This is a genomic window from Nocardia sp. NPDC006630, assembly GCF_040611495.1.
Taxonomy (GTDB): domain Bacteria; phylum Actinomycetota; class Actinomycetes; order Mycobacteriales; family Mycobacteriaceae; genus Nocardia.
On record NZ_JBEXOK010000001.1, the window covers coordinates 1 to 115343 of the forward strand.

109 protein-coding genes, 3 tRNA genes, 1 other RNA gene and 1 pseudogene (1 of these 114 running past the window's edge) are annotated in these 115343 nt (G+C 66.2%); 54 read left to right on the forward strand and 60 right to left on the reverse strand.

Features of this window, described 5'->3' with window-relative positions:
• Window positions 1–245, reverse strand: a pseudogene (locus ABZX86_RS00005) (hypothetical protein); the annotation flags it as partial.
• A gap of 127 nt (window positions 246–372) precedes the next feature.
• Between ABZX86_RS00005 and ABZX86_RS00010 the strand changes: the two are divergent.
• Window positions 373–984: a TetR/AcrR family transcriptional regulator gene (locus ABZX86_RS00010; protein ID WP_355118416.1), complete on the forward strand. Its 612-nt coding sequence runs from the start codon at window positions 373–375 to the stop codon at window positions 982–984.
• A gap of 20 nt (window positions 985–1004) precedes the next feature.
• Here ABZX86_RS00010 and ABZX86_RS00015 read toward each other — a convergent pair whose 3' ends face one another.
• Together ABZX86_RS00015 and ABZX86_RS00020 are read right to left on the reverse strand one after the other, a co-directional pair.
• Entirely contained in the window at window positions 1005–2597 is a 1593-nt protein-coding gene (locus ABZX86_RS00015) for a hypothetical protein (protein WP_355118418.1), read from the reverse strand.
• Window positions 2597–3313: a TetR/AcrR family transcriptional regulator gene (locus ABZX86_RS00020; RefSeq protein ID WP_355118420.1), complete on the reverse strand. Its 717-nt coding sequence runs from the start codon at window positions 3311–3313 to the stop codon at window positions 2597–2599. The genes ABZX86_RS00015 and ABZX86_RS00020 overlap by 1 nt, the downstream gene beginning before the upstream one ends.
• A 239-nt stretch (window positions 3314–3552) precedes the next feature.
• On the opposite strand from ABZX86_RS00020, the gene ABZX86_RS00025 reads away from it, so the two are divergent.
• From ABZX86_RS00025 to ABZX86_RS00065, 9 genes are all read left to right on the forward strand, one after another.
• Window positions 3553–5271 carry an acyl-CoA dehydrogenase gene (locus tag ABZX86_RS00025; RefSeq protein ID WP_355118422.1) on the forward strand — a complete coding sequence of 573 codons (1719 nt, stop codon included), beginning with the start codon at window positions 3553–3555 and terminating at the stop codon, window positions 5269–5271.
• 29 nt (window positions 5272–5300) lie between these two features.
• On the forward strand, window positions 5301–6686 hold the full coding sequence (locus tag ABZX86_RS00030) for a wax ester/triacylglycerol synthase family O-acyltransferase (RefSeq protein WP_355118424.1): 1386 nt from the start codon (window positions 5301–5303) through the stop codon (window positions 6684–6686).
• Window positions 6687–6822: 136 nt separating this feature from the next.
• On the forward strand, window positions 6823–9075 hold the full coding sequence (locus ABZX86_RS00035; RefSeq protein ID WP_355118426.1) for an Rv1355c family protein: 2253 nt from the start codon (window positions 6823–6825) through the stop codon (window positions 9073–9075).
• 11 nt (window positions 9076–9086) lie between these two features.
• On the forward strand, window positions 9087–10166 hold the full coding sequence (locus ABZX86_RS00040; protein WP_355118428.1) for a hypothetical protein: 1080 nt from the start codon (window positions 9087–9089) through the stop codon (window positions 10164–10166).
• Window positions 10163–10489, forward strand: coding sequence for a hypothetical protein (locus tag ABZX86_RS00045; protein ID WP_355118430.1), 327 nt, complete (start codon window positions 10163–10165; stop codon window positions 10487–10489). The genes ABZX86_RS00040 and ABZX86_RS00045 overlap by 4 nt, the downstream gene beginning before the upstream one ends.
• A gap of 28 nt (window positions 10490–10517) precedes the next feature.
• Window positions 10518–12671 carry an MMPL family transporter gene (locus tag ABZX86_RS00050; RefSeq protein WP_355118432.1) on the forward strand — a complete coding sequence of 718 codons (2154 nt, stop codon included), beginning with the start codon at window positions 10518–10520 and terminating at the stop codon, window positions 12669–12671.
• Window positions 12672–12767: 96 nt separating this feature from the next.
• A complete protein-coding gene (locus ABZX86_RS00055; protein ID WP_355118434.1) occupies window positions 12768–13214 on the forward strand; it encodes a MarR family transcriptional regulator in 447 nt (148 codons plus the stop codon).
• Between the two features lie 63 nt (window positions 13215–13277).
• Window positions 13278–14021: a VOC family protein gene (locus ABZX86_RS00060; protein WP_355118436.1), complete on the forward strand. Its 744-nt coding sequence runs from the start codon at window positions 13278–13280 to the stop codon at window positions 14019–14021.
• 23 nt (window positions 14022–14044) lie between these two features.
• Window positions 14045–14446 carry a nuclear transport factor 2 family protein gene (locus ABZX86_RS00065; RefSeq protein ID WP_355118438.1) on the forward strand — a complete coding sequence of 134 codons (402 nt, stop codon included), beginning with the start codon at window positions 14045–14047 and terminating at the stop codon, window positions 14444–14446.
• Between the two features lie 103 nt (window positions 14447–14549).
• Here ABZX86_RS00065 and ABZX86_RS00070 read toward each other — a convergent pair whose 3' ends face one another.
• From ABZX86_RS00070 to ABZX86_RS00090, 5 genes are all read right to left on the reverse strand, one after another.
• Window positions 14550–16808: a molybdopterin-dependent oxidoreductase gene (locus tag ABZX86_RS00070; protein ID WP_355118440.1), complete on the reverse strand. Its 2259-nt coding sequence runs from the start codon at window positions 16806–16808 to the stop codon at window positions 14550–14552.
• Window positions 16809–17021: 213 nt separating this feature from the next.
• Window positions 17022–18032 (reverse strand): alpha/beta hydrolase, encoded by a 1011-nt coding sequence (locus ABZX86_RS00075; RefSeq protein WP_355118442.1) that lies wholly within the window; start codon window positions 18030–18032, stop codon window positions 17022–17024.
• Between the two features lie 287 nt (window positions 18033–18319).
• Window positions 18320–19009 (reverse strand): hypothetical protein, encoded by a 690-nt coding sequence (locus tag ABZX86_RS00080; protein WP_355118444.1) that lies wholly within the window; start codon window positions 19007–19009, stop codon window positions 18320–18322.
• 245 nt (window positions 19010–19254) lie between these two features.
• Complete coding sequence (locus ABZX86_RS00085) at window positions 19255–20295, reverse strand: MBL fold metallo-hydrolase (protein WP_355118446.1); 1041 nt, start codon at window positions 20293–20295, stop codon at window positions 19255–19257.
• 40 nt (window positions 20296–20335) lie between these two features.
• The gene (locus ABZX86_RS00090) at window positions 20336–21853 is read right to left on the reverse strand and encodes a hypothetical protein (protein WP_355118448.1); all 1518 of its coding nucleotides are present in this window, start codon (window positions 21851–21853) and stop codon (window positions 20336–20338) included.
• Between the two features lie 210 nt (window positions 21854–22063).
• Here ABZX86_RS00090 and ABZX86_RS00095 point away from each other — a divergent pair, with 210 nt between their 5' ends.
• Complete coding sequence (locus tag ABZX86_RS00095; protein ID WP_355118450.1) at window positions 22064–23254, forward strand: helix-turn-helix domain-containing protein; 1191 nt, start codon at window positions 22064–22066, stop codon at window positions 23252–23254.
• A gap of 55 nt (window positions 23255–23309) precedes the next feature.
• Here the strand turns inward: ABZX86_RS00095 and ABZX86_RS00100 are convergent, their stop codons facing one another.
• Genes ABZX86_RS00100 through ABZX86_RS00140 form a run of 9 tightly spaced genes read right to left on the reverse strand, consistent with a single transcriptional unit; the run spans window position 23310 to window position 31929 of the window.
• On the reverse strand, window positions 23310–23921 hold the full coding sequence (locus ABZX86_RS00100) for a hypothetical protein (protein WP_355118452.1): 612 nt from the start codon (window positions 23919–23921) through the stop codon (window positions 23310–23312).
• Between the two features lie 42 nt (window positions 23922–23963).
• Window positions 23964–24938 carry an MlaD family protein gene (locus ABZX86_RS00105; RefSeq protein ID WP_355118454.1) on the reverse strand — a complete coding sequence of 325 codons (975 nt, stop codon included), beginning with the start codon at window positions 24936–24938 and terminating at the stop codon, window positions 23964–23966.
• Entirely contained in the window at window positions 24935–26011 is a 1077-nt protein-coding gene (locus tag ABZX86_RS00110) for an MlaD family protein (RefSeq protein ID WP_355118456.1), read from the reverse strand. Before ABZX86_RS00110 ends, ABZX86_RS00105 begins: the two co-directional genes overlap by 4 nt.
• Window positions 26008–27108 (reverse strand): MlaD family protein, encoded by a 1101-nt coding sequence (locus ABZX86_RS00115; protein WP_355118457.1) that lies wholly within the window; start codon window positions 27106–27108, stop codon window positions 26008–26010. Before ABZX86_RS00115 ends, ABZX86_RS00110 begins: the two co-directional genes overlap by 4 nt.
• Window positions 27108–28160, reverse strand: a complete 1053-nt coding sequence (locus ABZX86_RS00120; protein ID WP_355118459.1) for an MlaD family protein — start codon at window positions 28158–28160, stop codon at window positions 27108–27110. The genes ABZX86_RS00115 and ABZX86_RS00120 overlap by 1 nt, the downstream gene beginning before the upstream one ends.
• Window positions 28145–29164, reverse strand: a complete 1020-nt coding sequence (locus tag ABZX86_RS00125; RefSeq protein WP_355118461.1) for an MlaD family protein — start codon at window positions 29162–29164, stop codon at window positions 28145–28147. Before ABZX86_RS00125 ends, ABZX86_RS00120 begins: the two co-directional genes overlap by 16 nt.
• Window positions 29161–30213, reverse strand: coding sequence for an MlaD family protein (locus tag ABZX86_RS00130; RefSeq protein ID WP_355118463.1), 1053 nt, complete (start codon window positions 30211–30213; stop codon window positions 29161–29163). The genes ABZX86_RS00125 and ABZX86_RS00130 overlap by 4 nt, the downstream gene beginning before the upstream one ends.
• A 4-nt stretch (window positions 30214–30217) precedes the next feature.
• Entirely contained in the window at window positions 30218–31084 is an 867-nt protein-coding gene (locus tag ABZX86_RS00135) for an ABC transporter permease (protein ID WP_355119762.1), read from the reverse strand.
• Complete coding sequence (locus ABZX86_RS00140) at window positions 31081–31929, reverse strand: ABC transporter permease (protein ID WP_355118465.1); 849 nt, start codon at window positions 31927–31929, stop codon at window positions 31081–31083. The genes ABZX86_RS00135 and ABZX86_RS00140 overlap by 4 nt, the downstream gene beginning before the upstream one ends.
• Before the next feature lie 468 nt (window positions 31930–32397).
• Between ABZX86_RS00140 and ABZX86_RS00145 the strand changes: the two genes are divergently transcribed.
• Window positions 32398–33204 carry a site-specific integrase gene (locus ABZX86_RS00145; protein WP_355118467.1) on the forward strand — a complete coding sequence of 269 codons (807 nt, stop codon included), beginning with the start codon at window positions 32398–32400 and terminating at the stop codon, window positions 33202–33204.
• A gap of 91 nt (window positions 33205–33295) precedes the next feature.
• Here the strand turns inward: ABZX86_RS00145 and ABZX86_RS00150 are convergent.
• Window positions 33296–33371: transfer RNA gene (locus ABZX86_RS00150), tRNA-Ala, on the reverse strand.
• Between the two features lie 121 nt (window positions 33372–33492).
• On the opposite strand from ABZX86_RS00150, the gene ABZX86_RS00155 reads away from it, so the two are divergent.
• From ABZX86_RS00155 to ABZX86_RS00175, 5 genes are all read left to right on the forward strand, one after another.
• On the forward strand, window positions 33493–34017 hold the full coding sequence (locus tag ABZX86_RS00155; protein ID WP_355118469.1) for a phosphatase PAP2 family protein: 525 nt from the start codon (window positions 33493–33495) through the stop codon (window positions 34015–34017).
• Between the two features lie 76 nt (window positions 34018–34093).
• Window positions 34094–35185: a serine/threonine-protein kinase gene (locus ABZX86_RS00160; protein WP_355118471.1), complete on the forward strand. Its 1092-nt coding sequence runs from the start codon at window positions 34094–34096 to the stop codon at window positions 35183–35185.
• 9 nt (window positions 35186–35194) lie between these two features.
• Window positions 35195–35341 (forward strand): hypothetical protein, encoded by a 147-nt coding sequence (locus ABZX86_RS00165; protein WP_355118472.1) that lies wholly within the window; start codon window positions 35195–35197, stop codon window positions 35339–35341.
• Window positions 35342–35351: 10 nt separating this feature from the next.
• On the forward strand, window positions 35352–36542 hold the full coding sequence (locus ABZX86_RS00170) for a hypothetical protein (RefSeq protein ID WP_355118474.1): 1191 nt from the start codon (window positions 35352–35354) through the stop codon (window positions 36540–36542).
• The gene (locus tag ABZX86_RS00175; RefSeq protein ID WP_355118476.1) at window positions 36539–38752 is read left to right on the forward strand and encodes a hypothetical protein; all 2214 of its coding nucleotides are present in this window, start codon (window positions 36539–36541) and stop codon (window positions 38750–38752) included. Before ABZX86_RS00170 ends, ABZX86_RS00175 begins: the two co-directional genes overlap by 4 nt.
• A gap of 6 nt (window positions 38753–38758) precedes the next feature.
• On the opposite strand, the gene ABZX86_RS00180 is transcribed toward ABZX86_RS00175, so the two are convergent.
• Both ABZX86_RS00180 and ABZX86_RS00185 read right to left on the reverse strand, forming a co-directional pair.
• Window positions 38759–40261 carry a condensation domain-containing protein gene (locus tag ABZX86_RS00180; RefSeq protein ID WP_355118478.1) on the reverse strand — a complete coding sequence of 501 codons (1503 nt, stop codon included), beginning with the start codon at window positions 40259–40261 and terminating at the stop codon, window positions 38759–38761.
• A gap of 401 nt (window positions 40262–40662) precedes the next feature.
• Complete coding sequence (locus ABZX86_RS00185; protein ID WP_355118480.1) at window positions 40663–41838, reverse strand: cytochrome P450; 1176 nt, start codon at window positions 41836–41838, stop codon at window positions 40663–40665.
• 34 nt (window positions 41839–41872) lie between these two features.
• On the opposite strand from ABZX86_RS00185, the gene ABZX86_RS00190 reads away from it, so the two are divergent.
• Window positions 41873–42685 carry an SAM-dependent methyltransferase gene (locus tag ABZX86_RS00190; RefSeq protein WP_355118482.1) on the forward strand — a complete coding sequence of 271 codons (813 nt, stop codon included), beginning with the start codon at window positions 41873–41875 and terminating at the stop codon, window positions 42683–42685.
• Window positions 42686–42704: 19 nt separating this feature from the next.
• Here ABZX86_RS00190 and ABZX86_RS00195 read toward each other — a convergent pair whose 3' ends face one another.
• From ABZX86_RS00195 to ABZX86_RS00205, 3 genes are all read right to left on the reverse strand, one after another.
• On the reverse strand, window positions 42705–43142 hold the full coding sequence (locus tag ABZX86_RS00195) for a hypothetical protein (RefSeq protein ID WP_297614430.1): 438 nt from the start codon (window positions 43140–43142) through the stop codon (window positions 42705–42707).
• Window positions 43139–43990, reverse strand: a complete 852-nt coding sequence (locus ABZX86_RS00200) for a hypothetical protein (protein WP_355118484.1) — start codon at window positions 43988–43990, stop codon at window positions 43139–43141. The genes ABZX86_RS00195 and ABZX86_RS00200 overlap by 4 nt, the downstream gene beginning before the upstream one ends.
• A 314-nt stretch (window positions 43991–44304) precedes the next feature.
• Entirely contained in the window at window positions 44305–45378 is a 1074-nt protein-coding gene (locus ABZX86_RS00205) for a polyprenyl synthetase family protein (protein WP_355118486.1), read from the reverse strand.
• Between the two features lie 419 nt (window positions 45379–45797).
• Between ABZX86_RS00205 and ABZX86_RS00210 the strand changes: the two genes are divergently transcribed.
• The 3 genes from ABZX86_RS00210 (at window position 45798) to ABZX86_RS00220 (ending at window position 47911) form a co-directional block, all read left to right on the forward strand.
• Window positions 45798–47006 (forward strand): UDP-N-acetylglucosamine--N-acetylmuramyl-(pentapeptide) pyrophosphoryl-undecaprenol N-acetylglucosamine transferase, encoded by a 1209-nt coding sequence (locus ABZX86_RS00210; RefSeq protein WP_355118488.1) that lies wholly within the window; start codon window positions 45798–45800, stop codon window positions 47004–47006.
• A gap of 19 nt (window positions 47007–47025) precedes the next feature.
• Window positions 47026–47469, forward strand: a complete 444-nt coding sequence (locus ABZX86_RS00215; protein ID WP_355118490.1) for a helix-turn-helix domain-containing protein — start codon at window positions 47026–47028, stop codon at window positions 47467–47469.
• 85 nt (window positions 47470–47554) lie between these two features.
• On the forward strand, window positions 47555–47911 hold the full coding sequence (locus ABZX86_RS00220; RefSeq protein WP_355118492.1) for a ribosomal subunit interface protein: 357 nt from the start codon (window positions 47555–47557) through the stop codon (window positions 47909–47911).
• 16 nt (window positions 47912–47927) lie between these two features.
• On the opposite strand, the gene ABZX86_RS00225 is transcribed toward ABZX86_RS00220, so the two are convergent.
• Window positions 47928–48803 carry a LuxR C-terminal-related transcriptional regulator gene (locus ABZX86_RS00225; RefSeq protein ID WP_355118494.1) on the reverse strand — a complete coding sequence of 292 codons (876 nt, stop codon included), beginning with the start codon at window positions 48801–48803 and terminating at the stop codon, window positions 47928–47930.
• Window positions 48804–48865: 62 nt separating this feature from the next.
• Here ABZX86_RS00225 and ABZX86_RS00230 point away from each other — a divergent pair, with 62 nt between their 5' ends.
• The 4 genes from ABZX86_RS00230 (at window position 48866) to ABZX86_RS00245 (ending at window position 53562) form a co-directional block, all read left to right on the forward strand.
• On the forward strand, window positions 48866–50518 hold the full coding sequence (locus tag ABZX86_RS00230; RefSeq protein WP_355119764.1) for an AMP-binding protein: 1653 nt from the start codon (window positions 48866–48868) through the stop codon (window positions 50516–50518).
• Window positions 50515–52230 (forward strand): AMP-binding protein, encoded by a 1716-nt coding sequence (locus ABZX86_RS00235; RefSeq protein WP_355118496.1) that lies wholly within the window; start codon window positions 50515–50517, stop codon window positions 52228–52230. The genes ABZX86_RS00230 and ABZX86_RS00235 overlap by 4 nt, the downstream gene beginning before the upstream one ends.
• A 45-nt stretch (window positions 52231–52275) precedes the next feature.
• Window positions 52276–52470 carry a hypothetical protein gene (locus tag ABZX86_RS00240; RefSeq protein ID WP_297614420.1) on the forward strand — a complete coding sequence of 65 codons (195 nt, stop codon included), beginning with the start codon at window positions 52276–52278 and terminating at the stop codon, window positions 52468–52470.
• A gap of 333 nt (window positions 52471–52803) precedes the next feature.
• The gene (locus ABZX86_RS00245) at window positions 52804–53562 is read left to right on the forward strand and encodes a hypothetical protein (RefSeq protein WP_355118498.1); all 759 of its coding nucleotides are present in this window, start codon (window positions 52804–52806) and stop codon (window positions 53560–53562) included.
• Between the two features lie 92 nt (window positions 53563–53654).
• On the opposite strand, the gene ABZX86_RS00250 is transcribed toward ABZX86_RS00245, so the two are convergent.
• A complete protein-coding gene (locus tag ABZX86_RS00250; RefSeq protein WP_355118500.1) occupies window positions 53655–54296 on the reverse strand; it encodes a helix-turn-helix domain-containing protein in 642 nt (213 codons plus the stop codon).
• 107 nt (window positions 54297–54403) lie between these two features.
• Between ABZX86_RS00250 and ABZX86_RS00255 the strand changes: the two genes are divergently transcribed.
• Window positions 54404–55126: an SDR family oxidoreductase gene (locus ABZX86_RS00255; RefSeq protein WP_355118502.1), complete on the forward strand. Its 723-nt coding sequence runs from the start codon at window positions 54404–54406 to the stop codon at window positions 55124–55126.
• Window positions 55127–55165: 39 nt separating this feature from the next.
• Here ABZX86_RS00255 and ABZX86_RS00260 read toward each other — a convergent pair whose 3' ends face one another.
• Complete coding sequence (locus tag ABZX86_RS00260; RefSeq protein ID WP_355118504.1) at window positions 55166–55750, reverse strand: TetR family transcriptional regulator; 585 nt, start codon at window positions 55748–55750, stop codon at window positions 55166–55168.
• Window positions 55751–55825: 75 nt separating this feature from the next.
• On the opposite strand from ABZX86_RS00260, the gene ABZX86_RS00265 reads away from it, so the two are divergent.
• A complete protein-coding gene (locus ABZX86_RS00265; protein ID WP_355118506.1) occupies window positions 55826–57628 on the forward strand; it encodes an ABC transporter ATP-binding protein in 1803 nt (600 codons plus the stop codon).
• Here ABZX86_RS00265 and ABZX86_RS00270 read toward each other — a convergent pair.
• From ABZX86_RS00270 to ABZX86_RS00280, 3 genes are all read right to left on the reverse strand, one after another.
• On the reverse strand, window positions 57618–58412 hold the full coding sequence (locus ABZX86_RS00270) for an alpha/beta hydrolase (protein WP_355118508.1): 795 nt from the start codon (window positions 58410–58412) through the stop codon (window positions 57618–57620). The two genes, ABZX86_RS00265 and ABZX86_RS00270, sit on opposite strands and share 11 nt — an antisense overlap.
• A 117-nt stretch (window positions 58413–58529) precedes the next feature.
• Complete coding sequence (locus tag ABZX86_RS00275) at window positions 58530–58778, reverse strand: hypothetical protein (protein WP_355118510.1); 249 nt, start codon at window positions 58776–58778, stop codon at window positions 58530–58532.
• 159 nt (window positions 58779–58937) lie between these two features.
• Window positions 58938–59010, reverse strand: a tRNA-Ala gene (locus ABZX86_RS00280).
• Window positions 59011–59137: 127 nt separating this feature from the next.
• Between ABZX86_RS00280 and ABZX86_RS00285 the strand changes: the two genes are divergently transcribed.
• Entirely contained in the window at window positions 59138–61087 is a 1950-nt protein-coding gene (locus tag ABZX86_RS00285) for a DUF222 domain-containing protein (protein WP_355118512.1), read from the forward strand.
• A gap of 586 nt (window positions 61088–61673) precedes the next feature.
• Here ABZX86_RS00285 and ABZX86_RS00290 read toward each other — a convergent pair.
• From ABZX86_RS00290 to pgm, 3 genes are all read right to left on the reverse strand, one after another.
• Complete coding sequence (locus ABZX86_RS00290; protein WP_355118514.1) at window positions 61674–62414, reverse strand: thioredoxin domain-containing protein; 741 nt, start codon at window positions 62412–62414, stop codon at window positions 61674–61676.
• Between the two features lie 83 nt (window positions 62415–62497).
• On the reverse strand, window positions 62498–63694 hold the full coding sequence (locus ABZX86_RS00295) for an MFS transporter (protein ID WP_355118516.1): 1197 nt from the start codon (window positions 63692–63694) through the stop codon (window positions 62498–62500).
• On the reverse strand, window positions 63687–65327 hold the full coding sequence (gene pgm, locus ABZX86_RS00300) for a phosphoglucomutase (alpha-D-glucose-1,6-bisphosphate-dependent) (protein WP_327141605.1): 1641 nt from the start codon (window positions 65325–65327) through the stop codon (window positions 63687–63689). The genes ABZX86_RS00295 and pgm overlap by 8 nt, the downstream gene beginning before the upstream one ends.
• Before the next feature lie 607 nt (window positions 65328–65934).
• Here pgm and ABZX86_RS00305 point away from each other — a divergent pair.
• Window positions 65935–67128, forward strand: a complete 1194-nt coding sequence (locus ABZX86_RS00305) for a lipase family protein (RefSeq protein ID WP_355119766.1) — start codon at window positions 65935–65937, stop codon at window positions 67126–67128.
• Between the two features lie 147 nt (window positions 67129–67275).
• On the opposite strand, the gene ABZX86_RS00310 is transcribed toward ABZX86_RS00305, so the two are convergent.
• On the reverse strand, window positions 67276–68778 hold the full coding sequence (locus ABZX86_RS00310; protein WP_355118519.1) for an MFS transporter: 1503 nt from the start codon (window positions 68776–68778) through the stop codon (window positions 67276–67278).
• A 118-nt stretch (window positions 68779–68896) separates the two neighbouring features.
• On the opposite strand from ABZX86_RS00310, the gene ABZX86_RS00315 reads away from it, so the two are divergent.
• From ABZX86_RS00315 to ABZX86_RS00345, 7 genes are all read left to right on the forward strand, one after another.
• Window positions 68897–69571, forward strand: coding sequence for a helix-turn-helix domain-containing protein (locus ABZX86_RS00315; protein ID WP_355118520.1), 675 nt, complete (start codon window positions 68897–68899; stop codon window positions 69569–69571).
• A 34-nt stretch (window positions 69572–69605) separates the two neighbouring features.
• Window positions 69606–70904 carry a D-arabinono-1,4-lactone oxidase gene (locus ABZX86_RS00320; protein ID WP_355118522.1) on the forward strand — a complete coding sequence of 433 codons (1299 nt, stop codon included), beginning with the start codon at window positions 69606–69608 and terminating at the stop codon, window positions 70902–70904.
• Between the two features lie 103 nt (window positions 70905–71007).
• On the forward strand, window positions 71008–71199 hold the full coding sequence (locus ABZX86_RS00325) for a hypothetical protein (protein WP_355118524.1): 192 nt from the start codon (window positions 71008–71010) through the stop codon (window positions 71197–71199).
• A 9-nt stretch (window positions 71200–71208) separates the two neighbouring features.
• A complete protein-coding gene (locus ABZX86_RS00330) occupies window positions 71209–71508 on the forward strand; it encodes a hypothetical protein (protein WP_355118526.1) in 300 nt (99 codons plus the stop codon).
• 144 nt (window positions 71509–71652) lie between these two features.
• A complete protein-coding gene (locus ABZX86_RS00335) occupies window positions 71653–73167 on the forward strand; it encodes a BCCT family transporter (protein ID WP_355118528.1) in 1515 nt (504 codons plus the stop codon).
• Between the two features lie 125 nt (window positions 73168–73292).
• Window positions 73293–73706 carry a large conductance mechanosensitive channel protein MscL gene (mscL, locus tag ABZX86_RS00340; RefSeq protein ID WP_355118530.1) on the forward strand — a complete coding sequence of 138 codons (414 nt, stop codon included), beginning with the start codon at window positions 73293–73295 and terminating at the stop codon, window positions 73704–73706.
• 92 nt (window positions 73707–73798) lie between these two features.
• Entirely contained in the window at window positions 73799–75349 is a 1551-nt protein-coding gene (locus tag ABZX86_RS00345) for an MFS transporter (protein WP_355118532.1), read from the forward strand.
• A gap of 35 nt (window positions 75350–75384) precedes the next feature.
• Here the strand turns inward: ABZX86_RS00345 and ABZX86_RS00350 are convergent, their stop codons facing one another.
• Together ABZX86_RS00350 and ABZX86_RS00355 are read right to left on the reverse strand one after the other, a co-directional pair.
• Window positions 75385–76062: a CDGSH iron-sulfur domain-containing protein gene (locus ABZX86_RS00350; RefSeq protein ID WP_355118534.1), complete on the reverse strand. Its 678-nt coding sequence runs from the start codon at window positions 76060–76062 to the stop codon at window positions 75385–75387.
• A gap of 4 nt (window positions 76063–76066) precedes the next feature.
• On the reverse strand, window positions 76067–77371 hold the full coding sequence (locus ABZX86_RS00355; RefSeq protein WP_355118536.1) for a DUF3533 domain-containing protein: 1305 nt from the start codon (window positions 77369–77371) through the stop codon (window positions 76067–76069).
• Between the two features lie 79 nt (window positions 77372–77450).
• Here ABZX86_RS00355 and ABZX86_RS00360 point away from each other — a divergent pair, with 79 nt between their 5' ends.
• The 3 genes from ABZX86_RS00360 (at window position 77451) to ABZX86_RS00370 (ending at window position 79488) form a co-directional block, all read left to right on the forward strand.
• Entirely contained in the window at window positions 77451–78056 is a 606-nt protein-coding gene (locus ABZX86_RS00360) for a TetR/AcrR family transcriptional regulator (protein WP_355118538.1), read from the forward strand.
• 108 nt (window positions 78057–78164) lie between these two features.
• A complete protein-coding gene (locus ABZX86_RS00365) occupies window positions 78165–78794 on the forward strand; it encodes a TetR/AcrR family transcriptional regulator (RefSeq protein ID WP_327141617.1) in 630 nt (209 codons plus the stop codon).
• A gap of 40 nt (window positions 78795–78834) precedes the next feature.
• Entirely contained in the window at window positions 78835–79488 is a 654-nt protein-coding gene (locus tag ABZX86_RS00370) for a DUF4132 domain-containing protein (RefSeq protein ID WP_355118541.1), read from the forward strand.
• Here the strand turns inward: ABZX86_RS00370 and ABZX86_RS00375 are convergent.
• The 4 genes from ABZX86_RS00375 to ABZX86_RS00390 all read right to left on the reverse strand — a co-directional run bounded on the left by ABZX86_RS00375 (window position 79464) and on the right by ABZX86_RS00390 (window position 82827).
• Complete coding sequence (locus tag ABZX86_RS00375; protein WP_355118543.1) at window positions 79464–80921, reverse strand: FAD-binding protein; 1458 nt, start codon at window positions 80919–80921, stop codon at window positions 79464–79466. The two genes, ABZX86_RS00370 and ABZX86_RS00375, sit on opposite strands and share 25 nt — an antisense overlap.
• Entirely contained in the window at window positions 80918–81409 is a 492-nt protein-coding gene (locus ABZX86_RS00380) for a VOC family protein (protein WP_355118545.1), read from the reverse strand. Before ABZX86_RS00380 ends, ABZX86_RS00375 begins: the two co-directional genes overlap by 4 nt.
• Window positions 81410–81583: 174 nt before the next feature.
• Window positions 81584–82264, reverse strand: a complete 681-nt coding sequence (locus tag ABZX86_RS00385; protein WP_355118547.1) for a VC0807 family protein — start codon at window positions 82262–82264, stop codon at window positions 81584–81586.
• A 125-nt stretch (window positions 82265–82389) separates the two neighbouring features.
• Window positions 82390–82827, reverse strand: a complete 438-nt coding sequence (locus ABZX86_RS00390) for a MarR family transcriptional regulator (RefSeq protein ID WP_355118549.1) — start codon at window positions 82825–82827, stop codon at window positions 82390–82392.
• A gap of 63 nt (window positions 82828–82890) precedes the next feature.
• Between ABZX86_RS00390 and ABZX86_RS00395 the strand changes: the two genes are divergently transcribed.
• Entirely contained in the window at window positions 82891–83970 is a 1080-nt protein-coding gene (locus tag ABZX86_RS00395; protein WP_355118551.1) for a substrate-binding domain-containing protein, read from the forward strand.
• Window positions 83971–84011: 41 nt separating this feature from the next.
• Here the strand turns inward: ABZX86_RS00395 and ABZX86_RS00400 are convergent, their stop codons facing one another.
• Entirely contained in the window at window positions 84012–85736 is a 1725-nt protein-coding gene (locus tag ABZX86_RS00400; protein WP_355118553.1) for a hypothetical protein, read from the reverse strand.
• Window positions 85737–85959: 223 nt separating this feature from the next.
• On the opposite strand from ABZX86_RS00400, the gene ABZX86_RS00405 reads away from it, so the two are divergent.
• Window positions 85960–86241, forward strand: a complete 282-nt coding sequence (locus ABZX86_RS00405; RefSeq protein WP_355118555.1) for a zinc ribbon domain-containing protein — start codon at window positions 85960–85962, stop codon at window positions 86239–86241.
• A 14-nt stretch (window positions 86242–86255) separates the two neighbouring features.
• A complete protein-coding gene (gene fmdA / locus ABZX86_RS00410) occupies window positions 86256–87509 on the forward strand; it encodes a formamidase (RefSeq protein WP_355118557.1) in 1254 nt (417 codons plus the stop codon).
• A 21-nt stretch (window positions 87510–87530) separates the two neighbouring features.
• Here the strand turns inward: fmdA and ABZX86_RS00415 are convergent, their stop codons facing one another.
• Window positions 87531–88853: an MFS transporter gene (locus tag ABZX86_RS00415; RefSeq protein WP_355118559.1), complete on the reverse strand. Its 1323-nt coding sequence runs from the start codon at window positions 88851–88853 to the stop codon at window positions 87531–87533.
• Window positions 88854–88960: 107 nt separating this feature from the next.
• Window positions 88961–89485, reverse strand: a complete 525-nt coding sequence (locus ABZX86_RS00420) for a PadR family transcriptional regulator (RefSeq protein ID WP_355118561.1) — start codon at window positions 89483–89485, stop codon at window positions 88961–88963.
• Window positions 89486–89581: 96 nt separating this feature from the next.
• Here ABZX86_RS00420 and ABZX86_RS00425 point away from each other — a divergent pair, with 96 nt between their 5' ends.
• On the forward strand, window positions 89582–90139 hold the full coding sequence (locus tag ABZX86_RS00425; RefSeq protein ID WP_355118563.1) for a hypothetical protein: 558 nt from the start codon (window positions 89582–89584) through the stop codon (window positions 90137–90139).
• The gene (locus tag ABZX86_RS00430; RefSeq protein ID WP_355118565.1) at window positions 90136–91458 is read left to right on the forward strand and encodes a carotenoid oxygenase family protein; all 1323 of its coding nucleotides are present in this window, start codon (window positions 90136–90138) and stop codon (window positions 91456–91458) included. The genes ABZX86_RS00425 and ABZX86_RS00430 overlap by 4 nt, the downstream gene beginning before the upstream one ends.
• Window positions 91459–91494: 36 nt before the next feature.
• On the opposite strand, the gene ABZX86_RS00435 is transcribed toward ABZX86_RS00430, so the two are convergent.
• Entirely contained in the window at window positions 91495–92433 is a 939-nt protein-coding gene (locus ABZX86_RS00435) for an alpha/beta hydrolase (protein ID WP_355118567.1), read from the reverse strand.
• A 300-nt stretch (window positions 92434–92733) separates the two neighbouring features.
• Here ABZX86_RS00435 and ABZX86_RS00440 point away from each other — a divergent pair, with 300 nt between their 5' ends.
• The 3 genes from ABZX86_RS00440 to ABZX86_RS00450 all read left to right on the forward strand — a co-directional run bounded on the left by ABZX86_RS00440 (window position 92734) and on the right by ABZX86_RS00450 (window position 94979).
• On the forward strand, window positions 92734–93438 hold the full coding sequence (locus tag ABZX86_RS00440) for a tat pathway signal sequence (RefSeq protein WP_355118569.1): 705 nt from the start codon (window positions 92734–92736) through the stop codon (window positions 93436–93438).
• A 77-nt stretch (window positions 93439–93515) separates the two neighbouring features.
• Window positions 93516–93932, forward strand: coding sequence for a nuclear transport factor 2 family protein (locus tag ABZX86_RS00445; protein WP_355118571.1), 417 nt, complete (start codon window positions 93516–93518; stop codon window positions 93930–93932).
• A gap of 294 nt (window positions 93933–94226) precedes the next feature.
• Window positions 94227–94979 (forward strand): dienelactone hydrolase family protein, encoded by a 753-nt coding sequence (locus ABZX86_RS00450; protein ID WP_355118573.1) that lies wholly within the window; start codon window positions 94227–94229, stop codon window positions 94977–94979.
• 51 nt (window positions 94980–95030) lie between these two features.
• Here ABZX86_RS00450 and ABZX86_RS00455 read toward each other — a convergent pair whose 3' ends face one another.
• A complete protein-coding gene (locus ABZX86_RS00455; protein WP_355118575.1) occupies window positions 95031–96020 on the reverse strand; it encodes a WYL domain-containing protein in 990 nt (329 codons plus the stop codon).
• A 97-nt stretch (window positions 96021–96117) separates the two neighbouring features.
• Here ABZX86_RS00455 and ABZX86_RS00460 point away from each other — a divergent pair, with 97 nt between their 5' ends.
• A complete protein-coding gene (locus ABZX86_RS00460) occupies window positions 96118–96681 on the forward strand; it encodes a DinB family protein (RefSeq protein WP_355118577.1) in 564 nt (187 codons plus the stop codon).
• 71 nt (window positions 96682–96752) lie between these two features.
• On the opposite strand, the gene ABZX86_RS00465 is transcribed toward ABZX86_RS00460, so the two are convergent.
• On the reverse strand, window positions 96753–97994 hold the full coding sequence (locus tag ABZX86_RS00465) for a cytochrome P450 (protein WP_355118579.1): 1242 nt from the start codon (window positions 97992–97994) through the stop codon (window positions 96753–96755).
• A gap of 143 nt (window positions 97995–98137) precedes the next feature.
• Between ABZX86_RS00465 and ABZX86_RS00470 the strand changes: the two genes are divergently transcribed.
• The gene (locus tag ABZX86_RS00470) at window positions 98138–98950 is read left to right on the forward strand and encodes a helix-turn-helix domain-containing protein (RefSeq protein ID WP_355118581.1); all 813 of its coding nucleotides are present in this window, start codon (window positions 98138–98140) and stop codon (window positions 98948–98950) included.
• Window positions 98951–98992: 42 nt separating this feature from the next.
• Window positions 98993–99934 (forward strand): aldo/keto reductase, encoded by a 942-nt coding sequence (locus ABZX86_RS00475; RefSeq protein WP_355118583.1) that lies wholly within the window; start codon window positions 98993–98995, stop codon window positions 99932–99934.
• On the opposite strand, the gene ABZX86_RS00480 is transcribed toward ABZX86_RS00475, so the two are convergent.
• Both ABZX86_RS00480 and ABZX86_RS00485 read right to left on the reverse strand, forming a co-directional pair.
• A complete protein-coding gene (locus tag ABZX86_RS00480; RefSeq protein ID WP_355118585.1) occupies window positions 99915–101510 on the reverse strand; it encodes a DHA2 family efflux MFS transporter permease subunit in 1596 nt (531 codons plus the stop codon). The two genes, ABZX86_RS00475 and ABZX86_RS00480, sit on opposite strands and share 20 nt — an antisense overlap.
• Window positions 101507–102139 (reverse strand): helix-turn-helix domain-containing protein, encoded by a 633-nt coding sequence (locus ABZX86_RS00485; protein ID WP_355118587.1) that lies wholly within the window; start codon window positions 102137–102139, stop codon window positions 101507–101509. The genes ABZX86_RS00480 and ABZX86_RS00485 overlap by 4 nt, the downstream gene beginning before the upstream one ends.
• Window positions 102140–102232: 93 nt before the next feature.
• On the opposite strand from ABZX86_RS00485, the gene ABZX86_RS00490 reads away from it, so the two are divergent.
• Window positions 102233–103036 (forward strand): SDR family NAD(P)-dependent oxidoreductase, encoded by an 804-nt coding sequence (locus tag ABZX86_RS00490; RefSeq protein ID WP_355118590.1) that lies wholly within the window; start codon window positions 102233–102235, stop codon window positions 103034–103036.
• Between the two features lie 7 nt (window positions 103037–103043).
• Here the strand turns inward: ABZX86_RS00490 and ABZX86_RS00495 are convergent, their stop codons facing one another.
• The 3 genes from ABZX86_RS00495 to ABZX86_RS00505 form a co-directional block, all read right to left on the reverse strand.
• Complete coding sequence (locus tag ABZX86_RS00495) at window positions 103044–104003, reverse strand: ATP-dependent DNA ligase (RefSeq protein ID WP_355118592.1); 960 nt, start codon at window positions 104001–104003, stop codon at window positions 103044–103046.
• Window positions 104004–104090: 87 nt separating this feature from the next.
• Window positions 104091–104789, reverse strand: coding sequence for a 3-oxoacyl-ACP reductase FabG (gene fabG, locus ABZX86_RS00500; protein ID WP_355118594.1), 699 nt, complete (start codon window positions 104787–104789; stop codon window positions 104091–104093).
• A 63-nt stretch (window positions 104790–104852) separates the two neighbouring features.
• Window positions 104853–105053 carry a hypothetical protein gene (locus ABZX86_RS00505; RefSeq protein WP_327141649.1) on the reverse strand — a complete coding sequence of 67 codons (201 nt, stop codon included), beginning with the start codon at window positions 105051–105053 and terminating at the stop codon, window positions 104853–104855.
• Window positions 105054–105198: 145 nt separating this feature from the next.
• Here ABZX86_RS00505 and ABZX86_RS00510 point away from each other — a divergent pair, with 145 nt between their 5' ends.
• From ABZX86_RS00510 to ABZX86_RS00520, 3 genes are all read left to right on the forward strand, one after another.
• Window positions 105199–105888, forward strand: coding sequence for a DUF899 family protein (locus tag ABZX86_RS00510; RefSeq protein WP_355118597.1), 690 nt, complete (start codon window positions 105199–105201; stop codon window positions 105886–105888).
• 61 nt (window positions 105889–105949) lie between these two features.
• Window positions 105950–106162, forward strand: coding sequence for a DUF5302 domain-containing protein (locus tag ABZX86_RS00515; RefSeq protein WP_355118599.1), 213 nt, complete (start codon window positions 105950–105952; stop codon window positions 106160–106162).
• 114 nt (window positions 106163–106276) lie between these two features.
• Window positions 106277–107425, forward strand: coding sequence for a serine hydrolase domain-containing protein (locus ABZX86_RS00520; protein ID WP_355118601.1), 1149 nt, complete (start codon window positions 106277–106279; stop codon window positions 107423–107425).
• Window positions 107426–107444: 19 nt separating this feature from the next.
• On the opposite strand, the gene ABZX86_RS00525 is transcribed toward ABZX86_RS00520, so the two are convergent.
• The 10 genes from ABZX86_RS00525 to ABZX86_RS00570 form a co-directional block, all read right to left on the reverse strand.
• Complete coding sequence (locus tag ABZX86_RS00525) at window positions 107445–107771, reverse strand: EthD family reductase (RefSeq protein WP_355118603.1); 327 nt, start codon at window positions 107769–107771, stop codon at window positions 107445–107447.
• Window positions 107772–108418: 647 nt separating this feature from the next.
• On the reverse strand, window positions 108419–108934 hold the full coding sequence (locus ABZX86_RS00530; protein ID WP_355118605.1) for an NUDIX domain-containing protein: 516 nt from the start codon (window positions 108932–108934) through the stop codon (window positions 108419–108421).
• Window positions 108935–109259: 325 nt separating this feature from the next.
• Window positions 109260–109632: a transfer-messenger RNA gene (gene ssrA, locus ABZX86_RS00535) on the reverse strand.
• A 147-nt stretch (window positions 109633–109779) separates the two neighbouring features.
• A complete protein-coding gene (smpB, locus tag ABZX86_RS00540) occupies window positions 109780–110256 on the reverse strand; it encodes an SsrA-binding protein SmpB (RefSeq protein WP_297614304.1) in 477 nt (158 codons plus the stop codon).
• 378 nt (window positions 110257–110634) lie between these two features.
• Window positions 110635–110707, reverse strand: a tRNA-Glu gene (locus ABZX86_RS00545).
• A 100-nt stretch (window positions 110708–110807) separates the two neighbouring features.
• Window positions 110808–111140 carry a hypothetical protein gene (locus ABZX86_RS00550; protein WP_355118607.1) on the reverse strand — a complete coding sequence of 111 codons (333 nt, stop codon included), beginning with the start codon at window positions 111138–111140 and terminating at the stop codon, window positions 110808–110810.
• A 13-nt stretch (window positions 111141–111153) separates the two neighbouring features.
• Entirely contained in the window at window positions 111154–113256 is a 2103-nt protein-coding gene (recQ, locus tag ABZX86_RS00555; RefSeq protein WP_355118609.1) for a DNA helicase RecQ, read from the reverse strand.
• A 130-nt stretch (window positions 113257–113386) separates the two neighbouring features.
• Window positions 113387–114292: a permease-like cell division protein FtsX gene (gene ftsX, locus ABZX86_RS00560; protein WP_297614302.1), complete on the reverse strand. Its 906-nt coding sequence runs from the start codon at window positions 114290–114292 to the stop codon at window positions 113387–113389.
• Entirely contained in the window at window positions 114292–114981 is a 690-nt protein-coding gene (ftsE, locus tag ABZX86_RS00565; RefSeq protein ID WP_297614300.1) for a cell division ATP-binding protein FtsE, read from the reverse strand. The genes ftsX and ftsE overlap by 1 nt, the downstream gene beginning before the upstream one ends.
• 211 nt (window positions 114982–115192) lie before the next feature.
• On the reverse strand, window positions 115193–115343 hold the final stretch of the coding sequence (locus ABZX86_RS00570; RefSeq protein WP_327141659.1) for a mechanosensitive ion channel family protein. It continues 707 nt past the right edge of the window; only the last 151 of its 858 coding nucleotides appear in the window; its start codon lies off the right edge, out of view; its stop codon occupies window positions 115193–115195.

A 115343-nucleotide genomic window follows, 5' to 3' on the forward strand; every position in this document is an offset into this window, starting at 1 on the left:
TAGCGGGCGTCGATCTGCCGGGACATGCGGATGGTGTGCGCCTTGTCGCCGATGGTGATCATGGCGTAGGCGTCGATCAGGTTCCGGTTGGGGTATCGCGCCATGCCGGTCATCACGCTCACCCGGCGGGTTTTGTCGAAGCCGTACATGACCACTCGCTCGGTCCAGCGCAGATCGCTCTGCTGGACGTGGTCGAAGGTGGTGGGCAGCTGGTGGCAGAGCAGTTCGTCCTGGGGCGTCAACATCGACGAGTACCTCTCGAGTGAGCTGTGGCCATAGCCACATAATTCGAATACGGGTCGTAGCGTATTTGAAACAGGTTCTAGATGTAACCTCAATCGAGAATTTTTTTCAACCAGTTGGGAGAACTCCGTGAGCGCACCCCCGGGCACCCGCTCCGGACCCGGCCGGCCCCGTGACCCGCAGCTGGACGCCCAGCTTCTCGCCGCGACGCAGGAATTGCTGGTCAGTGAGGGCTATCAGGCCACCACCATCGCAGCGGTGGCACGCCGGGCAGGCGTCGTCACCACCTCGATCTATCGACGCTGGCCGAGTAAGCGGGCCCTGGTCGAGGACGCCATTTTCGCGTTGGAAGCCTTCGACCACCCCCATCCGAGCGGTGATCTGCGTGCGGACCTGCTGGCGTGGACGCACTTGTTCCTGGCCGCGTCGGCACATCCGGCCGCGCGCTCGGCCATTCCGGGCCTGCTCTCGGAGTACCACAACGATCACGACAGCTATCGTCGGCTGCTCGACCACGGCGAGCAGCCGACGCGGGGTGCGCTGCGCGAATTATTGACCGGCGCAGTGGCTTCCGGACAGGCTGCCCCGGACTGCGATATCGACGCGATCTTCGAACTACTGCGCGGGGCGACTCTGTTCCGGGCACTCACACACGGCACCGACGATGCCGAAGAATTCTGTCGGCAAATCGCCGATGCCCTCCTCGCCGTCGCGGGATCGCCTGTGCCACAGGCTGAATAGACATCGCCCGGTGCCCGGCCCTACTGTGTGGTTCCCAGCAGACCCGCAAAAGGTAGTGCGGTGCGGGCGATGTCCCAACCAGCACCGACGACTTCGGGCAGGATCTGCCCGCCGCCGTTGAGCAGGGTGCCACCCAGCGCGAGATCGAGCCGCGGTGTGGCGTCGAGGTTGCGCAGGATGGAATCGCAGGTCTGCACCTGCCGATAGAGAATGTCGCGGTCGAGTTTGTCGATATGACCGTCGGCGGCCCAGGAGGCCAGATACGCCGGGGTCCCGGCGAGAGCGACGGTGGGTACGCCGATCAGGTTCAAAAAGACTCCGACCCCGGCGAACCCGTTGTTGGCGACGGCCGGCAGGATGCCTGCGCGTTCGAGATTGTTCGCCTGGATCGCGGTGCGTGCGGCCTCCCACAGTGCGGGGTTCTGGGAAGTGAGGATCGGGGTGAGGTCGGGCTTGCCGGTCGCGTGGTAGCCCAGTACCGGGTCGTCCACCCATTCGGTGGCGCCGAGATGTTCGATCGTGAGCGCGGAGGCGGTGCGGCGAATCAGATCCGGGTGATTGCCGATGAAACGCTCCGTATCGCCGACCGCGACGGCCATATGCCCGGTGGCGAACAGGAAGACGTAGGTGCGGCGCCGCTGCGATTGGGGTATGGCAGCGAGCTTGCGGGCCAGGGCCAGCACCGCGACCGGGCCGTTCTCCTCGATGGCATTGGGTCCGTCGGTGTGGGTGTTGATCAGGCTGATGTCCGAGCTGGCGCCGGGCAGGATGCCGATGACGTCGTCGGTGGTGGCCCCGTGTTCGATGGTGGCCTCGAGGGTGACCCGGGCACGGCCGCCGGCCCGCGCACGCTCACGCAGTTCGGCGCCGGTTTTGCGGTCGACGATGAGTCCCGGGATGCCTGCCATCGGGAACAGGAACGGCACGTACTGACCGGCGGCATTGTCCGGTGCCGCATCCAGCACCACGATCACGGCCTTGGCCCCGGCGAGGCGGAACACGGTCAGCGGCACCGTCATACTCAGCGCCATGACGCTGACGACATCGTCATCGGTAACGGTCCCGCTGGGGTCTTGCAGGTAGTTCAGCAGGGGCCGGGCAAGCCGCATCGGGATGATCGGGGAAAGGGCGTCGGTGACGACGATCTTGTCCTGCAAGCTCTGGGCCGGGAAGCCGTCCGGGTGGGCGATACCGACGTACTCCAGTTCACCTTCGATGCCCTCCGCCCCGGTCGACCCGGAGTAGGGGACGTAGGCGGCGACCGGCTGTGCGATGTCGTCGACGGACAGTGCCATCCGCCCGGCCTCCCACCGGGTGAAGCTGACCCGGTCTCGCAGCACCTGAATGTTCAAGTCCCGCAACGAGGTATCGATCGAATCGACGAACTGCCGGTGCGCGGCATTGCCGGTGTGCCGTGGCCCGAGATCGTTCATCGCTACCACCGAGTTCCACAGTTCATCCACGGTGGGCAGGCCGGAAGGATCCTCGGCACGGGCGCGGGGCAGCCAGGCACCGCGCCCGGAGACGGTAGCGCCGAACGTCAGCGCTGCTGCCCCTCCAGCCCCCCGGAGCAGGGCGCGGCGCGACAGTGAGGGCTTGGCGGGGTCGATCATCAGTCCTCCGGTGTGGTGGGAATCGGTGTGGCGGCGGGTCGCCGGAAGCCGGCGCTGAGCCAGCCGGTCACCCTCGACACGAGCCCGACCAGGTCGGGCGCGGGTTCACGGTCCAGGGCGTCGGACACCAGCTGGCGCACGGCGTAGACGGCGGCGAGGTATGCCTGTATGGGCAAGTCGGTGTTGATGGTCGGGTCGGTATCCGCGAGCCGCATCTGCTCGTAGCGAATCAGTTCGGCGAAACGCAGCAGCGCACCGCGGCGCCGCGCCCGCGCGATCGGGCCGGCAGCATCCATTTCCAGCTGAAATGCCTTGGCCACCACCAGATCCTGTTGCAGTGTCGCGAAATAGGCGTGCAGTACGGCCGTGACCTCCCGGTCGAGTTCGCTGCCGTCGAGCCGACGGCCCAGTTCGGCGAGCAGATGAGTGATGAAGCGTTCGTAGGCCGCGTCGGCGCACGCTTCCTTGGAGTCGAAGCAGTCGTAGAACGCGGTGCGCGAGACGCCGGAGCGAGTGGCGATATCACCGACGCTGACCGCCGGGTAACCGCGCGCGGCTACCAGTTCGGTGAAGGCGATGATCAACCGCTCCCGCTGTGCCTGGAGCACCTGCTCGCGGCCGAGTGTGTGCGGGCCGCGGGGCAACCGCTCGGGCGTGGTGAAGAAGACGCCTTCGGTGATCCGCGGCAGCTCCTCGAGCGTGGCCGGTTCGCGCATGTCCTGGGTTACCCCCGTGTTAAGTAACGTTGCGTACGTCACTATGGACCACGCTGAGTGACCCGGTCAACATTCACCCGCGCTCACTGTGACATTTGTGCGGCAACACACCGGGATTCGAGGCGGGCTGTGCCCATGCCCATTGCCGCGCGGAGCCTGGGAACACACGATGGGCTGGCCCGCAGTGCGCACTGGTGCCCACGTGCCCGAAAGTCATTCCGCCGAGGAGATCACCCCCGATGGCAGCTGTCCTGTTCAACCCGCGAACCTACGACCCGACCTATTTCGATGCCGAAACCCGCAGACTGCTGCGCGCGACCGTCGACTGGTTCGAGGCAAGAGGCAAGCGCGAGTTGCTCGAGCAGTATCGCGAACGCACTTGGTACGCAGACTTTTTGGAGTTTCAGGCGCGCGAGGGTCTGTTCGCGACATTCCTGACTCCGGCCCGGGACGCGGCGGGCGATCCGCAGGCACGCTGGGACACCGCCCGGATCTCGGAACTGTTCGAGATCCTCGCCTTCTACGGCCTCGGCTACTGGTACACCGGCCAGGTCTCGATCCTCGGCGTCGGACCGGTGTGGCAGAGCGAGAACGCAGCGGCCCGCACGGCGGCCGCACAGTGGCTGCGGGACGGATCGGTGGCGGCGTTCGGACTCTCCGAGCGGGCGCACGGTGCGGATATCTACTCCACCGACATGATCCTCACCCCGGACGGAAACGGCGGTTTCACCGCCGAGGGCGGCAAGTACTACATCGGCAATGGCAATGTGGCACGGGTGGTTTCGGTTTTCGGCCGCCGTTCGGATGTGGACGGGCCGGAGGGGTATGTCTTCTTCACCGCGGACTCTCAGCACCCGAACTATGACCTGGTGAAGAACACCGTGAACTCGCACATGTTCGTCGCCGAGTTCACACTGAACAGCTATCCCGTGCCGGCGGAGCATGTCTTGCACACCGGCCAGGCGGCCTTCGACGCCGCACTCAATACCGTCAATGTGGGCAAATTCAATATCGGTTTCGCCTCCATCGGGATGGCCGAGCACTGCCTGTACGAGGCGATCACGCATGCGCACAATCGGGTGCTCTACGGCAAACGGGTCACCGAGTTCCCGCATGCCCGTAGATCTTTCGTGGACGCCTACGCCCGGCTGTTCGGCATGAAGCTCTACAGCGACCGGGCCGTCGACTACTTCCGCACCGCCGGCCCGCAGGACCGGCGCTATCTGCTGTTCAATCCGATCAACAAGATGAAGGTGACGCAGGAGGCGGAGAAGGCCGTCGCCGCCATGTGGGATGTCATCGCCGCCAAGGGTTTCGAGGCCGATACCTACTTCGACGGCGCCTCGCGGGACATCTTCGCGCCGACCAAGCTCGAGGGCACCGTGCATGTCAATCTGGCACTGGTACTGAAGTTCATGCCGAGCTACTTGTTCAGCCCCGCTGAGCATGCGGCGGTACCCGCCCGAAAGGACGCCGGTGACGATGAGTTTTTGTTCCGGCAGGGCCCGGCCCGCGGACTCGGCAAGGTCACATTCGCCGATTGGCGGCAGGCCTACGACGCCTTCGCGGATCTGCCCAATGTGGCGCTGCTACGGGAACAGGCCGAAGGCCTCACCACCCTGTTGGAGACCGCCGCACCGGACGCCGCCCAGCAGCGCGATCTGGACTTCCTACTCACCTTGGGCCAGATGTTCACGCTGCTCGTCTACGGCCAGTTGATCCTCGAGCAGGCCGCCATCACCGATTTCGACCACGCGATCCTCGACACCCTCTTCGAGGTGTTCGTCCGGGACTTCTCCGAACTGGCGGTTGCACTGCACGGCAAATCCTCCTCCACCCCCGCACAGCAGCAGTGGGCGCTGACGCGTGTACGCAAGCCCGCGATTGACCCCGGCCGTTTCGACTCGGTGTGGAAGCAGATCAAAAACCTCTCCGGCGCATACGAAATGAATCCGTGAGCCGATTTCGGTCACGAGGGGGAAACCGAATGACGATCGCACAGCTGACCATGGTGGACCGCGCCTTCCTGGCCATCGATTCCGCCGAGGTGGCAGCCCACGTGGCGGTGCTCGCACTGTTCTCGCCGCCACCGGATGCGCCGCCGGATTTCCTGCGGCAGTTGATGATCGAACTGCGCGCTTCGGATTCCTTCGCGCCGCCCTTCAATTTTCTGCTCGGCCGCTCCGGACCGGTCTCACTCGCACCGGTGTGGCAGGTGCTGCCGGACGATCGGATCGACCTGGACTATCACCTGCGGCATTCGGCGCTACCCGCGCCGGGCGGCGAGCGGGAGCTGGGCGCGCTGATCTCCCGGCTGCACGCGCGGCCGCTGGATCCGACCAAACCGCTGTGGGAGTGCCATCTCGTCGAAGGGCTCGAAAACGGCCGGTTCGCACTGTATTTCAAGGTGCACCATTCGATGATGGACGGCGTCAAAGGCGCGCGGCGGCTCACCGCGATCCTCAGCAGCGACCGCGCCGACCGGACCGTGCGACCGCCGTGGTCCGAGATGCGGCCCGAGCGCAGGCTCCCGCCCGCGCGGGCCGCCCCGGGGCCACTCGCCGCGGTGCGCACCGGACTGGGTGCGGTGCGCGCGCTCGCCTCGGTGACGGCGGAGCTGATCGGTGAGGCGCTCACGCCCACACCGCAGGAGGTCGGGGTGCCGTTCGCCATGCCGCCGGCCCGGCTGCTCAACGGGCGGGTCGGACGCCATCGCCGTTTCAGCACGCAGTCTTACGAGTTCGAGCGTATTCGCGCGGTGGCGACCGCAGCGCGCGTCACCGTGAACGATGTCTTCTTGGCGATCTGCGCGGGCGGACTGCGCCGCTACCTCGATGAGCTCGGTGAGCTGCCTGCACACGGATTACTCAGCGGTGCACCGGTTTCGGTGCGAATGGCGGGGGACGATCGCAGCAATGCGATCGCATTCCTGACCATCAAACTCGGCACCGATATCGCCGACCCGCTCGAGCGCATCACCTTCATCAACCGCTCGAGCACAGCGGCCAAGGAGCAACTCGCGAGGTTGCCGCACGCGGCCTCCGACAACTTCGGGTTGCTCACCCAGGGCCCCTATGTCGGACAGTTGCTGCTGGGGCTCGCCGGGCGGGTTCGTCCGCCGTATCACCTGGTGATCTCCAATGTGCCGGGCCCGGGCGATCCGCGGTACCTCCGCGGCGCCCGGCTCGATGAGCTGTATCCCGTCTCGGTGGTGCTGCACGGACAGGCGCTCAATATCACGGCCATGTCGACGGCGAGCCGATTCAATATCGGCTTCATCGGCGACCGGGATCGACTCCCCCACCTGCAACGGCTCGCGCTCTTCACCGGCGAGGCGCTCACCGAGCTCGAGACCGCACTCGGGGTCGGCTGAACGGCCGCACGCACCACCGTTTTCTCCCGAATTTCTTGTGGCACAAAGAGGTGCTGGATGAATGCTGCCTGCATACACCACAAATGCAGTGCGGTGAAGCGCCCCTGAAGTGGGCTCCGAACGCCAGAGGAAAAGCATGCAATTCACCGATCTCATCTTGTCGGACTACGTCGACAATTATGTTCCGCCAACACTATTCCGCCTCTCTCAGCCCGCGGACGTCACCGCACTGGCCGAGTTGGAGCATTCCGGCGTCGTCGCCGCGCGGCACGACATGCTCACGCTGCAGCTGGAGAATCTCGCCAAGATCCGCACACCCGAACGCGGACGCATGGGAGAGCGTGCGGATGTCTTCGAGGACCTGATCGCCGGCCGGCCCCGCCACGAGATCGGCGCGTGGGTGTTCTACCCGTGGTCGGGAAAACTCGTGCACATCCTCGACGAGCCCGAATTCGTCGAGGTCCGCACTGCGGCCAATCGCAACAAGCTGACCAGCGACGAGCAGCGCGCACTCGCCGGGAAGACGGTCGGCATCCTCGGCCTGTCGGTCGGTAATGCGGTGGCACTCACCATCGCCGCCGAACGCAGCGCCGGCGGCATCAAGCTCGCCGACTTCGACGAACTGGATCTGTCCAATCTGAACCGTTTGCGCGCCGACGTCTGCGACCTCGGCGTCAACAAGGCGGTCCTCGCTGCCCGCCAGATCGCCGAACTCGACCCCTATCTGCAGGTCGAGGTCTTCAACGACGGCATCGACGATCTCAATATCGACGCCTTCTTCGATGGAGGGCGCAAGGTCGATCTCCTGGTCGAAGAGTGCGATATGCCGTGGATCAAAGTCCTCTCGCGCGAACACGCCCGCAGGCGCGGCATTCCGGTGCTCATGGAGGCCAGTGACCGCGGCATGCTCGATATCGAGCGCTTCGACCTGGAGCCGGCGCGCCCGCTGCTACACGGCCTGATCGGTGATCTGACCACCGCGGAACTCGAAAACATGGACCGCGACGGGCAATTGGCGGCAATGGCCACCATTGTCGGCGTCGACGATATCTCCGACCGCACGGCGGTGTCGGTGGTCGAGATGGACGCCACGCTCACCACGTGGCCGCAGTTGGCCTCCGAGGTCAATCACGGCGGCGCGGTGGTGGCCACCGTGGCACGCGCGATTCTGCTCGGTCATGATGTTCCCTCGGTGCGCCGGCACGTCGAACTGCCCTACGGGATCGGCCGGACGCCGCGTGAGACCAGCACCGCCGCAAAGGATCCCGAGCCGGAGGCGGCGGTCGAGCAGCTGCCCGCCGATGTGCGCGACATCCTCGAACTGGCCATGCGCTCACCCTCTGGCGGCAATACCCAGCAGTGGCGATTCGCGGTGCGCGGTCGCGTGATCGACGTCGTGCACATGCCCGAACGCTCGCACACCCACCGGCTCTTCGAAGGCCGGGAGACGGTGCGCCGGGTGGTGCTGGGCGCGGTCACCGAATCCATCGTGGTCGCCGCGCGCGCCCGCGGACTCTCCGCCGAGGTCGAATACGACCCGCAGGGCGCCGATTCGCTGGTCTACACCCGAGTCACGGTCGGCGAGAACGGGTCTGCTGCCACTGCGGCGGAAATCGCGCTCGGTGCGGCATTGATCGGCCGCTACAGCGAGCGCACCCGAGAAGCCGGACGCCTGCTCACCGACGCGGAGATCAACGCGCTGCACCAAGCCGTCGAGCCGTACTCGGCGCGGCTGTGGCTCAGCGGAGAGGAGAAGGTCAAGCATGTCTACGGGGAGGGGACGGCGATCGGCAATCGGTTGCGCACCCTCGTGGCGGAAATGCATACCGAAACCTTCGACGAGTTCTACTTCCGCTCGGACGAGCCCGGCCGCGAAGACGGTGTGCCGCTGGAGAATCTGGGTATTCTGCTGCCCGAACGGATCGCGCTGCGCATCCTGAGCCGCCCCACGGTCGCCGAGTTCCTGCACGAGCGCGGCGAGGGCGCCGGACTGCTCGAGTACACCCGCACCTGGGCGGCGGGCGCCTCCGCGGTGGGCGCGATCACCGCCGCCGGTACCACCCGCCGCGATTTCGTGGAGGCCGGGCGCGCCCTGCAGCGAATGTGGCTCGCGGCCACCGTGCTCGGCGTCGGCGTGCATCCCACCACCTCGCTGATGTTCGAGGCCGAAATGCTCAGCGGGCCCGAGGGCGAGGTGTTCACCACCGGGGAACGCGCCGAAATCGAGACTCAGATGGCGGATTTCCGCAGGGTGCTGATCACCGATGCCGACGCGCCACTGGCCATCGTGTTCCGCGCGGTCGCCGGACCGGTGACCGCCGACCTGGTACTCACACCGCGCCGGCCGCTCGCCCTGCACCTCGATATCTACCCGGCGACAACGGAATAGGAGCCCAGGCCATGTCTGTTCAGCCCAATTCCGCCGATACCTCGACGGCACCACTGCAATTCCGCCGCGCCGCCCCCGCCGATGCCGAGGGCATCGCCGACCTGTACGACCGCGTGTACGGGGGCAATTATCCCATCCTCGAATGCACCGACCCAGCACTGATCCGCACCGTCCTGTCCGAGCGCGACTACTCCTGGTTCCTGGCGACAGCGGACGACGCCGTGGTGGGATCCAGTGTCGCCGTGCCTGATTCGGTCAATGGCACCTGCGAGCTCGGGCGCGCGGCGGTCCGGCTGGAGTACGCCGGTCGCGGCAATTTCGCCGTACTCTTCGAAGCCACCGTGGCGGACGCCGCGGCGCGTCCGGAGAACGAGCTGATCTACGGCTACGCCCGCAGCGAGCGGTCACGCTACCTGTTCGAGCGGATCGACCACACCATTCACTGGACCGGCACCGACGGCGGTATGCACCGCGTCGGCGAGGACCGGGAAGAGCACCTGATCGGCGTCTCTTTCAACCCTGAGTATCCGCCGCTTCGGATGCTGCCGCCGCACCCGCTGGTGGTCGCGGACAGTCTCGTCGATGCCGAATTGCGGGCGATGGTCGGCCGGACGGAGGACGGTCCCTATCCGGAGCGAATCGCGGCCGTGCACTCGGCTGAGTACCTGCACGAATCCGAGCACGGCCGCATCGCCTTCTCGCTGTTCGAACCCAGTCACGCGGCGGTCATCGCCGGGATAGAGGCCCGAAGCCCGGCCGACGTGCGGCGACTGCTGCACGAAGTCCTCGACCACGCATCGTCCCGCGTGGATCACCTCACCGTGTACGTGCTCGCGGACAAGCGGGCGGTCATCGCCGAACTCTGCACGCCGGACGCGACCGGCAGGAGCTTCACCGCCAGCGCCTACCTGCCCGGCTGGCACCGCGAGAACGGGGCCCGCTACGACTGCCTCACCCTCACCCTGCGCCTGGATGACCGCACGCCGCGCCGCCTGGGCTTCGGCGAACACATCGAGTCGCTGCACGAGAGCCTGAACATTCCCACCGCGAAACCCCCACTTCCCCTGCGCCGAAAGGATATTCGAGCATGACACTCGACGGAACCTGGACCTTGACCATCGACTCGCAGATCGGCCGTCAGACCGCGATCGTCGAATTCACCACTGCCTCCGACGGTTCGGTCACCGGCAACGCCCGGCATCCGAAATCCGGTGAGCTGGCGCCACTGTCGAAGGTCGAGGTCTGCGGCGATTCACTCATCTGGCATCAGTCGATCCGAAATCCTATGCGGCTCAATCTCATCTTCACCACCACCATCGAGGGCGACGAATTGTCCGGGACCGTGCGGGCACGCATCGTCCCGGGCACCGGCACCGTCACCGGGCGGCGCGCACCCACCGCGACATCGTCCTGATCCCCCGCACCGAGAAGGGCCCACCACCGTGCAGAAAATCGCCCAGGCGGCGCTGAAATACCGCTGGCGGGTCATCGCCGTCTGGCTGCTGGTGTTGATCGCCGGCGGTGCGCTGGCGACCTTCACCACCGGTCGCCTCACCGTCGACTTCTCGCTGCCGGGGCAACCCGGCGACACCGCCTCCCATGCGGTGATCTCGACCTTCGGCACCGCGGGTCAGAACAGTTCCCCGCTGATCGTGAGCGTCACCCTGCCCGGAGGCCAGCGCGTGGGAGACCATGCCGCAGAACTGAAGTCGGCGTTCGGATCGCTGTCCGCAGTGCGCATGTACGACCAGCCGGTGCAGGTGTTCGACGCCTACAACACCGTCGACAGCGCGGATCGGACGGCATTCGGCACCGCCGATGAGCGCACCGCCCTGGCGTATGTGTTCTATCCGATCACCCGCACCCCCACCCCGGCCACACCGGCCGCTACGGTCGGCGCGGCGATCACCCCGCTGCTGCCGGTCGGCGCCACACTGGGCATGACCGGCACCGACGCGCTGGCCGCGAGCCAGGGCAGCGGCATCGGACTGGGGGTGATCCTGGAGCTGCTCATCGCCGGCGGCGGCGCACTGCTGGTGCTGGCCTTCGTCTTCGGCTCCCGACTGGCGGTGCTGCCCATGATCATCGCCTCGGTGTCGATCCCGGGGGCACTGCTGTTGCTCTTGCCGTTGACCTACCTCAGCGATTATTCGTTCATCGTGCAATATCTGATCTCCCTGGTGGGGCTCGGTATCGGCATCGACTACTCACTACTGGTGGTCACACGCTGGCGAGAGGAGCGCGGCCGCGGACTCGACAATGACGCCGCCATCGTGACCGCACTGCGCACCGCCGGCACCGCGGTGGTGCACAGCGGCATCACAGTCGCCATCGGATTGTTGTCGCTGGTGATTCTGCCGGTGCCGTTCCTGCGCAGCATCGGTATCGCGGGCGCGCTCATTCCGCTGGTGACGGTGCTGGCGACCATCACCCTCACCCCGGCGATTCTCAGTGTGGCCGGGCCGTGGCTGGACAACCGGGGTCTGCACCGTCCCGCCGGGGTCCGCTGGGCGCGCTGGACCGCGTTCGTGGTGCGACGGCGGTGGATCTCGGCGGCGACAGCACTCATGGTGCTCGGTCTGCTGATGGTTCCGTTCGCCCATGCGAATATCGGCTTCTCGTCGGCGGATTCGCTGGCGCAGAACGGACCTGCGTACGAGACCTACGCCGCCTTGCAGCACAGTGGCGTTCCCGCCGGCACCCTGTCTCCGATCGAGATCCTCGCCCGTACCGATCGGGCGCCCGCGGTCGCCGCCGCACTGACGGGGATCGACGGGCTCACGCACGTGGTGGTCGCCGATGCCGGCGACGTGCATCTCAACCGGCCGCTGTCGGGAGACGGGCCGCCGGTGACGATGCTGCTGGCCATACCGCGCGAACAGACCGTGAATCAGCGCACGGTCGCGGTGGTCGAGCAGGTACAGGACCGAGCCGCAGCAGTGGACGGGGTCATCGGCGTGACCGGCGTCGGCACCGCGCAGACCGACTTCCAGCACGCCGTGTACGACAACTTCCCACTGGTGCTGCTGGTGCTGTCGCTGCTGACCTATCTGCTGCTGGTGCGAGCCTTCCGCTCACTGCTGCTGCCGCTCAAAGCCGTGGTGATGAACCTGCTTTCACTCGCGGCGGCGATCGGCGCGATGGTGCTGTTCTGGCAGGACGGCGTCGGCTCCGAACTGATCTACGGCATTTCCGCCACCCATGCGGTCGCGGTGTGGATCCCGCCGATGGTCTTCGCATTCCTGTTCGGTCTCTCGATGGATTACGAGGTTTTCCTCCTCGCCCGCATACAGGAGGAGTACCGCCGCTCCGGATCCACCGATCAAGCCGTGATCGCGGGGCTGAGCCGGGTCGGGCGCCTGGTGACCAGCGCCGCGCTGATCCTGTTCCTGTCCTTCGCGGCGCTGTCCACCGGCCCCGGCACCGATCAGAAGGTCATGGCCGTCGGGCTAGGTTTGGGAATTCTGCTGGACGCCACAGTGATTCGCTCACTACTGCTACCGGCGACGGTGTCGCTGATGGGCCGCTGGAACTGGTATCTGCCGCGAGCTCTCGAAAGACTGCTGATGCTGCGGCCCGCGCCGGAGGATCTGTGAGGCAGCTCTCGTTCCCTTTCGCTGCGCTATGAGTATGCTCTGAATAGGGAATTTCCCGAAACGGGATAGTCCTGAATCGGAGAGATTGAGGTGGGAATGTCGAAGCGCACCGATGCCACGGCTCGAATCCAGATCAGCATCCGGCAGCTCATTGCCCGTGCGGTCTTCGTCAACGATTCGATCGCGCGACAGTTGGGCCTGCGCCTCGTCGACCTGCAAGTTCTCAACCTCATGTCCCTCCCGGACGGCCCGGCCACCCCCGGTGACATCACCGGGATGACCGGACTGCCCTCCAGCACCACAACCCGGGTGCTGGATCGACTCGAGGCGGCGGGTTTCCTGCGCCGGGTCTCCGACCCGGCCGACCGGCGCAAGGTCAGCGTCGAGCTCGATACGGACCGGCTCGCCGATTTCGAGAGCCGGTATCGGGAATTGCGCGCGGCCAACGCGGCCCGCCAGACCCTGTACACGGAGGCAGAACTCGAATTGGTCGCGGGCTATCTGGAACAGCACGTTGCCGACCCGGCCGGCCAACCGCGCTAGCGGTCCGGCGCACCACCGCCAAACCCCTTACACCCAGGAGAGATTCACCCGAGGAGAATTGCCATGTTCGGATTACCCGCTTGGTTCGACGTCACCACTGCCGAGCCCGCCAAGACGATCGAGTTCTATATGCAGCTCTTCGACTGGTCCGCGGAACCGATCGGTCCCACGGACTTCGGGCAATACATCCTCTTCCGCAAGGAGGGACTGCCGGTCGCCGGAGTGCTCGAGCGCAGCGCGGACACCACGCAGCAGAACGGCTGGCTGACCTATCTGTCCACCGCGGACGCCCCCGCGACAATTGCAGCGGCGCAGGGCAATCAGGGTTCGGTGCTACGCCCGGTCCTGCCGATCCCGGAAATCGGAGAGATCGCCGTTATCACCGATCCGGTCGACTCAGCGATCGGCATCGTGCAGGCCGGGGATGACGCCAAGACCGCGCCCGCCGGCCTCGGTACCCCGGTGTGGACGGAGATCGAGACCGTCGATTGGCCTGTCACCCTGCAGTTCCTGACGACGACCTTCGACCTGCACACCGAAACCCAGTCCGCTACCCCGGGATCCAGGTTCGCCACGATCCACGACGAAGACCACCCCCGGGGCGGCGTCTTCGAACTGCCCGCCGAGGTGACCCACTCCCGCTGGGAGGTCGCCTTCCTGGTGGCCGACGCACAGCAGACCCTCGACCGCGCGGTGGCGCTGGGCGCGACGGTAGTCCGCCCCGTCTACAACGTCCCGGTCGGCACCGGGTTCGGCGCCCGCCTGGCCGACCCCGCCGGCGCGCACTTCAATGTCATCGCCTTCTGATTCATTCGACGAGAGGTGAGAGAATGTCCGCCGCCGAGGAGAACCGCCGCATCGCACAGCATTTCACCGAATTGTTCTATGCGGAGAAGAATCCGTATCGCGCCGTCGAGCTCTATGTCGACCCCGATTACATCGAACACAACCAGCATGCGGCTCCGGACCGAACCGGCAGCGGTTCCGAACGGCTGCTGAATTACGGCAGGGGCCTGCATCAGACCAAGCCTCACGTGCAATTCGACGTGCGGCGAATCATCGCCGATGAGCACACCGTCGTTGTACACGGCACCTATCTGATCGATGGGCCCACTGGCGAGGCGGTGGCGGTCGCGAGCCTGTACCGGCTGGCCGACGGCAAACTGGCCGAGCACTGGGAAGTCCACGAAACCATCGATCCGCTCAGCCGCAACCCGCTGCCGATGGTCTGACCCTGCCCGCCGTGCATGCCATTTCACCGCTACCGCCCAAGATCGACACGACCCTCGGAGGAGCATTCTTCGCCCTGCGTTCTGCGACCCCTCAGACCGGATGTCAACTGCGGGTGACGGTGACGGGGATGCCGTTGACTGCCGCATTGCCTGAGGGGTCGTCGATGAACAAAGGCGGCGAGAGGGCGTTGGTATTTGCTCCGGGGTGCTGGTTGGCGATCGTCAGGCGGCTACCCTCGCGGCCGTGGCCCCACCCGTGCGGCATGGAGACAACTCCGGATTTGATGTCGTCGGTCAACTCGACCGGTACGTCGATACATCCGGCCTCCGACCGCACCACCGCCACATCGCCGGTGCTCAGCCCGCGCGCGCCCGCGTCATCGGTGTGGATGAGCAGAGTGCAGCGATTGTTTCCCGTCATGCCGCGCATCAGGTTGGGCGCGTTGTGCATCCACGAATTGTTCGAGCGCAGATCCCGGCGACTGACCAGCAGCAATTCCGCGGCCGGTCGCCGTAGTCGGCGCGCCAGCCGAGGGATGTCGTCGAGCAGGTATCGGGGCGCCAGCCGGATCTTGTGGTCGGCGGTGCCGAGTATGCCGGGGATTTGCGCCACCGTCGGGCCGAAGTCCACGCCGTTGGGTTCGCGCTCGAGCATCTCCAGGCTCACCCCGTCGGGCCGCTCACCGTAGCGATCGCCGAAAGGCCCGCCGCGCAGTGTGAGGTCGACCATGCGCTCGGGTCCGCCCCGCTCGTAATGGGAACGGACGAAGGCTCCGTCCAACCCGAGTGTGTAGGCGACATAATCGGTGAAGCCGTCGTCGAGGGCGGCGATATCCACGCTCTCGGCGGGCGTGCCCTGGCACAGTCCGGTGAGCCGGAGCAGGATCTCCCACTCGTCGGGGCGCTCCGGATCGGGCGGATCGAACACGGGCGCAGAGTAATTGGCGATGCTGCGCAGCGCGAAGGACAACTGCAGGTCGTCGAGGTGGGCGCGTTCCAGCGGAGACAACCCCGGCAGGATCACATCCGCGTGCCGGGTGGTCTCGTTGATCGCATTGTCGACACAGATCATCGCCTCGAGCGTCGGCAGCAGCCGGTCCAGCTGTTCACCGGAGGGCGCGGACAGCACCGGGTTGCCGGCGACCGTGATGAGCGCCCTGATCTGTCCCTCCCCCGGCGTCTCGATCTCCTCGGCCAGGCAGGCGACCGGTACCTGTCCGAGTACTTCGGGAGCATCGCGTACGCGGGTGCGCCATCGCCCGAACAGCGCCTTGCCGTCTTCGAGACCGGGCTGCGGACTGTGCAGCAGCGAGCGCAGCACCGGCCTGCCGAACATGGCGCCGCCGGGGCGGTCCAGGTGCCCGGTGAGGATATTGACCACGTCCACCAGCCAACTGCACAGACTCCCGAACTCCTGATTGCACAGCCCGATCCGCCCGTAGACGACGGCGCGATCGGTCCCGGCGAGCTGCCGTGCCAGCGCGCGAATGCGTTCGGCGGGCACACCGGTGGTCTCTGCGACGCGCTCGGGATGCCAGTCCACCGCCACCTCGCGTAAGACTTCCAGGCCGTCGACATGACCGGCCAGTGCGCCTAGTTCGACGAGATCCTCGGCGAACAGCGTGTGCACCACCGCCAGCAGCAGGGCGGCGTCGGTGCCGGGCACGATCGGAATCCACTCGCTCGCCCGTGCGGCGGTCTTGGTGCGCACCGGATCGATCACGATAACGGTTCCCCGGCGGGCGATTTCACCGATCGTGCTCATGATGTCCGGCGCCGCCAGCAATGACCCCTGGGACGCGGCCGGATTGGCGCCCATGATGATCAGCAGATCGGTGCGCTCGATATCGGGCACCGGAATCGTCCACCAGCCGCCGTACATCAGATGCGAGGACAGGTTCTTGGGCCACTGATCCACGGTGCCGGAGGAGTACGACGTCGGCATACCCGACATGCCCAGCAGCACGTGGATATAGCGCGACAGACCCAGGGTGTGCGCCGTCGGCTGACCCGTGAACGAGGTCACCGCAGCGATTCCATGGCGTTCGATCACCGGTGCGAGCAATTGCGTGCAGCGGCGAAACGCGGTGTCCCAGTCGACCTCTCGCCACCGACCCTCGACCTTCACCAGCGGACGGCGCACCCGGTCCGGATCGTGGTGCAGATCGCCCAGCGAAGCCCCCTTGGGGCACATGTACCCCTTGCTCCACACGTCGTCCGGATTGCCGCGAACGCGAGCGACGCGGCCACCTTCGACGTGAATCTCCAAGCCGCACATCGCCTCACACAGCGGACACTGATGCAGATGGCGTCCGTCCGCGCCCACAGGCACGAGGGGCAGGGGTTTCGGCGGGATCGTCATACGCCGCGCTCCAGTGTTCGAGTAATGAGCAGTGACGACGCGGCCCCCGCCGAGATCTGCCCGGCGGGCCCGCGCCTTCCCTCACACAGGCACAGGGGTGCGAGGGAAGGCGAACGTAGCATATTTACAATACGCAGCGCGCTGTATTCGAAATATCACCAGTTCCAGGGCCTACTCCGGCCTGAGAATCTCCGCGAAGTCGATCCGGCCGCTTTACCGCAGCTGGTCGGCGAGCGCATTGCGCTCCACGCTGTAGAAGGTCTTGTCGGCCGGCAGCAGCCAGTCCGGTCCGACGAAGAACTGCTTCGCCCTCTCGTCACCGAAGCCCAGATACTCCAGCCATGCCATCGCCGTTCCCTCCCCGAGGTAGTTGTCGATACCGTCGACCGGCGAGAAGTGGCTCACGCCACGAGCATTGGCGATCCATGCCGGAGCGCCGACCGTCTGGTCGTACTGCCACCAGCGCACCCAGGCGAAGTCCGGAACGACGAAATCGTTGTAGCCGGTGAGATACAGGGTGGGCACTGTAATCAGGGCACCTACGGCCAAGGGGCCCGGTGCGATGGCGAGTACACCGGCGAGCTGCAGCGCGGGGTCGATCTGCGCAGCGACCGCAGGCAGTACGGCGGCGAGCTGCTGAGAGGCCTGACCGCCCGCGGAGTGTCCGGCCAGAATCGTGCGTCCGAGGTCGATCCTGTTGTACAGCACGGAATTCGGATCGTGATCGGCCGAGAGCGCGACCGCCAATCCCAGCGCCGGCACATAGGCGAGCGAGTTGAAGAAGTCGTGCGGCACCACGACGACGAAACCGTGGCTGACCCACTGCCGCGCCATGGCGTCGTACATCCCGGCATCCACGATGACGCCCGGGGTCAGCACGATCAGCGGTGCGGCGCCGAGATCGGCGATATCGGCCGGGTAGTAGGTGTTCACCCCGATCGGCGAATCCAGCCCGTAGGGAAAGGCCTGCGTGCAGGTCAAATCGTCCCGATTGCCGAGCGCGTGCACCACAATGTGCTGCAGCATGCCGTAGACCGAGTCCTGACACGGATTGGTGCGCACCGCGGTGGCCACCGGATGCGGGCCCGTGGTCTCGAACACGCTCTGCGCTGTCACACCCGGTGCAATTCCATCATCGGCCGCAGCCGATCCCACCCCGCCGACGGCCAGCAGAACAGCGCTCGCGGCCAATGCCGCGACAGCACGCGCCCGCTTCGAGTTCATTCTCATCGATCCCTCCGAATGCGTGTCTCGCGACACATATCTCCCCGGAGAAGGGTGCCATCACAGGGGCCGGGAATTCGGCATCTGCCGCGATTCACCGAAACCGTATTCGGATGCACAGTCATGACCGCGCACCGGTGTGTACACGACCATTGACATTGCGGGATCACTATTGCGCCGCGCTATTTAGCTCGATTGCCCCATAAGACAATGGGTGGCGGCAGAGCATTGCCCTGCCGCCACCCGTCGAGTGGATATGCCGCGCTCATCCGTGCGGGCCGGAGCCGTTATTCGGTGCGGTTGAGTTCCACCAGGCCCTTGGGATTCCATGGCATCGGTCCGGTGGGGAAGGAGAAGCGCAGCATGCGGTGGCCCGGGGCGGTGTCGAAGTGCATGACGAACGGCGGCAGCACGCCGCTCATCACCTTGTCCAGTAGGCCGTTGATATGCGAGAAGCTGGGGCGGACGCGCACCTGCCAGGCATCGAATCGGCCCGCGGCAATATCGAGGGTGACCTTTTTGTCGACCTTCACCTCGATCGGCCAGTGCACCGAGAAGCCCAGCCAGAGATCGGCATTCAGCTTCGATCCCTTCGCGAACTCCAGGCCGCGGAAGGCGGTGACACCGCCCAGCAGCGGCACCATTCGCCCGGGAAAGGGTTCGACGACACCGCCGAACTGCAGATGCGCGGTATCGGCGAAGTTTCCGTGCTCGCTGCTGACCAACATCGCGCCGACCCGGCTCTCGGCACGGTAGTCGCGGCAGGAGAGCGCACCCTCGACACGATCGAAGGTCTGCTCGACATTCATCCGGAAGTCCCCCGGCATGGTGAGTTCGAGCAGTGACCGGTAGCGATCGTCAGCATCGACGGTCACGATGCTGACGATTTCGCTCACAGCGGGCTGATCACCGATGGCGACGGAGTAGGTCGACTTCTCGCCGTCGGCGATATCGGGATCACGAAACGATACGGGCACGAAGAGACTCCTCGATCGGGCGCGGCTGCGATCAGGCGCGAACGTCCCCGGCCGCCACGGCGTTGATGCGCTTGGGTTCAGAAATGCGTGGCGTAGCGGCGCGCGCGACCTGAAAGCCGCTGTGCCCACGCCGATCTCCCCTGCACTCCACATTCTGCGCGCCGCGCATACGCTGAACAATGGGCCGCCCCACCGCCCGGCGTCGGACGCATTGTGCTGCTGCACAGCACTTTCCAGCACACCGATCAGAGTTCGAAGGTCAGCCGATCGGGCCTGATGTAATCCACCGGATCACCCAGGAATCGCAGCTCCGGCCGCCGAGCCGGGTCGATGCGCGCCAGCTCGGCCCGCAGCGGCGCCTCGTAACTGGCTGCGCGGCTGGTGAAGAGCGGACCCCAGTTGTCGTGGTGGCCCGGCACGAACACGCGCGGGCGCAGGGCCTCGATGTAGTGCCGAGGGTCGCGCAACCCATTGGTGGCCTGGTTGAAACCCTGAATCGCGCCCAGATGCAGATCCGTGCCGGGGAGTTCACGCAGCGCCCTCAGCACCTGCGGCCCATCCTCGGCCAACGGTCCGGACGAATCGTGCCAGGTGAGTGTGAATCCCCGTGTGCGGAACTGGTAAAGCAGCACACCGCCGTGCGCATCGAAGAGACGGCGTCCCGAGTCGGTGAAATCACGCAGGGTCGGCGGATGGTCCAGAATGTCGCGCGGATACGGACGAGGTATCAGCCGCGGCGACGATCCATCCGAACGTTTACGCGCCGAATGCAGATGATGGATCGCACTCACCTCGACGCCTTCGGTGAGCCGGAAGTCGTGCCGGGTCCCGGGCGCGGCCGTGTCATCACCCAATACCGTGAATTCACACCGGATCCGGTGACCGCGCAGCTGCTTGCGAATGCCCTCGCAATGCCCGGCGGTGCCGAAGATCCGCGCCCCGGCCGCCTGCGCGATCGGCCCCGCATCACCGGCGTGGTCGAAGTGACCGTGCCCGATGAAGATCGCGGCGGGCCGCAACCACCCGATCTCGGCGACCTCGGTGGGCACATATCCGCTGTGCATACCGCGCGGAATCCACGCGTCCAGCAGCAGCACCGTTCCGGTGAAGGCGACCGCGTAACTGGTGCAGCCGAACCAGGACACAATCACCCGATCTGCCCGCACCTGCCCGCTGCCGGGATCGACATTGGCTGCGCCGAAGAACCGCTGCCGTGTTCGGACCATTCGATCGTGCTGCTCGGCGACGCCATCGGTGATCGGCGCACGTTCCGGCCTACTGCTCATATGCTCCCGTTTCTCGCTGACTCCGGGCTGACCGCAGGGGTCAGGCCGTTTGCCGCGCAATCTCTTGCGCGGCAATGAATTCCACTATGCGGTCGACCACCACGTCGGGTTGTCGCGCACAGAGCATGTCCTGGTGGGAATACCCGGCCGCGTCGACTTCGTTCACGGCAGCAGTCCGTCGGGTACGGATCGGCGCCCAGACGTCGCTGGCGAAGACCAAGCTGGGAATGTGCTGCTCCCAGTCCCGATGGACCAGTCGCTCGCATCCGGCCGGTACGCCGCCGATCATGGCGACCATCGCCTCACTGCGCAATCGCCGTGATTCGTAGCTGTTGAGATAGCTGAAATCACCGTTGGACCAAGCCAATACGGTGTCCTGGAAACTGCTGATCGAATCGGGCGACTCCGCCCAGCCCGCCACGACCGTACGCGGATCGGCCGGCATGTACCTGGGGTTCGGGCTCAGCAGCGCCGCGAACGGTTCGCCGATGATCGGCTGGTTGGCCAGCCGGGTGACCATGCGGTGCTTGGTCCGCAGAGGACCGGTGTAGCAGCCGATATCGCCCGAGAGGGTGGTGCCCTGCGCGGAGCGGCCGAACAGACTGCCGAAGACCGCCGCATTGCTCAATCGCCAGGAGCGCAGACCGCCGCGCGGAAACAGCAGGCGCAGCATCGGGTCCAAGGTCATGGAGTGCGGAATCTGCTGCGGAAGAACACTTTCGGCGTCCGGCTCGAATCGTGCACCGATGGCGGCGATGGTGGTCAGCAGGGCGATATCGGTCAGCCGCAGCAGTCCCGAACTCGCCGACGCCGGCAGCATGCGCGCACGCATGGTCGCCGCCGCGAAGGGCATCGCACGGGCGGCGGCGGAGGCCATGGGCCGCCTGCCCGGCAGTCGATGCACGCGCAGCGCGTCGACGGCGATCGGTCCGTCCAATCCGAGCACACCGGCCACTTCGTCATACCCGGGGCCTGCGGGAAAATCCCACTGGCAGTAGTAGTTCGCCAGCGGGCCACCCAGCGAGTGTCCGCCGATGAACAACCGCCGCGCCCGTTCGGATCGGTCGGGCATCTCCTGGGTGTGAATGAAATGCCAATCCTCGATCACCTGCGGAATGCCGATTCTGGACAGGAACCGAACGGTACGGCCTGACGGCCATCCGGTGAAGCGGGCGCCGTCCACGGACCCGCCCCGGTAGTAATAGTCGATCGCCACCCGGTAGTCCTCCGCGGCGACGGCTGCCCATACGCCGCGGTCGTCTACGAGACGCTGCCCGCAGCGCTCCATCGCCCAGACTTCGCAGCCGACGCCGCGGCGTTCCAGTTCGGTGATCAGATTGCGGGCGACCGGATCGAAACTGGACGGGCCGCCGGTATTTCCCGGTTGCAGCGACAGCACCAGATTTGATCGCATCGGGCGAGTGGAACGGAAGCGCAGATATCCGATCGTGTCGCACGAGTCCGGGGCGCCGAGTACTGGGCGTGGACGCCGCCAGCCGACCCGGCTCACCGAGATCGATCCGGACGAATACAGGAACTGCTCTGTTCGGGTGTTCATTGATGCCCCTCGACGATGAAGACGGCGCTCCCGGTGCTCCGCAAGCTCTTTCGACTGCGTGATCCCCAGACACAACGTCCTTGGATTGTCCTGCCGCCGTCGCGGCGATCGCATAGGCGTGTGCACAGGCTCACCGCTGCCGCACTGTGCGTCGGCATGCCGCGCACCAGACCGTCTCAGCCAGCGCATTTGCAGCGTTAACATCGCGTCATGACTGACCGCCCCGAGCCCTTCATCGCCCGTGCCAGCCGCACCCTGCTGGCCGGAATCGACGAGTTGGTGAGTGAGGTCGCCGAGGTCATCGAAACCACCGAACCCGCCTACGGGACCTTCGATCTGATCACCCACCAGGAACTGTGGCAGTCCAACCGCGCGAATCTGGCGTCGGTGCTCGAATACCTGTCGGGCAATCCGCATATCGGCCTGACCACCGCTCGCACCACCGGGCGCCGCCGCGCCGAACTCGGCGTTCCCTTGGCGGCGGTGCTGCGCGCGTACCGCATCGGCACCCGGGTCGCCTGGGATCGGCTGCTGCTGCTCGCGGGCGACGATCCGGAGGCCAAACAGGAGCTGCTGGAATCGGCTACCGAGATCTGGCGACTGGTCGACGATTATTCGCAGGCGCTGACGGTCGGCTATCAGGAATGGGGAACGGAGCAGGCGCAGCACGACGCCCGACTACGCGACGCCGCGGTGGACGCCCTGCTGGCCGGAGCCGGTGACGTGACACGCCTGCGGGAACAGGCCGAGACGCTCCGGCTCCCGCTCTACGGCGACTTCGTGATCGCGTGCGCACGCTCGACTACCACTGCGGCCGAGACGATTCCGGGGATCGGCGCGGCGATCACCGCACTCGGTGTGCGCTCGGCGTGGCGAGTGCGCCTCGACAGCCATGTGGGTATCGTCGCCCTCACCGCGACCTTCACCATCGATCGCCTGCACGCCGCGCTGACCGAACGCACCCTCGGCCGCACCGGGATCAGCCCGGTCTTCGCCGGGCTGACGGCCGCACCGGAGGCATTGCGTCAGGCCGAACTGGCAGCCATCGCCGCGGAATCCCTGTCGGATCTCATCGTCCACTACGACCAGGCGCTACTGCCCATACTGCTGGCCGGCTCCCCGGATCTCGCGGCACGGATCAGCGCCGCGCGCCTGGGCCCGATCCTGGAGTTGCCGGCCGGTGATCGTGACGTGCTGCTGCACACGCTGCATATCTGGTACGAGTACGGCGGTGAGGTGGCAGCGGTGGCGAAATCGCTGTTCTGCCACCGCAATACCGTCCGCTTCCGGATCAACCGGATCACCGAGCTCACCGGACAGGATCCCTCGACGCCGCTGGGAGCGGCCGAGCTCTATCTGGCCCTGCGAGCATATGGTCTCAGCGCCGCGGCCCCGGCATAACCCGACCCGAAAGCCCGATGGGCGGGCCGGGGATCGAATTACCCCTGTGCGCGGGTCATTTCGCCGGAAGCGCGGCGGAGGCCCCGCCGACATCGGTGATCTTCCAATCCTGGCTCCGGTCGACTGTCACGGTATAGGTGACCGTGGTCTGGCTGCCGTCCGGGGTTTGCGCGCTGGTGGAACTCACATTGACGAACACGTCCACGGTGTACACGCTGCCTGCGGTGGAGCGGGTCTTGGCGGCGATCGGGGTGGCGCTCGAGGTCCATTTCAGCGGGGCCAGCACCTGTTCCAGCTTCGGCGCAGTGGCGTCGAAGGTAGTGGCCAGCTGTGGTGTCGTACCCGCCTTGAGCTTGCCGATCCACGCCGCGAAATCCTGATAGTTGACCGTCGCGGCGCCGACGGCGTAGTCGGTCGCCGCCTGCTCGGCACGGTGGGTGTCGGCCGCAGCGCGGTCCCGCCCGGAGACATCGGAATGCGACTGCCACAGCAGCAACCCCAATATCGCTGAGCCCGTGCACGATACGACGACCACGGCGGCCGTGGCGAGGGTGGACAGTCGCAGCGACACTCGCTTCGAGGCGGTGGCACGCGACGGTGCGGTGGCCTTGTCGGCCTTCGAACTATCTGCGGTCTCCTGTTCGGAGCTCTGGCTGGTGGTGGTCATATCGGTCCTCCGAATGGCAAAGATGGTGTGATGAACGGATATTCAGTGCGCGGGTGCGCTGAGATCGATCTGCAGCCGCACCGCACCGTCCGGGCTGACGCCGCGCAGCGCCTGCGCGATCAGGGCCGACAGATCCACGCCGGGCAACGCCGCGGCCCCATGCGCCATGAGTGGCTGCACCAGCGGGAACAGGGTGCGCAGATCGGGTCCGATCTTGTCGACATAGTCGGTCAGGGATCCGAGAAAGGGCAGCAGTCCGGTGCCGGTGTCGTAGGCATCGGGCACCGGCCGCGCATCGAGCAGATGCTGCAGCGACTCCACGACACCGCGCACCTTGGCGCCGAACTCACCCCACTGCGGCCCGGCTGCGGCCATATCGGCCCCGGCCCCGGCGACGTCAGGTCCCGGCACCTGGGCATTGGTGAGCAGGTTCCGGATCTGCGGAGCGCGGCTGAGTAGCGTGGCCGCCAGCAGATCCGAGGCGTGCGCCAGTTGCGGGACAAGCTCCTGGGTCCCGGCCAGCGCCTGCGCGTAGGTGTCGATCAACCGGCCCAGGATCTGCGGGTCGAACTGCTCGAGCATGCGGGTGACGGTGTCGGCCATCTCGGGAATCGAGACCGGCAATTGCACGGCCGTCGCCCGGACCTGCTGGCCGTCTTCGAGATACGGGCCGCCCGACCCGGACCTGAACTCCAAGTAGGACTCCCCCAGCGCGGACAATTGCTCGATGGTGACGCCGCTGTCGACCGGGATGCGATATTCGTCCCGGACGCGGAACTGGACACGAACGCCCTTGGGCGCGTTGGAGATCGACTCCACCTCACCGACCTTGATGCCGGAGAGCAATACCGGCGAATGCGCCACCAGCCCGACAGCGTCGGACAGTTCCATCGAGGCGGTGCGGTAGCCGGTGAACCAGTCCACCTTCACCACGGCGAAGGTCAGGTAGGCGCTGCCGAGCACGAACACGGCGGCAATCGCGGTCAGCGACAGTACCGAACTCGCCCGGACCCTCATCGGACCATGCCGATCATTCGCAGTACGCCGATCATATTGTCGACCTGTTCGTCGGTCGGCACCGCGACGGGCCCCGCCTGGTTCTCGGCGTGCAACCCGGTGACGGTGAGCTCCGGGCCTCGTTCGAAGAAGGGGATCAGCTTGTCCCGCAACAGACTCACCACTCGATTCAGATTGGACGGGGCGCTCAGGTTGAGCGGTCTGCCCGCGGCGAGCACCAGCGGGACGAACGCCTTCGCGGCGGCATCGCCCGCCCGCACCAGCGGAGTGATCCAGACCAGGGCGTGTGCGATGCCCCCGATCGCACCGACGATGCCGACGGTGTGGATGAGCGACTGCGCGATGGCGGTGATCGTGGCCGCGCCCTCGGGAGTCAGCAGGGTATCGAGCGCGTCCCGATTGTCCTGCACCGTCTTCACGTTCGTGGAGACGGCGGCGAGAAACGCATCGGAGGCGTCCAGGTTCGCGGCGACATCGATGAGGTCGTTCTTCAGCGCCGACGCCATCCGCGCCGTGTCGGCCGGATCGGGCGGCAGGGCGGCATTGATCTGCTCCACCACATGCTGGGCCGACTGCAGCGCGCCGCCGGAGACGAAGGTCGCCAATCCGGTGATCACGTCCTCGATCTGCAGTGCGGGCTCGGTCTGTGTGACAGGAACCGTGCCACCGGGCGGCAGCGGCGCACCGTGGTCCGGCCCACCGGAGTCCAAGGCGATATAGATATCACCGAGCACGGTGTCCTGCCGCAGCTGCACACGAACGGAACTCGGCAGCATGACCGACTTCTGAATGTCGACCTCGATCGTCGCGTAACCTGGCGCGGCCGCCGACGGGTCCACGACGGTGACGCCGGCCAAGGTGCCGACCCGCGCGCCGTTCGACATGACCTTCGCTCCGGCGGGCAGATTCAGCGCGTTGGCCAGCTGAATGTGCACCGGATAGGTGGGCCCCCGTACCCCGGCCCCTGGCAGCGTCAATTGTGACGGCTCGATCGAGCAGCCGAGCAAGGCGACCAGCAGCACCGGAGCGCACGCCACACCCGATGCGCGGCGGCCGATGACAGACAACCTCATCGCACACCCGCCATTGCGAGCAGCATCGGCACCAGAGACGCGGACGCCGTGCCGCCGCCGGTCCCCGCACAGCCACCGGGCGCGAGAACGTTGAGCGCCTGGCACACCTGATCCGCGTCCGGCTGCGCCAGTGCGACTTTCGGCGGTGCGTACGCGACCGACAGGCGACCGGTATCAGGATCCGAGACCTTCTGGAACAGCCCGTTCACCACCGGGATCATGTCGATGAGCTGCGACAGGCTGCCCACATTGGCGCCGATCAGATGCAGCAGCGGCACCGAACCGTCGAGAGCTCGCAGGATCGGTTTCCCGTACTTGGTGGTGATGTCATTGAGCAGGGGCAGCAGTGTCACAATCGAATTCACCATCTCGACGACCTGGTCCCAGACGTCATTGACCGTCTGCAGGATCGGTGCGAAACCGTTGAGCATTTCGCGTAGCTTTCCCCAGCCGCCGGCCACGCTCATCGACAGTTCGTCGACCGTGTCGATCAGCGAACCGATATGCCCGATGGCGGCATCGGGCGAACGTACCGCGGATGCCAGATCGCGGATCAGTCCGTTCAGCTTGGGTCCACTGCCCGCAGTGGCTTGATCGAACGCGGCCACCGCGTGCTGGACCTGATCGCGTTTGACCGGATCGTCGCCACCTTGGAGCTCGTCGGCGACCTTGGACAGCGCTGTGAAGGTCTGAGTGAGGCTCTTGGGGGTGGAGGTCTGGGTGATGCAGGTTCCCGGGTTCCAGACCGGGCCGCCGGTGTCGCCCACCACCGCGAGGGTCCGGTCCGCGAGCAGCGTGTCCGAGACCGTCGTCGCGCGCACGGTGCCTTGCGGCGGATGCGCGGCATCGATATCGAAATCCACCCGCACTCCCGCGACATCGGGGCGAATGCCGTGCACGGTACCGACTTTCATCCCCCGGATGGTGACCGCATTACCGTCGTACAGGCCGATGGAATCGGGCATGATCGCGCAGTATCCGACCGTCTTCTTCATCGGATCCAGCAGCACGAACGCACCCGCCGTCACCATCACAGCGACCAGCAGGCCGCCGAGAACAGTAACGAACCCACGCGTGAGCAGAATGCGCCGCAGCATCAGCAACCCCTCCCCGGCAATGGAATACACAGATCCGGGACCGTCAGTGTGGTACCGGACTGATCGATGGTCAGTGGCCCCGGCTCGGCCGCCAGGCCCTTCAGCCGGGTGCCGAGCCCGCCGATCGCACCGGCCACGTCCCCCAGTCGCGCACCCAGTCGCTCCAATTCGGGATAGGTCTCGACAAGCTTGTCCGCCAGCGGTTCCAGATTCACGCGCCAGGCCGGTTCGACCGCGGCCAGCCGGGAGAGCAGTTCGCTGACCACCCGCAGCGCCTCGATGACCTCGCCCTGACGGCCCAGCACAGTCGTCTCCATGGCGCCGATCTTGGTGAGCATGGCCCCGATCACCCCTCGAGAACGGCCCAGCATGCTCAGATATTCATCGGCGACATCGAGTGCCTGATTCACATCGGCGTTCTGCCGATTCATCACATCGACCACCGAGACCAGCGCGTCGGTCATCGCCTGCAACGAGCCTGGACTGCGGTCCAGGGCGGCACTCACCGCGGAGATATTGCGGCGCAGGGTCTCTCCGTCGACGGCGGTGAGCGGCCGCTGGGCATCGCGTAGCGCATCGGCCAGGTTGTAGGGCAGCCGTACATGATCGGCCGAGATGGTCGCCGCACCCAGCGCATGCTCGCCCGCCGGAACGACGGCGACATAGTGCCCGCCGATGGCGGTGAGCATGCGGATATCGAGTGTGGTGTGCTCGCCCAGGAAGACTGCGTCCTCGACCGTGAAGCGCATGAACACCGAATCCGAACGCAGATCCAGGGATACGACCTTGCCCACGGTGATACCCGCGATGCGCACGTCCTCGCCCACCCGCACCGAACGGGCGTCCTCAAGCGCCGCCGAATACGTGTGCTTACCCAGCGGCAGCACATAGGTGACAGCACAGACGGCCAGCAGCAACGCCGCGCCCGCCAGGCCGATCAGGCCGAACACCAACTGCCGTTGACGCTGCGCCGTCTCGTGCCGATCGATGCCGCGCAGCAGGCGCACCAGTGCCCGTAGCAGGCGCGGTGCCGCGCTCAGCCGTTCTTGCATACCGAAATCCTCTGTCCGTGAATCAGCACATCGGCCAGGACCGGAACCTGCGCGTGCCCGTGCGTGCAGGTCAGATCGACGCTCTGCCCGGGAGCCGGGATCAGAGCGGTCAGGCCCTGCACCACCGCGGGCAGTTTTCCGAGTGCGTCCAGCGCTGCCTTCGGATCCGGAAACAACTGCCGCAGATCGGCATTCAGATCGGGGTTGCCCGGATGGGTGAATCCGAGGGTGGCGAGCAGATCATTGAACGCCCCGAGCACCGGAGGCGCGATATCTACGGCATCCATCAGGCCGTCGAACTGCTGCTGAAGATTGACGAAGACATCCGAGATCCCCCGCAGCAGGGTCTGCGCCTCCGTCGAGTGCCCGCCGATCTGATCGGAGACCTGCTGAAAGTTGTGCAGCAGCAGGGAAATAACCGCTTGCCGGTCACTGACGTAGGAGCTGAGCGTGCCGATCGCATTGAGCGTGGCGCCGATCCGGCTGCCGTCGCCCTCGAAGACCGCCAGCGCATTGACAGCCAACTCGTTGACCGCCTCGGGCGAGAACTCCTTCAGCACCGGCTCCATACCGTTGAACAGCGCGGTGATATCGATCGATCCGGTGCTGTGATCGGCGCCGACCGTGACGCCGGTGGCGATCGGCCTGCCGGGCTGGGCCGGCTGCTGGATATCGACATAGCGCTGACCGGCCAGGTTCTGGTATCGGATCGAGTACCGAGTGCTGTCGTAGAGCGGCCGGTCATCGCGCACCCCGATCCGCACCCGGGCCATTGTGCCGTCCAGCGAGATTCGCTCGACCTTGCCGACCGCCACGCCGAACATGCGCACATCGTCACCGGTCTTGAGACCGTTGGCATCGGTGAACACCACATCGATTGCCCGGCTCGCACCGCCGACCGGGCGTTGGATGGCAAGCAGGATGCCTGCCAGCAGAACCCCGATCAATGCGACGAAAAACACCAGACGCCACACTGTTCCGAAGATCGAACGGCTTGTGCTCATCGTCCTCCCTCCGAAGTCGTTCCGGGCAGCGGCCGCCCGCCGAGTAGCGGCACCGCGACGCCGGGTACGCCGCGCAGCGTGACGTCCAGGGCGAGCGCGGGTCCGTTCGGGCCGTCGCGGAAGCTCCGGTCCAGCCGGTCCAGCAGTTCGGTGAAATCGGCAGTGGCGAGCGCCGGGTCGGGCACCATCCGCGCCAGTTGATCCACCAGCACCGCGGCGCTGTCGGTGTAGCCCTGCAGCGACTGCTTCGCCGACAACCCCAGCGCCGCGATCCCGGGGAACAGCCGGTCCACCACCAGGCTCACGCCGATATCGAAACGTGCACGGTCGGTGCGGAATACCTGCATGTTGTAGGTCTCGTGCACCAGTCGCACCGTGCCGTCGGCGAACTTGCCGACCCCGTCGATGAACGAGGCGTACTGGTCGATGAGGAAGGCGGACGGATAGTGCTGGGTGTCCGCGACAGCCTCGGCGACCGTCACCATCGCACGCAGCAGCGGCGTGAACGCCGCCATATCGGCCCCCGCATGAGTCAGCAATTCGGTCAACTCCGGGGTGAGCACCCTGGTCGTACCGGCCGATACCGACCGCAGCAGATTGCCCATGGTCACGTCGGTCACCCGGCCCGCCCCCGTGAGTTCCACGATCGAACCGTCACGCAGCGGGGCGCCGCCGCCACGCCCCTTCAGCGCAACCTCGCTGATGCCGAACAGGTTCGCCGGCGCGTAATCGATATCGAAACTATCTGTGAGGCCGAACAATTCGGCGGGATCGAGTGCGAGGGACACCAACTGGCGCCCCGTAGCGAGACTGGTGATTCCGGTGACGCTGCCCACCCGCACACCGTGCAGGCTGACCGGCGCTCCGGCTTTGATGCCGTCGCCGATTCGACTGGTGCGCAAGTCGATTCGCAACAAGTGCGGCTGCCGCGCCGCCTCCGTGCCGCGCCAGGCCACGAGCGAGGCCAACACCAGCAGCACCATGACGACGCCGGTGATCCGGGCACGGCGTGGGCTGGTGGCGACTCCGGGCATTGCGTATGCAGGCATTCGTCTACCCCGTGAACGTGATGGTCGAGTCGATGCCCCAGAGCATGATGGTGAGCACCATGTCGAGGGTGATGATGGCAATGAAGCTGGCGCGCACGGCGCGTCCGGAGGCAATGCCCACGCCCTCGGGTCCGCCGGTGGCGAAAAAGCCCTGATAGCAATGGATCAGTATGACGGCGATGCTGAACACCAGCATTTTGATGACTGCGGCGATCACATCCCAGCCGCTCACGAACTGGGAGAAGTAGTGGTCGTAGACCCCGGTGGATTGCCCGTGCACCACCAGCACGACCGCCGAACAGGACACATAGCTCAGCAGCAGGGCCACCAGGAAGGTCGGCACCACGGCGAGCGCACCGGCGATCAGCCGCGTCGTCACCACGAACGGAACAGATTTGAGGCCCAGCGCCTCGAGCGCGTCGATCTCCTCGGAGATGCGCATCGAACCGATCTCGGCAGTCATGCGGCAGCCCGCCTGCGCGGCGAAACCGATCGCCCCGGCAATCGGCGCGAGCTCCCGGGTGTTCGCGAACGCCGATACCACTCCCGTCATCGGTCCCATACCGAGCAGGTCCAGTGCGGCGAAGGATTGAATACCCACACCCGCACCCATGGCGACGCCGAGCACGATCAGCACCGGCACCGTACCGCCGCCGACAATGAAAGAGCCTCGGCCCCAAGTCATATCGGTGATCGTGCGCATGGTCTGCGGGCGGTAGCGGCGCAGCGTCAGCGGCACCGACGCGAAGACCTGCCAGACGAAGGCCAGCGCGAAACCCGCCGAATCCAGCGGTCCCAGCAGCCGCTCGCGCCCGCGCACCATGCGGAACAGCCGACCCAGCCCGCGCGGGGCGTACGGTGCGGCCATCAGGCGAACTTCGTCGGCAGGAACATCGTCACGAACTGGGTGACAATCACATTCGTCACCGAGATCCCGACGATGGACAAGACCACCGCGGCATTCACACCGTCGGCCACGCCACGTGGTCCGCCCGCCGCCTCCAGCCCGCGCTGACACGCCACCACCACCACGATCAACCCGAACAGGGCTGCTTTGACCAGCGAGATCACCAGGTCAGTAGGCGAGGTGAAAGAACCGAAGGCAGACCAGTAGCTGCCCGGCGTGACGCCCTGAATACCGGTCGCCACCGCGTAACCCGACAGCACACCGGTGAAGATGATCAGCACATTGAGCAGCGGCGCGATGAACAGCATCGCCGCCATACGCGGAATCACCAACCGGTGCAGCGGGCTGATACCCATGGTGTCGAGTGCGTCGATCTCCTCCCGAATGCGTCGCGCGCCGAGGTCCGCGGCAATGGTCGCGGTGCCCGCGCCGCCGAGCAGCAGCCCGGTCGCCATCGGCGCACCCTGCTGAATGACGCCGAGCCCACCCGCAGCTCCCAGCAATGAATCCGCACCGACCTGATGAATGAGATTGCCGACCTGCACCGAGACGACCACCCCGAACGGCACCGCCATGAGCACGGCCGGGATCGCCGTCACCGTCACCAAATACCAAGCCTGGTGCAGAGTTTCGCGCCAGTGAAACCTGCCGGTGACCAAATCGACGCACCCACCGGCGACCGCGCCGCATGCCAAGGCGATGGCCCGCCCGAACGTCCGCAGGCTCGACAGCACGACGTCGGCGACATTGCCACGGATCTCCCGCCCCAGCGATTTCGAACCGGTCCGGTTCGGCATGGTCGACGACATCACGACCTCCCCTTCCTGATTGCTTCGAGCGGGCAGCCACCCTCGAATAAGGAGCGTGAAGCGTCGGCACCTGCCGGTCGCACGCCTACCCGTGTCGGGGAATTGCCTTGTCCCGCATCACATCGTGGGCGAGAGTGTGACGTGGAGCAATGTGCCCGTGACCGCCGAATAACCGTGCAGATCGGGCGAATGCACCCGGCAGTGAAATGGCCGCGGATCGTAGCGCTACTAACTCTCACCCAGCTCAGGCACTTCGGGGATGTCGACAAGCTGGTGGGTTGGATGCTGACCGACGGCCGCGTGGACCAGCGCGCCAACGTGGACCCAAATTCTCTGTCCTCGCGAGTCGCGGCATTCGTGGCGCTGCACACGGACGGCGTGACTGCGAGAGCGATACAGACCGAGTTTGCCGGCCAGGACGTTCACACGCGCCTATCCGCACTACTACGGGCTGGCAGAATCCAGCGGGTGAGCCGGGGCGTGTACGCGGCGGCGGAAGCCCAGGACAGCACGCAGCCGCATGGCGTCAAGCCCGTAACCGTGCGGTCGACCCTTACGGCCTTGTCCATGATGGTTCAGTCCTACGTGGACCAGGGAAAGTTGCCGCGCAACGTCGTGGCGTTGGTGGAGCGCCCGGCCGATGAGATCGACGACAGGGACGATGACGACGACGCCGAGGATCCGAAGGCGTGGACGGTCGCGGAGGTCCAGCGATTCCGCCAGGTGGCTCAGGGCCACCGGCTGTACGCCGCCTGGCTCATGTCCACGTACGGGATGCGCCGCTCGGAAGTTCTGGGCATGAGGTGGACCCGGTTCTCCGATGCCTCGCTGAAGGTCCGCCGGGGCCGAGTCGCGGTCGGCACGACCACGGAAGAGAACCTTCCCAAGTCCAAGCGGTCCCGCCGGGATCTTCCGCCGCCGACGGAACTGGCCGCAGCGCTTCGCAGCCTGAAACGCGTCCAGCGTGCCGAATGCCTGGCGCTGGACATCGAATGGACCGACGACCGTCTGATCGTGGTGGACGAAGCGGGTGCTCCCCTCCGACCTGAGCGCTACTCCGATGAGTTCCAGCGAATCTCACGAGCGGCCGGGCTGCGACGTATCCAGCTGAAGGGGCTTCGGAATTCGTCCGTGAGTTCCATGCTGGCCCTGGGGATTCCGGTGCACATTGTGGCGGCGTGGCACGGGCACGATCCGGCAATGTCTCTGTCGATCTACTCCGTCGTCCAGGGTGAGGACTTAGCAGCGGCCGGATCCGCGGCTTTCGGGTCGTAGCCCGATGAGGGGAATTCCCAAGAGTTGGCACACTTTTGGCACACTGGAAGTACCCCGCTCCCCTGATGGGGAATGGATCTGGTCTCTGACCTGGTGGAGCTAAGGGGATTCGAACCCCTGACCCCCTCACTGCCAGTGAGGTGCGCTACCAGCTGCGCCATAGCCCCGTGCTCGTTGGACGAGCGACTGGATGAAGTTACCGAGCCGGGTGGGGGAACTGCAAATCGGGTGGGTGACACGCCCTGGGAGACGGCGGGTGGGGCGGGGCGGTGATTGATGATGGGCGGCATGGTCCGGGTGCCGTGGGGGCGTGCGGGGTGGTTGGGGTTGGCCGCGGGGGTGGTGGGTGGGGTGTATTTGCTGCTCAGCTGGCAGGTTTGGGTGGTGGGGTGGGCGGTTGACTGGGATGTGGGGGTGTGGGAGTGGTTGGTGGGGCATCGGACGGCGGGGTGGACGACGGTGGCTCGGGAGGTCACGTTCTTCGGGAATCCGGGGCGGGCGAGCTTGATTGCGATCCTGGTCGCGGGGGTGGCGTGGTGGCGGCGGAGGTTCGGGGCGGCGGTGCTGGTGTACCTCGGGTCGCGGCCGGGGCGAATGCGGGCCTGGGGTGCGGCTGCGGTGGCCGCGGTGCTGGTGGTCGCCATGTGTGCGACGCGGTTGTATCTGGGCGTGCACTGGCTCACCGACGTGGCCGGCGGGGTGTTGCTGGGGACCGCGGTGGTGTTGTGTGCGGGAGTTGTGCAGATCCGGTGGCAAGTTGATAACGAACCGACTGCTCGTTCGCTGAATGCCCAGCAGGGCAAGGAAATATAGCGAGGCGCTCGCGCGTGGCGCGCGTACACTCGGCGGTGATTTGGGAGTCCGCCGGGCTTGGAGGGATCGCACGCGCTTGAGGCTGATCAATGGCCGTTACGAGCTACGGGAACTCGTCGGCAGAGGGGGAATGGCCGAGGTCTGGGACGCGTGGGACAGACAGTTGCGTCGCCGGGTCGCGGTCAAAGTGCTCGATTCCGGGAGTCTGCCACCGCTGGAACAGGATGAGCGGATTCAGCAGGAACGGTTCGAGCGCGAGGCGCATATTGCCGCGCAGATGAACTGCACGAATATCGTCACGGTGCACGATGCCGGCGTTTTCGTCGAAAACCGCAGGCGCTACCCGTTCTTGGTGATGGAGTTCATTCCGGGCGAGAACCTACGCCAGCATCTGCGCCATCCGGAGAACTGGTCGCTACCGAGCCTGCTCAGAATTCTCACCGATGCTCTCAGCGGCCTCGTATACGCGCACTCCAAGCAGGTGGTGCATCGGGATATCAAGCCCGAGAACATTATGATCGGCCCGGACGGCACGGCGAAACTCGCCGATTTCGGCATTGCGATCGAGATGCGCGAGCACATCCAGCGCCTCACCCAGGCCCAGCGCGCACTGGGCACCCAGCACTATTCGGCTCCGGAGTACCTGCACCACGGGCAGATCACCCACCTCAGCGATGTGTACTCCTTCGCCGTGGTCTGCGCCGAGATACTCCCCCGCGCCTACGGCCCCGCCGGAATTCCGGACGACCTCAAAGTTGTACTGGATCGGTCACTTTCCCCGGATCCGGCGCAGCGGCACCGATCGGCGGCGGAATTCCAGCACTATTTCTGCGAGGCGCTCGAACGCGTATCGAACGCCACCCGGACCACCCGGCCCGGAACGGTCCCGGACCAGCTGCGACAGTCCCAGACCTCGGTGCTGACTCCCGGTGCGCTCCGTGAGCCGGAGCTGGAAACCGCTGACCCGCTGCTGTATTCGTCGACCTGGAATTTCTTCCTGATTCCCGCACTGGCCTCCCGGCAGCGGCTGCTCGCCGGACTGGCCAAGGACGATTACCGCTATGTCGCCGCTCTGTTCGGCGTCGCCGCGACGGCCGGAATCGCGCTCGGCGGACTGGTTTTCCTACTGCTCGCCTGGCTGCTCGTGCAGGTCGGGAAGTTCGTGTGAGGTGAGATAGTGAGAAATCGACAGGTGGGGATGGCATGGCAGCGGTACGTGTATCCGGGATCGCGTGCGTCGCACTGGCTTTGGACGGCCTTCCGGGTGGGCGTGGTGTTCTTCGCGGGCACGATCGCGATATTCACCCTGGCGGTGCTCACGTGAGGTACCCGGCGTGAGAACCGTCTGCCTGAACTGCCTCAACGAATTCACCTACGACCGCGAGCGCAATCGCTGGTACACCGTGATCCGCCAGCGCAACGGCGGTCACGCCAAGCAGATCGAAACCTATTTCGACAAGCTGAATCTGCGCTGCCCGAACGGATGTGAGATCGATCCGGTCATCCTCGACCATCCGACGAAGGTGATCGGATTCGTCGGCGAATCGGCGTCTTCCAAGAGCCATCTGATCGTATCCATGATCCATTCGATGATGAACGATCCGAAGCTGGCCGCGCGGTTCTCCTTCATCGTCTCGCCCAAATCGGCGAGCCTCTGGACCGCCCTGGAGGCCCGCCTGCTGGACCGGCGTGCGCTCGACGCCACCGGGCCGCGGCGCATGGCGATGGAGCCGACCCGTCACCTCGACGGCATCTCCACTTCGACGCAGCGACAGACGCAGGGTCATACCTGGGCCGGGCTGGAGCAGCGCAAACCCATTCTGGTGACGGTGTATTCGGTGCACACCGCGAGCGCCGTCAATCTCGCCTTCGTCGATGTGGCGGGTGAGGATATCGCCGACGGCGCGGTCGCCGCGCGGGTGAGTCCGCATCTGGCGGTGGCCGATTTCCTGTGGTTCGTGGTGCCGTCCACGCTGAACAAGCAGTATCTGGCGCTCATGCGGGAGCAGGCCGATCCCGATAATCAGGAGAGCCTGGCCAATACTGTCGAACACTCGCAGACCGTCGGGCGCACCACGCTCATGATCGATCAGATCGCCAAGCTCTGGCGGGCGGCCAACAGCTACCCCATTCAACTGCCGATCGAACCGCCGCGGGTGCACGTCTCGACGATTGTCGCCAAGACCGATCTGCTGTCGCTCATCGATCTGCCCGAACTGAATATGGTTGCGCCACCGTCGAATTGGTCGGACAGCCCGGTGAGCAGCAATGGTGCGGGCAACTCCTACGATCCGGTGCAGATCGTGCAGCGCAGCGAGATCACCAGAAATCTGGTGCGGCGGCTGTTCCCGGCCGTCGATTCGGCGCTGTCCATCCACTTCCCCTGGAATATGTACTTCCCGGTATCGGCGGTGGGTTGCGGAAAGCGCGGCAATGGCACGTATCCGGTGTTCAAACCCTACGGTGCGGCCGATCCGGTGGTCTACATGCTGGACATGATCGAGGAGCTACGGGCCTACCGATGACAGGATTTCCGCAACTGCTGTGTGGGTGGGCGCTGGTCAATCTCGAATCCTCGGGGGCCGGAGTCGGTGTGGTGGCGCGGTCCGGAAACTGGCCTGCCGCACTGGGTTCGACGGTGCGCGAGCTCGGATCGCTGGTGACACTGCCCGACGGCGAGTATTCGGCGACGCCCGAATCGTTCGTACTGGAATTCCGGATTGCCCGGGGGCTGGCTGTCGCGGGCCTGAAGACGCCGTCGGAGGTTCGGCCGGGCACCTGCGTCACACATCTGATCGCGGGTGAACGTGGTGCGCTGGACGGGATTACGGCGCTCCGGCTACACGAGTCCGGCGAATTGCTGACCTCCTTGAACGGGTCGGTATCGCCGACCGAGCACTGGCCGCTCGCCGATCCCGCGCCGGAAACCGATGAGCAGATCTTCGCCGCGGAGACCCTGGCCGCGCTCGCGGACCCGTGGCTACCGGCGCTCGTCGGCGCGGTGCTCGCACATCTCGCCGGGCAGGGGCCGGGCGTCACCCTGCACGTCGCCGGCGCCCGGGACGCGGTCACCATGCTGCAGGCGCTGTACGGGATTGTTCCGCGAGATACCTTGCGGGAGTTGACATTCTCCACCGGCCCCGGACAGCCGTCCGAGGCCCCGTCGATCGTGACCGTGATCGGCCGGGACACCCCGGCACCCGATCGCGTCACCATCAACCCGGACAGCTCCACCGAAGAATCCGCGGACACCTACCCGAATCTCGGCCGGACCATTGTCGAGCACCGCCGCGCCGGTGTGGTGCTGCCCGCCGAACTCGCGACGGTGCACGACATCCGGCAGTGGTGTTATCAACAGCATCTGCGCACCGTCGATCCCGCACTGCTCGACGATGCCCAACTGGTGCAGGTCATCACCGATCCGGGGCTGGCGCCGGAGTGGTTCGACAATACGACGGTCGCCCGGCGCGCGATTCATCTGGCTCTCGACAAGACCGCTGTCACAACGGCATTGGCGCAGCTGGATCATCTGCCGAACGTGCGCACCGCCTTCGAGCAGACGCTGATCGAATGCGTCATGAACGACAATCGCCGCCGCAACCGCGCGACACAGGTCGCCCATCAGCTCGGCTTCGATATCAGCGCGGTCGTGACCGCCTCGGCCTTTCAGCGACTCGAGACCGGCACGCTCACCGCGAGCGATGCGAAAACCGTATGGCCGCAACTACAGCACGACTGGAGCACCGGCGAGGCCGCCGATCGGAGTCTGGTCGTCGAACGGCTGCACCAGCATCGCGCCCTGCGCGAGTTCACCATCGGATCGCGTGATCGCGCCCTGGTGTACGAAACGGTGCGCGCCGAGATCAATGATCCGGCCGTGCACACCGGCAGCAGTCAGCTGCTGCGCAGCGCCATGTACACCCATCTGCCGATCGTCGCGCAGCTCATGGTGAACGCGTCCTGCACCAGCCGGGACCGCTACCTGCTCGAACAGCTCATGGCGTGCGCACCCGCGGATCGCCTGGCGCCGTTGATCACCGAGTGCATGCGCTATGCGGGTGTGGACGCCTTCGAGCTCATGAAGGCCGTCACCATCGTGCGGGCGGAGCCTGCCGAACTGGTCGAAGCGCTGCAACCGGCGTGGGCGTCGCTGCGGCGCACCCTCGGCCTGCCGGAGGCGGTGGAGAGCCTGACCGTGCTCGAGGCCGAGCAGCCGGAGCCCGCACGTTCCCGGCTGCGCCACAGCATGTTCCAGCGCAGCCGGAACAGAGGTCACTGGACGAAGACCGAGGTGTCCGGCATCATCCACGCCGCCGCCGACGACCCCCTGGTGATCGAGGAGAACTTCGAGATCCTGCGCGCGGCAATCGATTCCGATATGGAATTCGTCGCGGTCTGCATGGCGGGGCGCTCCGCCACCGCCGAGGGCGAGGTGGTGCTGCACCAGATCCTCGGCTGCACCTCACGCGAACAGCTACCCGCCCTCATCACCGCCTGCGCCCAGCAGCGCGATCTCGAACCGCTGACCCTGCTGCGCGCGATCTGCGCCCTCGAACCGTCCCCCGAAGCGCTGGTCGCCATGCTCTCCAGCGGATGGCCCCACCTGCGCACCCATCTCGACCTCCCCCGCCGCATCGCCAACCTGGTCACCCTGGACCCCACCGCAGCCCATCCCCCACGACTTCAACCCCCCGACCGCCCGAAGAAGGCGCGCCGCAACCCCTTCGGCCGCTAGCACTACTCAGCAGGAGGCGGGGCGGGGGCGGCCGGCGCGGCGGCTGCGGCGGCGGGGTGCGCTGTCGAGCAACGGTGACAGCGGGCCGTCGTACCCGGTGGCGATCAATCGGACTGTGGCGTGGAACTTTTCGACGAAACGCTCGGCGGTATCGCGGTCGAAGAGAGCGGTCGGGTAGAGGAAAGGGCCGTTGATGCCGGTGGGGGCGCCGGTGTGGTCGTAGTGCTCGGTCAGGCCGAATTCCAGGTCGTGTTTGGCGCGCACAACGCCGGTCGGGACCTCGGTCACCGTCAGGCCGCGACCGGTCACCGCTCCGGGCGGATCGGCCTCGGCGCGCTGCAGGATGAGGGTGGCCTGGAAGAGCGGATGGCTCGGGTCCTGCGGGAGGCAGCGCAGCAGCCGGGGATTGGAGGTATCCGGATTCGCGAAGGCGGCCAGCGCAACCCGGCGCACCTGCTCGAGCAGTTCGGTCATATCGGCGGCGCGGTCCAGGCGGATGCGCATGAGGACGTCGTCGGCCAGATTGCCGACGATATCCGCGAGCAGGGGATCATCACGGCCGGAGACGGCGGTCGCCACCGTGACATCCGAGGATTTCGCGAAGGCCGCGACACTCACCGCGAAGGCAGTCTGCAGCATCATGAAGACACTCGAGCCCACCCGCCGGGCGCGGCACAGCAGATCACGATGCACATCGGCGTCGAACTGCACCTGGACGAGATCCCCGGCGGCCTCGCGTCGGACCGAAGACGTTCTGTCATAGGGCAATTCGAGCGGCATCGGCCGGCCGACCAGATTATTGGCCCAGTACCGCAGCTGAGTGCTGGCGCGGCTGCACGGATCCTCGTACGTGCCCAGGTACTCGTGCTTCCACAGCGTGTAGTCGATGTAGTCGACCGGCAGCGGCAGCCAGGCGGGCGCCTGCCGTGCGGTCCGGGCGCCGTACGCGGTGACCAGATCCCGCAGCAGCGGCCCGATCGAGGCGCCGTCCAGGGAGATGTGGTGCACCACCAGGGCCAGCACCACATCCCGCGCGCCGAGCCGGTAGACGCGGGCCCGGATCGGCACCTCGGTGGCGAGATCGAAGGCGTCGCCGCTGAATTCGGCGAGCCGCTCGGTGAGCTCGCCCGCGAAACTGTCCACGACGGCCACCTCGATCCGCGCCACATCGGCGTCCATCACCACCTGGATGGGTCCGTGCGCGGTGGCCGGATAGCAGGTGCGCAGCGGTGCGTGCCGCCGCATCACATCGTCGATGGCGGCGATCAGCGCACCGATATTTACCGCCTGTCCACGAATACGAAACGCGCGAGCAACATTCCAGTCAGCTGAGTAACCTGCGGCGGCCGCATGCCACATGCGCTCCTGCGCCGGAGCCAGCGGGATTCTCGGTGCGCGTGGCATGCGCCGCACAGGCTTCGGCTCTGCGATGATTTGCAGGAATTCAGCGACGTCAGCGGGTTTACGACGCACCACCGGGCTCGTCCGGGCAGCAACCGGTAGGGACATCGACGCCGTCCTCTCAGCTGCCACGCATGCAGATCACCGCCGCCCCATAAATCCGGCAGCACTGCAGGACGACAGTCCGGCCACCGTAGCAAAGGCGAGGCTATTCAGGGCGGTCAGAAAAGAGACACAGACCACTAGCGGATGAACGTTTAGCGAGGGCCCGTCATCACGCACAGCAGTGCCGCGCCGGCGCGCATCCGCGCCGACACGATCGCCGCGCACGACTTCGTCTGTCGCGCACAGAATCTGCGGTGATTTCGTGCGGGGCGGACGAGCCACCGCACGAGAGAAGAAGGTGTGCGCGGTCGGCGGGCACGACCTCGATCCCGGGCGCCCCACATGCGCATCGCCTTCGGATTTTGCGAAATCCTTGCGCAGCGCGCGGCGCCCGGAAGCCTTACTCAGCGCAGGGTGACGGTGGTCGGCAGGCTTGCGAACCCGCGGTTGTTCGAGGAGTGGATGCGGCGCAGGCCGGATTCGTCGATCTCGAAGTCGGAGACGGCGGCGGCGATCTCCTGCAGGGCGATACGCAGTTCCAGCAGTGCCAGATTCGAGCCGAGGCAGTGGTGGCGGCCGCTACCGAAGACCAGGGAGTCGCTGGTATCGCGATCCAGATCGAAGGCGTCCGGATCGGCGAACACCGCCGGATCACGATTGGCCGAACCGGTGAGCAGCAGCATGCGGGCGCCGGCCGGGATATCCGTGCCGTGCAGCGAAATAGCCTCGGTGGTGGTGCGCAGCGCGCTCTGCGTCGACGGATCCCAGCGCATGGACTCGTCGATCCAGTCCTCGGTGCGCCCGTCCAGGGCGAGGCGGCGCTGATCGGGGTGCAGCCAGGCCGCATGCCAGGCATTGCCGAAGGTCAGCATGGCGGTCTCGATACCGGCGCCGACCAGCAGGATGAGAACGCCGACAATCTCCTCCGGCGTGAGCCGGTCATCACCGTCGGCGGCATCGAGCAGCCCGGAGAGCAGATCGTCGCGGCGCTCCCTACTGCGTTCGATGGTGAGCTCGGTGTAGTAGCCGACCAGCGCGCCGATGGCCTGCATGGCCTCGGGCCGCAGATCGGCAGACTCCTCATCGGTGTACATGATCTCCATGCCGAGCTTGCGAATCATCTCGCGATCGGCCTCGGGCACGCCGACCAGTTCGGAGATCACATCGGTCGGGAACGGACCGGCGAAATCGGTCATGAGATCGAAGCTGCCGCGTTCGAGCAGCGGATCCAGTACGCCGCGCGCGATCTCCTGTAGTCGCGGGGCCAGCGACTGCACTCGATGCGCGGTGAAGGCGCGGGCCACCAGACCGCGCAGCCGGGTGTGCTTGGGCGGATCCATGGCGACGAAGGAGAAGAAGCGTTCCGCCTGCGGCCCCCAGAAGGCGGGCTCCATCCGCAGCCCGTTCACGCTGGAGAAACGCTCCGAATCCCGGAGCGCGGCCAGCACGTCGGCATGCCTGGAGAGCGCCCAGAAGTCGTCGGTATCGTTCCGGTAGACGGGAGCCTCGGTACGCAGCCTGGCATAGTGGGGATACGGATCGGCGTGAATATCGAAGTCGTATGGGCTGTAGCGCGACATGAGCAAACACTAATCGAATTGGATTGGGAGCGTAGTGAACTCGGAATCGGCAGCGGAGCGCATCGACACCACCAAACCGCATCCGGCCCGTCGTTACGACTATTGGCTGGGCGGTAAGGACAATTACGCCGCCGACCGCGAGTCCGCCGACGCGGTGGCCGAGGCCTTCCCGACCGTGCGGCTGGCCGCGGTGGAGAACCGCAACTTCCTGCGCCGGGTGACCGCGTACTTGACCGCCGAAACCGGTATCCGCCAGTTCCTGGACATCGGCGCGGGCCTGCCCACCGCGGGCAATGTGCACGAGATCGCCCAGGGCATCGCCCCCGAATCGCGCATTGTCTACGTGGACAACGACCCCATCGTGCTGGTGCACGCGCGCACCCTGCTCAACAGCGCCCCCGAGGGCGCGACCGCCTATCTGGACGCGGACCTGCGCGATCCGGAGCGCATCCTGTCCCATCCGGATCTGCTGGCCACCCTGGATCTGAACAAGCCCGTGGCGCTGATGCTGGTCGCCATCATGCACTTCTTCACCGATGAGACCCGCCCCTACGAGCTGGTGCGCACGCTCTGCGACGCCCTGCCGCCGGGCAGCCACCTGGTCATGTCGCATGCCACCAACGACTACCTCGACGATGAGGATGTGGCCCGCACCCGCGAGGCCAATCAGCGCAGCGGAGTTCCCTTCCAGCTCCGCTCGAGCGCCGAGTTCGCGAAATTCTTCTCCGGGTTCGACATGGTCGCGCCGGGCATCACCTCGGTGACGGCGTGGCGGCCGGACGAGTGGCGGCCGCATCCGCGCGCGGAGGCCGTCTCCATGCTCGGCGGCGTCGCGCACATCTCGTAGCGCAGCGCCCGTCCCCGGCTCAGAGCCTGCCGACGTCCTTCAGGACGCGCCGGGCCTGTGCGAACAGCATGCCGACATTCACGGTTTTGCGGCAGACGACCACGATGACCACATCTTCGCGACTCTCGGTGCGGACGAACAGATGTGTCAGGTTATCGCTGTTGACCAGAATCTCCTGGAAATAGTGCCGGTCCAGGCGGACGCCGCGGCGCTCCTTCCAAATGTCCTCGATCATCACCACATTGCGGCCCTGGAACAGGTCCAGGGTGGCGGCGGCGAGCAGATCGAGTACCTCCTGGGGATGATTGTCGACGGTCTCGACGGCCAGCAGCATTCCGGTGGTCATATCGATCGCACCGGCGGCCAGGCACTCCGGGACTTCCGAGCGCAGGGTCTTGACCAGAACTCCGATGCGGTCGGACAGACTTCCGGGACCTGTCGCGTTCGAAGTATTCATGGTGTCCTTTCTGATTTCCGCACGATGGCGGTCCGTTGATAACCACGGGTGGCGGGCTGCGGCGGGCGCGGCGGCAGCGTGTCATTGATGCCGCTGGCCCCGCGGCGGCGGCGCGGCAGCATCGATCTGGCCGCACCGGAGTGCGCGGTCTCGGCGGCCGGGGGCTGCGCGCGCTCCGGGGCGGCAATGCCGATGAGGTCGGCGTCGAGCATGCGGACGACCTCCACGGTCACCGCATACAGGCTGCGGCACAGCAGCATTGCGATATCCCGGCAGCTGCGGCGGCCGTTCACCCAGAGCAGGATCTCCTGCCGCTGCGCGCTGCCGGGGACCTCGAGCGCACTGCCGGGGCCGCTCAGCACCGCGCGGCCGCTGTCGGTGAGCACCAGGTGATTGCGGTGCGGAGATACCCGGCCGTGCGCCAGCGCGGTCAGCCGCCTATCGGTCTCCAGCAGCAATCGGGCCGGTTCGACGCCGGGTTCACAGGTGTCCGGCTGCCCGGCCGGTTCGGGCAGGTCGTGCCAGCTGCACCCCGCGACCCAACCGGCGGTAATGGCGAAGGCGCCGTCGAGCGCCGCCATCAGGACGACCACCCGCATATCGGCCGCCCCCGCACAGCTGCGCCCGGGCCGGGAAAGTAGTTCGCGCACACCGGGTGCACCGGGCGAATCGACCGTGACAATGTGGCCCTGCCGGAAATGCAGATCTCCGCCCGGTTCACCGGACACACGCAATAGTCCCGTATGTCCGGATGTCGCAGCATTCAGCAATTCCCGCACCAATTCTCGGGTGGATTCCCTACCGAGCGCCGGCAATGCCCCGGACTCGACGAGAGGCCCCGTTGTCATGGTGGAACTCCTGAGAAAATTCAGCACGAATAGCGAAAAGCGCACGCCTGGTACGTATTCAGACGGTGACCCATATCGTGCCGAGCTACCGCGTGCTGGATATCCTGACAGTCCAGCAGTTTTGGAGCAACGGAATCCGGTGAATTGGTTACCAAAGTCCCATGGTGGGAGCGTCAAGCGGGGTTACGGCAAAAGTTTGCGGAAAAGCCTTGTCCAGCAACAAATACCGCCCGGTCGAATTATCGACCGGGCGGTAAATAGAACAAATAGGACAGGGTAGAACAAATGAGACAGTGCGCTCCAGGCGCTATCGTTCAGTGATCGCGCTCGACCACACAATCCGCGAGTTGCATAAGATCCTTCGCACGCCCGCCGTATCCGGAGATACGCGATTTGGCCGCCCGCACATGGCGGATCGATTCGGCCTGCGCCCAGCGCCTGCCCCCGGCCCGCGCGATGAGATCGGCTGCGCGCACCGCGGATTGACCGTCCAGCGGCTCGCCCGAGCAGTACAGCTCGGCGAATTCGCGGCCGGCGGCGGTGCCCGATTCGAGCGCCACCACCACCGGCAGACTTCGCTTGTGCCGCAGCAGATCATTGCCGACCGGCTTACCGGTACGCGCCGGATCACCCCAGATGCCCATGAGATCGTCCACCAGCTGGAACGCCAGGCCCAGTTCGCGGCCGAAGTGATCCATGGCCTCGACCTCGTCCGGCCGAGCGCCGGCGCAGAGCGCACCCATGGCACAGGCGCAGCCGAGCAGCGCACCGGTCTTGTGCTGCAGGGTCTCCAGGCATTCGTCCAGTGTCACTTCGGTTTTCGTCTCGGCGGCACAGTCGGAATGCTGACCCAGGCACAGTTCGATGACGGCCTCCTCCAGCCGGGCGATACCGCTCAGCGCCGCGATCGGAGCGCCCGCGAGGGTCCAGATCGCCAAGCCGTGCATGGCATCACCGGCGAGCACCGCATCGTCGATGCCCCAGACCCGCCACACCGTGGGGCGGCCGCGCCGCATCTCATCGCCGTCCATGACGTCGTCGTGGATGAGCGTGAAGTTGTGCACCAGTTCGATGGCGGCCGCGGCATGCACGGCCCCTGTCGACCACTCCGAATCCCCCCGCTTACCGGCGGCCCGGGCGGAGGCCAGCACCAGCGCGGGCCGCAGCCCCTTACCCGATTCGGCGACCGCCGCGACACCGGCGGCATTCCACCAGCCCAGGTGATACCCGATCGGAAGCCGTAGCTCTGCGGGCAGCGTATCCACCGCCGCCCGCAGCAGCGGTTTCGTCAATTGGTGTGCGCGAGTGAGGATCTGCGCCGCCCCGTCGCCCCCTTCCCAGGGCGTTCCGGTGTCGAATGCGGGATCTGCCGCTGCCGACGAAGTCATGGCCACCTCCGGTTACTCTTGGAAAACGTTGTCGCCGAATGAATCTCGTGGTCAACGAGTCGGGGATTCCTGGGGAGAAGGGCGAGGGGATCGCTCGGGGTGCGGGGCAACCAGCGGGGACCACATGCAGGCCTTCATGCTCGGGCCCTCCCACTGGACGGATTGCACTGCTTACTGCACCACCATGATCCGAATCACATTCATGGTAAAGGCCCATTGGCTGTTAGCCAACACCTCGCAATCTCCCCAGACCGACCAGTACCTGCACAAGCGACCACCGGAGAGCGCATCGAGATAGCCTGAACCGGACGTGGCACCGGCCCCGCAACGGCGGAAGCCACCGCTCCGACGGCACATCGTTGCGCCGCACACCCTTCCGGGTGTATTGCACAGCAACCGACATTCAGGAGGCTCGACACATGTCCGATTCCGCACTCGACCGCGCCGCGATTTTGCGGCGTGTCGGCGCGCACCGCGCCGTTCGCGTGATTGTCGCCGGGGGCGGCACGGGCGGGCACACCTATCCGGCGGTGGCAGCCGTGCGCGCGCTGCGCGATCTCGTCGCGGAGGCGGGCGCGACGGCGACGGTGCTGTGGGTCGGTACACCGGACAGTCTCGAACAGCGGGTGGCCGCCGAGCACGAGATCGAGTTCACCGGCATCAAGGCCGGGAAGCTGCGGCGGGATCGCAATCCGCTGCGCATGCTCAATGCCGCCAATGCCAAAGACGCGGTGCGTGTGCCGTTGAGCGTGCTCGCGGCCCAGTCGGTCGTGCGGCGATTCCGCCCGGACGCGGTGCTGTGCACCGGCGGTTATGTCTGCGCGCCCATCGGCATGGCCGCGGCGCTGCGGCGGCGGCCGCTGGTGATCCACGAGCAGACCACCGGCATCGGAAAGGCCAATCAGCTACTGGCCCGCGCGGCGGATCGCATTGCGCTCAGCTCCGCAGCCTCCGTGGCACTGCTGCCCGCGAAAGCTCGTGCCCGAGCGCTGGTCACCGGCAATCCCATTCGGCCCGAACTCGCTACCGGCGATGCCGAAGCCGCTGCGCCCGCACTGGAATGGACCGGCTACTCCCCCGAGCTGCCGACCGTCTACGTCACCGGTGGCGCACAGGGCGCGGTGCAGATCAACGACCTCATCGCGGAGATCCTGCCGGAGCTGCTGACCGTCGCCAATGTGATCCACCAGTGCGGACGGCGCTCCTACGATCAGGTGCGCGAGCGCGCCGCCGCGCTGCCGGCCGAACTGCGCGACCGCTATCTGGTCCGCGATTTCCTCGGCGCCGAACTCCCCGATGTGCTGGCACTGGCTGATGTGGTCGTATCACGCTCCGGCGCAGGCACTCTCGCCGAACTGACCACCCTCGGCAAGCCTGCGGTCCTGATCCCCTATCCGCATTCCGTCGGCGGTGAGCAGATCCGCAATGCCCGCATTCTCGCCGAGCAGGGTGCGGCCCGGGCGCTCATCGGCGACGAGGCCACCGCGCCCGGACTGCGCACCGCCCTGTTCGAGCTGCTCACCGAAACCGATTCGCGCACCGCGGTTTCCGCCGCCGCCCGCGCCATGGGCCATCCCGACGCAGCGGAGCAGCTCGCGCTGGCCGTACTCGACCTCGCCACCCGCTGACGAATTCGCCGCACTCCAGGTGATCGGCGAGCAATGGGCGCTGCTCGCCCTGCGCGAAGTATTTATGGGCGTACGCCGATTCGACGCCATCCAGGAGGCCACCGGTGCGCCGCGCGCCGTACTCGTCCGCAGGTTGCGCACCCTCGTCGAGGCCGGCGTGCTGGAACTGCACGACTATCGGGAACCCGGCTCCCGCACCCGGCAGGAGTACCGCCTCACCGAAGCGGGCCGGGAACTACAACCGGTCCTCACCGCACTCATGCAGTGGGGGGACAAACATCTCGCCGGACCCGACGGACCGCCGCTGTCGGTCCTGCACACCGACTGCGGCGCACCCGTGCGCGCGGTACTCTGCTGCGCCGACGGACACCGGCTCGCCGATACCGGGCGGGAGCTAAGTCCGGTTGTCAATCGGCAAAACCTGTCGCGGGCAATACCTTCCGGCGAGTCGCTCAAACAGTGATGTTCACAACCAGCCGATCGGCCCGAGAGCGGGTAGTGTCGGAGACGTCAGCAAGTACTCGGCTATTCCAGAGTTTGGAGATGCCATGCAAATCCAGGTCTTCGCCGACAAGCACATCGGCGGCAGCGCGCCCCTCATCGAGCAGGCGCAGGACACCATCGGATCGATCCTGACCTATTACGCGGACCATCTCACCCGCGTCGAGGCCCACCTCACGGATGTGAACGGCCACAAGGGCGGGTCGGAAGACAAACAGTGCAATCTCGAGGCGCGGCCCAAGGGGCAGCCTCCGGTGGCGGTCCGGCACCGCGCCGCGACCGTCGAAGAGGCGTATATCGGCGCCGCCGAAAGCATGGCCCACCTGCTGGACAGCCGATTCGGCCGGCTACACCACACCAAGGGCGGGGACACCATCCGCCATATGCAGCCCGCTGAAATTTAGGGCAGGGCTGCAGAACTCAGGGCAATAAGCCCAGGCGGCGGGCTCGTACCACCGCTTCGTGCCGGGTATGCGCGCCGAGTTTGGTCATGGCACTGCGCAAGTAGCTCTTGACCGTCTCGGCGCGCAAGGAAAGCCGCAGCGCCGCTTCGATATTCGTGCAGCCCAGGGCGATCTGGGCAAGCACGTCGAGCTCCCGGGGCGCCAGCGTCACCTCCCGATCGGGGTCCGTCACACCGGACACCAAGCGCGCCAATCGCTCCGTGACATCCCGTAATTTGTTGCGCGCCTGCGCATCCGAGACGGTGGGGGTGATACCGCGCAATTCCGCGTGCAGATCCCGGAGCTGTTCGGTGACCATCGCATCCGCACCGGACAGCAGCTGGGCCTGCGCCGCCTCGTGCGCCAGGCGCAGCCGGACCCGCCGGTCCACCTCATCGCGAATCGCGAGTTCCACGCTCAACCGGCGTCCGGCCTGCACCATTTCATCGGCGATCCGGTCCCCGATCGGACCGGACTCCCGATTCGCGACATACAGCACCGCGCGCGCCTCACCGCTCACCACCACCGGCACCGCGACCACCGCGCGCAGACCCTCACCGAGCACCGCTCCGTCGTAGTGATGCGTGATAGTCGAGGCCGATCGATAGTCCGCCACCGAGCGCGGCTTGCCCGTGGCCACCGCGCTCCCGCCCAATCCGGAACTCGGCGCGACCGCCAGGCCCCGCATGCGGTTCGTTCGCGTTCCCACGAACTCGCTGAGCACCAGCGTGCCCGCATGCACCGCACCGCCGAAGACCACCGGCGCCTTGGACAGCGCGGCGAGCTGCCGCAGCTCGGACCGCAGTACGTCGCTGTCACGCGGACGCAGCAGCCCCTCGGGGGTCTGGCTCATCAGGTACCCCTTTCCGGGGGTAGTCGGTGCCGGAGTGTGACGTGAATCCTAGCCAAGTGAGCATGAGCATGGACCGGCTCCCGCCGGTGAGCTATTCCTTCGGGATCTGGGACGCGCCGCTGCTCGGCGATACCATCGGCACGAACCTCGACCGCACGGTCGCCCGGTTCCCGGATCGCGAGGCCCTGATCGACTACGCCACCGGTATCCGGTGGACCTATCGCGAGTTCGCCGCGGAGGTGAACGCGCTGGCGCTCGGGCTGCTGGCCACCGGGCTGGGCAAGGGCGACCGGGTCGGCATCTGGGCGCCGAACTGCCCGCAGTGGACACTGACGCAGTACGCCGCGGCCAAGATCGGCGCGATCCTGGTGAACATCAATCCCGCGTATCGCGCACACGAACTGCGCTATGTGCTGGGACAGGCCGGGGTTCACACGCTGATCGCCGCGCCCGCCTTCAAGACCTCCGACTACCGCGCCATGATCGACGAGGTGCGGCCGGACTGCCCGGAACTGGAACGGGTGGTGCTGCTCGACAGCCCGCAGTGGCGGCGGCTGTTCGATACCGGGCGAGCCGGGGATCCGGAGCAGCTGACGCTCGCGCAGGCGGCGCTGTCGGCCGACGATCCGATCAATATCCAGTACACCTCGGGCACAACGGGATTCCCCAAGGGCGCCACCCTGAGCCATCACAATATTCTGAACAACGGCTACTTCGTCGGCGAGCTGTGCGGTTATACCGAACAGGACCGCATCTGCATTCCGGTTCCCTTTTATCATTGCTTCGGCATGGTGATGGGTAATCTGGCCGCGACCAGTCACGGTGCGGCCATGATCATTCCGGCGCCCTCCTTCGAACCGCGCGCCACCCTGGAAGCCGTTGCCGCCGAACGCTGTACGTCGCTGTACGGCGTGCCGACCATGTTCATCGCCGAGCTCGCCGATCCGGAATTCGACTCCTACGATCTGTCCTCGCTGCGCACCGGGATCATGGCCGGATCACCCTGCCCGATCGAGGTGATGAAGCAGGTCATCGATCGCATGGGCATGCGCGAGGTGAGCATCTGCTACGGCATGACCGAAACCTCGCCGGTCAGCACCCAGACCCGGGCCGGCGACACCGTCGAGCAGCGCACGGCCACCGTCGGGCGGGCCGGACCGCATCTGGAGATCAAGATCGTCGACCCGGTCACGGGGCAGACCGTACCGCGCGGCGTCACCGGTGAGCTGTGCACCCGCGGCTACTCCGTCATGCTCGGCTACTGGAACGATCCCGAGAAGACCACGGAGGCCATCGATTCCGCCCGCTGGATGCACACCGGCGACCTCGGCGCCATGGACGCCGACGGGTATATCGCGGTCACCGGGCGCATCAAGGACATGGTCATTCGCGGCGGCGAGAACATCTACCCGCGCGAGATCGAGGAGTTCCTCTACAGCCATCCCGACATACTCGACGCCCAGGTGATCGGGGTGCCCGATGCCAAATACGGCGAAGAGTTGATGGTGTGGATTCGCATGCGCGAGAACGCGACCCCGCTCACCCCCGAAACACTGCGCGAATTCTGCGCCGGACAGCTGGCGCACTACAAGATTCCCCGGTACGTGCACGTCGTGGACGAATTCCCGATGACCGTGACCGGCAAGATCCGCAAGATCGAAATGCGCGAGGTCGCCGTCCGGCTGCTCGAGCAGTCCACCGAGGAGCAGGCATGACCGAGTCGCACAGCGCCAATACCCGCGCCTACCGGACCGCCCGCGACCGGCTCGTCGCGGCCGCGACCGATTACCGCACGGCGGTGGACACCTTCGAATGGCCGCAGCTGACCGGCGTATTCAACTGGGCCACCGACTGGTTCGACGTCATCGCCCGCGGCAACGACCGCACCGCGCTGTGGATCGTCGAGCAGAACGGCGATGAGCAGCGCATCAGCTTCGACGAGATGGCCACGCGCTCGGATCGGGTGGCCACCTGGCTGGCCGGGCTCGGCGTCGGCAAGGGCGACCGGGTCGTGCTCATGCTCGGCAATCAGGCCGAACTGTGGGAGGCCATGCTGGCGGTGGCCAAGCTCGGCGCGGTCATCATGCCGACCACCGCTGCGCTCGGCCCAGAGGATCTCGCCGACCGGATCGGCCGGGGCGGTGCAGGATTCGTGCTCGTCAATGCGGCCGATACCGCCAAGTTCGCCGAGGTGCCCGGCGACTACCTTCGAATCGCGGTGGGAGAGACGGTATCCGGCTGGCACTCCTACGCAGACGCCGAAACCGTGGAGTCGAGCGGTCCGTTCACCGCCGTCACCGCGGTGGACGATCCGCTGCTGGTGTACTTCACCTCCGGCACCACCAGCAGGCCGAAAATGGTGCAGCACTCGCAGATCAGCTATCCGGTCGGCCATCTGACCACCATGTACTGGATCGGCGTGCGCCCCGGCGATGTCCACCTGGCCATCAGCGCACCCGGCTGGGCCAAGCACGCCTGGAGCTGCTTCTTCGCGCCGTGGCTGGCCGAGGCGACCGTATTCGTCTACAACTACGGCCGATTCGACGCCGCGGCGCTGCTGGAGCAACTGCGCAGGGCGGAGGTGAACACGTTCTGCGCACCACCGACGGTGTGGCGCATGCTGATTCAGTCCGATCTCGGCGAGCGACCGGCCGGTCTGCGCGAAATCCTCGGCGCCGGTGAGCCTCTCAATCCGGATGTGATCGCCCAGGTCGAGAAGGCCTGGGGACTGACCATTCGTGACGGCTTCGGACAGACCGAGACCACACTGCAGGTGGGCAATATGCCGGGACAGCAGGTCAAGCCCGGTTCCATGGGCCGACCGGCGCCCGGAGTGCCGGTCATACTGGTGGACCCCCTTACCGGAGAACTCGCTGATGAGGGCGAAATCTGCCTCGACCTGGGCTACACTCCGGTCAACCTGATGACCGGATATCTGGGCGATCCGGAACGCAATGCCGCTGTCACGGCGGGGGGCTTCTACCACTCCGGTGATGTCGCCTCACGCGACGACGACGGATATATCACCTATATCGGCCGCACCGACGACGTCTTCAAGTCCTCCGACTACAAGGTGTCGCCGTTCGAGCTGGAAAGCGTGCTCATCGAGCACCCAGCCGTGGTCGAAGCAGCGGTCGTCCCGCAGCCCGACGACACTCGCCTGGCTGTGCCCAAGGCGTATGTTTCGCTCGCCGCTGGGTGGGAACCCGATCGCGAAACCGCCCGCGCCATCCTCGAATACGCCCGCGACCACCTCGCACCCTATCTGCGAGTGCGCCGCGTGGAGTTCACCGAGCTACCGAAAACCATCTCCGGCAAGATCCGCCGCGTCGACCTGCGCCACCGCGAGGAGCAGGCACACGCGACGGGAACACCCATACCCACCGAGTACCGATACGAGGACATTCTCTCCGATCCGAAGCCGTAGTCCCTTACACCGCAACCTCATTCCGACGACCGATTGGAGCCTTGCGTGCTGCCCCACAGCGTGGAGACCGCCACCGCATACGTCATCGCCGCCCTCGAGGACAAGGGCACCGCAACGCGCGACGATTTCGACGTATCCGGCATCGTCAGCGCGACCCATCAAATCGCCGAGACGTGGGATTTCCATTCGGTGGACCGCGACCGGTTCTGGGGAATCGCCGCCACGTTCCTGAAACCGTGAACTGATCCGAATCGGCCGCTGCGCAGCAACCGGATCAGGCCGGCGCCCCCTGTCGGGGCGCCGGCCTATCCTGCGGTGAATGCCCAGGCCGGGTGGTCGATCGGGCGTACACTGGAACTCTGCCTGCAATGAGTCTGTTCACCCAGCTCACGAACCGTGGCAGCTCACTGGAGAGGCCATCTGATGACGACGGTTCCTGCGCAGACGGCTTCCTTCCGGCAACTCCCCTCCACGGCCCGCCTCCGGCCGAATAACTGTGGCGGGCACAGTCATCGAATACCCCTGCTGCGCTCGTCGTCGACAACGGGCTGACATTCACAGTCGGGGAAACGAATGCCGCCGTTCATGGACCGCAATGACGCGGGCCGGCAGTTGGCCGGACTGCTGGCGGCCTTTCGCGGCCATGATGTGGTCTTACTCGCCCTACCCGGCGGCGGGGTACGCGTCGCTCACGAAATCGCGGCCAGGCTGCATGTCCTCCTGGATGTGATCCTGGTGCAGCCGCTCGCCGTGGCCCGCTGCCCCGATCTCGTCTACGGGCTGCTCGGCGAAGAGCACACGCTGCTGATCGATACCGCCGCCGTGGCGCGCGGGCAGCTCGGCGATCCGGAACGCGAAGACACCGAGCTGACGCAATCGAAGATCCTGCGCCACAGCGCGTTCAGCTACCGCGGTGAATATCCGCGGGTGAGCCTGGAGAATCGCACCGCCGTCATAGTGGACGACTGCCTCACCGAGCCGGGCGCGGTGCGTGACGCCTGCCGGATGGCGCGCATGCACGGAGCCATTCGCGTCGCCGTCGCCGTCCCGGTCGCGGGGCGGCAGGCGCTGAGCGGTCTGTCACCCTACGCGGACAAGATCGTCTGCCTCAATGCCCCGGCGCAATCGCCGAGCGCCGGCCACTGGTATCGCGATGCCGCACCGACCACCAGCAGCGACATCGCGTCGATGCTGGGCACGAATCATTCGGCCGCTGCGTCCGATTCGGCTGCCGCCTCCGATTCGCCGGTGGGTTTACCGCCGGGCTTCGACGGGGCCAGCCGGATCACGCCGGCATCCAGGTCGACGTCCATGCGGGGGCGATGGCCCTGACCGTCGCTGTCGCCACTGCCCTCGTCGTCCAGTTTCTTGCCCGGGAATAGTTCACCGATGACACCCACCTGTTCACCATAGCCCCGCAGTGGTCAGGATGGCTCCGAGCCTGCGCCGAGCGCATTCATGAGCTGCTCCTCGGTGATCGGCGGGACCGGCAGCGGATGTGCGGCCGAGGCGCGCAGGCCGTCGAAGACGAAGGCGAGATGGCGGCGCCAGGCGTCCGGGGCCAGCGTTCCCGTCGCTTCGACGATTCGGGTGTGCGCCCAGGTGATGAAGGCGATGTCCTCCAGTACCCAGTCGGCGCGCAGCACTCCGGCTTGCTGTGCGCGGGTGATGATTTCGCGCATCTTCCCATGACCGTCCGCGCGGGCACGGGCGATGGCCGCGCTCGGGGCGGCCCGGACCGCCAGTTCATTGAGCAGGCGGTCACCGGCCTGCAGTTCACAGACCTTCTCCACCAGGTAGGTGAAGGACTCCCAGGGGTCCTCGATCAGCAAGGCCTGCTCGGCAATTCGGCCGCCGGACTCGATGCGATCCTCGACCGCGGCGGCGATCAGCTCATCGCGGGTCGGGAAGCGGTTGTAGAGGGTGCCGATGGCCACACCCGCACGGGCGGCGATCTCCTTCACCGGTGCGTCGAGGCCGCGTTCGGCGAAGACCTCGCGGGCCGCGGTCACCAGCGCATCGCGATTGCGGCGCGCGTCGAGGCGGAGCGGCTTGTTCGAGGACATTCGCCGATCCTACAAATCCGGAGCTCGAAATATCTTGAGCACGGGTTCAACTTAATGTTAGCGTCGCCGAGTAACTTGAACCACTGCTCAACTTAGTGAGGCACCACATGAGCAAGACCATCGCGATCTTCGGATTCGGACCCGGGCTCGGCATGGGCACCGCACGCGTCTTCGGCCGGAAAGGGTTCCGGGTCGCGGTTGTCGGCCGCCGACCCGACAAGGCCGAACTGCACGTCAAGGACCTGCGCGCCGAGGGGATCGAGGCCGTGGCGTTTCCCGCCGATGTCACCGACGCGGCTCAGGTGCACAACACCGTCAGCGCGATTCGCGCGAGCTTCGGCGAGATCGACGTCGCCGTGCACGGCGCGGCCGGAAATCTCGGCGACCGCATTCCGTCCACACTCGATCTGGACGTCCCCGGCCTGAGCATCCCCATGGCGCTCAAACTGCATTCGCCCATTCTCATGACACGCGCCCTGGCGCCCGCCATGATCGCCCGCGGGGACGGGGCGCTGCTGTTCTCCTCCGGCTCCACACCGCGCGCACCCTGGCCGCATCTGTCCAATTTCGGCGTGGCCCTCGCGGCCCAGCACGGCTATGTGCAGCAGCTCGCGGCGGAACTGAACGGCACGGGCGTTTACGCGGGCGTACTGAATATCGGCGTGCTGATCGGGAACAGCCTCGCCGAGGAGCTCATCGACAACAATCCGGAGCTGGTTCCCGAGGGGCTCGAAATCGTCCGTATGTCGAATTACGAACTGGGCGAACACTATTGGCGCATGTACGTCGACCGCGACAGCGCGTCGGTGGACATCGGTTTTCCCGAATAGAACCGCGCGCAGCCGGATTCGCGGAGCTGCCGGATTCGGTTATGCGGGTTCGGGTTCGGGGAGGACGCCGCGGGTGAGGGTGGTCATGATCGCGTCCACCAACTCGTGGCGAGGTGTGCCGTCTTCCTTCGCCGCCTCCCAGCCCGCATAGAGCAGCGCCCAGAAGGTGCGGCGGATCCAGGGCAGCGGGAGGGTGGACCCGGTGGCCTCGGCCATTCTGACCAGGACCGCGTCCACCGGGTCGTCACCGCGGTCGAGTTCGTCCCAGAGTGCGCTGTCACCGGCGAGGCTCGGCTCGGTGTAGACGAACAGCAGGATCGGGCCGAGGGCGAACTGCCCTTCCACCACGCGGCGCAGGGCTGCGAGCGGAGTGCCGCCCATCGGCTCGGCGCGGACGATGGCCTGGCTGCTGAGATCGGTGACGTGCCGGGCGAGGGCGCGCAGCAGGTCGATCCGCTCGGGAAAGTAGCGGTGCAGGGTGGTGCGGCCGACCTCGGCGGCGGTGGCGATCTGGCCGAGCGAGGCCGTCGGGGTCGCCGTGAGGACCTCGGCCGCCGCATCCAGAATGGCCGCACGAGTGCGGGCCCGGACGCCGGTACGCGCGGCGGGAGCGGTGGCAGTCATATTCGGAACGGTATCAGGTGACCCTAAATGGGACATAATTTGACTCTAATGGAACAGATGTGTTCCATTAGAGGAATGCGAGATACCGGAACCATCGCGTCCACCACCACCGGCCGTGGACAGCACCTGCGGTTGCTGTGGTCTTTCGTGCGCCCGCATCGGCGACGGCTGCTACTCGCCCTGCTGCTCGGATTCGGCTATACCGCCGCCGCGCTGGCCACACCGCTGGCCACCAAATGGATCCTCGATTCGGTCGGAGCCGCGGGGTCGCTGGTGCAGCCGATCGCACTGCTCGCCGCCCTGCTGGTCCTCGGCGCAGGCTTCGGACTGGCCGAATGGATTCTGCTGGGGCGCATTGCCGAGCACATCGTGCTCGACGCGCGCGCCGGGTTGGTGCGCAGGTTCTTCCGCGGCGTGCTGCCGGATCTGCAGTTCCGCCCACCCGGCGAGCTGGTCACCCGGGTCACCTCGGACACGCTGCTGCTGCGGGAAGCCGCGTCCTCCAGCCTGATTCATCTCATCAACGGCACCATCGCACTGGTCGGCACCTTGATCCTGATGGCCGTGCTGGATGTGCCGCTGCTGCTGTGCACGCTGGCGGCGGTGCTGATCATCGCGGTGCTCGCGGGCTGGCTCATGCCCGCCATCGCCGTTGCGCAGCGGCAGGCCCAGGAATCGGTGGGCCGGCTCGGGGGGATTCTCGAAGGCGGCATCCGGGCGCTGCGCACGGTGAAATCCAGTGGCTCCGAAGAGCGGGAGACCCAGCGGGTGCTCGCCGAGGCGCGGACCTCGGCCCGGCATGCGGTGCGGGCCGTGCGCATCGAAGCGGTGGCCTGGACGGTGGCGGGCAGCGGTATTCAGCTGGCCATCATCGTCATTCTCGCCTACGGCGCGTGGCGGGTCGGGCAGGGCGAACTCGCGGTCTCCACCCTGGTCGCCTTCCTGCTGTACGCATTTCAGCTCGCGGACCCAGTGGGTGAGATGACCACGCAGGTGGCGCAACTCCAGTCGGGGGTGGCCGCGGCGGCGCGGTTGCGCGAGGCCGAATCCATTCGCACCGAGGATCTTTCGGCCGGGAGCCGCGACGCCACCGATCGGACGGGGCGCATTGTGCTGACCTTCGAGGATGTTTCGGTGACCTATCCGGGGAGCAGTCGGCCCGCGCTCCGCCATCTCAGTGCGGCCGTGCCACGGCGCGGGCACACCGCCGTCGTCGGGCCGTCCGGGGCGGGCAAGACCACGCTGTTCTCGCTCATGCTGCGGTTCTATGATCCGGACAGCGGGCGGATCATGTTGGACGACAAGGACTATGGAACGTTGCGCATCGACGGGGTCCGGGCGCGCATCGGATATGTCGAGCAGGAGACGCCACTGCTGGCGGGGACCGTGCGGGACAACGTGATCTACCAGTATCCGGACGCCACCGATGCGGAAGCCTGGGCGGCGCTGGCGGCGGTCGGACTGGATGACACCGTGCGGCGCATGTCGGGCGGATTGGATGAGCCGGTTGCGCACACCAGCCTTTCCGGAGGTCAGCGTCAGCGGATTGCGTTGGCACGCGCCATTGTCCGGCGACCGGACGTGTTACTGCTGGACGAGGCGACCGCGCAGCTGGACGGGCGCACCGAGGCGGCGGTTCAGGACATCATCCGGCGCATTGCTCGCGACAGTGCCGTGGTCACCATCGCGCACCGGCTCTCCACGGTGATCGACGCCGACACCATCTGGTTGATGGAGGATGGTGCGCTGCGTGCCGTCGGGACCCATGAGGAGTTGCTCGCCGGGGACGAGCTCTATCGTGAACTCGTTGCCGCGCTGCGCATTTCGGGCCCTGCCAGCCATGGGACCACCGGTTCGGCGAGTGCGCTCAACGCGTGAGGAATTCGTCGAGCGCGGCATTGACCAAGTCCGGAGCAGTCCAGTTCGGTGCATGGCCCGCGCCGGGAATCGTCACCACCGCACCGGCCGCGGGCAAGCCGGAAGCCAGCGCCTCGGACTTCTGCGCGGTGCTCGAACCGTCGAACTCACCGCGCAGAACCATTACCGGGCAGGTGATTTCGCCGAGGCGATCCACCAGCGACTCCCGTTCGATCAGGCAGGCCGCCGCCTGCCGGATCGCGGGCCGGTCACTGGCCGCCCACTTGGCCCGCCACGGCGCCTGATCGGCGGGCGTGCCGCCGATCAACTGGGCTGCCAGCCCGGGCGCCAGCTCGTTCAGCGGCACCTCCGGATTGGTCCACGCATCGAACAGGTCGCGATAAGCCGCCTGCTCGGACGGGGTCGACGCGCCGGCGTCGGTATCGAGCAGCAGCAGTGCGTCCGTGCGCTCCGGCGCCAGCAGTGCCGCGCGCAGTGCCACGTAGCCACCCTGCGACATGCCGCCCAGGATCGCGTGCTCGACCTCGGTGGCGTCCAGGATGGCGAGCAGGTCGCGGGCCGAATCCCAATAGGTGAAGGGAGCGTCCGGATCGGCGGTGGTGCCGCCGTGGCCGCGCGCGTCCCAGCACAGCACCCGGAAACCCCTGGATTCCAGGAACTCCACCTGCGGCGCGAACATCGACAGATCCATGAAGAATCCGTGGCCCAGTACTACGGTCGGCAGGCCTCGGCGACCGGAGTCGGTGTAGAACACGCGGGCACCACCGGTGCTGACGTACGGCATGGCGGTAGCGTAACCGCGCCGCTGTCGCGGTGTCGCGACCGAAACACGGTCCGCTCAGTGCGCATTCCGGCCGCGCGAGCCGCTTGTCGTTCCGAACACCTTGGAGCGCAGGACTCTTCAGCCTTCGGTGGCGGTCCGGGGGTCGTGGTCGGCGGCAAGATGTGCGGCTATGGCCGCCTCGACCAGCTGTCGCCAGCCCGGATTGTCCTGGGTGGTCTTCTCGTCATGGAACCATCGGCAATCGGGAACAGGGCAGACGAATCGGTAGGTGCCGTAGTCGTCGATGCGACCACCGGGACTGAAGGGCCGTTCGTCCGCCGGCCTGAGATCGCGGTGTTCGGCGAAGGCGCCAGGTTCGTCTCCCACCCGAGTACTCGATCACATACTGGTGCGCCGGTACCACTCACGAACCAAGCGGTACGCGATCCTGTGACCGCGGACACCTTCGAGCCCGGCGGGCAATGCGGGCCCGGAGACACGAAAACCGCCCTCGAGAGGACGGTTTCGGTGGAGAAAACATTCGAGTGGAGCTAAGGGGATTCGAACCCCTGACCCCCACACTGCCAGTGTGGTGCGCTACCAGCTGCGCCATAGCCCCATGTTCAGTTCTTGTTCGCGAGGCGTGCCCCGCTTGCTTGAAAGAAGTTACACGACCTGCATAGAACAAACCAAATCGCCTGCACAAATGCTGGCGGCGGCGATCTTCGCGGCGTAGGGTCGAACACATGTTCGATAGCGGAGAGGCGGAGGCGATGGGCGATGCGGAGCTGATCGAAGCGCTGCGACGGGCACACGGTGCGGCGGCGTTCGCGCAGGCGGCGGAGATCACGGCCATTCGGGAGGTGTATCGCCGGCATCGCGCCGGAAATGCCGAACCCGGGCCGGGCGGGATCCGGGCCGGCGAGTTCGCCGCCGCCGAAGTGGCGGTCGCGGTGCAGGTTTCCGAGGCGGTGGCGGCGGCGCTCATCGATATCGGGCTGGCGCTCGATTCCCTACCGCAGACGCGGCTGGCGTTCGCGGCGGGGCGGATCGATCTGTCGCGGGTGCAGGTCATAACAGAGGCCATGCGCGGGCTCGCGCGTGAGGTGCGAGAAGCACTGGAGCCCAAGCTCATCGAGGCCGCCACCCGATCCGAGCCGAGCCGGCTGCGGCAGACGGCGCGGCGCTGGGTGATTCGCCTGGATCCCGAGGGTGAACAGCGCCGGCGCGAAGCGCGCGAGTCCGACCGCGATGTGCGAATTCGCGCGGTGCACGACGGTATGGCGGTCTTCGACGGCCTGCTACCCGCCGCTGGCGCCCAAACCGTCGCCATGCGGCTGCGCGAGATGAGTCTGCAAGTGTGCGAAGACGATCCGCGCACCATGCCGCAGCGCCGCGCCGATGCACTGGTCGCACTCGCCGACGGCACCGGCCGCCTCCGCTGCGGCTGCACCCACGGTAAAAACTGCCCCCAGGCCGGCGCCCCCACCTCCCCCCGCCGTCCGCTCATCCAGGTCGGCATGTCCGCCGAAACCCTCCTCGGCCTCCGCGACGACCCCGCCTTCCTCTCCGGCTTCGGCCCCGTCGACGCCGCCCTCGCCCGCACCCTCGCCGAACACGCCCGCTTCCAGGTAATCCCCGAATACTTCGCCCCCACCAGCGACGCGAACCAATCGATCGCATCCACCGCCGACGACCCGAGCCCATCCGCAGCATCCGACCCTCGCCCATCGGCAACACCCACCACCCGCGACCGCAGTGCCTCCACAAGACCCGCCCCTGACCTGAAGTCGTCGGTGACACGCGCCGACACGGACCCAAGTCCATCGACGGCTACCCCCGGCGGCGACCAGACTCCTTCCGCGACGACCGCGATACCCGACCTGCTCCCATTGGCGGCACGCGCCAACGCGGACACGAATCCTTCGGCAGCGACCGCCGACAGCGACCCGAGTCCATCGACGGTGACGAGGATCGGGGGGCCGCGCTCGTCGGGGGCGCGGCGGAATCCGACTGCTCCGATGGCGCCGTGGGAACGCTCGGCCGGGCTGTACGAGGTGCCCGCTGATTCGGTTGCGCCCGAGGCGCTTCGCGCGGCCGCACGCCAGGCCGCGGGTTCCGGTGCGCCGGGCGCACATCCGGCGGGCTCGAAGCGCAATTCCGCGGCGGCGAAGGTCGAGGTATCGCCGCCGTTCTCGGCCGCTCCCCCGCGGGAGGTGCGTGCCTTCGACGGGCTGTGCCGGTTCCCCGGCTGCACCATGCCGGCCGCCGAAACCCTGCTCTCCCAGTTCGATTCGCTGCGGATGCGCCGCCCACCCCAGGCCAGCGCGGCCCCCCGCGCCGTGCTCTGCTCCCACCATCACCGCCTGAAAGCCCTGGCCGACAGCGGAAAACAACCCTGGCGCGTCTACCTCGCCGACACCGACCGCATGCGCTGGATCGACCCTTCCGGCGAATCCCACGAAACCATCCGCGAAGGCGCCCGGTACCTCTTCCCCCACACCGATATCGACGCCCCCGCCAAACCACCCCACCGCCCCTACCGCCTCCCCGAAGAACCAACCCCCCTCCCCACCCCCGCAACCACCGACATCGCCTACCCCCTCGACACACACGTCCTACTCCACCCCCAGCTCTCCCGCTCCACCCCCGAAAACGACATCCCCACCCTCCCTGCCCGCCCGTCCCCACGGTGAATCCCACGACCACCCCGGGCCGGCAAGCCCCAGCCCCCAGTTCCACACCGCAAGGCCTGAGCCACCCATGGCCAGACCTCTCAGGACCTCGACGCGAGCGCGGCCCTACGCCACCCGCACCTCGATGAGCCCCAGCCCTTCCCACCCCTGACCACGGACCCGTGCTGCCAGCTCGGTTCCCTGCCCGGGGTGCGGCTCTCCTGAGGCCCCGATGGGCCGCACCCCACCAATTCCTGCACACCCGATTCCAGGGAGCCGTGACTGGCACGCGACTCCCGCCCGGGGTGCGGCCGACCCGGCGCCCCCGACAGGCCGCACCCCACCCAATGTCCTTGCGCCCGTGCGATTCCACGAGGCACTCATCGAGTTGGATACAGCCGCTGATGCTCTCCGGCGGGCCGGTGACTACACCGGCCGGCTGCGCGGCGCAGTCATCGATGGATGATCGGTGTGGTCGGCGCCCGTATTGACCGAACAGCCCGTGTCTGAGTCGCACACCCCTCGTTGGGGCTGCGTGGTTTAGACACGGGCTGTGGCATTGGTCCGGACTGGCAGGTGGCCGGATCAGGTGGGGCGTTGGTTCGAATTACTTGGTGGCGTTGATGACCCAGTCGGATTTGTTGACGTCGATCTTCTTGTCGTTGACGAAGACCGAGGGGGTGGCTACGCGGTCGCCGGAGGCGGAGGTCAGGGCCTTCATGGCGGCTTCGGCGTGGTTGCGGGCGGAGTCGAGGCGGTCGGCGGTGGTGATGCATTTCAGGGTGTCGTCGGTGGCGCCTGCGTCTTTGGCGATGGTGGCGAGGTCCTGATTGCTGTGGTCGGGGCCGCCCTCCTCGGGCTGCTTGGTGGTGAACAGGAGGGTGTGGAATTTGGAGTAGACGGGGCCGTCGCCGGCCTGGGCCACGCATTCGTTGGCGGCTACCGCGCGGGTGGAGTAGTCCTTGCTGCGCGAGCGCGAGTCCAGGAAGTTGACGAGGCGGTAGCGCACCGCAAGCTTGCCCTCGTCGACCTGCTTGGCGATCTCCTGGCCGTAGGTCTTCTCCAGCTGCCCGCAGGCGGGGCACAGCGGATCCTCGTAGACGTCAATGGTTTTGGTGGTCTGGGATTGGCCCAGCACGATCGCGCCATCGGAGTCCATGGCCACCGTCACGCCGGGATTGTGCACCGGGCCGTATCCGTCGTCGCGTACCGCAACGCTGCCGCTGTCGTTCCACTGATACAGCGCGAAGATGACCAGGGCGACCACCGCCAGCGCCACGCCGGCTAGGGCGTACGTGGTCTTGCTCGATACCGGCCGCGGGGTGTGTTTCGAAGACGGTGCGCTCACGCGCAACACTCTGCCGCACCGCCCCCGAACGAGCCCACCCACCCCCGCAACTCATACCGGGTGCGGGCGGACTGTGGCATTCGCTACGCCGGGGCCGGTTCCTTGCGGCGCAACGTTTCCGGCACCACCATCCAGGCGGCCGAGGCGGTGGCGAGAATAACGCCGGTCACCCCGAGCGCCACCCCGTAGGAAACCTGGTCGGCGAGCGTACCGATCAGATACGGCCCGAGGAAGGTGCCCAGATCCGCGGACATCTGATACCCCGCGAGCACCGGCCCACCGCGCACACCCGGGCCGACGATATCGGCCACCGCCGCCTGCAGGGCCGGGGAGAACATGCCGGAACCGATCCCCGCGATACAGGACGCGACCAGCAACCACGGGAACGTCGGGGCGAGACCCAGTCCCGCGGTACCGATCGCACAGATCAGCGTGCCCGCGATCAGGAAGGGCCTGCGGCCCAGCCGATCCGACCAGCGCCCGGACAGGAACAGCACCGACGCATTGCCCGCCGCGAAAACGGTCAGGGCGATGCCCGCCAGCCCCGCATCCTCCTTCAGCACCTCCACCACGATGAGCGGCACCAAGGCCATTCGCACGCCGAACACCGCCGCGCCATTACCGAAGTTGGACCACAGTGCCGCCCGATACTGCGACTTGGCCAGCCCCTCCCGGAAGGTCATGACCGCCGTACCGCTCGCGGCCTCCGGCACCGCCAGATGCGAATTCCGCAGCGCGGCATACACGATGAAACTCGCCACCAGCAGCGCGCAGCAATAGATGATGAACGGCGCCCGCAACCCCAGGAAAGACAGCGCGCCACCCACCAGCGGCCCACTGATCGAACCGATCAGAAAGCTGGTCGAATACACCCCCGACACCCGCCCGCGCTCCAGCGGCGGCGAGATGCGGATCACCAGCGCCAGCGAGGACACCGTGAACATGGTGGACCCGATACCGCCGAGCGACCGCAATATCAGCAGCTGCCAATAGGTCTGGGCGAAGGCGCACGCACCGGTGGAGATGGCGACGATGATCAGACCGGTCAAATACACCGGCCGCTCGCCCAGCCGCTGCACCAGCCGCCCGCCCAGCGGCGCGAACAGCAACCGCATCAGGGCGAAGGCGCTGACGATGAAGGAGGCCGCCGCGACCCCGACCCCGAAGCTCCGGGCGAACTGCGGCAGCGCGGGAGCGACGAGCCCGAATCCGATGGCAATGGTGAAGGCGGCCCCCACCAGTACCCAGATCTCTACCGGCAGAGGCTTGGATCTACTCACCGGATAGTGCCTGTCCCACCATCTCTTCCGCGGCCGCCTGCACCTGCGCGAGATGCTCCGGCCCTTGAAATGATTCCGCGTAGATCTTGTACTTGTCCTCGGTGCCGGAGGGCCGGGCCGCGAACCAGGCGTTCTCGGTGGTGACCTTCACCCCGCCCAGCGCCGCGCCATTGCCGCGCGCACGGGTCTGGATTCCGGTGATGGGCTCCCCGGCGATCTCGGTCGCAGTGATCATGTCCGGCGTCAACGCCGCCAGCCGCGCCTTCTGTTCCACGGTGGCGGTGGCGTCGACCCGGTTGTAAGCCGGACTGCCGTAGCGCTTCTCGAGTTCGGAGTAGCGGGTGGACGGACTCTGCCCGGTGACGGCGGTGATCTCCGCGGCCAGCAGCGAGAGCAGAATGCCGTCCTTGTCGGTAGTCCACACGGTGCCGTCCTGGCGCAGGAACGAGGCGCCCGCGCTCTCCTCACCGCCGAATGCCAGGCTGCCGCTGAACAATCCGGGCACGAACCATTTGAACCCGACCGGCACCTCGTAGACATCGCGCCCCAGCACGCTGACCACGCGATCGATCATGGACGAGGTCACCACCGTCTTGCCGATCTTGGTCAGCGCATCCCAGCCCATCCGATTGGCGATCAGGTACTCGATCGCCACGGCCAGATAGTGGTTCGGATTCATCAGGCCCGCATCGGGAGTCACGATCCCGTGCCGGTCGGCATCGGCATCATTGGCCGTGGAAATGTCGTAATCGTCGCGAATCGCGACCAGTGAGGCCATGGCGTACCGCGAAGACGGATCCATCCGAATCCGGCCGTCGGCATCGAGCGTCATGAAGCGCCAGGTCGGATCGACGAACGGATTGACCACCTCGAGTTCGAGGTCGTACCGCTGCCCGATCTCCTCCCAGTAGTCGACACTCGCCCCGCCCATGGGATCGGCGCCCAGCCGAATCCCCGCGCCGCGAATGGCATCCAGGTTCAGCACATTCGGCAGGTCGCCGATATAGCGATCGAGATAGTCGTAGCGTTCGACCTTGGTGACCAGCGCATGCGCCAGACTGGTGCGCCGCACCTCGGCGAGCCCACCGCGCAGCAGCTCGTTGGCGCGCGCGGCAATGGCATCGGTGGCGACCGTATCGGCCGGTCCGCCGTGCGGCGGATTGTATTTGAAGCCGCCGTCACGCGGCGGATTGTGCGAGGGTGTGACCACGATGCCATCGGCCTGATGCCGCGTGCCGCCGCGATTGTGGCGCAGCACGGCATGGCTCAAAGCCGGTGTGGGCGTGTACCTGTCACGCGCGTCGATCATGGCGGTGACGTCATTGGCGGCGAGCACCTCGAGCGCGGTGGTCCAGGCGGGCTCGGACAGCGCGTGCGTATCGCGGGCCAGATACACCGGACCGGTAATGCCGCGGGTGGCGCGATACTCCACGATGGCCTGCGTAATGGCGAGGATATGCGACTCGTTGAACGCGCAGTCGAGGCTGGAACCGCGGTGCCCGGAAGTCCCGAAGGACACCAGCTGCGAGGGATCCTCCGGATCCGGAATCCGGCTGTAGTACGCCGTCACCAGATGTGCAATGTCCTCAAGGTCTGCGGCGCGCGCCGGTCGCCCGGCTCGATCGTGCGCCATGCTCGCGGCTCCCTTCCGTATCGCCTGTGCCCGGCTGGTCATCAGCATCACGACCACACCTGCTGCCCCGGAGAGGCGTAGGTGTACTGCCGCGCAGAGGCGTGGGTGTACTGCCTCGGCGAAGCGATCACGACGTTCGCCACCGCATAGCTGTCAACGCCCTCCTGTACCCGTCGAACCGTTGTGCAGCCGAAGGTACTGAACGGAGTCAGCATCCGGGTGCCCAGTGGGAAGACACTATCGAATCGACTGCCCACCGCGCGATCCGACGGTTGCCGGCGTACTTCCGTCTCATTCATCGCCTGCCCCCAATCGTCGAATCGTCGCCGTTCCCCCGAAGTTGCCGGGCGCGAGGACGCCTGCTTCACGGTGTGCCCATTTCCGGCCCGATCCAAGCAGTGTACGAACTTCCGCGGCCGACGTGGAGAGGGTCGCGAGCCTGCCCCGCTCGACACTGCCGGCGCTGGGACCCACCAGCCTCCTCTTCAGTTTGCCAAATCGTTGCCAATCGGCGTGTTGCTGAGGCCGAACAGCACCCGGGAACTGCGAGGATAGTGCCGCTTGACCGGTGTTGTCCCATCGGCCTCAGAGGAGAGCCAAGTTGGCGGTGCGGCAGTTGATCAGAAGCATGCTGGTCCGGAGCTGCGGCATTGCCGCAGCAGCGATCGCCGTGATGGCGACCGCTCCGGCGGCTCACGCGGGTGCGGTGTACCCGATCGCGGAACCCGATGGGTTCTACTATGCCCCAGGTAATCTCGGGGACAGCGCCCCCGGGGACGTGTTGCGCTCCCGCTTGATGCCGGCCAATCCCTGGCCCGGTGCGACGGTGTGGCAGTTGCTCTTCCACTCCACGAACTCATCCGGCGGGCCCATTGCCGCCGTCACCACCCTCATCGTGCCCGGCCCCGGCCCGCACCCCCTGGTCTCGTACCAGCCGTTCGTGAATTCGCTGGGCATGCAGTGCGCTCCGTCGCATGCGCTGTTCGACGGCGGACTCAAGGAATCGGGTGCGCTCGAATTGCTGCTGGCGCGTGGCTGGGCGGTTGCCGTCCCCGACCACCTGGGCCCGACCAGTGCCTACGGCGCGGCCCGGCTGGGTGGCCAGATCACCCTCGACGGCATTCGCGCCGCCGAACGCTTCGCCCCTGCGGGACTGGGCAATTCACCGGTCGGCATGGTCGGCTACTCCGGCGGCGCCATGGCCACCGGATTCGCCGCAGCACTGGCGCCCACCTATGCGCCCGAACTGCCCATCGTCGGTTTCGCGGACGGTGGCGTACCGGTGAATCCAGGCAAGATCGCCATCGACGTCGGCGATGTCCCGCATCCGCTGTTCGGGCTCGGCTTCGCGGTCGCGGTCGGCATGGAGCGCGAGTATCCCGACGCGCTTCCGCTCGACAATGCTTTGACCCCGGCGGGTTTCGCGATGCGGGACCGGATCGCCAATTCCTGTGTGGACGACATCATCTCGGCCGGGGCCGGGCACACCATCGGTGAGATGTTCCACCGCGGCATCGAGAACGATCCGACCCTCATCGGCGCCTTCCACGACAATGCCCTCGAGATCTACCCGGGCGTCCCCCGTGTCCCCATGTACGAATGGCACGGCGGCAATGATCAGGTGCCGCTGGATCTCGCGCTCAATACGGCGGGACGCTATTGCGCGGCAGGCACTCCGGTGCAGTTCGACATCATTCCGGGCGCCGATCACGGCACGGCGATCTTCCCCGGCGCGGTCAAGGCCGTCAGCTATCTGTCGGATCGGTTCGCGGGTGTGCCGCCACCGTCCAACTGCCACTGACGATTCGGCACCGGCTCAGCTGTAAACACCGCAGCCCCACTCATTTCGATGAGTGGGGCTGCGGTGGTCCTTGGCCCGGAATGCACCGCACCCCACCCGCGCGAGCGGATGGGGTGCAGGTTTTCCAGGCAAATCTCAGAGCAAATCTCAGTGCGCCAGAACGGGTTCACCCTCGGAGGGGACCGGAACCTTGTTCGGCATGATGAGTCCGGTGACGACCGCACCCACCACGAAGATCGCGGCAGCCCACCAGAACGCGGTGGTGTAGCTCTGCACCGCGGCCTCGGCCAGCGCCGCCGGTGACGCGCCATGGTCGGACACATAGTTTCCGAGGGCCGTGGCGGCCAGGGTGCTCAGCAGCGCGGTACCGATGGAACCGCCGACCTGCTGGCTGGTGTTGACCATGGCCGAGGCCACACCGGCGTCTTCGTGCTCCACCCCGGAGGTGGCGCCGATGAAGGCGGTCGACATCGCGGTACCGAGGCCGACACCCATCAGGATGAGGCTGGGCAGGATATGGCTGGCGTACGCGGTGTCCACGCCGATCCGGGTCAGCAGCGCCATACCCAGTGCGGCGAGCAGGAATCCGGTCACCACGGTCACCCGCGGACCGACCCTCGGCACCAGCAGCGACGGCACGGTCGTGGAGGACACCACCATGCCCGCGACCATCGGCAGGAAGGCCACGCCGGTCATGATCGGCGAGAAGCCCAGCGACTGCTGCATGTAGTAGGTCAGGAACAGGAACATCGCGAACATGCCGATGCCGATGGAGAACACGGTCAGGTAGGACGCGGCCCGGGTGCGATCGAGGATCACGCGCAGCGGCAGCAGCGGATGCGCGACCCGCGTTTCCAGCCAGACGAAGACCGCCAGCAGCACCACGCCGCCGATGAGGAAGGACAGCGTCGTCGAGTTGGCCCAGCCGTCGGTCTCGGCCTTGGAGAAGCCGTACACGATGGCGAACAGGGCGGCGCTCACCGAGAGCGTGCCGGGCAGATCGAGCTTGGGCCGCTGGGTGGCGGTGTGCTTGGCGAGCAGCATGACCGCACCGACCAGCGCGACGGCGGCGAAGACCAGGTTCACGTACATGACCCAGCGCCACGAGGCCCATTCGGTCAGCGCGCCGCCGAGCAGCAGTCCGAGAGCGCCGCCGGCGCCCGCGATGGCGCCGAAGATGCCGAACGCCTTGGCGCGTTCCTTGGGTTCGGTGAAGGTCACGGTCAGCAGTGACAGTGCGGCGGGGGCAAGCAGTGCGCCGAAGACGCCCTGCGCCACACGAGCGCCGACCAGCACCTCGAAGCTACCGGCGGCACCGCCGATGGCCGAAGCGCCCGCGAAGCCGATCAGACCCACGATGAAGGTGGTCCGGCGGCCGAAAAGATCGGAGAGCCGTCCGCCGAGCAGCAGCAGGCTGCCGAAGGCGAGGGCATAGCCGGTGACGACCCATTGCCGGTCACCGTTGGAGAAGTGCAGGTCGGCCTGTGCGGCCGGCAGTGCGATGTTCACGACGGTCGCGTCGAGCACCACCATCAGCTGCGCCACGCCGAGTACGGCGAGCACCCACCAGCGCAGGGCATGCGAGCCACGGCGACCGTCTCCGGTCGTCGGCGCGGCCACTGCCTTCTCTTTCTCGAGAGCTGTCGTCATGGTCGTTTTCCTTGTCCCCTAGGATTAGCGGAGAGGCCGTCTCCGTTTACCGGTTAAAGCTATCATCTAAACGGAGATATACCCTCCGGATAATCCCGGCCCCTGTTAGGATTACGGTGTGAATCACGTCACCACCGCGCCCCCACCGCGCCGTTTGCGCGCGGACGCCGCGCGCAATCAGCAACGCATCATCGCGGCAGCACGCGAGCTCTTCGCCGATCGCGGGCTCGAGGTCACCCTGGACGATGTGGCCGAAAGAGCGGGTGTCGGCGTCGGTACCGTCTACCGCCGGTTCGCGAACAAGCAGGAACTCATCCTGGAAGTGTTCGACGCCATGGTCACCGAGCTGGCCGCCGCGGTCGAGCTCGCCCTGCACCACCCCGACCCATGGCAGGGCCTGGTGGAACTGTTCGAATACTCCTGCCGTCATATGGCCCTGAACCGCGGCTTCGGCGAGGTCGTGCTGGAAATGCACGACAGCATGGACCGTTTCGTCTGCATGAAGGAGCGCGTGCAGCCCGGTATGCAGGCCGTCATCCGCCGCGCCAAGGAGGCGGGCGCACTGCATCCGAGCGTCGAGGCGGGCGATTTCTTCGCCATGGTGAACATGGTCGACGGAGTGGCCGGCTTCGCCCGCCCGGTCAATACCGATGTCTGGCAGCGCTATATGACCATCGTCCTCAACGGCGTCCGCGGCGACGGCGTCCCCCGCCTGCCTCTCACCCAGCGCGCACTGACCGACAGCGAAGTCGAACGCGCCAAAGAAGCGATGTGCACCAGCCGGAAACGGTAGCGCTTCTCACACCTCTCGGTTTAAAGTTGGTCGCATGACCAACTCTTGGGCGAACTGGGCCGGGGATCAGGGCTGTTCTCCGGCGGCCATCGCCGACCCGGGCACGCCCGAGGAAGTCGCCGCGGCGCTGGCACGCGCCGAGGCAGCCGGGCATACCGTGCGTGTCGCCGGATCGGGGCATTCCTTCACCGATACCGTGCTGACCGACGGGACGCTCATGCGCCTGAACAAGCTCGACAAGATTCTGTCGGTGGATCGGGCTGCCGGGCTGGTTCGTGTCGAGGCCGGCGCCACGCTGAACGCGGTCAGCAATGCGCTGCATCCGATGGGGCTGGCATTCCCCAATCTCGGTGATATCGATGTGCAGTCCGTCGCGGGCGCGACGGCCACCGGCACGCACGGCACCGGGGCGAAGCTGCAGAACCTCTCCGCCGCACTGCAATCGGTGGAGCTCATGCTCGCGGACGGCAGCCGGGTCGAGCTCAACGAGCAGACCGATCCGGACGGCTGGCGCGCGGCGCGGGTGAATGTGGGCGCGCTCGGCGTGGTCACCGCCGTCACCCTGCAGATGGTGCCGTCCTTCGTGCTCGAAGGGGTGGAGAGACCGCTGCCCGTCGAGGAGGTCCTCGAGGACCTCGACACCTATGTCGACGGCAATGAGCACTTCGAGTTCTACATGTTCGCGCACAGTCCCCTGGCAATGACCAAGCGCAACAATCGGGTCCAGCTGCCGGAGCAGCCGCGCGGCAAGGCCGTGGACTGGTTCTCCGACATCCTGCTCTCCAACTACACCTTCGACGCGCTGTGCAAGCTCACCCGGCGCAATTCGAGCCTCATCCCCTATGTGCAACGCGCCGCGGCCTTCGCGGGCAGTTACCGCCGTCAGGTGGAGCGTTCCTACCGAGTCTTCGCCACCACCAGGCTCTTCCGCTTCACCGAGATGGAGTACGCCATCCCGCGCGAGCACTCCGTGGACGCGATTCGCGAGATCAAGGATCTCGCCAAGCATTTCGACACCGTCATGCCGATCGAGGTGCGGTGGGTCGCGCCCGATGACGCCTTCCTGTCCCCCGCCGGTGGCCGCGAGACCTGCTATATCGCGGTGCATCAGTACCAGGGCATGGACTACGAACCGTATTTCCGCGCCTGCGAGCGCGTTTTCGATCGATACAACGGCCGCCCGCACTGGGGTAAGCGGCACTTCCAGACCGCCGAGACGCTGAGCCGGCGCTATCCGGAGTGGGAGAAGTTCGCCGATGTCCGCAAGCGCTTCGACCCGCAGGGCCGATTCACGAATGCCTACATCGAGCGCGTGCTGGGCCCCATCGGCTGAGTTATGATCGGTTGCTGAAAGATCGCTGCGCCTGGCGATTCTGCTCGTCGAACTGTCCTGGATGTACGCCCGACCCGGGTGTGACCACACGTAGGAGGTTTCGATGTCTGATTTCAACGACAAGATCAACGATGCGACCGATCAAGCCAAGGACGCCGCGAAAGATGCTGCGGACAAGGCCGAGAGCATGGGCGATCAGATGAAGGACCGCCTCGAGCACGCGGGCGAGGACGTCAAGGAGAAGGTCGGCGGCTTCGTCGACAAGATGAAGGAAAAGCTCGGCGGCTCGAAGTAGCGGGCCGCCATGCCGACACCTGACGAACTCGGCGATTCCGCGGAGGGTCTGGCCGATAAGGCCGGGGTCGCCGCCGGGCAACTCGCCGAACGGGCCAGCGGCGCGGCCGCCGAGCTCGCGGACCGGGCCAGCTCCGCGGCGGCCGACCTCGCCGATATGGCGAAGGCGTTCGCCGACAAGCTCAATACCGAGGATATGCAGGGCACCCTCGAACAGGTGCGCGCCAACCTCGAGCATGCGGCTCAGGACGTCATGGCGGCGGTCAACGAGATCGTGACCGCCATGAAGGACAAGGTCAGCGGCAAGTAATCGAGACAACCCCGATCCCGGGCTGCGGCCGGGATCGGGGTTGTTCCGTATCGGAGTCCGATCTCCCGCACTCGACAGAGGACACTCCACGTGAGCGCACCGAGCACATCATCCGGCTCGACTCCCGTCCATTCACGAGCAGCGGTGGCGCCCAGGGTGTTCTGGCCGTCGGCCATCGTGGTCACGGCATTCACGGTGTATGCCATCGTCTTTCGCGATACCGCCGCCCGGCAGGCGAAAGCGCTGCAGGACAATGTTATCGGCGGCTTCGGCTGGTACTACATCGTCATCGTCTCACTGTTCGTGGTCTTCGCGATCTGGCTGGGCGTGGGCCGCTTCGGTGACATCCCGCTCGGCCCGGACGGCGAGCGGGCCGAATACTCGATCGGCGCTTGGCTTTCCATGCTCTTCGCCGCGGGAATGGGCATCGGCCTGGTGTTCTGGGGCGTGGCCGAACCGCTGTTCCACTACGACGATCCACGGCCCGGTGTGGGGTCCTCGCCCGCGCAGCGCGCCGACTCCGCCATGGTGCAGACCTTCCTGCACTGGGGAATTCACCCGTGGGCGATCTATGTGGTGGTCGGCCTGGCGCTCGCGTATTCGATGCATCGCAAGGGGCATCCGGTATCCATCCGCTGGTCGCTGGAGTCGTTGCTGGGCGACCGGATTCGCGGCTGGTCCGGCGATGTCATCGACATCGTGGCGGTCATCGGCACCGTCTTCGGCGTGGCGACCTCACTGGGGCTGGGCATTCTGCAGATCTCGGCTGGCCTGAATTACCAAGGGTGGCTACATGAGCCGGGTAAGGGCCTGCAGGTGGTGCTGATCATCGTGGTGACCGCGCTGGCGACCATTTCGGTGGTGACGGGTGTGGACAAGGGCATCAAGTTGCTGTCCCAGGCGAATATGAGCGTGGCCGGATTGCTGCTGCTGTACGTGCTGGTGGCCGGGCCGACGCTGTTCATCGTCAATGACCTGGTGCAGAATTTCGGCTCCTATATCCAGTCGCTGCCCAAGATCAGCCTCTACACCGGCGCGACCGAGGGTCCGAGCGGTACAGCCTGGACCCAGCAGTGGACGGTTTTCTACTGGGGCTGGTGGATCTCCTGGGCGCCGTTTGTCGGCGTGTTCATCGCGCGCATCTCGCGCGGCCGCACCGTGCGCGAATTCGTGGCCGGGGTATTGCTGGTGCCGACGCTGCTGACCTTCGTCTGGTTCGCGGTCTTCGGCGGCGCGGGCCTGCATCGGGAAATGTTCGGCGGCGGCGGACTTGTCGGGCCGGACGGGCCGGACCGCGACAGTGCGCTGTTCGCCATGCTGAATACGCTGCCGGGCGGCAGCATCACCGCGGGCCTGGCCATTCTGGTGATCGTGCTGTTCTTCGTCACCTCGGCCGATTCCGGCGCGCTGGTGGTGAACATGCTGTCCTCGGGCGGCAATCCGAACCCGCCGGTCTGGAGCCGGGTGTTCTGGACCTTGGCGCAAGGAGCGGTAGCTATTGCGTTGCTACTTGCCAGTGGCACGGGCATTGCGGCACTCACGACGCTGCAGACCGTGGCAATCCTCATCGCGCTGCCGTTCAGCGTGGTTATGTTGGCCATGTGCTGGGCGCTGGTCCGCACCTTCCGGGCCGAGCAGAGTCCGGCACACCTGGACTGATCACAAACTGACCAGAATGTGACGGTGACCAATCGGGGCGTGCCATGTACCAACGGCGGTAACGGCACCCCCTAGACTTCGGCGCAGAAGATTACGGATTCGTCACGGATTGGATTTCCTGCGTCATGCTCAAGGGCTTCAAGAACTTTCTGATGAGGGGCAATGTCATCGACCTGGCGGTCGCGGTGGTCATGGGTACCGCCTTCACCGCCATCGTCACCTCGGTGACAAAAGGGCTGGTAGAGCCACTATTGGCCACAGCTGGGGGTAATAGCGAATTCGGCCTGGGCTTCCAGATCCTGGCGAACAAGCCCTCGACCTTCGTGGCGCTCGGCCCGATCATCAGCGCCGGCATCAATTTCGTGACGGTCGCGGCGGTGCTCTACTTCGTGCTGATCCTGCCGATGACGCATCTCAAGTCACGGCTCGTCAAGCCGACCGTCAAGGCCGATCCCACCGAGCTGGAGCTGCTTGCCGAGATCCGCGATCTGCTCGCTACGCAGCGGGCCGCGAAAACCGAAGAGCTCGACAACCGATAACAGCGATTTCCGCCGCCTCCCGGGATCGGCGATAGGGTGCTAGCCAGAGCGTTGCTGGCACGTCGTGAGTACCTATTCGAGGAGGCGGGAACGTGGGTCGCATCCCACCCCGGCAGTTGGCGCAGCACCTACCCGACAGCGGCCGTGCCCCGCTACCCGGCCGCTGGGCGATGCTCGCGGTGCTGTGCGCGAGCCTGCTGCTGGTCGCCATGGACGCCACGATCCTGAATGTGGCGCTGCCGTCGCTGATCGACCATATGGATCCCAGCCCCATGCAGCAGCTGTGGATCGTCGATCTCTACGGCCTGGTGCTGGGCGGTCTGCTCATCACCTGCGGTGCGATCGGTGACCGATTCGGCCGCAAGCGCCTGTTCATCGCCGGCTTCCTGCTGTTCGGCCTGGCCTCGGTGGTCGCCGCCACCTCGCATACGCCCATGCAGCTGATCGCCGGGCGCGCCCTGCTCGGCGTCGGCGGCGCCATGGTGATGCCGTCCACGCTCTCGATCATCCGCACTATCTTCACCGACGATCACGAGCGCACCCAGGCCATCGGCATCTGGGCCTCGGTGGCGGGCGCGGGCGCGGCCATCGGGCCACTGGTCGGCGGGCATCTGGTGCAGTCCTTCGGCTGGTCCGCGGCCTTCTGGCTGAATGTGCCGGTGGTGGTGTTCACCGTGGTGGCCGGACTGTGGCTGCTGCCGGAATACCGTGCGCCACAACACGGCAGGCTGGATTGGTTCAGCGCGTTGCTGTCGGTGCTCGGCATCGTCGCACTCGCCTGGGGCATCAAGCATGTGGCCAAGGGCAATCCGGCGCCGGTCGATCTCGTGATCCTGGCCGCCGCGCTCCTGCTGCTGGGGCTGTTCACCTACCGCCAGCTGAAGTCTCCCGATCCGCTGCTGGATGTGCGGCTGTTCCGCAATCGCGCCTTCACCGCGGCGGCGCTGGCGACACTGCTGGCCATGCTCGCCATCGGCGCGGCGCTGTTCCTGATCTCGTTGTGGCTGCAGTACATTCACGGCTTCACGCCGTCGGAGGCGGGGCTGCGCACCCTGCCCGCGGCGGTCGCCATGCTGCTCGGATCGCTGTCGACGCCGTGGCTGCTGCAGCGGATCGGTGTGCGCGCCCTGATGGGCTTCGCACTGGGTGCGGTCGCCGTGGGTTTCGCGGTGCTGGCGGCCGTGCCGGACACCACCTATCCGGTGGTGGCCCTGGTGCTGTTCACGCTCGGTCTCGGTGACGGGCTCGCAATCACCACTGCCGCAGCGGTTCTGGTGTCCGCGGTGCCGCCGGAGCGGGCCGGAATGGCGGGCGCGGTGGAGGAGACCAACTACGAATTGGGCATCGGCCTGGGTGTGGCGCTGCTGGGCAGTATCCACGGCCGCCTGTTCGTCTCGCATATGACGGATCTGCCGCTGCGGGGCGAGCAGCTCGACACCGCCCGCGGTTCGGTCGGCGGTGCGGCCTATGTAGCGGATCAGGTCGGCGGACCGGCCGGAGCGCACATTCTCGAAATCGCCCAGCACGCCTACGATTCCGCCCTCACCACCACCTCGTGGATCTCCGCCGCCATGGTGGGCGCGGTGGCGGTGCTGACGGTGGTGCTGGTGCCGCGCGGTTTCACGGCCACGTCCGCGCACTGAGCGGTGCGGGCCGAAAGTCGTTCGGCCCCAATCGGTCAGCCCGGAGCGTCGGTGAAGCCGATGGCGGCGTGACTGCCGTCGCAGAACGGCTTGTTGCGCGATGCGCCGCAGCGGCACAGCGTCACCCGGTTGCGCACCTCGTAGTCGGCCCCGTCTGCCGCGGTGACCTGAATGCCGCCGCGCACCCACAGCGGTCCACTGACACCCTGGGCCGGATCCTCGACCAGTGCAATGGATTTCGGAAGTTCCGGCTCCAATGCGGTGCGCTCGGCCAGATTCGAGGCGACCAGGCGACCGGACGGACAGTCCTGCGATTGCTGCGTGGTGGCGGCTGCGGCCTGTGCGCCCGGCTGTTCCACCAGATTCCAGACCTGGCCGTCGGCATCGCAGAAGCGGGCGAACGCGCACAGTTGCTGCGCGTCGGTCAGGGTGACCTCGGGGCCGTCCTGTTCGGTGGCCTGCGCGAGATACGTTGCGCGCGTGGCGACTTCGGTACCGTCGAATCCGATCTTGGCGTGCGTGCCGTCGCAGAACGGTTTCTTGTTCGAATGGCCGCATCGGCACAGGCTGTAATTGTCGCCCGGTGTTTCGACGGGCGCACCCGCCAGCCACTCCCGCGAGGTGCCCGCATCATCGGTGCCGATGGTCTGCGTCGCGAGCGGGACCGCGCCGGTGACGCGATACGGGCCGTTCTCGGTAACCCTGATCTGCACAGGACTACTCCACCAGCACGTCTTCCTCGGGCTTGTGCGACACGCCGAGTCGCGACAGGCCGCGCAGATCGTAACTGTGGGTGGCGATCGCACCGAGCAGCAGACCGGCGGTGAGTCCGAACAGCGTCATCCACAGACCGGTGCTCAAACCGGCTTCGAGATGTCCGTCGAAGTAGAGCAGCGAGCGCACGGCCAGGTAGATCTGGTGCATGGGTTCGAAATTCGCGAGGAACGCGATATAGCGCGGGGTCGCCTCGATGGGGATGGTGCCCGAGGAGGACGGCAGGCCCAGCACCACGAACACGATCATATTGATCAGCAGGCCGGCGGTGCCGAAGGCGGCCAGCACCGACAGGCCCGTCACGCAGACCGCGATGATGGCGAGGGTGCCGTAGAGGAACAGCGGCAGTACATGTTCGATCGGCATATCGAGCAGCGTCGCGATGCCGAGGAACACGCCCGAGGAAATCGGCGCGATCACCACCGCCATGGCCCACTTCACCAGCAGGGTGCGCCAGCGCGAGATGGCCACCGGCGGAATGTGCCGGTACCAGGGGCCGTATTCGGCGGGCACGTAGCCGAGCACATTGTCGACCATGGAGTGAATGATCATGGCCCCGCTGAATCCGATGAACAGCAGGATGAGGGTGTAGAAGAAGGCCGACAGACCCTGGCCGGTGCCCTCGGGCAGCGGGTGGAAGGCGCTGACGCTGACGTCGATCGGCTTGGCCAGCTGCAATCGGGCCGCGCCGCTGAGTTCGGTGGGCGCCACGCCCGGGGCGGGCTGCAGTTTCGCCTTGACCTGGGCGGTGAGCTGCGCGCCGACGGTGTCGTTGACCTGGGCCATGGCCTGATCGGTAATGCGCTGCACGATCGACGCGGAGTAGGTGCTCGCGCGCGGATTGGTGTGCACGGTGATGACGGGCCGCTCGATATCACCGGGCACCACCGAGGCCGTGGCCAGAATGGTGAGCCGTTTGGTGAAGTCGCTCGGGATGACGATTTCGCCGTAGAGGCGGCCGTCGGACAGCAGTCGCTGGGATTCGCTGATGCCGATCACTCGCAGGTCGATCTTGTCGGCCGGAATCTTCGAGGTCAGCGCGTCGGTGATCTGGTTGCCGATATTCATCGGCTTGCCGTCCAGGACGTCGCCATTGTCCTGATTCACCAGCGCGATGGAGAAATCGTGCAGGTTTTTCTCGGGATCGGAGGTGTATCCCAGGTACATCGTCCCCATCAGCGCAGCCAGCAGGGTGACCACCAGGACCGGTCCGATCCAGCCGCGCAGCGGCACACTGTTTTTCGTCATAACACTCGCAAATGTAGGCACTGACAACAAAGTAGTCAATGCCAACATCTCGGAGTGTGTCCGATATCCTGCACTGACCATGTCTCGTCATGACACCGCCGTCGCCCAGCGCTCGTATCACCACGGCGACCTCCGAGCCGAACTGCTGCGCCGCGCCGAAACACTGCTGCGCCGCGGCGGGATCGACGGGCTCTCGCTGCGGCAGCTCGCCCGCGATACCGGTGTTTCGCATGCCGCCCCGAGCCGGCACTTCCGCGATAAGCAGGCACTGCTGGACGCACTCGCGGTCGCAGGTTTCGAACGGCTCGGCGCCTCCTTCGAAATCATCGCGGCCTCCGGAACCCTGCTGGAGCGGGTCACCGCCGTGGCGCGCGCCTATATGCGCTTCGCCATCGACAATCCGGAATTGCTGGCGGTCATGTTCGCGCGCAAGAGCCGCCAGACCCCGGCCATCGAGGCCGCGGTGGGCAAGGCGCTCGCCACGCCGTTCGCCATGATCACCGACGGCCAGGAGTTCGGCGAGGTGGTTGCCGGTGATCCGCGGCGAATCTGCCTGTCCGCCATGGCGGCCCTGCAGGGGCTGGCGACCTTCGTCGGCTCGGGCTTCGTGACCGCCGAGGATGCGGACGGGCTGTTCGAAGAAACCGTGACCCACATGTTGGACGGTTTGCGTCCCCGTCGCTGAATTCCCGGCACTCCCCCGTTACCTTTGGTGCGGACCATAAGTAGAGCGCGATACACCGAAGGCAGGCAGTGAAACCCGAGGGCAGCCAGTGACCATCGAGGGCAGGCAGTGACGATCGAGGGCAGGCAGTACGGCGGCCGTGCCGTCACCGAGCGGAAAGCCGAACGCCGGCAGCGTTTTCTCGACGCCGCCATCCAGATCTTCGGCGACCGCGGCTACGCCAACTGCTCACTGGCCGATGTGTGCGCCGCCGCCGGCCTGTCCAAGCGCCAGTTCTACGAGGAGTTCGCCACCCGCGAAGACGTCCTCGTCGCCGCCTACGACCAAATCCAGGACGCAGCGGCCGCCGCCCTCGCCGCCGCCCTGAGCACCCTCGGCCCCGACCCGGACCCCCGCGAGACGGTCACCCTGGTCCTGTCCGCCTTCCTCGAATCGGTAGGCGCCGACCCCTACCGCGCCAAGGTCGCCTTCGTCGAAGTAGTAGGCGTCAGCCAAGCCATGGAAGAACACCGCCGCGCCCGCCGCCACGTCTGGATCGCCACCATCCGCGCCGCCCTGGAACCCCTCGCCGGCCCCGGCGCCCGCATCCGCGGCAACTCCGACATGGCAGGCAGCGCCCTGATCGGCGCCGTCAACGGCCTCGCCCACGAATGGCTCCTGTCGGACCCCCGCCCCCCGGTCAGCGAACTCGTCGACATGCTTGTCCCCATTGCGGTTTCGCTCATAGTCAGCGACTGACACCCGCTGCAGGCAGACGGAAGGCGGTGGGGCGACCGGTATGACAACCGAACAGACGCGGCGGCTGGAGTCCGCCATGGTCGATGGTCGGCGGTGGCGGGCCGATGCCTTTCGTGCGCTCGTGGTCGACCATCCGGTGTTGGGACCGGTTGCGCGGCAGCTGGTCTGGGCGATGTTCGACGCCGAGGAGGCAGCGATCGGATCGTTCCGGATCACGAAGGACCTCGGCCTGGTCGACGTCGACGGCGCTTCTCAGGAGCTACCCGCCGATGCGTTGATCGGCGTAGCCCATCCGCTGCACCTGGAAGGCAAGCTCGAGCAGTGGCGCGGACTCTTCGCCCGCGACGAATTGCGCCAGCCGTTCGACCAGTTGAATCGCGGCGTGTATCGGTTCACACCCGAGGAAGCGGTCGCCGATGAGCTGATTCGCTTCGTGGATCGGCGGGTGCCGACGAAGCGGATTTACGTTGTGCAGCAGCAAGGTTGGGAGTTGTCGCATACTGCCCTGTTTCGGCGGTTCACTCCGAGGCGCGAGGTGATGGTCACGCTGACGCCGGGGATTCAGGGTGGTTATCGGTATGAGGTCGAGGAGCAGCGGATTGTGGCGGTGCAGCTCCGAGGCGGGGAGTTCGGGGTGTTGGATGCCGTGACCGCCTCGGAGCTGCTGCGTCAGTTGGAGCGGCTGGCCGCGTGAAGTCCGGTGCGGCGGCCGAAGAAGGATCCGGAGCCGAGTTGGGTGCCGCTGGCGTAGCCCTTGCCGTCCTGGGCCAGGGTTGAGCCGTTTGCGCCCGCGGCATACAGGCCGGAGACCGGTGAACCGTTGTCGCGCAGGACCTCTCCGTTCACGGAGGTCCACAATCCGCCGAGGGTGAACCCGGCGTACAGCGCCTTGCCCAGGGTCAGGTCGAAGGCGCCCCAGGGACCGTTGTCCTGCGGCTGCAGCCATTCGGCGCCCTTGTGGAAGTCCGGATCCTCACCCTTGGCGGCATGTGTGTTGTACCGGTCGAGCGTGGATTGCAGTGCCTCATAAGGGATTCCGAGCCCGGCGGCCATCTCCTCGACGGACTCCCAGCCGTCGATGAACGGGGCGAGGGGGAAATTCGGCCGCTCCATATGCTCCGAGTCGACAATGAGATACGCTGCCGCGCCGGGCTGTTCGAGCGCGAACGCCGAGGTGCGGGAGTGGTAGGAGTCCTCGGAGACGAACCGCTTCCCCTCACGATTAACCACAATGCCGGTGAGCAGCTTGGACGGCGGATACACCGGCGCGGTCACGAACGCCTGATCCATATTCCGTGTCGCGGCCCCGGCCGAGATGCCGAGCCGGATGCCGAGTCCGTCGTCATAGGTGGTGCCCAGGACGAACGGCTTCTCGGCGAGCTGCGGCACATGCTCGGCGACCATCTCCGCATTCATGACGAACCCACCGGCGGCGAGCACCACCGATGTCGCCCGCACCGCACCGGTTTCGCCCGGCCGCCGCCACTTCACGCCGATGATGGCGCCGTCGGCATCGGCGATCAGATTGGTCACGCCGGTCTCGTACTGCACCTCGACGCGGAGCTGGGCGGCCCGCTTGACCAGCAGTTCGATCACCAGCGCCGCGCCCTGGGTATCACCGGGCACCGGCACCTTGTGCCCGCGCGGGGCCGGTACGGCCTGCTCGCGATACGGCCAGACCTTCTCGTTGCCGGTGTACATCAGCCCCTGTGTTCCGGACTGGATCACCGCCTTCTCCGGGTAGTAGCTGCGCTCGAATTCGAAGCCGAGCCCCTCCAGCCATTCGAAATGCGCGGTGCTGCCATCGCAGTAGGCACGAATCTTCTCCGGTTCGGGTTCGCGAGCCACCGCCATCAGGTACTTGTACATCTCGTCGGCCGAATCGGCGTGCCCGGTCGCCTGCTGTACCGCGGTGCCGCCGCCGAGGTAGAAATGCCCGCCGGCCAGCGCCGTGGTGCCGCCGGCGACCGCCGCGCGCTCCAGCACCAGCACCCGCGCACCCTGTGCCGCGGCCTCCACCGCCGCGCAGCCGCCCGCGATGCCGAAGCCCGCCACCAGCACGTCGACTTCGGCGGTCCACTCGGTAATCGACTCCGCCGCAATGATTTCCGGTATCTGTGTGCTCACTGCGCTTCCCTCTTGATCTGTTCGAAGAACGTCCGCATATTGGTACCGACCTCCGCGAGTTCGAGGAACGGCACCCCGGCGTCACCGCCGTCCAGATAGGCGAACCGCATCTGCCCACCCATAGTGCCCTGCTGCACCACGGGGATGCCCTGTGCGGCCGCTTCCCGCAGCGCGGCATCGAAATCGTCCGGTTCGGTGCAGATGTGGTGCAGCCCCGGCCCGCTCTGCTCCAGGAATTCGGTGTAGATCGAGGCGCCGCGCACCGGCTGGATCAGCTCCAGCTGGGTGTCTCCGCTGTAGGACAGCGAGATGTGCGCCGTGAAATCCGCGGGTTCCCCACGGTAGGTACAGGTTTCGGGCCCGAAGTGGATATCCGGCATTCGGGTCCAGCGCTGCGCCCCGAGCGCCGCGCCCAGGAACTTCTCGGTCTGCCCCACATCGGCGACCACCCAGGCGATCTGGGTGACGGGCCCCTTCGCCACGCTCATCACTGCTCCGTTCGACGTTCCGGTGACCGCCGCCCGTTACGAGCGGCGCTCCACCTACCCCCGGCAGTTAATCACAGCCGCTTAAATTTGCAGCCGCCTCACTCATATTCGCAGCACCCCGGAAACACCGAAGGCCCGGTCCATCCGGACCGGGCCCTCATACTGCGATTCGTGCTATTCCGCGTTCTTGCGCAATCGCTTGATCGTGCGGGCACTGATCATCATCAGCGTGGTGATGGTGACCACGATCAGCACGCTGCCCAGCCAGGCCATGGTGTGCACCGGCAGCTGGTAGGCGAGCACCACGCGCAGGATCGCCTCGGCGAGCAGGCCGCCGCCCCAGAGCATCGCCAGGTTCCGGTAACTGCGCCGCGCATTCGGATCGTTCTCGTAGGTCGACTCCAGAATGGGCAGCCGATGCGGAGCCGAGGTGGCCATCGCCTTGCGCGCCGCCGCATAGGTCAGCGGCTTACCCACCAGGGCGCTGATCAGGAAGGCGAGCCCGATGACGGAGGTGCCGAACGAATCCTTGATGATCATGATGCGGGGATCGCCGCTGATCAGCGAGCCGACGAGGCCGATGATGAAGACCGCGAGCACCAGCGCGGCCATGGCGTCGAGCTTCCGCGCCCGGATTGCCGGAATGCCCACCATGACCGCCGAAACGATCGCACCGGCCAGCAGGGCGATGAAATCGGAGTATCCGAGCCAGTGCAGGACGAAGTAGGCGAGCGTCGGAATCGCGACGTCCCGCAGGATCGGAGCGAGCATGCGACCGATACCCGGGCGGGCCGGCTCCGGCGACGCGGCGGACTGCCCGTGCGATGCGGTCCCGGTGGTTTCGATGGCGGCCATTTCGGCGACTCCCCTGTTAGTTCGACTGTGCGCTACCAGAAATGACGCTACGGACGAACGGGCTCCGCCAGATCTGCCAACCATCACCTCCTCGCCATGACAACTGTCATGCCGGGCAGCGAACCTCAGACGGGCGCGGACTCGGTCGTGTGCACTCGATCGATCAGGGTGGTCAGCGCCCGGGGCAGGCGGCTGTCGGCGCCGAGCAGATCCAGGCCGCTCTCGGTGATGGCCTTGCTCATCACCTGGTAGGTGATCAGGCCGCGACGGGTCGGGAAGACGAGCACCCGGCGGCGGTCGGCATCGTCCACCTTGCGGTGCACCAGATTGTCGGAGATCATCGCGTCGATCAGGCGCGTGAGGCTGGCGCCGGTGAGCAGGGTCGCCTCCGCGATCTGCGACATGGAGCGCCCACCTCCCGCAGCGACGGCGCCCAGCACATGCCAACGACCGACGGAGGTTTCCCCGATGCAGGCCGCGATCGCGCGATCCAATTCCTGTGATGCCAGGCGCACCAGTCGCGCCAACTCCTCCAGCGCGGCGGGCGCAGTGCTATCGTCCACCACAGCACTATATACAACGCCGTATGGTAAAGATTCAAATGGAAATATACGGTGGTGATTTCCATGGCACCCTTGGTTTCTCGCACCGCGCGCACAACGGTGGATATCGCGCTGGTCGTGCCACTGAGCGGCCCTGCGGGCATGTTCGGGCCGTCCTCGGAGGCGTGCGCCGCACTCGCTGTCGAGGACATCAATGCGATGGGCGGCATTCTGGATCGCCCGGTGCGGCTGCATCCGATCGATTCCGGTGCGCCCCTGCCGCAATTGTCCGCTCAGATCGGCCGGATGGTCGACGGCGGTGAGATAGACGGTGTGGTCGGCTGGCATCTGTCCAATGCCCGCAAGGTCATCACACCGCAGACCGCGGGCCGAATTCCCTACGTCTACACCACTTTCTACGAGGGCGGCGAGAATTCCGACGGCGTCTACATGGTCGGCGAGACCCCCGATCAGCAGCTGTTCCCGGCATTGCGCTGGCTGCGCAGCGAATTCGGCATCCGGCGCTGGTGTGTGATCGGCAACGATTACGTGTGGCCACGCGAAACAGCGCGGGCGACAAAGGAATTCACTGCCGGCACCGATATCGATGTGGTCGGCGAAGAATACGTCCCGCTGGGCAGCAGGCGTTTCGGCCGCGCCCTCGAACTGATTCGCAACTCCCCGGCGCAGGGCGTCCTGCTGTTCATGGTCGGCGCGGACTGCGCGGCCTTCAATCGGGCCTTCGCACGCGCCGGGCTGGACGACGGCAGACTGCGGCTGAGCATGATGATCGGCGAAGACGTCCTCTACGCCGGCGGACCGGACAGCACCCGCGGATTGCACACCGCCTCAGGCTATTTCGAAAGCGTGGTCTCGCCCGAGGGCATGGATTTCGGCAGTCGCTACGTACGCCGCTTCGGCACCTGCGCACCCGCGCTGAACAATATCGGTGAATCCTGCTACGAGGGCATGCTGCTGTTCGCCTCCCTCGCCGAAGCCGCCCGCAGCCTGGATCTGCGCACCATCGAAAGACATGCCGCACAGGTCAGTTACGGCGGCCCGCGCGGTGAGGTCCGGGTGCGTGGTGCGCACACCACGCAACCGGTCTTCCTCGCCGACGCCGACGCCCTGCAATTCAGCGTCCTGGCCGAGCTCGATACCTGAGACCGTGTCCCCATGGGGCCCATGGGGACACGGTCGCGATATCAGCCGACCACGGACGGCTGCCGCAGCCCGAGGCGCTCGGCATCGGTGGTGTCCCGATACGCGGCGGATTGGCACTGCTCATGGCAGTTCTTGGTGAGCGTGCAGGTCAGCGAGGAGATCGGCCCGCCGTGGAACGGGCAGTCGTGCACCATATCCGGCAGTTCGTAGCGCTTGCCGTCAACCACGTCCAGCAGGGTCTGGCCCGCCCACAGCGGTTCCTTCTCGATTTCCTCGCGGAGCGGATTGGGCCGGGCCAGATAGTATTTCCCGCCCGTGGCCAGTGCGATCAGCGGTGTGAGCACCAGTGCGATGGTCAGTGCGAGATACGGCGACCACGCTTCGAGGAATGCACCGAAGGCGCCGAAGTAGGCGGCGATCGATACCGCCGAACCCACCAGCATCGAGCCGAAGCCCACCGGGTTGATCGGATACAGATACGCGCGCTTGAACTCGATATAGGGCGGGCTGATCTTCAACAGCCCCTTGTTGATCACCAGATCCGCGACGATCGCGCCGATCCAGGCGATCGCCACATTCGAGTAGAACCCGAGGATCGTATTCAGCACCGTGAACATATTGGCGAGCATGAGCGTCAGCGCGATGCCGATGTGCAGCACCAACCACACCACGCGTCCAGGATGGATGTGCAGCACCCGGCTGAAGAAGTTGGACCAGGACAGCGATCCCGAATACGCGTTGGTGACATTGATTTTGATCTGCGAGAGCAGCACCATGACGGTCGCGACGGACAGCGCCGCGGCATGGTTGTGGATCATCGAGCCGTAGCTGCCCAGGAACATTTCGACGGGCTCGGTGGCCCGCGTGAAGCCCACCTGTCCGGCGATATAGAACGCGAGGAAGGCGCCGCACAGCTGCTTGGCCGCGCCGAGAATCACCCAGCCGGGCCCGGCCGACAGCACCGCCGCCCACCAGCGCAGCGGCGGCGTCTCGGACTTCTCCGGCATGAAGCGCAGGTAGTCGACCTGCTCACCGATCTGCGCGATGAGCGAAAGCGCCACGCCCGCACCGGATCCCACCGCGATCGCGCTGATGCGATCGCTGCCGCCGTTGCCCGTCCAGGACAGGAAGCCCTCGAAGCCGTGCGGATCGCTGATGGCGATCATGACCAGTGGCGCGGCGAACAGGATGAGCCACAGCGGCTGCGTCCAGACCTGGAATTTCGCCAGCGCCGACATGCCGTACAGCACCAGCGGAATGATGATCAGCGAGCCGATCAGATAGCCGAAGACCAGCGGTAGATGGAAGGCCAGATGCATGGCCTGCGCCATGATCGCGCCCTCCAGCGCGAAGAAGATGAAGCAGAAGCTGGCATAGATCACGCTGGTCAGGGTCGAGCCGAAGTAGCCGAAACCCGCACCGCGGGTGAGCAGATCCATGTCCAGGTTGTATTTGGCGGCGTAGTACGCGATCGGGATGCCGGTCAGGAAGATGGTCACGGCCGCCACCAGGATGGCGATCACCGCGCTGGCGGCGCCGTGCGTGACGGCGATCGAGGCGCCGATCGAATAGTCCGCCAGGTAGGCGATGCCGCCGAGGGCCGCGATGGAGCAGGCCATCGGGCTCCAGCGGCGAAAGGACTTGGGCGCGTAGCGCAGTGAGTAGTCCTCGATATTGTCCTTGGCTGCCCAGTTCTGGAAGCGGGTCCAGCGGGTCGGGGGCGGCGCGGTGGGATCTACCGGCGCAGACGGGGCGGTGCTGCTCATCGGGGGTCTCCTAGCTAGAACGCCGCGGCAAGGCTGGGGGTCGCGGCGAAAACAGACGCTAGGTGGAATATTTTCAGATGACTATAATCCGAATGAAAGTTAACTCACGCGATACCGGGCTCGATCGCCGTAATATGAAGTTCACGCGCCGGTTCCGCTGCGGAGACATCCGAGCCTTTGTATCGTCTCCGTACGGAATACATTCGTTTGAAACTAAAATGAGGTGAGCGTGCCCCTCTACGAGTTCCACTGCCGCGACTGCGGCAACTTCGACCGCAGCTACTCGATGGCCGAGGTACCGGCCGCAGCGGACTGCCCCGACTGCGCGGGCGCGAGCAGGCGGTACATGGGCGGAGCCTTCGTGCGTCCCGGCTCCGCGGCCGCCCGGCTCATCGACGCGACCACCCGTACCGCGAGCGAGCCCGCGGTGGTCGCCGCCCCGGCCGGCCGCGGTGGCGCGCCCGTCACCCGGAATCCGTTGCACCGCAAGCTTCCCCGTCCCTGAGAAGGAGTGCTGTCATGCCCGAGTTGCTATTCCCCCTCGATTCCCGCAAGAAGTTCACCGAGCAGCAGTTCGTCGGCCACAACCGCTGGCATCCGGACATTCCCGCACCGGTGACCGTGAAGCCCGGTGACGAGTTCCGGGTGCACGTGCGCGAATGGTTCGACGGCGCGATCCACAATGACGACAGCGCCGAGGATGTGCTGAACGCGCCACTGAGCACCGTGCACTGCCTGTCCGGTCCGTTCGCGGTGGAGGGCGCGCAGCCCGGCGATCTCCTCATTGTCGACATCCTCGATATCGGCCCTATCCCGCAGGAGGATTCGGGCCCGCTGGCCGGTCAGGGCTGGGGCTACACCGGCATCTTCCCCACCGACAACGGCGGTGGTTTCCTCACCGAGCACTTCCCCGACGCCTACAAGGCGATCTGGGATTTCAGCGGCCACACCGCGACCTCGCGGCACGTGCCCGGCGTGAAGTTCACCGGCATCATGCATCCGGGGCTCATGGGCACCGCGCCCTCCGCCGCCCTGCTGTCCAAGTGGAATGCCCGCGAGGGCGCGCTGATCGCCACCGACCCGATGCGCGTACCGCCGCTCGCCCTGCCGCCGGAACCCCGCGACGCGATTCTCGGTTCGCTCCGCGGAACCGAATTCGACCGTGCCGCAGCCGAAGCCGCACGTACCGCACCGCCCCGCGAGAACGGCGGCAACCAGGACATCAAGAATTTCACCCGGGGCAGCCGCGTCTTCTATCCGGTCTTCGTGGACGGCGCCAAGCTCTCGGTCGGCGATCTGCACTTCTCGCAGGGCGACGGTGAGATCACCTTCTGCGGCGCCATCGAGATGGGCGGCTTCATCGACCTGCGCGTCGATCTGATCAAGAACGGGATGGAGCTGTACGGCGTCAGCGAGAACGCCATCTTCATGCCGGGCAACGAGGGCCCGAATTACACCGAGTTCCTGGCCTTCTCGGGCACCTCGGTCACCCTCGGCGGCAAACAGCGCTACCTGGACTCGCAACTGTCCTTCGAACGCGCCTGCCTGCACGCCATCGACTACCTCACCAAGTTCGGCTACAGCCCCGAGCAGGCGTACCTGCTGCTGGGCGCCGCACCCATCGAGGGCCGCTTCTCCGGCGTCGTGGATATCCCGAATTCCTGTGCCACCGTGTACATTCCGACCGCCATCTTCGATTTCTCGATCACGCCCACCGCGGGCGGGCCGGTCGCGATCGACCCCGGTATGGGCGCACCCCGCGCCACGCGCTGACCACGACCCTCCCGTCGGCGGCTACTCGGCCGCCGATTGGAGGGTGGCGCCCTTGGTCTCCGGGGCGCCCCAGACACAGATTCCGAAGCCGACCGCCGTCAGTCCCGCGGCGTACAGGAAGGTCGGGCCCATGCCCAGGTGATTCAGCGACCAGGGCAGCAGATAGGTGCCCAGGGCCGCGCCGATGCGGCTGACCGAGGTGGCGATGCCGACGGCGGTGGCGCGAATGTGGGTGGGGAACAACTCGTTCGGATAGGTCCAGTCCAGGACGTTCGGGCCGCCGCAGAAGAACGCGTACAGGCACAGCATGACGAAGGCCAGCATGGCGGGCATGCTCGGCCAGATGCCGATGAACAGCACCGGGATGATCATCAGGCCGAAACACCAGATAATGGTCGGGCGGCGGCCGATGGTATCGATGAGCCGCATGGCGGGCAGGCAGCCGATCAGGAAGACCAGGCTGATCAGTCCGACGCCCAGGGTGTCCATCCAGGTGCCCGAGGGCATGCCGAAGGATTCCAGGATCTGCGGGCCGAAGGTCAGCATGGCGAACAGCACCGCGACCTGGCAGACGAAGAATCCGCAGCAGAACACAATGCGCTTGCGGTATTTCGGGCCGAACAGCTCCCGGAGCGAACCCTTCTGCTCGGAGTGCTTTTCGACAAGATCGTCCGGGTCGACCCGCACGTGCAGGTACTTCTCCACCAGGGCCGCGGCCTTGTCGGCCTTACCGTGCTCGGCCAGCCAGCGCGGCGATTCCGGGGCGGTGCTCTGCCGGACGATCAGGAAGAACGCGCACAGCACCGCGGCGCTCGCCACCTGCCAGCGCCAGCTGCCGTTTCCGCCGAAGGTCAGCAGCAGATAGCCGACCACATAGGCCAGCACCGAACCCATGTACCAGGCGATGATCTGGAAGCCGAGCAGCTTGCCGCGCTGTTTGATCGGCAGCCACTCCCCCAGTAGCGAGGTGGCGATCGGATAGTCGGCGGCCACCGCCATACCGAGCACAAATCGCAGAATGACTATGAGCCAGGTGGATTCGGCCCAGAACGACAGGATCGAGCACAGCCCCATGACAACGAGATCGGCGGTGTACATGATCTCTCGCCCGAACCTGTCGGTGAGGATTCCGAACAGCGCACCGCCGATGAACATGCCGACCAGCGATGCCGCACCGATCAATTGGGTATCGCCGGTGCTGAGATTCAGCTCGGCGGTCATACCGATCAGCGCGGTGCCGATAATGCTGAGGATGTAACCGTCCAGCAGCGGGCCACCGGAGCAGGCGATCGACAGCCGCCGGTGGAATCCGGTGAAGGGTGCGTCATCGATAACGGTGGTCACTTCAGCCCTCCCAGAGACGACCCGGCAAACACCGTGGCACAGCGAATAATTAGCAAATGCCGCGAACCTACCCTCGCGACGCCCCGCTGCGAGGTGCTGACACGCCGTTACGGGTTGTGCTCCGGGATCTGCTCGAGTGCCCACTTCGCCCATTCCTGGTTCATGGCGTAGTAGCGCTCGCCCCACTCCATGGCAATGCGGCCGTAGACGGACAGATTGCTTTCGTCCCAGTCGATGCCGGCCTCGAGGCTGTGCAGGTCGTCCTGCGCCCGTGCGGTTCCGGCGCCGATCTCGGCCAGATAGGTGCGCGCCTGCGCCCGGCTGACGACGCCGAGGAAGAACACGCGCATCAGCATTTCATTGCGCGCCACCCGTTTCGGCGCGGTCTCGGTCAGCCAGTGCCGCAGTTCGGCCAGGCCCTCGTCGGTGAGGGTGTACTCCTTGCGGCCGCGCGCGCCCTCGTCCGATACCGAGATCAGCGAACTGTCGGCAAGTTTGGTGAGCTCGGTGTAGATCTGGCTCTGCGTGGCCGGCCACACCGTCGCCAATGAGCTCTTGAACCGCCGCAGCAGGTCGTATCCGCTCGCGGGATGGTCGGCCAGCAGGCCGAGCAGGGCATACCTCAGGCTCATGGCGATCATCCTACATTCCACTATTGACATGTCGAGCAAAGACGCTCTACCTTCGACATGTCACAATAGGAATGTCACGCCGAGGAGCTTTCGACGATGTCCTACCTGCGCACCTTCGCCCCCTGGATCGTCTACGCGGTGGTCCCCGCCCAGTACTGGAAGTGGGCCGCCCTCATCGCCTTCGGCATCTCGATCGCCGGAATCATCCGCCAGACCCGTGCCGGTCAGAAGTGGGACGCACTGATCATCGATATCGGCTCTGCGGTCTTCTTCGCGGCACTGACCGTGCTGGCCTTCGCCGATCCGGACACCGCGCTGCACCCCTACACACCGGCGCTGTCCTCGGGTGTACTCGCACTGATCGCGGGAACCACACTCGCACTGCGCAATCCGTTCACCCTGGCCATCGCCAAGCAGAGCACCCCGCGCGAATTGTGGGTGCATCCGGGATTCCTCCGGACCAATTACGTCATCACCTGGGTGTGGACCGCGAGTTTCGTCATCGGCTGCGTGGCGCTCACCGCGCTCGCGCATTCCTCCTCGGGGCTGCGCACCACCGTGCAGGTCGCGGCCTTCGCGATCCCGGTCGCCTTCACCCTCACCTACGTGGCCCGGGTGCAGGCCCAGGCGAAGAAGCTGGTGGATCCGTCATGACCATGTCCCCGCCGTATCTGACCGGAAACTACGCCCCGGTCACCGAAGAACTGACCGCACAGGAACTTTCGGTCACGGGCCGCATTCCCCCGGAGCTGTCCGGCTGGTATCTGCGCAACGGCCCCAACCCGCACGAGGCCGCCTCCAGCCACTGGTTCGTCGGCGACGGCATGGTGCACGGCGTCCGCCTGGAAGCCGGTCGCGCTGTCTCCTACCGCAATCGCTGGGTGCGCACCACCAGCTTCACCGACGGCGCCAGCCCCTACCGCGGCGACGGCACCCGCGATCTGACCGCCGGTGTGGCGAACACTCACGTCATCCGGCATGCCGGGCGCACACTCGCACTGGTCGAATCGTCGTACCCCTATGAACTGACCAGCGAGCTGGACACCGTGGGCCCCTACGATTTCGACGGCGCCCTGCACACCGCCATGACCGCGCACCCGAAGACCTGCCCGCGCACCGGCGAACTGCACTTCTTCGGCTACGAGGTCACCGGGCCGCCCTTCCTCACCTATCACCGGGCCGACGCCACGGGCAAACTGCTGCTGAGCCGCCCGATCGAGGTGCCCGCCGCGACCATGCACCACGATTTCGCCCTCACCGCCGAACACGTCGTATTCATGGATCTCCCGGTGGTTTTCGATCTGGACGTCGCCAAAACGGGTGCCGGAATGCCGTTCCGGTGGCGCGAGGACTATCAGGCCCGGCTCGGTGTCCTGCGCCGCGATGACCCGCACGGTGCGATCGCCTGGTTCCCGATCGACCCCTGCTATGTCTTCCACTCCCTCAACGCCTTCGACGACGCGGGCCGAATCGTCCTGTACGTCATGCGGTATCCGCAGCTGTGGCGCACCGGCTCCGATTCGTTCACGGAGGCCTCGCTCTGGCGCTGGACCGTCGACCTGACCAGCGGCGCCGTGCGCGAGGAGCAACTCGATGACCGTGCCGCCGAATTCCCGCGCATCGACGACCGTCTGACCGGTCTCGACTCCCGCTTCGGGCACGCCACCATCTCCGGCAATGCCCGAGAATCAGGCGAGGGCGGCGCGCTCGTCCGCTACGACCTGTTGACCGGCGCGAGCACCACGCACGAATTCGGCGCGGGCCGCGTTCCGGCCGAAGCCGCCTTCGCTCCCGCCGACGAAAAGCCCGGCGGCAGCGGCTATCTCATGACCTACGTGTACGACGCCGTCACCGATCGCAGCGACCTCGTCATCCTCGACGCCACCGATCTGTCCGCGCCGCCGGTGGCCGGCGTGCACCTGCCGCGCCGTGTGCCGTACGGCTTCCACGGCAGCTGGCTGGCCGATCAGTAGCAGCCGAAGGCCCGGTCCGTATGGACCGGGCCTTACTCAATCCTGCAGTGCCAGGCGCAGATCGGTGAGCCAGCGCTGCTGGGTATTGCGCGCCAGGCGGGTGTCCGAGGCATACAGCTCGAACAGGTGCCAGGCGCCCGGAACGTTGTGGACGGTGACCGGGACACCGGCGTCCATCAGGCGGCGGGCGTAGTCCAGCCCCTCGTCACGCAGCGGATCCATATCGCACACCAGCACGAAAGCCGGTGGCAGTCCGGACAGATCGGTGGCGCGGGCCGGGCTGGCATAGACCGGAACGGCGGTCACGCCGGGCAGGTAGTACCGGTACGTCCGCTGTATCGCGGGGCCGTTCACGATCCGGGGATCGGTGATGCGCCGGGCCGATTCGGTGTCGTGCCGATCATCGACGGTCGGAATGTACAGCGACTGATAGGCAATGGCCGGGCCGCCGCGATCGCGCGAGAGCAAGGTCAGCGAGGCGCTCAACCCGCCGCCGGCCGATTTGCCGGTCACCGCGATGCGGGTGTTGTCGATCCCGAGTTCGTTCGCGGACTTCGCCATCCACTCCAGGGTCGCGTAGCAGTCCTCCAGACCCGCCGGATAGGGATGCTCGGGAGACAGTCGGTAGTCGACCGAAATCGCCACCGCACCAACCTCTTCCGCAATATCGATGGCGGTGCGGTCGGCCCCCGGCGCGGATGCGCCGAAGGCGAAGCTGCCGCCGTGGATGTGCAGCACACCCGGCAGCGGGCCGGTCACGCCATTCGGCCGGTAGACGCTGATCGGAATCCGATTGCCGTCCGGGCCGTCGATCTCCAGATTGTCGATCGTCACGCGGGAGGTATCCAGGGGCAGCTGATCCATCGCGGCCTGGAAATTCCGCCTGGTCGCCGCGATATCTGCGAAGGAATCCGGCCGGTCGGGCAGGCCCGCCAGGATGTCGGCGAGTTCGGGGTGCGCGGTCACGGTGGTCATCTCTACTCCAATAGTCTCAGTGATACCGTTGCAATGGGACTAACATATAGTCTCAGTGAGACGGTGTCAATATCGGCGTCGCGCCTACTCCCCCGCGGCGGGCGGATCGGCTACGTTCGGGCGATGAGGCGGGGCATTGTCGGCGTTGCTCTCGGTGCGGCGGTTCTGCTCACCGGATGCTCGATAGGCGATGCCGGGCGCGTGGCAGCGCCGACATCCAGCACGCCGCCGCCATCGACGATGTGGTCCCCGACAACGAAGATCCCGCTACCTGCACCTTGTCCGCCACTGGATTGCGATATGCGAGAACGCATTTCGGCGGCGAACGAGTATCTGGCCTCGCGGCCCGGCATCGTCGGATATGTCATCCGCGATCGCGTGGGTGGCGGAACGTTCCGCAATAACAATGCGGGCACACGCATCTGGGCGGCCTCGACCATGAAACTCGCCATGGTCGTCGATCTCTTCACCCGGGCGGACGCGGGTTCGATCACCCTCTCCGCCTCCGATCGCGACAATATTCAGCGCATGCTGCACAGCTCGGACAATGACGCCGCCGACGCACTGTGGCAGCGCTATTCGGGCGCCGGCCAGACCATGTACAACACTGACTTCGCGCAATACGGGATGACCGACCTGCGCCCGCAGACCGACGTGCCGTACTGGGGTCTGCAGAAATGCACCGCCGATGACCTGGATCGGCTCATCGTGCACGCGCTCACCGCGCTTCCCGAGGCCGACACCGCGTATCTCGTCGAGCAGATGCAGAATGTCGACCCGGTCCAGCAGTGGGGCGTCTGGGGTGCGGGCGCGGCCGAGGAGCCGGGCAATAAGGACGGCTGGTCCGAGGAGGACACCGGCTGGGTGATCAACTCCGTCGGTTTCGCCGGGCCCGGCCAGCGCTACACGCTGGCGATCATGAACTCGCTCGGCGGCGCGGGCGGGTACGACGAGGGTGTCGAAACGGTCACCCATGTGGCCGCACTGCTGCTCGCCGGCCGCTGAGGACCAGCGGTTCACGTACACCGGATGTTCATGTACCGTCCGAAGGACCTATTCAACGAGTTGCATACGAGGTGCCGATGAATTCCTTCCGACAGGCCGTGGAGGCCCGCGATCAGCAGGCCATCGAAGCGCTGCTGGCCGAGAATGTGGTGTTCACCAGCCCGGTGGCCTTCAAGCCGTACCCCGGCAAGGCGATCACCGCCGCCATCCTGCGCGCGGTCATGCGGGTCTTCGAGGACTTCCACTACGTCCGCGAGATCGCCGACAGCAATGGCCGCGACCACGCTCTCGTCTTCGAGGCCACCGTCGCCGGCAAGAAGCTGTCCGGCTGCGACTTCCTGAAATTCGACGATGAGGGCAAGATCGTCGATTTCACGGTCATGGTCCGCCCGCTCTCCGGCGCCACCGCCCTCGCCGAGGCCATGGGCGCCCAGTTCGAGCAGATCCAGCAGGAAGCCATGGCCCAGATCCAGCGTGAAGCCGCTGAGGCATAAGCACTTTCGTGCGTGCTTCGCCACGAGGAAGGCCCGGTCCGGCTGGACCGGGCCTCCGCCGTTCTTGGACCGCTACGGATTTCCCGCTCCCCACCCGCGAAGTCGATTACGTACCAGGTAAACCCGGGATTCTCAGCGATCTATGAGGTACCGCTCGAGGTTGCCGGAGATCGATCCGGTGAGCTATCGGTAGCCTTGCCACACCTCCGAGGTGGGGACGTGTCGCTCCGGTACGAAGGGGAGCGCAGGTGTCAGGTTGCTGCTCGGTATCGCATCGATGAGGAGGTATACGACGTGAGTTCGGTGAACGGCGTGCAGGTGGATGTGCCGACCGCGGATGGTGTCGCGGACGCCTATCTGGCGAGCCCGGCGGATGGGGCCGCCTATCCGGGTGTCCTGATGTTCATGGACGCCATCGGAATTCGTCCGCAACTCGAGGGCATGGCACGGCGGATCGCCTCGCACGGGTACACCGTCCTGCTGCCGAATCTGTTCTATCGGAGCGGGCGGGCACCGTTGCTCGAGCTGCCGGAATTCATCGATATGAGCAAGGCCTCGATCTTCTCGGACATCGGGCCGATGATGGCGGCGCTGACACCGGATCTGGCCATGCAGGACGCGGGAAGCTACCTGGACTGGCTGTCGGCGTCACCGCTGACGAGCGGTGATCGGGTGGGCGTCACCGGTTATTGCATGGGCGGCCGGACGGCTCTGCTCACGGCGGAGCACTTCCCCGACCGGGTCGCCGCGGCGGCCGCGTTCCACGCCGGCCGACTGGCCACCGATCAGCCCGACAGTCCGCATCTGCTCGCCGACCGGATCACCGCCGAACTGTATTTCGGTCACGCGGACCAGGATCCGTCGCTGCCGCCCGAGCAGATCGAGCGCCTGAACGAGGCGCTGACCGCCGCCGGAGTGACCTACCGCGCCGAGGTCTATCCCGGTGCGGGTCACGGCTACACCCAGGCCGATACCAGCCGATACGACGAGGCGGGCGATGCCCGGCACTGGGAGGAAATGCTCGCGCTCTTCGACCGCACCCTGTGAATCCGGTACCGGAATCCTGAACGCCTCGAAAGCCCAAGGCCCACAGCCCGGTCAGGGTGTGGGCCTTGCTGCTGTCGTAATACTTCGAGCGGCGGCAGCGTAACGGTGAGCCAGGTGTGCGAAGGCGGTCGCGAGTTCGGGCGGGCCGACGATTTCGATATCGGCGTCGAAACTGCCTATGGCAGCGGCCAATCCGGGCCATGACCACGAGCCCATAACGAGCCGGCAGCGGTTCGGGCCGAGTTCTTCGACAATGCCGTCGCGGGTGTACTGCCGGACCACGGCGGCGGGAGCATCGAGGACTACCTCGCCTCGGCACGGCCAGCCACCGGCACCGTCAGAACCCTGAAACCTGTTGGCGACAAACGCCGCAACGTCTCCGCCGGGTAATTCGCGCGGCGCGAAACGGGGACCGGTGGGAGTACGCGGGGTGATGCGGTCGGCGCGAAAAGTGCGCCAATCTTCTCGATCGAGATCCCAGGCGACGAGATACCAGCGCTCACCCCAGGTGACGAGGTGATGGGGCTGTACCCGGCGCGGCGGCGTATCGAATTCCACTGGGGCATAGTCGAAACGAAGCACCTCGCAGGCGTGGATCGCGGCACCGAGCGCGAGCAGTACGCCGCTGTCCGCCTGCGGATTCGGCCGCGCCGCAGGCCGCGCGACCGCGGTGATGTGCAGTGCGTCGATGCGGTGCCGTAGCCGGGCGGGCATGACCCGCCGGACGGTGTGCAGCGCGCGAGCTGCGGCCTCCTCGATACCGGCGCCGGTGGTGGTGGCCAGCTGCAGGGCGACGGCCAGGGCGACAGCCTGCTCATCGTCGAACAGCAGCGGCGGCAGTTCCGTCCCCGCGTCCAGCCGGTACCCGCCATCGGGACCCTTCAGCGCCCGAATCGGATAGCCCAGTTCGCGCAGCCGATCGACATCGCGGCGCACCGTGCGCGGACTGATATCCAGCCGCTCGGCCAGCAGCGCCCCCGGCCAATCCCGGCGCGCCTGCAGCAGCGAAAGCAGGGAGAGCAGTCGCGCCGAGGTCTTCATAAGTTCCGATACTGCCACGAGAAGAGGACACATGCTGGCCGCTACCCCTGCGACTGTCGGTCCCGTGCCAATCCACGACCGGAAGGACCTCCTCACCATGACCGCAACAATTCTCGACCCCGAGCGGACCGAACTGCTCGCCGAACTCGCGACCGCGCGAGCGGCGCTGCTCACCACCGTCCGGGACCTGAGCGACGAACAGGCCGGGCAGCGCCCGACCGCCAGCGCGCTGTGCCTGGGCGGGCTGATCAAGCACGTGGCATCCATCGAAGACGAGTGGATGCGATTTGCAGTCGAGGGCCCCTCGGCCCTGCGGTACGACCTGCCCGACGGCGTGACCTGGGCCGACCTCGCCTCCGGTACCGCACGCGAATTCCCGCAGTGGGCGATCGACCACCAGAACGACTTTCACATGCTGCCCGGTGACACCCTGGCCGGAGTCATCGAGCGCTACGACCGCATTGCCGCCCGCAGCGCGGAGATCATCGCCACCGCCCCCGACCTGTCGGCCACGCATCCCCTCCCCGAGGCGCCCTGGAACGAGCCGGGCGCGGTACGCAGCATTCGCCGGGTACTGCTGCACGTCATCGCCGAGACCGCCCAGCATGCCGGGCACGCGGACATTCTCCGCGAAACGCTGGACGGCCAGACCTCCACCTAGCGTCGACTCGTCAAGGACGCGCGCATAACCCCCTTCGTTATGCGCACATCCTTGACGAGTCGTGCCGGTGGTCAGTGACGCAGGCGCACCGGGAGAGTGGTGAGGCCGCGGATCACATAGCTGCGGCGCCATTCGGGTTCGGCGCCGGGCGCGAGCTCGAGATCCGGGTATCGCTCGAGCAGCCGGGCAACGCCGATGGTGCCGCCCATCCGCGCCAGCGGCGCGCCGACGCAGCGGTGGATGCCGTGGCCGAAAGCGAGGTGCTGATTATCGGTCCGGTCGATGTCGACCTGATGCGCATCGGCGAATCGTCGCGGGTCGCGGCCGGCTGCCGCCACCGAGATCACAATGAGCTCACCGGCGGGAATATCGATGCCCGCCAAGGTGATCGGAGCCGTCGTATAACGGAAAGTCGTCTCGCTGGTCGGCGACCGGTACCGCAGCACCTCCTCGATGAAGTCGGGGATCCGGCCGGAATCCTCGCGCAGCGCCCCGCGAGACTTGTTGTCGGTCAACAGCGTTGCGACCGCATTCCCGATGAGGTGGGCGGTCGTCTCGAACCCGGCGACCAGCAGCAGGAACACCATGCTGATCAGTTCCCGATGGGTGAGCCGGTCCTCGCCCTCACCCGAGGTGAGCAGCTCGGACAGCAGATCTGCCTCGGGCGCAGCAGTTTTCGCATTGACGAGCTGGTCGATATAGACGACGAACTCCTGCACCGCCGCCATGCGCACATCATTGGGATGGTCGCTGGACACCAGCATGGTCGACCAGGTCCGGAAATTGCCGCGGTCCTGGTCTGGCACGCCCAGCAGCTCGCAGATCACCGTCACCGCGAGCGGAATCGCGTAGTCCTCCAGCAGATCCCGATCGGCCGCGCCGGTCGCCAGCTCGGCGAGCAGGGTATCGGCGACCTCCGTGATGCGGGGCTCCAGCACGCTGATCGCCCGGCTGCTGAAGGCCCGGTTGACCACCACCCGCAGCCGGGTGTGCTCCGGCGGATCGTAGAACACCAGCATATCCTTGAACATGCTGTTGGCCAGATTGTTGCCACCGCCATTGGCAGCCAGGGCCGTTCGCGCTCCGGGCGACTTCAGGACCTTGCTGATCGTCGGTTCCATGAACGCCGCCTTGGCGGCGTCGTAATCGGTGATCAGCCAGCCGGTGCTGGAGTCGGGGAACCGGACGTAGTTCACCGGGCCCCGGGCACGCAACCGGTCGTACGCCGCATGCGGTTCCTGATAGAAATCGGCGGTCAGCTCGAATGGCTCGGTAGCCAATCCGCCTGCGGCAGACACAGTCTCGTATCCCATGACCGTGGACACTAGCAGCGGAATTCTGCCGTTGCCCGGCCGGAACCACCCCCGCCACAATATGCACCGGCAGTGCATACGATACTGGCGGCGGGCGCAGTCAGTCCGGACGGCCGATAGCAGAACAGGACATCTCGAGCACGATGCGCGACCCCGAAAACTCCACGCTGGGGCACTATCTCAGCTTCCTGCGGCAGCGCGAGGAACGGCAGCGGCACGAGACGGGCGCCCTGCCCCCGACGAAGAAATTCAGCCGGGAGCGGGCTGCCAACGAAGCCCACATCACCGCCAGCTACCTGACCAAGGTCGAGCGGGACGAGGTCGGGCAGGTTTCCGTCGAGATCCTGCGGCTGCTGACCGAGACGTACCACGCCAGCGAGGACGAATGGCGATACGTCTGCGATCTGGCCGGGCATGCCGCGCCCTATCCGGCGCTGCCCGGTATGAACGAGACGCTGGACCTGCCGCCCATGGAGCAGTTCCACAGCGCGGTGACCTCGATGATGCTCACCGAGATGGATGAGGCCGCCTCCGACCTGCTGTCCTTCTACACTCCGCAGCGCCGCCTGATCGCCGCCAATCGCGCCTACTACGACACCTTTCCGACCCATGAGCCCGGCATCTACATGCTCGAATGGTCCTTCTCCGACGAGGCCAAACAGCTCATGCTCAATTGGGACGACCAGGTGGATCAGGGCGTGGCCTGGCACCGCGGCATTATCGGCCGCTACGGCCAGACCACCTGGGCGCAGGAATCGCATCGCAGGCTGTGGCAGTTCGCCGACTTCCGGCAGAAGTGGGACGAGCAGCAGGTGAGCTATGCGCGCCCGATCGTCTCCGAATCACTGCTGGCGGTGCGCGGCGGCCGCTACACCATGGTCATGGAGAACTGGCTGCTGCAGCACAATCTCCCCATCATGCGCTCGCGCGGGCGGCTGCAACCACTGCCCGAGTGACGTTGCGAGCCCGCGGGCGCGGCAGCGACTAGGTTGGTCGGCATGGCACTTCTGGGAACCACCGACCTGGATATCTATCCGCTGTGCTTGGGCGGGAACGTGTTCGGCTGGACCGCTGATCGGGAGCAATCCTTCGCGGTACTGGACGCGTTCACCGCGGCGGGCGGCAATCTCATCGATACCGCCGATGCCTATACCGCCTGGGTTCCGGGCAATTCAGGCGGCGAATCCGAGAGTATCATCGGCGAGTGGCTGGAAAGTCGCGGCAACCGCGATGCGGTGTTCATCGCCACCAAGGTCGCCAAATGGAGTGGGCGACCCGGGCTGAGCGCCGCCAATATCCGGGCGGCCGTGGAGGATTCCCTGCGACGATTGCGCACCGATCGCATCGATATTTACTACGCCCATCACGACGACACCGAGGTCCCGCTCGCCGAAACCCTGGGCGCATTCGACGAACTGGTACGTGCGGGCAAGGTGCGGTACCTGGGCGCCTCGCAGTACACCGCACCGCGGCTGGCCGAGGCGCTCGCTGTCTCCGACCGCGAGGGTCTGGCCCGCTACCAGGTTGTGCAGCCGGGGTACAACCTGATGGATCGCACCGAATACGAGGGTGAACTCGCCGAGCTGTGCGTCAGCGAAAAGCTGGCCGTACTGCCGTATTACGGGCTCGCGAAGGGCTTCCTCACCGGGAAGTACCGGCCCGGCGCCGACGAATCCGGCACCCAGAGCCCGCGGGCGGCGGGCGCTCGCGCCTATCTGGACGAGCGCGGCCTCCGCGTGCTGGAGGCCCTCGACGAGGTCGCCGCCGCGCACGACGTTCCGGTCGCGGCCGTGGCACTGGCCTGGCTGCGCGCCCAGCCCGCCGTGGCCGCGCCGATCGCCAGCGCCCGCACACCCGATCAGCTGGGGGCGCTGCTCGCCTCCGCCGAGCTCACGCTGAGCGGAGACGAGCTCGACAGTCTCAGCTCGGCGTCGAAATAGCCTCTGGCGCATCCTCTTCCATGACGGCTTCGCCACGGGCCACCATGCCCGCCTGATCCGACAGCGTCAGCTGCGGAATGAACAGGGCGAGCACAAAGGCGATGATCGCGCCCGGAATCAGATACCAGAACCCCGGGACCAGCGCCTGCACATAGGCATCGACGATGGCATCGTGCAGACCGGTGGGCAGATGCTTGACCACCGTCGGCACCAGATTGCTCGGATCCAGGTTCGAGCCGATCACCTCCGCGCCGTGTGACCGGAAGGCGTCGGTGAGCCCCTCGGTCAGGCGGTGCGTGAAGATCGAGCCGAAGACCGCGACGCCGATCGCACCGCCCATCTCGCGGAAATAGTTGTTGGCACTGGTCGCGGTGCCGATCTGATCCGGCGCCACCGCGTTCTGCACCACCAGCACGATGATCTGCATGATCAGGCCCAGACCCGCGCCCATGGTGAAGAGCATGCCGCCGATGACCCACATCGAGGTGTGCGCGTTCAGCCCGGTCAGCCACAGCAGGCTGGCCAGGATGATCAGCGCGCCCACGGGCGGATACACCCGGTAGCGACCGGTTTTGGTGATCACCGCCATCGAGGCGATCAGGGTCGCCATCATGCCGACCATCATCGGGATCAGCAGCAGACCCGAGACCGCGGCGGTGGTGCCGGTGGCCATCTGCAGATAGGTCGGCAGGAAACCGAGCGCCGCGAACATCACCAGGCCGAGAATCAGGCCGATCGCCGAGGTCAGCACGAAGGTGCGGTTGCGGAAGAGCCACAGCGGCAGCATCGGCTCCTCGGCCCGCGCCTCCACCATGATGAATGCCGCGACCGCGAGCACCAGCGCCACGATCATCGAGATGATCACCGTGGAACCCCAGGCGTACTGCTTGCCGCCCCAATCGGTGATCAGGATCAGCAGCGCGGTCGACGACGACATCAGCACCACACCGAGGTAATCGGGCCGGGTCGTGGGGCGGTGGCTGGGGATCGACAGGTAGCGGAAGGCGATGACCAGCGCCGCGAGCCCGATCGGCACATTCAGCCAGAAGCACCAGCGCCAGCTGAGATCGTCGGCGAAGAAGCCGCCGAGCAGCGGGCCGGCCACCGAGGTGATGCCGAAGATGGCGCCCATGGGAGCCATGTACTTGCCGCGATCCTTGGCCGGGACCACATCCGCGATAATGGCCTGCGCCAAGATCATCAGACCGCCGCCGCCGACACCCTGCAGCCCGCGGAAGGTCACGAACTCCCAGAAGCCGGTGGCCGCCGCCGCGCCGATGGAGGCGGCGGTGAAGACCGCGATCGCGAACAGGAACAGCCAGCGCCTGCCGAACAGGTCGCCGAACTTTCCGTAGATCGGCATCACGATGGTGGTCGCCAGCAGATATGCCGTTGTGGTCCAAGCCATCTGGGAGATGCCGCCGAGATCACCGACGATGGTGGGCATGGCGGTGCCCACGATCGTCTGGTCCAGGCTGGCCAGGAACATCCCCGCGATGAGCGCCGAGAAGATGAGCCAGATCCGTTTCTGGGTAAGGACAATCGGGGTCGGCGGCGCAGCAGCCGTCGCGGTCATCTCGTTCTCCTGTCTTCGGGCCGTTGGAACAGCCGAGCAGCCATAACGGATTGATCGTGTAAAGCATCGGCCAGCGATCTGGTCGGATCGGAGGCCATCGACATGGCGGCTCTCGTCGTGAGAGTCGACATGAGTCCCGCTGCGAGCGAAGCGAATTCCGGCGGCACCGCACCACCCATCCGCGCGGACAGCAGCTCACCGAGCGCCGCCTCGTGCCGGGCGCCGGCGGCGATGAAGCCCGCCAGCACCCTGGGTTCGATGGTAATGAGCCGGGTGACCAGCGAAATCCCCTCGCGCGCTTCGTCTTCCGGCTCATACGCGGAGGCGTACAGCACCGTCAGATCATCGATCAGCACACCACTGGGCCCACCGGCGACAAACTCCTCCTGCGATCGAAGCGTGCCGATATCACTGACCGGTCCCACCACCGCATCCATCTTCGTCTCGTAGTAGTTGAAGAAGGTGCGCGGCGAAACCCCCACCGCGTGCGCTACATCCTCCACTGTCATGGCATCGAGCCCCCGCTCGACCGCCAATCGCCGTGCGGCCAGGCACAGCTCGAGCCGTGTCCGCCGCTTCTTCTGCTCCCGCAGACCGATCGGCGCCTCGCCATGTTCTACCGGGGACATGGCGAAAATTTAGCATAAACTGCAATTTTTCAGAAACTGCAATTATTGTACCGCTGGCATACAGTGGCCCGACAGGACACTAGGAGTAGCGATATGTCAGATCTGCAGGGCCGCACGGTTGTCGTCACCGGAGCGAGCTCAGGCATCGGCGCCGCCGCCGTCGCCCGCTTCGCTGAACTCGGCGCGCGCGTCGTAGTGGTCGGCCGCTCGCCGGAAAAGACCCGCGCCGTAGCCGATTCGATCAAGGCCGAGTACCACACCGCCGACTTCAGCCGGCTCGACGATGTCCGCGCACTGGCCGAGAAGCTCCGCGATCGGCGGATCGACGTGCTGGCAAATAATGCCGGCGGCGTCTTCTCCGGCCGCCGCCTCACCCCCGACGGCCACGAAATGACCTTCCAGGTCAACTATCTCGCGCCGTTCCTGCTGACCAACCTGCTGCTGCCGTCCCTGTCCGAAGCGCAGGTGATCAATACCGGCAGCATCGCCTACCGGTTCGCCACCCTGGATCTGAACAATTTGGATGGGCTCGGCGGCCAACGGGCTTACGGCGCAGCCAAACTCGCGGTGCTGCTGTTCACCCGCGAGCTGGCGCGCCGGGAGGAGAAGCTCACCGCCACCGCCTTCCACCCCGGCGGCACAGCCACCGAGGTGATGCGCGAGGACTCCCTCCTCGGACCCCTCATGCGCGTCGGCCGCTACTTCCTTCCGAGCGCCGAGAAGGGCGCGGCCCCGCTGATCGAGCTGGCCACCGTCGCCGATCCGGAGTCGATCAACGGCGCCTACTTCAATAAGCACCGCCGCCAGGAACCAACCCATAAGCAGGTCACTGATCCGGCTGTCGGCGAACAACTCTGGGATATTTCGGCCCGGCTCACCGGTCTGCACGCCAGCTAGGACCGGGTCAGGTGTCGCGGCGGGCGCGGGCGCGGCGCTTGCCCTCGTGCATGGCCTGCACCCGGGCCACCGGAATGGTGTGGCCCTCCGCGATCAGGTCGGCGGGCAGGGTCTGTGGCGGCGGCATGAGCTCCGCCCACGGGTCACGATCGCCGAGTTCCTTTGCGGCAGTGCGGATCGTGAAGTCGCGCGGATGGATATCGGGGAGATCGGCCCAGGGCACCGGGAACGACACCGTCGCACCGGGCCGGATCCGCGGACTGTAGGCGGCGGCCACCGTCGCACCGCCCGCCCGGGTGGAGTCGAGAAAGACCTTGCCGCCGCGGTCTTCTCGAATGAAGGCCGTTGTCGCCAGCGCCGGATCCAGCCGTTCGGCGCGGGCCGCGATGGCGCGGGTCGCGGCCGCCGCATCCTCGATGCCTACCTTTTCAACGGGCACAAAGATGTGCACGCCCTTGGAGCCGCTGGTCTTCACCGCACCCGCCAGCCCATCCGCGGTCAACGCCTGGTGAATCAGCTCGGCAGCGGCCACCACTTGCTCGAACGGCTGATCAGGCGCGGGATCGATATCGAGCACGAGATGCGTTGGGCCACCGGAGTAATCGACCAGGTTCTCCGCCAGCAACAGTGTCACGTGATACTCGACGGCCCGCTGATTGCCGAACCACAGCAGCGTCCGCACATCATCACAAAGCGCATACGACACTTCACGTTTCGAGCTCCCCGCCCACACCGTCACCCGATGCACCCACTCAGGCGTGTACTTCGGCAAATTCTTCTGCATGAACGGCTCCTGCCCCGGCCGCACCCGCACCACCGACAGCGGCCGCCCCCGCACCCCCCGAACCAGCCGCTCCCCCACCGCCTCCAAATAATCGATGAGCTCCCCCTTGGTAGCCCCCGCCCCATCGAACAGCGCACTATCAAGACTGCTCAACTTCAGCCCGTCCCGAACCCCATCACCCATCGGCCCACCATGCGCCCCATCCCGAATCCCGTCAACCACCACCCGGTGGTGTCGCAGGTCGCGACGGGCGCTCCAGCGGAACGGGCGTCAGTGCCCCATACCGATCCCACCATCCACATTGATCACGGTCCCGGTGATGTAGGCGGCGCCGGGTGACAGCAGGAATGCGGTGGTGGCGGCAACCTCCTCGGGCTTCCCGAATCGCCCGAGCGGGATGGCGGCCAGTGCGGTCTCGACCATCTTGGCGCTCACCCCGGCAGCCATATCCGTCTCGGTGAAGCCGGGCGCGATGACATTGGAGGTGATTCCGCGCGAACCCAATTCGCGAGCCAGCGACCGCGCGATGCCCACCACCCCGGCCTTGGCCGCGGTGTAGTTGACCTGCCCCGGCATCCCCGACAACCCCGACGCCGACCCGATGATGACAATGCGCCCGGCCCGGTGCTTGACCATATTCCGGGTGGCGCGCTTCACCACCCGGAACACCCCGGTGAGATTGGTATCGATCACCCGGCCGAACTGCGCACTGCTCATCCGCATGATCAGGGTGTCATCGGTGATCCCCGCATTGGCGACCACGGCCTGCACCGGCCCGTCCTCGGTCTCGATGTGCGTGAACGCGGCATCTACCGAATCATCATCGGTGACATCGCATTCCACCCCGCGCACCCCTTCGGGCACAGCGGCGCCGCGATGCGTCCCCCACACCGTATGCCCTTCGCTGACAAGGTGAGCCGCGATCGCGGCCCCGATCCCACGGTTGGCTCCGGTGACGAGAACACGCACGGCTGGACCTCCAAAAGCGCTGAAACCATTAGATTTTCGCGCTGAATCCTGCCATCCCGGTGGTTACAGCCGGCGGCGGCCCCACTTCCGCGACCGCAATCCGCCGCCCTGCGACTGGATGCGGGAGCTGAATCCCCCGTGATGGAGGGACAGGGCCAGCAATCCGGCGATGACGAGAGCCACCACTCCAATAGTCGTGGCCCACTTCACGAGTTCGATCAACAGGGCGATGGCGAAAAGTACTGCGGCGACAATGGCGAACATAGTTGGGTGATACCCACAATTCGCCGGTTGCACCAGGCGTTCGGGGATGTCTCCGATTCGGTGGGCGGGGACCGATTAATTCGGTGAGTGGGCGGTGTCTGTATCTACGAGCCCGCAATGTGTGAGCACGGTCTGGGAGGACCCTATGAGCACCAAAGCACTGCCACCTGTGGTCGACGCCGATACCTGGCGGCGTGAACTCGACGCGCTGCGCGTCCGGGAGAAGGCCGCGACCCGGGAGCTCGACGCGATCGCCGCGCAGCGACGCCGACTGCCGATGGTCGAGATGCCCGATTACACCCTCGAGGGCGAGGAGGGACCGGTCCGGTTGGTGGACATCTTCGGCGACAAGCCGCAGTTGATCGTCTACAACCACATGTGGTTTCCGGGTGAGGAGTGGCAGTGCCCCGGCTGCACCGGATTGACCTCGCAATACACCCGATTGGAGTTCCTGGACAATTACGACGCCCGGTTCGTCATCGTCACCCAGGGGCCCATCGACGAGGCACTCGCGTACAAGCGGCGGGTCGGGAACAAGATGACCTGGTACTCCACGGCGAACAGCTCCTTCGGCAGCGATATCGACGCACCGCCCGGCGGCGGATTCGGCGTCAATGTCTTCCTCCGCGACGGCGACACCGTCTACCGCACCTGGCACACCAACGGCCGCGGCACCGAACAGCTCAGCCACACCTTCCCGCTGATCGACCTGCTCCCGTACGGCCGCCAGGAGGTCTGGCAGGACTCCCCCGGGGGCTGGCCGCAGTCCCCCACCTACAGCCGCTGGGGCGGTTCCAAGGAGATCGCCGCAGCGTACGGCGAACCCGGCGCCTGAATCGGACACGATCGGCGGGGACCAGCTACTGTCCGGCCGCCGGAAGTGGCAGGCTGGGCCTATGGCCGATGAACAAGAAGTCCCAGCCGAACAGCTAGGGGACGAAGCGACCGAATCGCCGGAAGCGGCGACCAAGCGGAAGTTCCGCGAAGCTCTCGAACGGAAGAACGGCCACGCCTCAGTTGGCGGAGCCGCTCAGAACGCCGCAAAGGTACGCGGCACCCACGCCCAGGCGGGCGGTAAGCGCACCTTCCGCCGCCGCGCCGGGGGCTAGTAGCAACGACGAAGGCCCGGTCCGGCTGGACCGGGCCTTTTTTCGCGCCCGCTACCCGCGTAGATTCCGATAGACGCTGCTCAGGCCGTTTTCATCGATGAAGGGCTTGCGGTAATGGCTATGTGGAATCGCTGCCGAGCGGGTGCGGCGCTGATCGCGCTCACCATGATCATCAGTGCCTGCGGATCGGATCGGGACTCGAATTCGCACGAATCCGCCCCCTCACCCCAAGCCGCTCAGATCACCGATATCGTGCGCGCCAAACTGGCCCAACTCGATCTCAGCGCAGCCGTTTTCGGGGTGTGGCGCGATAAGGACCCGGTCGTCATCGGCGCGGTGGGCGATTCACCACTCGGCGTCCCCGCCACCCCCGATATGCAACTGCGGGTAGGACAGCCGATGGAGCCGATGCTCTCCACCGTGCTGTTTCACCTGGACGAAGCCGGTGTGCTGAAAATGGACGAGCCTATCTCCCGATGGCTGCCGAACTTCCCCCGCGCCGACCTCATCACGCCGCGCATGCTCGCCGACAGCACCTCCGGAATCTCCGACTACGTCACCAACCCCGATTTCCTGAAACGCTTCGGCGACAATCCATTCCACACCTGGACCGCCCAGGAACTGATCGACCTGGCCACTGCCCGCCCACCGCTGTTCGACCCCGGAACCAGCTTCGCCTACGCCCACAGCGATCTGGTCGTCCTCGGCGAGGTACTGCAGAAGGCCAGCGGAAAGTCATTGGGCGACTTGATCTCCCAGTACATCCTGAGTCCGCTCGGCATGAAGCAGTCCAAGGTGGTGCTCGACGCTCAGATCGACGATCCGATCCTGCACGGCTACACCGACGAGCGAAAGATCTTCGAAGACGCCACCTTCTGGAACCCCACCGCGTTCCTGCACAGCGGCAATATGAACTCCACCCTCACCGACGTCGGCCGCTGGGTCCGCGCCCTCGGCAAGGGAGAACTGCTCTCCCCCAGCCAATTCCGGCAGATGATGGACCCCTCCACCGCCGGCCTCGGCCCCCTCACCACCGCGAAATACTTCGCCTTCGGCGTCCCCCACCTGGCCGACTGGCTCTTCATGAACCCGGCCTACGGGGGCTACAACGGCGTCGCCTTCTACGACACCGAAACGGCGACCACCATCGTCGTCTACGCCACCCTCGGCCCGACCGCAGCCGCCGACCAGAACAACGCCATCCCGATCGGCGCCGCCATCGCCACCCTCCTCGTCCCCAACCGCCCACCACCCACTCCGTAAGCCCGAGCGAGGCTTGGTGTCATGCGTCGTCGAGCCGGACAACCATGCTGCGAATGGTCGCGTAGCCGGCGAGGATCGCCACATCAGCCGCACACTGCCGCCCGATCTCGGAGTCGAATGCCGCACCGAGCGCGGCCATATCGTCCCAATCGAGCATGCCGACAAGGTAATACGGCTCGCCCATGACCGGTCCCGCATCTTTGCTGACCGTGTAGCGGCGCAGTCCGGGCAGCTGTTTGGCGAGCGGGATGTGGACATTCCAGTAGTGGCGTTCGAATGCCTCGACATCGGCGGGCCGGTCGTACATGACCACGAATCGTGCAAGCGGCTTGGTCGGGGTGCTCATCTGTCGAACTCCTGAGATCGCGAGGTTGCCGGTCGAGCCGAAGGACCGACTCACTAGTTCCGACGAACGCCGCTCCGCCGGATCGACAACATCGCCGAATCGGATCCGATTCGGTGACTACCGCAGTTGCATGCGTTTATTCACCAATGGTCGCCATGATCTCCCGAACGATGAAAGCCCGGTCCGTGTGGACCGGGCTTTCGTGTCAGTGGACATGGCGGGAACTTACTCGAACCGGACCGACATCTTGCAGGGCTTCGCTGAGCTGCAACGGCGCATGGAAGTAAGCGGACCGCGCAGGTCAAAGCCAGCGCAACCCAGAACATCTGGTGGAACCAAGAAGCGGCTCGGGCTAGCCGAGGCCGCTCAGATAGTGGCCAAGTATCAAGCAGGCGCCTCGATGGTCCAGCTGAAGGTCGAGCACCACATGGAAAAGCGAACGGTGGCGAGAGTGCTACGGGAAGCTGGGGTGACGATCCGACCGAGGGGCGGACAATGCATTGCACCAGCACCATAGCCTTCGGATTGTTTGACTCTTCCAGCGTGACCGGAACCAATCGGGCCCGCGACTCGGACGTAAGTCGCAATCACTTTGCAAGCAGAGGGCCGACCACACACCTTCGGTAGGGCTGCAGTCTACCGAGGCGTCAGATTTGGATACCAGCCAGCCCGAATGAAAGTAGCCCAAGAAGCAGTACACGGTCGGTGACACCTAGCTCTGCAGCTTCATCAATCGTCACCCACTCAATAGCATCGGACTCTGTAGAGATCCGAGTCTCGATGCTCGCCGTTGATGCGGCGAAACAGACGTCAATGTGCTTGTTCGAGCACCCGGGAGGACATTCGGCATCGTGAATATCCACGTCGATCGGCGTCGGAAAAAATTTCAGATCGGTGAGCCCCGACTCCTCCTGCGCCTCCCTGCGGGCGGCCAGGATCGGCTTCTGCTCGCCTTCGGGATGGCCACCGAATTGCTGCCAGGTGCGATACTTGTGGTGAAGCGTTAACAGCATCGTCCGCGCAATTGGGTTGATTATCATGGTAGAACAGGTCACATGACCGTCGGGTTTACGGTCGAACAGAGCTGTTCCGGCTCTACCGTAGGCCGCCTGGGCGTCCGTCGCTGCCGTCGACTCGCCCCACATGGACCTGTAGCTCTGCATTGTCGCCGAAAATCGAAGACTGCTAGTGACTTTACTTCGCCCAAGTGCCTCGTTATCAAGCCAATGAATTGAATCCACAGATCGTAGGCGTCCCTGGCTCGGTAGCCATCGGGCAGATGGGTCCCCTTCTACCTGGATATCGAGGGTGTGGGAGACGACCAACTGAGGCAGCCGTTCGCCGACCTGCACACTGCAGCCGGGACCGGCCGACGGTTCCGCCGGGCGGTGACTGGGCCAATCCGTCCAGTTCGAAGCGTCAGAAACGGGAACGGCGGTCCTACCCTCCCCGTTGTCCCTAAGGACCCCGGTTCGAGTAAGACCGCCGTGGTGGAGCTGCCGGGAATCGAACCCGGGTCCTCCGCCGCATTTCCAGGGCTTCTCCGTGTGCAGTTCGCTACGCCTCTACTCGGATCTCTCGGTCTCGCGAACAAGCTGAGATGACGATCCCAGTCGCTGTTTGATGTCCCATCCGACTCCGCGACCGAGCCGAACAGTAAAGCCCTCTAGCTGATGCCAGTGACCGGGTCGAGGGCGAACCCGGGCTGACAGACACGCTCGGCTACTTAGGCAGCAAGAGCGTAGTCGCGCTGATTGGAATCGGCGCTTATAGGGTTGCAGCGACGCTTATACAGTGGTCTCCTGCCTGCACTGACACGCTTCCCCTGAATCAACGTACGCAGTCGAAACCGTTCAGCCCCGTCTGTGTTCACCGATTCGAGTGAACTCCCGGCTCGCACCGGGCTTCCCATACTAACACCGCTGAAACAGCGGATCATCCCATTATCCGCGCGTCACGCGGCGGGTCCTTCGACCGGCTGGGACCGGGTCCTTCGACCAGCTACGACTCAGCCGCGCATACCCTTGATCCGCCGCCCGACCTCGCGCACGACCTCACGCTCGGCATCCCGCTTGGCCAGATCCTGCCGCTTGTCGTAGTCCTGCTTACCCTTGGCGAGCGCCAGCTCCACCTTGACCTTGCCGTCGGCGAAGTACATCGACAGCGGAACCAGCGTCAGGCTGGACTCCTTGATCTTGCCGGTCAGCTTGTCGATCTCCTTGCGGTGCAGCAGTAGCTTGCGGGTGCGCCGCGGGGAGTGGTTGGTCCACGTCCCGTGCGAGAACTCGGGCACGTGCAGACCGCGCAACCACACCTCACCGTCATCGATGGTGGCGTACGCGTCCACCATCGACGCCTTACCCTCGCGCAGGCTCTTGACCTCGGTACCGACCAGCGCGATCCCCGCCTCGTAGACGTCGAGAATCGAGTAGTTGTGCCGCGCCTTGCGGTTGGTCGCGATGGCCTTGCGCCCCTTCTCCTTCATGCTCCCTCTATCGTCGCGTCGCCCGGCGCGGAAACTGGTTCCGCCCCGAGCTGTTTCCCGGGCTCCCGTGAGGGACCCGGTCGATCCGCCTGTGTCTTTCCGCGCCCCAGAGTAATTGCCACGGGCCCCCGAATATTCCGGACCACGCCAGTCGCGCTCCCGGGCCGATCACCTGGACTTAACGTAACCAGCGCATCCCCCTGCGCGCGAACGATTTTCCCGCAATCGCCGCACCACACAACACATGTCTGCCACCACACAGCACGTATCCGTATCGGGCAGCGCGTCCAAGGGCTGCGTGGGCCGCGAAGCGCGCAACGCAACATCATGGGCGATGCGAAAAGCCCCTCGGCCAATGGCTGAGGGGCTTTTTCGAAGTAGTCCCGACGGGATTTGAACCCGCGCTACCGCCTTGAGAGGGCGGCGTCCTAGGCCGCTAGACGACGGGACCAGGATGCTCACTGCGATCCAGGACCGCGGCAGCTCCGAAAGCTTATCGTGCCCGCGCCCAGCCGCCAAATCCGCTGCCTACGGCCCCCGCCACCTCCGCGCTACCGCACGCCGCGCACTCCCGCCGCCCGATCGGTCAGGATCGGAATGCCGGTGTGCCGCCACCAGTGCAGCGATACGCGTCCGTCGCTCATCCCCGAGCCGACCCGGAACGACTCGACCGAGTGCTGCTCGGATTCACTGCGCACCGACACCGGGAGCTCGACGCCGATGATCTCGGCGATGCCCTTCTCCAGCACCTGTCTGAGGTCGAACTCGTCGTCCGGGATCGGCCGACCTCGCAGGTGCTCCACCAGCGCGTCCCAGAGACGCGGGTCGCCACGCAGACCCCATCGCTCGGGTCTGCGCTCGAGTAGCTGATCCACCGTCTTCACGATTCGACCTTGCTCATTGGTAATCGGGCGGCAAGTCGTCCGGGTATGGCTCCTCGTCAGGCCAGGGGACGTCATCGAGGGCGGGGGCAGCCGGGGCCGCCGGTTTCCGGGTGGGTGCGCTGCTGGTTCGAGCAGGTGTGTCGCGTTTGGTCGCCGCCGGGGTTCGGGTGGGCGGCGGGGCTGCGACCGGATTGCGTTCCGGCGCTTCACCATTTGCGGGGGCCGGCGCTGTGGCGGCTTGTCCGGCGCCGCCGGCGACAACCTCCAGGACGCCTTCGCCGTATTTGGCGCGCTTGGCTTCACCGATGCCGGAGATGGTGCCGAGGTCGGCGAGTGAAGCCGGTTTGCGAGCGGCGATATCGCGCAGGGTGGCGTCGTGGAAGACGACGTAGGCGGGGACGCCGGTTTCCTTGGCGGTGGCGGCACGCCAGGCGCGCAGCCGCTCGAACAGGTCGGCGTCACCGGGCGCCAGGTCGGCGGCGGGGCGGGAACCCTTGGCGGCCTTGGGCGCTCGCGCGGGTTTGGTGCGTTCGGGCTCGCGGCGGAGTTTGACCTCACGGCCGTCGAACAGCACCTCGTTGGAGGAATCGGTGAGGGTGAGCACGCCGTAGTCACCGTGCACGGCGAGAAAACCCTTCGCCAGCAGCTGGCGGATCACACCGCGCCATTCGATATCGCGCAGTTCGGTGCCGATGCCGAAGACCTTGAGCTCGTGGTGGGCGTGCTGCTCCACCTTGGGATTGCGCTTGCCGATGAGGATATCGACGATATGACCCGCGCCGAAGCTCTGTCCGCGTTCACGTTTCAGCCGCAGGATGGTGGAGAGCACCTTCTGCGCGGGCACGGTGCCGTCCCACGATTCGGGCGCATTGAGGCAAGTGTCGCAATTGCCGCAGGCTTCGCCGGGCTGACCGAAGTAGCCCAGCAGCTGGGTGCGCCGGCATTCCACCGTCTCGCAGAGCGCGAGCATGGCATCCAGGTGCAGTTGCAGCTGACGGCGGTGCGCGGCATCGCCCTCGGAGGAATCGATCATCTTGCGCTGCTGCACAACGTCACTCAGGCCGTAGACCATCCACGCCGTGGACGACTGACCGTCGCGCCCGGCGCGGCCGGTCTCCTGGTAGTACCCCTCCACCGATTTCGGCAGATCCAGGTGCGCCACGAATCGCACATCCGGCTTGTCGATACCCATGCCGAAGGCAATGGTGGCGACCACAACGAGGCCGTCCTCACGCAGGAACCGCGACTGATTCGTCGCGCGAATCCGATTGTCCAGACCCGCGTGATACGGCACCGCCTGCACCCCATTGGCGCTCAGAAATGCGGCCGTCTTCTCCACCGAATTGCGCGAGAGGCAGTAGACGATGCCCGCATCACCGGCATGCTCATTCTGGATGAACGCCAGCAGCTGCTGCTCCGGCCGGTTCTTGCCCTCGATGCGGTACTGGATATTGGGCCGATCGAAGCTGGCGACAAAATGCTTGGCGCCCGTCAGATCCAGCCGCTCGGCGATCTCCTTGCGGGTGGCCCCGGTGGCGGTGGCGGTGAGCGCGATGCGCGGCACCTCCGGCCAGCGCTCGTGCAGCATCGACAGCGCGAGATAGTCCGGCCGGAAATCGTGGCCCCACTGCGAAACACAGTGCGCCTCATCGATGGCGAACACCGAGATCTTGCCGCGGTCGAGCAGCTGCGCCGTGGATTCGAGCCGCAACCGCTCGGGTGCCAGATAGAGCAGATCCAGCTCCCCCGACACGAACTGCGCCTCGACGGCCCGCCGCTCATCCGGGAACTGCGTGGAGTTGAGGAAGCCCGCCCGCACCCCGACGGCATTCAACGCGTCGACCTGGTCCTGCATGAGCGCGATGAGCGGCGACACCACCACTCCCACACCCGGCCGCACCAGCGCGGGGATCTGATAGCACAGCGATTTGCCGCCACCGGTCGGCATGAGCACCAGTGCGTCGCCGCCGGAGATCACCTGTTCGACGATCTCCCGCTGCGGCCCGCGAAAACTGTCGTAACCGAAGGTCTTTCGCAGAATCCGGTGCGCCGCATCACTTCCGGCGTCCTCCACGGACGTACTGCCAATGACGGTCTCGACCTCCGGTGCGCTCACGCGGGCAATCCTACGTATCCCGCCCGACACCCGTTTCCCCTTCTGCACACCTCACGCAACTTCGCACCCCCACCCGCTCCCCCGCACAGGCAAACACCTGGTCACGAAAGACGGGCAGGGGTGAGGTGTTTCACTCTCGGACGTAGTACCGCAGCGCGGCGTACGCGGTGAGCGCCGCGAAACCGATGCCGATCGGCGTGACGATCAAGGCCACCGTCGCGATATCGTCACCGCTGATGCGCGGCAGCACCTGATCATTGAACAGACTGCCCAGCGCGCGATTGATCACCAGCGGTTGCGCCACGAACAGCCCGCCGATGGCCAGCACCGAACCGACCAGCGCCGCCAGCACCGCCTCCAGCAGGAAGGGCAGCTGCGTGTACCACCGCGTCGCACCGACCAGTCGCATGATGCCGACCTCGGTCTTGCGGGCCAGCGCGGCGACCTGAACCATATTGGCGATCAACAGCAGTGCCGCCAGCGCCTGCAGCGCGGCCAGGCCGAAGGCCGCATTGCGCAGTCCGACAAAGAAACTCACCAGCCGGTCCACGATGTCCATGTCATTGAGCACCGTCATGACGCCCGGCCGCTTGGCGAAATCGTCGTAGATGGACCGGTACTGGGTCACATCGGTCAGCTTCACCCGGAAGGAGGCCGGCAGTCCGTCCTTGCTCACCTCATCGGCGAGTCCGGGCTGATCCTTGAAGGTGGTCTCCTTGACCTCCTTGACCGCGTCCTGGCTGTTGACGAACTGCACGCTCGCCACATCCGCGTGGTCCTTGAGATCAGCCATGAGCGATTTGCACGGATCCTGCGTGCAGTCGAGATCCGTCTTCGAGACCTGATCATCGAGGTACAGCCGGATCTCGACCCGCTGGACGTAGTAGTCCTCGATCTTGTTCGACATCCGGACCGCCAGCAGTCCGCCGCCCAGCATGGTCAGCGAGACCGCGGTGGTCAGGATCATGGCGATGGTCATGGTGATATTGCGGCGCAAGCCGGTGAAGACCTCACCGAAAAGGAATCCGAGACGCATTACCGGCCCACCCCGTAGACGCCCATCTCGTCGTCGCGCACCACACGGCCGCGATCCAGTTCCACCACGCGCCGCCGCATGGCGTCCACGATGGTGTTGTCGTGCGTGGCCATGACCACCGTGGTTCCGGTCCGGTTGATGCGTTCCAGCAGCGTCATGATGTCCGCGCTGGTTTCCGGGTCGAGGTTGCCGGTGGGCTCGTCGGCGAGCAGGACCAGCGGCCGGTTCACGAACGCCCGGGCCAGGGCCACCCGCTGCTGTTCACCACCGGAGAGTTCGCTGGGCAGCCGGTCGGATTTGCCGGAGAGCCCGACCATATCGAGCGCCTCGGGCACCGCCCGATGAATGAAGGAGCGCGATTTGCCGATCACCTCCAGCGCGAAGGCGACGTTCTGGTAGACGGACTTCTGCTGCAGCAGCCGGAAATCCTGGAAGACACAGCCCATGCGCTGTCGTAGCTTCGGAACTTTGCGCGCGGATAGCCTGTCTACCCGGAAATCCGCCACCCAGACCTCGCCCGTGGTGGGCTTCTCGTCCTTGAGCAGCAGGCGCATGAAAGTCGACTTACCGGAACCTGATGGTCCGATCACAAAGACGAACTCGCCTTTTCCGATGTCGACGGAGACGTTGTCGAGGGCGGGTCGCGTCGAAGTCTTATAGGACTTGGTGACGTTCCGGAGCACTATCACGGGTTGCCAGTGTAGCGAGACGCGAACGTGACCCGGCCACGCCGCGCAGATCAGCCGTTAGCGGTGTGGTGGCTCAGTTGTGCCAGAGGTGGGGTTGCTCAGCACCGAATTCACAAAGGTCGGATAGTTCGTCGCGGCGTGTGTTTCCGGTTTGACGAACGTGTACAGCACGAACGTGGCGAGCCAGACAGTGATCAGGATCGCCGTGGACTTACGTGTTTTCACTCAGACCCTCCCGACGTAGCGCCGCGGCAACTCGCACCCGCAGCTCACGCCCGACTTCGAACTGTTTGCCCGGCAATGTCCGGGCCACCATCTTGATGTTCATCTGGTTGACGGTGAGATCTTCCACGCCCATCACG

Coding starts and splice junctions, on each gene's coding strand:
- ABZX86_RS00015 (WP_355118418.1), bottom strand. CDS start 2,597: ATGATCGACCCCGCCAAGCCCTCACTGTCGCGCCGCGCCCTGCTCCGG.
- ABZX86_RS00020 (WP_355118420.1), bottom strand. CDS start 3,313: ATGCGCGAACCGGCCACGCTCGAGGAGCTGCCGCGGATCACCGAAGGC.
- ABZX86_RS00025 (WP_355118422.1), top strand. CDS start 3,553: ATGGCAGCTGTCCTGTTCAACCCGCGAACCTACGACCCGACCTATTTC.
- ABZX86_RS00030 (WP_355118424.1), top strand. CDS start 5,301: ATGACGATCGCACAGCTGACCATGGTGGACCGCGCCTTCCTGGCCATC.
- ABZX86_RS00035 (WP_355118426.1), top strand. CDS start 6,823: ATGCAATTCACCGATCTCATCTTGTCGGACTACGTCGACAATTATGTT.
- ABZX86_RS00040 (WP_355118428.1), top strand. CDS start 9,087: ATGTCTGTTCAGCCCAATTCCGCCGATACCTCGACGGCACCACTGCAA.
- ABZX86_RS00045 (WP_355118430.1), top strand. CDS start 10,163: ATGACACTCGACGGAACCTGGACCTTGACCATCGACTCGCAGATCGGC.
- ABZX86_RS00055 (WP_355118434.1), top strand. CDS start 12,768: ATGTCGAAGCGCACCGATGCCACGGCTCGAATCCAGATCAGCATCCGG.
- ABZX86_RS00060 (WP_355118436.1), top strand. CDS start 13,278: ATGTTCGGATTACCCGCTTGGTTCGACGTCACCACTGCCGAGCCCGCC.
- ABZX86_RS00065 (WP_355118438.1), top strand. CDS start 14,045: ATGTCCGCCGCCGAGGAGAACCGCCGCATCGCACAGCATTTCACCGAA.
- ABZX86_RS00070 (WP_355118440.1), bottom strand. CDS start 16,808: ATGACGATCCCGCCGAAACCCCTGCCCCTCGTGCCTGTGGGCGCGGAC.
- ABZX86_RS00075 (WP_355118442.1), bottom strand. CDS start 18,032: ATGAACTCGAAGCGGGCGCGTGCTGTCGCGGCATTGGCCGCGAGCGCT.
- ABZX86_RS00085 (WP_355118446.1), bottom strand. CDS start 20,295: ATGAGCAGTAGGCCGGAACGTGCGCCGATCACCGATGGCGTCGCCGAG.
- ABZX86_RS00090 (WP_355118448.1), bottom strand. CDS start 21,853: ATGAACACCCGAACAGAGCAGTTCCTGTATTCGTCCGGATCGATCTCG.
- ABZX86_RS00095 (WP_355118450.1), top strand. CDS start 22,064: ATGACTGACCGCCCCGAGCCCTTCATCGCCCGTGCCAGCCGCACCCTG.
- ABZX86_RS00100 (WP_355118452.1), bottom strand. CDS start 23,921: ATGACCACCACCAGCCAGAGCTCCGAACAGGAGACCGCAGATAGTTCG.
- ABZX86_RS00105 (WP_355118454.1), bottom strand. CDS start 24,938: ATGAGGGTCCGGGCGAGTTCGGTACTGTCGCTGACCGCGATTGCCGCC.
- ABZX86_RS00110 (WP_355118456.1), bottom strand. CDS start 26,011: ATGAGGTTGTCTGTCATCGGCCGCCGCGCATCGGGTGTGGCGTGCGCT.
- ABZX86_RS00115 (WP_355118457.1), bottom strand. CDS start 27,108: ATGCTGCGGCGCATTCTGCTCACGCGTGGGTTCGTTACTGTTCTCGGC.
- ABZX86_RS00120 (WP_355118459.1), bottom strand. CDS start 28,160: ATGCAAGAACGGCTGAGCGCGGCACCGCGCCTGCTACGGGCACTGGTG.
- ABZX86_RS00125 (WP_355118461.1), bottom strand. CDS start 29,164: ATGAGCACAAGCCGTTCGATCTTCGGAACAGTGTGGCGTCTGGTGTTT.
- ABZX86_RS00130 (WP_355118463.1), bottom strand. CDS start 30,213: ATGCCTGCATACGCAATGCCCGGAGTCGCCACCAGCCCACGCCGTGCC.
- ABZX86_RS00140 (WP_355118465.1), bottom strand. CDS start 31,929: ATGTCGTCGACCATGCCGAACCGGACCGGTTCGAAATCGCTGGGGCGG.
- ABZX86_RS00155 (WP_355118469.1), top strand. CDS start 33,493: ATGGTCCGGGTGCCGTGGGGGCGTGCGGGGTGGTTGGGGTTGGCCGCG.
- ABZX86_RS00175 (WP_355118476.1), top strand. CDS start 36,539: ATGACAGGATTTCCGCAACTGCTGTGTGGGTGGGCGCTGGTCAATCTC.
- ABZX86_RS00180 (WP_355118478.1), bottom strand. CDS start 40,261: ATGTCCCTACCGGTTGCTGCCCGGACGAGCCCGGTGGTGCGTCGTAAA.
- ABZX86_RS00185 (WP_355118480.1), bottom strand. CDS start 41,838: ATGTCGCGCTACAGCCCATACGACTTCGATATTCACGCCGATCCGTAT.
- ABZX86_RS00195 (WP_297614430.1), bottom strand. CDS start 43,142: ATGAATACTTCGAACGCGACAGGTCCCGGAAGTCTGTCCGACCGCATC.
- ABZX86_RS00200 (WP_355118484.1), bottom strand. CDS start 43,990: ATGACAACGGGGCCTCTCGTCGAGTCCGGGGCATTGCCGGCGCTCGGT.
- ABZX86_RS00205 (WP_355118486.1), bottom strand. CDS start 45,378: ATGACTTCGTCGGCAGCGGCAGATCCCGCATTCGACACCGGAACGCCC.
- ABZX86_RS00210 (WP_355118488.1), top strand. CDS start 45,798: ATGTCCGATTCCGCACTCGACCGCGCCGCGATTTTGCGGCGTGTCGGC.
- ABZX86_RS00220 (WP_355118492.1), top strand. CDS start 47,555: ATGCAAATCCAGGTCTTCGCCGACAAGCACATCGGCGGCAGCGCGCCC.
- ABZX86_RS00225 (WP_355118494.1), bottom strand. CDS start 48,803: ATGAGCCAGACCCCCGAGGGGCTGCTGCGTCCGCGTGACAGCGACGTA.
- ABZX86_RS00230 (WP_355119764.1), top strand. CDS start 48,866: ATGAGCATGGACCGGCTCCCGCCGGTGAGCTATTCCTTCGGGATCTGG.
- ABZX86_RS00235 (WP_355118496.1), top strand. CDS start 50,515: ATGACCGAGTCGCACAGCGCCAATACCCGCGCCTACCGGACCGCCCGC.
- ABZX86_RS00245 (WP_355118498.1), top strand. CDS start 52,804: ATGCCGCCGTTCATGGACCGCAATGACGCGGGCCGGCAGTTGGCCGGA.
- ABZX86_RS00250 (WP_355118500.1), bottom strand. CDS start 54,296: ATGTCCTCGAACAAGCCGCTCCGCCTCGACGCGCGCCGCAATCGCGAT.
- ABZX86_RS00255 (WP_355118502.1), top strand. CDS start 54,404: ATGAGCAAGACCATCGCGATCTTCGGATTCGGACCCGGGCTCGGCATG.
- ABZX86_RS00260 (WP_355118504.1), bottom strand. CDS start 55,750: ATGACTGCCACCGCTCCCGCCGCGCGTACCGGCGTCCGGGCCCGCACT.
- ABZX86_RS00265 (WP_355118506.1), top strand. CDS start 55,826: ATGCGAGATACCGGAACCATCGCGTCCACCACCACCGGCCGTGGACAG.
- ABZX86_RS00270 (WP_355118508.1), bottom strand. CDS start 58,412: ATGCCGTACGTCAGCACCGGTGGTGCCCGCGTGTTCTACACCGACTCC.
- ABZX86_RS00285 (WP_355118512.1), top strand. CDS start 59,138: ATGTTCGATAGCGGAGAGGCGGAGGCGATGGGCGATGCGGAGCTGATC.
- pgm (WP_327141605.1), bottom strand. CDS start 65,327: ATGGCGCACGATCGAGCCGGGCGACCGGCGCGCGCCGCAGACCTTGAG.
- ABZX86_RS00310 (WP_355118519.1), bottom strand. CDS start 68,778: ATGACGACAGCTCTCGAGAAAGAGAAGGCAGTGGCCGCGCCGACGACC.
- ABZX86_RS00320 (WP_355118522.1), top strand. CDS start 69,606: ATGACCAACTCTTGGGCGAACTGGGCCGGGGATCAGGGCTGTTCTCCG.
- ABZX86_RS00325 (WP_355118524.1), top strand. CDS start 71,008: ATGTCTGATTTCAACGACAAGATCAACGATGCGACCGATCAAGCCAAG.
- ABZX86_RS00330 (WP_355118526.1), top strand. CDS start 71,209: ATGCCGACACCTGACGAACTCGGCGATTCCGCGGAGGGTCTGGCCGAT.
- mscL (WP_355118530.1), top strand. CDS start 73,293: ATGCTCAAGGGCTTCAAGAACTTTCTGATGAGGGGCAATGTCATCGAC.
- ABZX86_RS00355 (WP_355118536.1), bottom strand. CDS start 77,371: ATGACGAAAAACAGTGTGCCGCTGCGCGGCTGGATCGGACCGGTCCTG.
- ABZX86_RS00360 (WP_355118538.1), top strand. CDS start 77,451: ATGTCTCGTCATGACACCGCCGTCGCCCAGCGCTCGTATCACCACGGC.
- ABZX86_RS00370 (WP_355118541.1), top strand. CDS start 78,835: ATGACAACCGAACAGACGCGGCGGCTGGAGTCCGCCATGGTCGATGGT.
- ABZX86_RS00380 (WP_355118545.1), bottom strand. CDS start 81,409: ATGAGCGTGGCGAAGGGGCCCGTCACCCAGATCGCCTGGGTGGTCGCC.
- ABZX86_RS00385 (WP_355118547.1), bottom strand. CDS start 82,264: ATGGCCGCCATCGAAACCACCGGGACCGCATCGCACGGGCAGTCCGCC.
- ABZX86_RS00395 (WP_355118551.1), top strand. CDS start 82,891: ATGGCACCCTTGGTTTCTCGCACCGCGCGCACAACGGTGGATATCGCG.
- ABZX86_RS00400 (WP_355118553.1), bottom strand. CDS start 85,736: ATGAGCAGCACCGCCCCGTCTGCGCCGGTAGATCCCACCGCGCCGCCC.
- fmdA (WP_355118557.1), top strand. CDS start 86,256: ATGCCCGAGTTGCTATTCCCCCTCGATTCCCGCAAGAAGTTCACCGAG.
- ABZX86_RS00420 (WP_355118561.1), bottom strand. CDS start 89,485: ATGAGCCTGAGGTATGCCCTGCTCGGCCTGCTGGCCGACCATCCCGCG.
- ABZX86_RS00425 (WP_355118563.1), top strand. CDS start 89,582: ATGTCCTACCTGCGCACCTTCGCCCCCTGGATCGTCTACGCGGTGGTC.
- ABZX86_RS00430 (WP_355118565.1), top strand. CDS start 90,136: ATGACCATGTCCCCGCCGTATCTGACCGGAAACTACGCCCCGGTCACC.
- ABZX86_RS00435 (WP_355118567.1), bottom strand. CDS start 92,433: ATGACCACCGTGACCGCGCACCCCGAACTCGCCGACATCCTGGCGGGC.
- ABZX86_RS00440 (WP_355118569.1), top strand. CDS start 92,734: ATGCGAGAACGCATTTCGGCGGCGAACGAGTATCTGGCCTCGCGGCCC.
- ABZX86_RS00445 (WP_355118571.1), top strand. CDS start 93,516: ATGAATTCCTTCCGACAGGCCGTGGAGGCCCGCGATCAGCAGGCCATC.
- ABZX86_RS00455 (WP_355118575.1), bottom strand. CDS start 96,020: ATGAAGACCTCGGCGCGACTGCTCTCCCTGCTTTCGCTGCTGCAGGCG.
- ABZX86_RS00460 (WP_355118577.1), top strand. CDS start 96,118: ATGACCGCAACAATTCTCGACCCCGAGCGGACCGAACTGCTCGCCGAA.
- ABZX86_RS00465 (WP_355118579.1), bottom strand. CDS start 97,994: ATGGGATACGAGACTGTGTCTGCCGCAGGCGGATTGGCTACCGAGCCA.
- ABZX86_RS00470 (WP_355118581.1), top strand. CDS start 98,138: ATGCGCGACCCCGAAAACTCCACGCTGGGGCACTATCTCAGCTTCCTG.
- ABZX86_RS00475 (WP_355118583.1), top strand. CDS start 98,993: ATGGCACTTCTGGGAACCACCGACCTGGATATCTATCCGCTGTGCTTG.
- ABZX86_RS00480 (WP_355118585.1), bottom strand. CDS start 101,510: ATGACCGCGACGGCTGCTGCGCCGCCGACCCCGATTGTCCTTACCCAG.
- ABZX86_RS00485 (WP_355118587.1), bottom strand. CDS start 102,139: ATGTCCCCGGTAGAACATGGCGAGGCGCCGATCGGTCTGCGGGAGCAG.
- ABZX86_RS00490 (WP_355118590.1), top strand. CDS start 102,233: ATGTCAGATCTGCAGGGCCGCACGGTTGTCGTCACCGGAGCGAGCTCA.
- ABZX86_RS00495 (WP_355118592.1), bottom strand. CDS start 104,003: ATGGGTGATGGGGTTCGGGACGGGCTGAAGTTGAGCAGTCTTGATAGT.
- ABZX86_RS00505 (WP_327141649.1), bottom strand. CDS start 105,053: ATGTTCGCCATTGTCGCCGCAGTACTTTTCGCCATCGCCCTGTTGATC.
- ABZX86_RS00510 (WP_355118597.1), top strand. CDS start 105,199: ATGAGCACCAAAGCACTGCCACCTGTGGTCGACGCCGATACCTGGCGG.
- ABZX86_RS00515 (WP_355118599.1), top strand. CDS start 105,950: ATGGCCGATGAACAAGAAGTCCCAGCCGAACAGCTAGGGGACGAAGCG.
- ABZX86_RS00520 (WP_355118601.1), top strand. CDS start 106,277: ATGGCTATGTGGAATCGCTGCCGAGCGGGTGCGGCGCTGATCGCGCTC.
- ABZX86_RS00525 (WP_355118603.1), bottom strand. CDS start 107,771: ATGAGCACCCCGACCAAGCCGCTTGCACGATTCGTGGTCATGTACGAC.
- ABZX86_RS00530 (WP_355118605.1), bottom strand. CDS start 108,934: ATGCAGAGCTACAGGTCCATGTGGGGCGAGTCGACGGCAGCGACGGAC.
- smpB (WP_297614304.1), bottom strand. CDS start 110,256: ATGAAGGAGAAGGGGCGCAAGGCCATCGCGACCAACCGCAAGGCGCGG.
- ftsX (WP_297614302.1), bottom strand. CDS start 114,292: ATGCGTCTCGGATTCCTTTTCGGTGAGGTCTTCACCGGCTTGCGCCGC.